The sequence below is a fragment of the Streptomyces bungoensis genome, assembly GCF_001514215.1.
Classification (GTDB): domain Bacteria; phylum Actinomycetota; class Actinomycetes; order Streptomycetales; family Streptomycetaceae; genus Streptomyces; species Streptomyces bungoensis.
Genome location: NZ_KQ948854.1, coordinates 160788 through 273587, shown reverse-complemented (window position 1 = coordinate 273587; position 112800 = coordinate 160788). Strand labels below are relative to the sequence as shown.

Sequence of the window (112800 nt, the reverse complement as noted above, 5' to 3'; positions counted from 1 at the left end):
GGATCGCGCCCGTCCCCGGCGCCGTGCTCGTCCTGCTCTGCTGCCTGCCCGTGCTGACCGCCGTCCTGGCCCTGGCGGTGTTCACCCGCGGCGTCGAGCGGCCCGTCCGGCTCCGGCTCGACCACCCGACCGAGCTGCGCCCCCCGGTCGCCCACCAGGCACCCCGGCCGCGCATCCTGCCCCGCTCCGCCTGGCTGGACCCCGTCTCCGCCCGGCGCACCCAGCCGCCGCCGCGCTACGACGACCGGGTGGTGGCCGTCCTCCTCCACCACACCGAGACGCCCGACGACTACGCGTGCGCCGACGCCCCGCGCCTGATCCGCGCCCTGTACGCGGCCCAGACCGGGCTCAGGAGCTGGGACGACATCGGCTACAACTTCCTCGTCGACCACTGCGGCACCATCTACGAGGGCCGCGCCGGAGGCGTCGACCGGCCCGTCACCGGCGCCCACACCCAGGGCTTCAACCACCGCACCGCCGGCATCGGGGTCCTGGGCACCTTCGGCGCCGGCGCGCTCGTCCCGCCGGCCATGACCGACGCGATCGCCGCGCTGGCCGCCTGGAAGCTGGGCCTGGCAGACGTCGACCCCCGCTCCGCCGTGGTCCTGGTTTCCAGCGACAGCGGCAGCCGCTTCCCCGCGGGCACCCCGGCGACCCTCCCCGCCGTCGCGGGCCACGACGACGTCTCCGCGACGAGCTGCCCGGGCGCGGCCCTCACCGCCCGCCTCCCGGCCATCCGGGAGGCGGCGGCCCGGCTCCAGGGCCGACGGGGGTAGAAGGGGGTGTTCCGCGACGCGGGACGAACCCCTGACAACAGGTGAAGGAATTCCCTCTCTCAGGTGTACGACCTTCCACTCCTTGGTGGTGTCGAATTCTCCGTGTGCGCGGAATGACCAACGCCCAGGACCTGCCCGACGACGAGTTCCGCGCCGCCTACACGACGGCGGGCGGCGCCTACCTGCTCGACCGCGCGTGCACCCGCCTGCCGGAGAACCAGCGCGCGGTGCGCGAGCCGTACCACGCCCCGATGGCCGCGGACCGGCGGACCCTGAGGGAGTACGTGCCGGGTCCCGGCCACCCCACGTCCACGCAGCGGTCCGACGCGGCCGTCAACGCGCTGGCCGACAAGGGTGCGGCGGAACTGACGGAACAGCACGCGGTACCGGGCCCCCACGCCTTCCGCCGGCAGCGTGGGGACGCACCGCACCCCACCGCTTCGGCACCGGCATCGCTCACAGGTTCCCCGTAGCCGGCTCACCGGGCTGCGCGGGCGTCCGTACGGCCGGCTGCTTCCGCACCGGGCCACGGCCGGAGAGCGGCGCGGCTACGAGGAGATGGACCCCTTGTCTGCCGCGCATGGTCGGGCGGGCCGTCGAAGGCCTGCTCGAAGCGGCTGAGGGAGCGCGGGCAGCGGCTGTGCGGCAGCCCACTAGCCCACTCGGCGGGGTGTGCCGGTGCGGGTCACCGGTCCGCGTGCCTTCCCGTGCTTCGATCGGGCCAGGAGGCATATGACATGGTTGACGACCGATCACACCGCACCCGTTCCCCGCTCGTCCCGTCCCGGCGCAACCTGCTGACCGCGGCGGCTCTGGCGCCCGTTCTCACCGGGGTGCCCGATGCCCGGGCGCTGTCAGGGCCGCACGGCCGCGCCCCAGTGGCGCCGGTGATGACCAAACTGGCGGACTGGGCGGACGTGGGCAGGGCGCTCGGCCGGCCCGGTGACATGAGGCGGTTCATGTACCACACGGGTCTGCCGCGCCGGGACCTCACCGTGTTCTCCCACGGCATCCGGATCGACCCCGCGCTCGCCCTGGGGACGCACGTGTCCTTCGTCCGGTACGCCGACGGCAGCACGCTGCTGATGGGCGACGTCGTGGTCACCGAAGGCGAACTGCAGTGCTTCACCGACGTCCTGCAGCAGCACGAGATCATGCAGACCGCGATCCACAAGCACCTGCTCGCCCATGAGCCGGACATCTGGTGGCTCCACGTGCACGCCCACGGGCACGATCCGGCCGCAGTCGCCCGCGGCCTGCGCGCCGCGTTCGACCGCACCGGCACGCCCCCCGCCGAACCGGCCATCTCCACGCCGCGCGTCGACCTGGACACCTCCGCCATCGACGCCGCCATGGGCGTCAAGGGCGCCCCCGACGGCGTGATCTACAAGTCCACCTATGTCCGCCGCGAGACCATCGCCGACGGTCCCTTGATCCTTCCGCCGGGGCTCGGTTCCACCACCTCCGTCAACTTCCAGCCGCTGGGCGGGGGCAGGGCGGCCGTCAGTGGTGACCTGGTGATGACCGCCGGCGAGGTCCAGCCCGCGCTCGTGGCCCTGCGGCGTGGCGGTATCGAACTCGTCGAGCTGCACCACCACAACCTGACCGACGAACCGCGCCTGTTCTTCGTCCACTACTGGGCCGTCGGCGATGCCGTCGCGCTCGCCAAGGCCCTTCGCCGAGCCGTGGACACCACCAACGTCGTACCCATGCCCGGAGGAACCAGCTCATGACCGCGGACGACGAGTCGATCACCTGTCCGTTCGACCACAGCGAAGCCCTGGAGTTCGACCCTGAACTCGCGGACCTCATGCGTCGCGGCTCCCCCGCCCGCATCCGGCTGCCCTACGGCGACGCGGACGCCTGGCTGATCACGCGTTTCGAGTCCGTCAAGCAGGTGACGACCGACCAGCGGTTCAGCAGGGCGGGCATCATCGGTCGGGACTACCCGCGGATGACGCCGGAGCCCATCGTCTCGCCGGAGGCGATCAACGTGATGGACCCGCCGCAGAGCAGCCGCGTCCGCCACCTGGCCTCGCTGGCGTTCACCCAGCAGCAGGTCGAAGCGATGCGGCCCCGGATCGTCCGGCTCGCGGACCATCTGCTGGACGAGATGGAGAAGCAGGGGCCGCCGGCCGATCTGGTCCAGCACCTCTCCGACCCGCTTCCCCAGCACACCGTCCTGGACCTCCTCGGCATCGAACGGGCGGAATGGCCCCGCATCCAGGAGTCGGTGCAGCAGCTCCTCGTCGTCGGCGAGGACAACAAGGAGGTCGCCGCGAGCGCCAAGGCCGATCTGACGGCCTACTTCGGCAAGCTCGTCGAGCAACGCCGCTCCTCGCCCGGCGCGGACCTGATCAGCGCGATGGCCGCGGCCCGGGACGGCGAGGAACAGCTCGACGACCGGGAACTGGCGGTCATGACGATGGTGCTGGCGCTCAGCGGCCAGGACACGGCGACCTGCCAGATCAGCGACATCACCTACCTGCTCCTGACGCGACCCGAGCTGATGGACCGGCTCAGGCGACGCCCCGACAGCCTCCCCGACGTCCTGCACGAGATGCTCCGCTGCATCCCGTTCCGCAAGGGGGTGGGCATCCCCCGGGTGGCCCTCGAGGACGTCGAACTGGACGGTGCCCACATCCGGGCGGGCGACTTCGTCCACGTGTCCTACCTGACGGCCAACCGTGACCCGGAGCGCTACCCGGACCCGGACCTCATCGACCTGGACCGGCCCAGCGCGCCGCACATGACCTTCGGCTGGGGCGGACACCGCTGCATCGCCATGCCGCTGGCCATGGCCGAGCTCGAAGTGGCCGTCGGACGGCTGGTGGAGAGGTTTCCCGGGTTGCGGCTCGCGGTGCCGCCGGAGAAGCTGCGCTGGGACACGAAGACGATCAGGCGCTTCCCGCTGGAGCTGCCGGTGGCCTGGTAGACACCACGGCTGACGCCCACCGGAGCTACTCCCGGAACCGGGCCCACAGCCGCGGATACCGCTCGGCCAGCGCGCCTTCGTCCTCGAAGTCGACCGGCGTGCCCTCCGGCTCGGCGGGCGCCGGAGCGATCCCCAGCTCCGGGGCCACCGTGCCGGTGAGCTGCTCGTACGCCTCGTCCGCGGCGTAGCCCAGCTCCTCGCCGTCCCCGTCGATCTCCTCGTCGAAGTCCGCCGCCAGATCGGCCAGGGCGTCCGGGTCGTGGAGGGCGCCCTCGTAGACCTCGCGGCCCTGGCCGATCAGCCAGCAGCGGAAGAAGTCGAAGGCGTCGTCGCTCGCGCCGTCCAGCAGCACCCAGGCGGCAGCCCAGAGGTCCCAGGTGTACGCGCGGTTGTAGCGGGCCTCGAAGTGACGGGCGAAGTCCAGCACCAGCTCCGGGTCCAGGGCGCACAGCCGGTCCAGGAGCAGGTCCGCCTGCTCCTCCGGGTCGCCGTCGGCGGCCTCACGGGTGGTGTCGATCAGCTCCCAGAACTCCGTCTCGTCCATCACGGCACCAGCATCGGGCCTGAGCCGGTGGGGCGCACGCGGAGTGCCCCGGAGTGCGGCGGATCGTTATCAGGCGTCCGCGCGCCCGTACCGCGCGGCCAGCCGGGCCGCGTCCGCCGCGAACCGCGCGCGCAGCCCCGTCGGCGCCAGCACCTCGGCCTCCGGTCCGAGCGCCGTCAGCTGGGCGTGCGCGACCTCCTCCGACTCCACCGGGAGGGTCACCGTCACCCACCCCTCGGCGTCGGGCCCGCCCGCGTCCCGCAGCGCCTCCCGCGCGGCGAGCGGATCGACGGCGTGGGGCAAGCCGCGCACGCCGTCCGGGGACAGCCGTACGACGACCTCGGCGCGCAGGATCGACCGGGCGAACCGCTCGGCCTGCGCGGCCCAGTGGGCGGGCAGGTCGAAGTCCGGGTCCCGGCCGAAGCGGTCCGCCGAGGCGACGGCCGCGGTGAACCGGTCGATGCGGTACGTCCGGAACGAGCCGCCCGCCACCCGCGCGCACAGGTACCAGACACCCGCCTTCAGCACGAGCCCGTACGGCTCCAGCGACCGCTCCACCTCCTCGTCGCCGCGCCGGTACCGGGCGGTGACGCACCGGTCGTCCCACACCGCCTCGGCGACCACCGGCAGCAGCGCGGGCGTCTGCGGCTCCCGGAACCAGGCCGGCGCGTCCAGGTGGAACCGCTGCGCGGCACTGTCCGGGGCGTCCCGCAGGGAGGGCAGCAGCGCGGCGGACACCTTCAGCCGGGCCGCCGAGGCGGCGTCCGCCAGACCCATCTCCCGAAGGGCCCCCGGCACCCCGCTCAGGAACAACGCCTCGGCCTCGCTCCTGGCCAGTCCCGTCAGCCGCGTCCGGTACCCGCCGACCAGCCGGTACCCCCCGGACCGGCCCCGGTCGGCGTACACCGGCACCCCCGCCTCCGACAGCGCCTGCGCGTCCCGCGTCACCGTCCGCTCCGACACCTCCAGCTCCCGCGCCAGCTCGGCGGCGGTCATGGAGGGCCGGGACTGCAGGAGGAGCACCATCTTGATCAGGCGTGCGGCACGCATGACCTCATGATGCCGGGAGGCACTGACAACGGCGGAAAACGGCCGGGAAATACGGGGGCGGGGGAGAGAGGGAAAGAGGGAAAGGGGAATGATGAGGCGGACGGAAGAGAAGAGGAAGAGAAGAGCGGGCGGGCGGGAAACAGGCGGGCGGAAAGCAGGCGGGAAAGGCCGCGGCGGGCAGCGGGAACCGGTGGGGAAAAACGAAGCGGCGGACAGGAAGGTGGTGTGCCCTGGGAGGCGTCGCACCCTCTTGTCCGCCGCTGCGGCGACCCGCCGCCTATTCAGGCCGGTCGTTTCTCGTTCTCAGAGCCCGTACTTCTCCCGGGCCTCCTTCACCGACGCCGCCTTGACCTCGCCGCGCTTGGCCAGCTGGGCCAGGGCCGCGACGACGATCGACTCCGCGTCGACGCCGAAGTGGCGGCGGGCCGCCTCGCGGGTGTCGGAGAGGCCGAAGCCGTCGGCGCCCAGGGAGGACCAGTCCTGCTCGACCCACTGCGCGATCTGGTCCGGGACCTGGCGCATGTAGTCGGAGACGGCCAGCACCGGGCCCTCGGCGCCCTGCAGCGCCTGGCGCACGTACGGCACGCGCTCCTCGCCGCGCAGCAGGGCCGCGTCGGCCTCGAGGGCGTCACGGCGCAGCTCCGTCCAGGAGGTGGCCGACCAGACGTCGGCCGCCACACCCCAGTCCGCCGCGAGCAGCGCCTGCGCCTTCAGCGCCCAGTGGATCGCCGTGCCCGAGCCCAGCAGCTGGATGCGCGGCGCGTCGGCCGGCACGGTGACACCCGCCGACTCCGCCGTGTTGAAGCGGTACAGGCCCTTGACGATGCCCTCGTCGATGCCGGCGGCCTGCGGCTTGGCGGGCTGCGGGAGCGGCTCGTTGTAGACGGTCAGGTAGTAGAAGACGTTCTGGTCCTCGCCCGGGGCCGCCTCGCCGTACATCCGGCGCAGACCGTCCTTCACGATGACCGCGATCTCGTACGCGAACGCCGGGTCGTAGGTGAGCGCCGCCGGGTTGGTCGCGGCGATGACGGGCGAGTGGCCGTCGGCGTGCTGCAGTCCCTCGCCGGTCAGCGTCGTGCGGCCGGCCGTCGCGCCGACGAGGAAGCCGCGGCCGAGCTGGTCACCGAGCTGCCACATCTGGTCGGCGGTGCGCTGCCAGCCGAACATCGAGTAGAAGATGTAGAACGGGATCATCGCCTCGCCATGCGTCGCGTACGACGTCGAAGCGGCGATGAAGTCGGCCATCGAACCGGCCTCGGTGATCCCCTCGTTGAGGATCTGGCCGTTCTTGGCCTCCTTGTAGTACATCAGCTGGTCGCGGTCGACCGGCTCGTACGTCTGGCCCTTGGGCGAGTAGATGCCGAGGGACGGGAACAGCGACTCCATGCCGAAGGTGCGCGCCTCGTCGGGGACGATCGGCACCCAGCGCCGGCCCGTCTCCTTGTCGCGGACCAGGTCCTTGACCAGGCGGACGAAGGCCATGGTGGTGGCCACGTTCTGCGAGCCGGAGCCCTTGTCGAAGGCGGCGAAGGCCTTGTCGGCCGGGGCCGGCAGCGGCGCCACGGGGTGGACGCGGCGGGCCGGGGCGAGGCCGCCGAGGGCCGCGCGGCGCTCCTGGAGGTAGCGCACCTCGGGGGAGTCGGCCCCCGGGTGGCCGTAGGGGACCACGCCGTCGGCGAAGTCGCTGTCCTTGATCGGCAGGCCGAGCAGGTCCCGCATCGCCTTGAACTCGTCCACCGTCAGCTTCTTCATCTGGTGGTTGGCGTTCTTCGACGCGAAGCCCTCGCCGAGGGTGTGGCCCTTGACCGTCTGGGCCAGGATCACGGTCGGCGCGCCCTTGTGCTCGACGGCGGCCTTGTACGCGGCGTAGACCTTGCGGGCCTCGTGGCCGCCGCGGGACAGGTGGAAGCACTCGAGGATCTTGTCGTCGCTCAGCAGCTTCGCCATCTCGGCGAGCGCCGGGTCCTTGCCGAAGAAGTCCTCGCGGATGTAGGCGGCGCCGCGGGTCTGGTACGTCTGCACCTGCGCGTCCGGTACCTCGCGCAGCCGGCGTACCAGCGCGCCGGTGGTGTCGAGCGCGAACAGCTCGTCCCAGGCGGAGCCCCACAGCGTCTTGACCACGTTCCAGCCGGCGCCGCGGAACTGGGCCTCCAGCTCCTGCACGATCTTGAAGTTGGCGCGGACCGGGCCGTCGAGGCGCTGCAGGTTGCAGTTGATGACGAAGGTGAGGTTGTCCAGCTCCTCGCGGGCGGCGAGCGCGAGGGCCGCCGTCGACTCGGGCTCGTCCATCTCGCCGTCGCCGAGGAAGGCCCAGACGTGGGACGCCGAGACGTCCTTGACGCCGCGGCTGGTCAGGTAGCGGTTGAAGCGCGCCTGGTAGATCGCCGACAGCGGGCCGAGGCCCATGGAGACCGTGGGGAACTCCCACAGCCAGGGCAGCCGGCGCGGGTGCGGGTACGACGGCAGGCCCTCGCCGCCGGCCTCCTGGCGGAAGTTGTCCAGGTGGGCCTCGGTCAGGCGGCCGTCCAGGAAGGCGCGGGCGTAGATGCCGGGGGAGGCGTGGCCCTGGATGTACAGCTGGTCGCCGGAGCCGTCGCCCTCCTTGCCCTTGAAGAAGTGGTTGAAGCCGGTCTCGTAGAGCCAGGCGGCGGAGGCGAAGGTGGCGATGTGGCCGCCGACGCCGTGCTTGCTGCCCCGGGTCACCATGGCGGCCGCGTTCCAGCGGTTCCAGGCCGTGATCCGGGCCTCCATCTCCGGGTCGCCGGGCAGGGCCGGCTCGGCGGAGGTGGGGATCGTGTTGACGTAGTCGGTCTCGAGGAGCTTCGGCAGCGCGATGCCGCCCGCCTCGGCGCGCTCCAGCGTGCGGCGCATCAGGTACGCGGCGCGGTGCGGCCCGGCCTCCCTGGCGACGGCGTCGAGGGAGGCCTGCCACTCGGCGGTCTCCTCCGGGTCGCGGTCCGGGAGCTGGTCGAGCGCGCTCGGCTGGATGGCGTGGGGGTCGGTCATGTCGCCGCCTTCCTCAGTCGAAGGGGGTTCCCTCATCGGTAAGGGGATCGGGGGTGCCCTTGGTCTTTGGCAGGACAGGGCGTGAGGCTCTGGTGGAAGCCCGTCGGCGACTGTAACCCCCTGATCGATGATCGATCAAAGGGTTGCGTGGCAAAACCTCTCGATTTCGAGAAAGTCGGCACGCGGTGCCTCCCGTACTGGCACCCGGTGACGTTGAAAGAGGAGGTTTTCGCAGGTGAGCGCGGGGGCGCTCGGCTGCTTCAGGGGCGCGGGGCGCAGCCCAGGACGTGCGCCTTCACCAGCTCCGCGATGCGCGGGTCCCGGCGCTTGAAGGCCTGCACCAGTTCCTCGTGCTCCTCCGCGTACGACTGCTGCACCGTGCCCAGCCAGCGGATCGACAGGGCCGTGAACACCTCGATGCCGAGGCCCTCCCAGGTGTGCAGCAGCACCGAGTTGTCCGCCGCGCGGACCAGTTCGCGGTGGAAGCCGACCGTGTGGCGGACCTGGCCCGTGCCGTCGGCGTCGCGGTCGGCCTCGTACAGCGCGGCCACGTGCGGTTCCAGCGCCGAGCAGTCGACCGCCAGCCGCTCCGCGGCCAGCTCCGCCGCGATGGCCTCCAGACCGGCCCGGACCGGGTAGCTCTCCTCCAGGTCGGCCGCGGTCAGGTTCCGGACCCGGACGCCCTTGTTCGGCGCCGACTCGATCAGGCGCAGGGACTCCAGCTCGCGCAGCGCCTCGCGGACCGGGGTCTGGCTGACCTCCAGCTCGGTGGCGATCCGGCGCTCCACGATGCGCTCGCCCGGCTGCCAGCGCCCGCTGACGATCCCCTCCACGATGTGCTCGCGGATCTGTTCGCGCAGCGAGTGGACGACGGGCGCGGTCATGAGGGCTCCTTCGGGAGGGCTGACGTTTAGACAATACGGCCGGGCGGCGGTTCGGGGAGAGTGGGCGGGGGTCCTTTCGCGCAGGTGAGACGAGGCGCACACGGGGGCGCGGCCGCCCGTGACGCAACGACGGCGCCCCGCCCGGGAAAGCCCGGACGGGGCGCCGTACTGCCTGCTCAGGCGGCTCAGAGGCCGAGTTCGACCTCGAACTCGCCGGCCTCGAGGATCGCCTTGACCGCCGTCAGGTAACGGGCCGCGTCGGCGCCGTCGACCAGGCGGTGGTCGTAGGAGAGGGTCAGGTAGGTCATGTCGCGGACGCCGATGACCGTGCCCTCCTCGGTCTCGATGACGGCCGGACGCTTGACCGTGGCACCGATGCCGAGGATCCCGACCTGGCCCGGCGGCACGATGATCGTGTCGAACAGCGCGCCGCGCGAACCGGTGTTGGAGATGGTGAAGGTCGCGCCGGACAGCTCGTCAGGGGTGATCTTGTTGCCCCGGACCTTGCCCGCCAGCTCGGCCGTGGCCTTGGCGATGCCGGCGAGGTTGAGGTCACCGGCGTTCTTGATGACCGGGGTCATCAGGCCCTTCTCGGAGTCCACCGCGATACCGATGTTCTCGGTGTCGAAGTAGGTGATGGTCCCCTCGGCCTCGTTGATCCGCGCGTTGACGACCGGGTGGGCCTTCAGCGCCTGGGCGGCGGCCTTGACGAAGAACGGCATCGGGGAGAGCTTGACGCCCTCGCGGGCCGCGAAGGAGTCCTTCGCCCGGGCGCGCAGCTTCATCAGGCGGGTCACGTCGACCTCGACCACCGAGGACAGCTGTGCCTGCTCGTGCAGCGCCTTGACCATGTTGTCGCCGATGACCTTGCGGATGCGCGGCATCTTGACGGTCTGGCCGCGCAGCGGGGAGGCCTCGAGGACCGGGGCCTTCTTCGCGGCGGGCGCGGCGGCGGCCGGAGCCGGGGCAGCGGCGGCGGCCTTGGCGGCCTCGGCGGCGGCGATGACGTCCTGCTTGCGGATGCGGCCGCCGACGCCGGTGCCCTTGACGGTGGACAGGTCGACGCCGTTCTCGGCGGCGAGCTTGCGCACCAGCGGGGTGACGTAGGCGCCCTCGTCGGTCGCCTGGGTGGCGGTCGGCGAGGTGGGCGCGGTCGCCGGGGTGACCGGAGCCGGGGCCGGGGCGGGCGCCGGGGCGGCCGGGACCGGCTCGGGGGCCGGGGTCTCGACCTGCTGCGGAGCCGGAGCCGTCGGCGCCTGCGGGGCGGCCGGGGCCGGGGCGGGCGCGGCAGGCGCGGCCGGAGCCGCGGGGGCGGCCGGGGCAGCGGCGGCGGGCGCCGGGGCCGGGGCGGCCGGGGCCGGGGCGGCGGCGGGCGCGGCACCGGGGGCGCCGATGACGGCGAGCTTGGCGCCGACCTCGGCGGTCTCGTCCTCGTTCACCACGATCTCCAGCAGCACGCCGGAGGCGGGCGCCGGGATCTCGGTGTCGACCTTGTCCGTGGAGACCTCGAGCAGCGGCTCGTCGGCCTCGACGGAGTCGCCGACCGACTTCAGCCAGCGGGTGACGGTGCCCTCGGTGACGGACTCACCGAGCGCGGGCAGGACCACGTCCGTGCCCTCGGCGCCGGAGGCACCGGCGGTGGCCTCGGCGGTCGGTGCCGGGGCGGGGGCGGCCTGCTCGGTGGAGGGGGCGGCCGGGGCGGGCTCGGCGGCCGGAGCCGGGGCCGGGGCCTCGGCGGCGGCGGGCGCCGGGGCGGCCGCGGGGGCGCCGGAGCCGTCGTCGATGACGGCCAGCTCGGCGCCGACCTCGACGGTCTCGTCCTCGGCGACCTTGATGGAGGCCAGCACGCCGGCGGCGGGGGAGGGGATCTCGGTGTCGACCTTGTCGGTCGAGACCTCGAGCAGCGGCTCGTCGGCCTCGACGCGTTCGCCCTCGGCCTTCAGCCAGCGGGTGACAGTGCCCTCGGTGACGCTCTCGCCGAGCGCCGGAAGGGTTACGGAAACCGCCATGGTTTCGGTTGCTCCTAACGAATTACGGAAGTCTGTGTCGTCGCGCCCGTTGACCGAAGGCTCAGTCGTGGGAGTGCAGGGGCTTGCCGGCCAGTGCCAGGTGGGCCTCGCCGAGCGCCTCGTTCTGCGTCGGGTGGGCGTGGACGAGCTGGGCCACCTCGGCCGGCAGCGCCTCCCAGTTGTAGATCAGCTGGGCTTCGCCGACCTGCTCGCCCATGCGGTCGCCGACCATGTGGACGCCGACCACGGCACCGTCCTTGACCTGGACGAGCTTGATCTCGCCCGCGGTCTTGAGGATCTTGCTCTTTCCGTTGCCCGCCAGGTTGTACTTCAGGGCGACGACCTTGTCCGCGCCGTAGATCTCCTTGGCCTTGGCCTCGGTGATGCCGACGGAGGCGACCTCCGGGTGGCAGTACGTCACCCGCGGGACACCGTCGTAGTCGATCGGAACGACCTTCAGACCGGCCAGACGCTCCGCCACCAGGATGCCCTCGGCGAAGCCGACGTGCGCGAGCTGGAGCGTCGGGACCAGGTCACCGACGGCGGAGATGGTCGGGACGTTGGTGCGCATGTACTCGTCGACGAGGACGTAGCCGCGGTCCATGGCGACCCCGGCCTCCTCGTAGCCCAGGCCCTGGGAGACCGGGCCGCGGCCGACGGCGACGAGGAGGAGCTCGGCCTCGAACTCCTTGCCGTCCGCCAGGGTGACCTTCACGCCGTCCTGCGTGTACTCGGCCTTCTGGAAGAAGGTGCCGAGGTTGAACTTGATCCCGCGCTTGCGGAACGCGCGCTCCAGCAGCTTCGAGGAGTTCTCGTCCTCGACCGGGACGAGGTGCTTCAGGCCCTCGATGACGGTGATGTCGGCACCGAAGGACTTCCACGCCGAGGCGAACTCGACGCCGATGACACCGCCGCCGAGGATGATCGCGGACTTCGGCACGCGGTCCAGGACGAGGGCGTGGTCGGAGGAGATGATGCGGTTGCCGTCGATCTCCAGGCCCGGCAGCGACTTCGGCACGGAGCCGGTGGCGAGGAGCACGTGGCGTCCCTGCACCCGCTGGCCGCCCACGTCGACGGAGGTGGGGGAGGACAGCCGGCCCTCACCCTCGATGTACGTCACCTTCCGGGAGGCGATGAGCCCCTGGAGGCCCTTGTACAGGCCCGAGATGACGTCGTCCTTGTACTTCTGGACGGCCGGCACGTCGATGCCCTCGAAGGTGGCCTTGACGCCGAACTGCTCGCTCTCGCGGGCCTGGTCGGCGATCTCGCCCGCGTGGAGCAGGGCCTTGGTGGGGATGCAACCCTTGTGCAGGCAGGTGCCGCCGACCTTGTCCTTCTCGATCAGGGCGACGTCCAGGCCCAGCTGCGCCCCGCGCAGGGCCGCGGCGTAACCACCGCTACCACCGCCGAGGATCACTAGGTCGAAAACGGTGCTGGCGTCGTTCGCCACGTCACGTCCTCCATGCATGTGCGCCGCCGGTCTCCGATGACCGGCTGGCGGCTGGTGTCCGGCCGCTTGATGCTTCGGCCCTTCGGTGGGGGCCCTGTCCTGCCGGGCTCCATCTTTGCACTTGTTCGAGGCGGACGAGACGCCGGGATGGAGTGTGAGACACCCCACGTACAGGTGAAGGGGCGCGGGGAACTGCGCGAACAGCCCCCACGCCCCTGCGGCCGCCGTACTACGGCCCGGACCGGGTCCTCAGGCGAAACCTCAGCCCAGGTCGCCGGCGGCGGTCAGCTCCGCGAGCCGCACCAGCGTGCGCACGGCCGACCCCGTACCGCCCTTGGGCGTGTACCCGAACGGGCCACCCTCGTTGAACGCGGGCCCGGCGATGTCCAGGTGCGCCCAGGTGATGCCCTCGCCCACGAACTCGCGCAGGAACAGGCCGGCGACCAGGCCGCCGCCCATCCGCTCGCCCATGTTCGCGATGTCGGCGACGGAGGAGTCCATCCCCTTGCGCAGGTGCTCCGGCAGCGGCATCGGCCAGGCCGGCTCGCCGACCTCGTCCGCGGCCTCGTACACCGCCGTGCGGAACGAGTCGTCGTTCGCCATGACGCCGAACGTCCGGCTGCCCAGCGCCAGCATCATCGCGCCGGTCAGCGTCGCGACGTCCACGATCGCGTCCGGCTTCTCCAGCGAGGCCGCCCACAGGGCGTCGGCGAGCACCAGCCGGCCCTCGGCGTCGGTGTTGAGCACCTCGACGGTCTTGCCGCTGTACATGCGCAGCACGTCACCCGGGCGCACGGCCGAGCCGGACGGCATGTTCTCGGCGAGCGCCAGCCACCCGGTGACGTTGACCCGCAGGCCCAGCCGGGCGGCGGCGACGACGGCGGCGAACACGGCGGCGGCACCGCTCATGTCGCACTTCATCGTCTCGTTGTGGCCGGCCGGCTTCAGGGAGATGCCGCCCGAGTCGTAGGTGATGCCCTTGCCGACGAACGCGAGGTGCTTGTCGGCCTTGGCGTGCGTGTACGACAGCTTGACCAGGCGCGGGGTGGCCTCGGAGCCGCCGCCGACGCCCAGGAGGCCGCCGTAGCCGCCCTTGACGAGGGCCTTGTCGTCGAGCACCTGCACCTTGATGCCGTGCTCCTTGGCCGCGCCCTGGGCGATGGCCGCGAACGCCTGCGGGGTGAGGTCGTTCGGCGGGGTGTTGACCAGGTCGCGGGCGCGGTTGAGCTCCTCGCAGACGGCGGCGGCGCGGACGAGGGCCGCCTTGTGGGCGGCGTCGCGCGGCTTGCCGCCGAGCAGCACGGCCTCGGCCAGCGGGCCCTTGCCGTTCTTCGCCTTGCCGTTCTTGGCGTCCTTGGCGGTGTCCTTGTACGTGTCGAAGGAGTACGCGCCGAGCAGCACGCCCTCGCCGATCGCGCCGAGGGCGCCGGGACCGTCCACGGGCAGGGCGAACGCGGCCTTGCGGCAGCCGGCGAGGGCCCGGGCGGCCACGCCCGCCGCCTTGCGCAGCGCCTCGGCGTCGTACCCGGCGTCCGCGTCCTTGCCGTCCGGCTCCGCGCCCAGGCCCACTGCCACGACCAGCGGCGCCTTGAAGCCGGACGGGGCGGGCAGCTTCGTCAGCTCGCCCTCGGCACCCGAGGCGCCGAGGGTCTCGAGGACGCCGGCCAGCCTGCCGTCGTACGCCTTGTCCACGGCCTCGGCGCCGGGGGCGGCAACGGGGCCCTCGGCGCCCTTGGCGACACCGATCACGATCGCGTCGGCCCGCAGGCCGGGCGCCGCGGAGGTGCTGAGAGTCAGAGCAGTCACGGTGGTGGGATCTCGCTTCCGATGTGAAGTTGCTGTTGGCCGATGAGGGGTGGGTCGACCGGGCCCGAGAGCCGACCCTAGGTCCACGCCTGGGTGTACATGGCACCGGGGGTTTCACCCTGTCGGCGAACACCCGGGACGAGACTACGCGCGTACGCCCGTTCGCTCATGCCCGTGGGTGGTCCTCGTCACGCTCGCTCGGCGCTCAGCCCTGGGGAACGCCGCCCCACGGCGCGGGCTCCGCCGGCCGCAGCGCCGCCTCGACCGAGGTCCCCGCCAGCCGGTCGGCCAGCGAGCGGCGGCCGGGAAAGAGGACGGGCAGCGCGTTGACGAGGAACAGCAGCACCGCCACCGCCCACACCAGCACCGACAGCAGGAACTCGCCCTCCAGCAGCAGCACGCAGGCCAGGGCGTACACGGCGACGTCCGCGACGGTGGTGACGGCGGCCCGGCGCAGGGCGTGGCGGGACAGGCGCGGGCTGACCCGCAGGCCGAGCACGCCCTTGCCGAGGGTCCGGCCCAGCAGCGCGAGCGTGCCCCACTGGTACAGGAACGTGACGACGACCAGCGCCCCGAAGGCCTCCTCGACGTCCAGCACCGCGCTGTCCCACAGCGACAGCCCGACCGTCTCGGAGGCGCCGACGACGTCACCGCGCGAGGTGAGCAGGTCGAAGCCGCCGCGCGTGGCGAGGTCCGGCACGTCGGTGACGAGCGCGGTGACGCGGTGGAAGGTGAGGGCGGCGAGCAGCCAGGCGGCCGCCGCCACCAGGGCGAAGTCGACGAACCAGGCCAGGGCGCGGCGCAGTGTGAACACGGAAGGTCCCCCCCATCGTCCCGTCGTGTCCGGGTACGGGCGCAGAGCCTAACCGCCGAGCGACAGGACCACGAGGGCCGCCGTCGCGGCCGTCTCGGCCAGGGCGCCGAAGACGTCGCCGGTGACCCCGCCGAACCGGCGGGTGCAGCGCCGCAGCAGCAGGTCGGCGGCGGCCAGGGCGAGCAGGACCGCGGCCGCGGCGCGCAGTGCCCCGTACGGGCCGAGGAGCACGCCCCAGGCGGCCGCCGCGGCCGTGCAGACGGCGGTGACGGCCAGCGCGCCGGGCACCGGCACCACGCCGGCGACCGCCGCCCCCAGCCCCTCCGGGCGGGCGGCCGGCACGCCGGTCCGCGCGGCCAGGGTGAGCGCCAGCCGGGCCGCGACCGCCGAGGTCACCGCCGCGAGGGCGCCCCGCGTCCAGGAGCCGGCGTACAGCTGCGTGAGCGCGGCGATCTGGGCCAGCAGCACCAGGACGAGGGTGAGCACCCCGAACGGCCCGATGTCCGACTGCTTCATGATCCGCAGCGCGTCCTCGGCGGGCTTGCCGCTGCCCAGCCCGTCGGCGGTGTCGGCGAGCCCGTCCAGGTGCAGGCCGCGGGTGAGCGCGGCGGGTACGGCGGCGGAGGCGACGGCGGCGAGCGGCGCGCCGGCGCCCAGGGCGAGCAGCAGCAGCCCGAGCGCCGCCGCCGAGCCGCCGACGGCCAGCCCGACCACCGGGGCGCTCAGCATGCCCCCGCGGGCGGCCTCCCGGTCCCACCGGCGCACCCGGACGGGCAGGACGGAGAGCGTGCCGAAGGCGAAGCGGAGGCCGTCGAGAGGTGAGGTCCTGAGCACCGGCGCAGGTTACCGGTCGGTCGGGGGCCGGAGCGCCCCGGGCCGAAGCGTGCGCGGCAATTACGGGTAATGTGCGCATATGGGGCACTGGTGGGAGCGGAACATCCTGGAGCCGGGCAAACTCCCGCTGCTGCTGGCCCTCGGCGCCTTCGTGATCACCTTCGTGGTCACCCGGGTCATCACCCGGCTGATCCGGGCCGGCCGGGGCCCGTTCGGCAACGTCAAGGCGGGCGGGCTGCACATCCACCACGTGGTCCCCGGTGTCGTCCTCACCGTCGTCGGCGGCTTCGGCGCCGTGGCCGCCGACCGGCACGGCGCCGGTGGGGCGGTGGCCGCGGTCGTCTTCGGCGTGGGCGCCGGGCTGGTCCTGGACGAGTTCGCGCTGATCCTGCACCTGGACGACGTGTACTGGAGCGAGGAGGGCCGCAAGAGCGTCGAGGTCGTGGTGCTCACCGCCGCCCTGGTCGGCCTGCTGCTGGCCGGTTTCGTGCCGTTCGGCGTCAACGACATGACCCAGGAGGAGCTGCAGGACCGAGGCGGCGTCATCGCCACCATCGCCGTGAACTTCCTCTTCTCCCTCGTCTGCCTGGGCAAGGGCAAGGCCCGCCTCGCGGTCTTCGGAGTGGTCGTGCCCCTGATCGCCCTCTTCGGCGCCGTCCGCCTGGCCCGCCCCGGCTCCCCCTGGGCCCGCCGCTGCTACCGCCGCCGGCCCCGCGCCCGCGCCCGGTCCGTACTGCGCGCCTACCGCCACGACCGCCGCTGGTCCGGCCCCCGCCGCGCCGTCCAGGACTGGATCGGCGGCAAGCCCGACCCCCGCCCGGTCGGGGCGGCCCACGACCGCTGACCGTGTGGCGGCCGACCTCGTGACCGCGCCCGGTCGGGGTGGTCGGCTACCACTGACCGTGTCGCAGTCGGCCCCGGGCCCGCGCCCGGTCGGGGTGGGCGGCCGCCGCTGATCGCGCTGCCGCCGGCGCCGCGGCCGGGCCGGTCGCTGCTCCGTGGCTGCCGCCACGACCGCCGCCGGTCCGGGCCCCGGCGCACCGTTCAGGACTGGATCGGGGGCAGGTCCGACTTCCGCCCGGTCGGGGTGAGCGGCGACCGCTGACCGTGTGGCGGCCGGTGGCCGCCGTACCGGCGTCGTGCCGCGCCGGCCAGGCACAGTGCTCCCGCGGTCGTCAGCGCGGCCAGGTGCTCGCGGCCCGCCAGGTTCTCCTTGAGCAGCACCTCGGTCACTATGGCCGCGCTCACCGCACCCGCCGTGACGTAGGCGCCGTACCGCCACGCCACGAAGACGGCGAGACCCACCACGGCCGCCGAGGGCCCGGTGTCCACCACCCGCGCGTCCGAGCCGGCCAGGCCGAGCGCGGAGTGCGGGCCGAGCGCGATGCCGGCGCGCGCGTACAGCGTCCCGGCGAGCGTGGCCACGTACGCGAGGGCCAGCGTCCGCCACCAGCCCAGGCAGATCTCCGCGATCCCGAACACGCACAGGATCTGGACGAGCGCCCCCCACACGGGCAGGTCCAGCGCCGGGACGAACAGCGACAGCGGGGTGCGCAGCAGGGCCGGCCCCAGCGGGTCCCGGGCCCGCACGCCACCCACCTCCTGCACGAGCCGGTAGCCCCAGGGCTGGTTCTGCGCGAACTGCAGCAGCGCCGTCAGGCACACCGCGCCGAGCGTCATCGGCACCGCCCGCGGACCCCGCCCCCGCAGGGGCTCGCGCACGGTGACGTACAGCAGTCCCCACTCGGCGCGGACCCAGCGGACGAGCGTTCTCCTCACGCCGCCCTCACCGGCGCGTCTCCAGATGCCGGCGGTGCACCCACTTCGGCAGCCCCGGCGCCTCCAGGAACCCCTCCGCACGCGCCGCCGCCAGACCGATGCGCGGCAGGTCCGCGCTCTTCTCGAAGAGCAGGAAGCGGGGCTCCCAGATGGGCCGGTACTTGGCGTTGGCGCGGTACAGCGACTCGATCTGCCACCAGCGGGAGAAGAAGCTGAGCAGCGACCGCCACAGCCTCAGCACCGGACCGGCCCCGAGCCGCGCCCCGCGTTCGAACACGGACCGGAACATCGCGAAGTTCAGCGACACCTGGGTGACCCCGACGTCCCCGGCCCGGCGCAGCAGTTCGAGGACCATGAACTCCATCAGCCCGTTCCCGGCGTCGCGGTCCCGGCGCATGAGGTCCAGCGACAGCCCGTGCGGCCCCCACGGCACGAAGGACAGCAGGGCCCGCAGCCGGCCCTCGGCGTCGGTGCACTCCAGCATCACGCAGCTCCCGTCCGCCGGGTCCCCGAGCCGGCCGAGCGCCATGCTGAACCCGCGCTCGGTCGCCCCGTCCCGCCAGTCGTCCGCCCGCCGGACGAGGTACGCCATCTCCTGCGCCGGGATGTCCTCGTGCCGCCGGACACGCACCCGGTACCCGGCCCGCCGCACCCGGTTGTAGGCCTGCCGCACGGTGCGCATCGCCCGGCCCTCCAGGGTGAACTCGGCGACGTCCACGACCGCCTCGTCCCCGAGTTCCAGCGCGTCCAGCCCGTGCCGGGCGTAGACCGTCCCGGCCTCCTCGCCCGCGCCCATCACCGCCGGGATCCAGCCGTGCGCCCGCGCCTCGGCCAGCCACGGCAGGATCGCGCCGGGCCACGCCTCCGGATCCCCGATCGGGTCCCCGGAGGCCAGGCTGACCCCGCCGACCACCCGGTAGGCCACGGCCGCCTTGCCGGTCGGCGACCACACCACGCTCTTCTCCCGGCGCAGCGCGAAGTACCCCAGCGAGTCCCGTTCGCCGTGCCGCTCCAGCAGCTCCCGCAGCCGCTTCTCGTCGTCCTCGGTGAGCGGGTCGACGGCCCGCCGGGAACGGAACGCGGCGTAGAGGACGGCGAGGACCAGAGCCGTGCTGAGCACGTTGACGGCGACGTTCGCCCAGTTGGGCGGGTCGACCCCGGGGAAGCGGGACTCCTCGGCGGCGACCGACACCAGCCGCAGCGTGCCGTAGTGCCAGCGCTCCAGGAACGTCGAACGGGCCGCGTCCGGCGCTTCGTTGGTGACCGTCACCAGCAGCCCGGCCAGCAGCGAGGCGAGCAGCCCGCCGCCGGCGGCGACACTCGCCGCGAGCCGCGGGTTGGACCGGTCGCCCTTGGCGTAGAACTCCCGCCGCCCGGCCAGCAGCGCGCCGACGAAGCCGGCCGTCAGCACCAGCGAGACCCAGTTCTGCGCGTACCGCCGGATCTCCGGGAAGACCATGGCGAACGCGAACAGGACCAGGAACGACCCGCTCAGCGCCAGGTTGAGGATCCATGCGGCCCGCTTGCGCCGCCGCATCGTGATCGCCAGGAACGCGGTGAACACACCCGAGGCGAAGCCCGCGGTCAGCAGGTACGGGGTGAAGAAGTTCTGCTGGTTGTGCCGGCGCACGTCCTGGCCCAGCGACACCCACACGGCACTCAGGAAGTTGACGAAGGAGACGGCCCGCAGATACCAGACGGCGAGGGCGGCGGCCCGCCGGGAGGCCCCGGTGGACCGCCGCCCCGGCTCGGCCTGCTCTTCAACGGCAATTCGGGCATCTCCCATGAGGGAGGATCATATGGGGGACGCCCCGGCGAACTGCTCTTTTCCGCCCGCCGTGGTGTACGCGCGCGCCCGGCTCACGCCCCCTCCGCGTCCGGCTCCTTCCCGTCCCCGCCCTCCGGCCGCTCGGGGAGCTCGGCGGCCAGCGCGGCGGCGGCCCGCACGAGCGGCAGCGCCAGCAGCGCGCCCAGCCCCTCGCCGACCTTCACGCCCTGGTCCAGCAGCGGCTCCAGGGCCATCCGGTCCAGCGCCTTCGCCTGCCCCGGCTCCCCGCTGTCGTGCCCGGCCAGCCACCAGTCCGGCGCCCGGAACGCCACCCGCTGCGCGACCAGCGCGCACGCGGCGGCCACCACCCCGTCCAGGATCACCGGCAGCTTCCGCACCGCGCACTGCAGCAGGAACCCGGTCATCGCCGCCAGGTCCGCCCCGCCCACGGTCGCGAGCAGCAGCAACTGGTCCCCGAGCACCGGCCGCGCCCGCCGCAGCGCGTCCCGGATCGCCGCGCACTTGCGCATCCACGCCAGGTCGTCGATGGGCAGCCCGCCCCGCCCGGTCACCACGGACGCGTCGGTCCCGCACAGCGCGGCGATCAGCACCGCCGCCGCCGTCGTCCCGCCGACGCTGACGTCACCGAGGACCACCAGGTCCGTCCCCGAGTCGGCCTCCTCGTCGGCGACGGCGACCCCGGCCCGGAAGGCCGCCTCCGCCTCCTCGGCGGTGAGCGCGTCCTCGACGTCGATACGGCCGCTGCCGCGCCGCACCCGGTGCCGTACGACCTCCTCCGGGAAGGCGTCCGGCGGGCAGTCCACGGCCATGTCCACCACGCGCACCGGCACCTGGAGCCGGCGCGCGAGCACCGCCACCGGGCCGGCGCCCTCCAGCACCGCCCGCACCAGCTGCTCGGTCCCGCCCGCGGGCCGCGCGGAGACGCCCCGTTCGGCGATGCCGTGGTCACCGGCGAAGAGCACCACCCGGGGCCGCTCGACCGGCCGCACCGGTACGGCGCCCTGCGCGGCGGCCAGCCACTCGCCCAGCTCGTCCAGACGTCCGAGCGACCCGGGCGGCACGACCAGGCGCTCGCGCCGGGCCTCGGCGTCGCGGCGTACGCCCCCGTCCGGGCGCTCGATCAGATCGGTGAAGTCGTCCAGTTCAAGACTGCTCATTCGCCGAACAGTACCGGCAGCGCACGCGCCCTCCCGCGCCACACCGCCACCCCGCGGGTGCCACGTCGTTGCACCCAAGATCGGTATCCCCTACGTTCCGGTTTGCAGCGGAATGTCGCTTAGGGAGCCGCCATGCAGCCGTCGCCCCCCGTCCCGCGGCCCACCCAGCCGTCCGACCCCTTCCAGGAACCGCGCCGTGCGGACTGCCCCTGGTGCGGCTCACCGCGGCTGCGCACCCGGCTGCGGGCGCCCGACCCGCTGCGGCACCGGCCGGGCACCTTCGTCCTCGACGAGTGCCGCGACTGCGCCCACACCTTCCAGAACCCCCGGCTCGCCGCCGAGGGACTCGCCTTCTACCACCGGGACTTCTACGAACGGCACCTGGAGGAGTTCACCGCGCGCGTCCTGCCCGACCGCGCGGCCCGCCGCCGGCACCGGGCCGCCGCCCACAAGCTGTCGCTGCTGCCCGACCCCGAGAGCTGGCTCGACGTGGGCACGGGCCACGCCCGCTTCCCGGAGGCGGCCAAGGAGTTCTTCCCGTACACCAGCTTCGACGGCCTGGACCCGACGGCCCGGGTGGAACAGGCCCTCCTGCGGGGCCGGGTCGAGGAGGCCCACCGCGGCTACCTGAGCACCCCGGGCACGGCCGCCCGGCTGCGCCTGCGCTACGACGTGGTCAGCATGTTCCACCACCTGGAACAGGCCCCCGATCCGCGCGCCGAACTCCGCGCCGCCCTCACCGCGCTGCGCCCCGGCGGCCACCTGGTCGTCGAAGTAACCGACCCGCTCTGCCTGTTCGCCGCCGTGCTGGGCCGATGGTGGCTGCCCTACGGCCAGCCCCGCCACCTGCACCTGATGCCCCTGGCCAACCTCCGTGAGGAGCTGGAGACCCAGGGCTGCACGGTCCTCGTCACCGACCGCCAAGCCCCCCACGTCCCCCGCGACCTGACGGCGGCGGTCTGCCTGGCCGTGGCCGCCGCGCCTCCCCTCCTGAGAGCGGCGACCGCTCCGCTGCGGGCCCTCGCCGCGGCCCTGGACCGCACCCTGGCCCCCCTGTCCCGCCGCACCCGCCTGTCGAACGCCTACCGGATCGTGGCGCGCAAGGATCACTAGATCCCGGGCCGTTCGCTGCCTACGATGCGGCACCTCACTCAGGGGCGCGGGGAACTGCGCGACAAGCCACGGTCCACGCGCGCCCGGGCACGAGCAGGGCCCCCACGGCGAACGGCCGGCGCCGGCGTCGGACGGCAGAGCCACTCACCCCCGCAGCACCAACCCCTGCCCCGCCACGACAAGCAGCACCTGCTCGCACTCCGCCGCGAACGCCGCGTTCAGGCGCCCGAGTTCGTCCCGGTAGCGCCGCCCCGAAGCGGTCGCGGGGACGATGCCCGAGCCGACCTCGTTGGACACGGCGACCACGGTCCGCCGCGTGGCACGCACCGCCTCCGCGAGCTCCCGCACCCGCTCGCGCAGCGCCTTCTCCCCGCCGTCCGCCCACTCCGCGTCGTCCCACGCCCCCACCGCGTCCATGACGTCCGTCAGCCACAGCGAGAGGCAGTCGACCAGCAGCGGCGGCCCGTCCCCGGCGAGCAGCGGGACCAGGTCGGTCGTCTCCGCCGTGCGCCACGACCCCGGCCGCCGCTCCCGGTGCGCGGCCACCCGCGCGGCCCACTCCGTGTCCCCGCTCCGCGTCCCGCCGGTCGCCACGTACAGCACCTCCGGGAACGACTCCAGCCGCCGCTCGGCCTCCACCGACTTGCCCGAGCGCGCCCCGCCCAGCACCAGCGTCCGGCGGGGCACGTCCGGCACCTCCTCGTACGCCCCGACCGCCAGCGTCGTACCGTCCGGCACGGCCCGCGCACCGGCCGCCGCGAGCCGGCGCCGCAGCTCGGCGCCCTGCGGCACGTCGTGGTCCAGGTGGACGGCGACGACGTCCGTGGCCGGCCCGGCGGACCCCACCGCGCGCAGCCGGGCCAGCGCGTCCGGGCGCCCCACGACGTCGGCGAGGACCAGGTGGTACGACTCCGCCGTCGCCTCCTCGAGACCGGCCGGCGCCCCGCCCGGCGGCAGGTACAGCAGCCGCTGCCCGTCCGGTCCCGTCACCGCGTACCCGGTGCCGCCCGCGTCCATCGCCAGGGCCCGCACCCGATGCCCCGTCAGCAGCGCCAACTCCCGCCCGTCCGGCACCCGGCCGGGCTGCGGCAGCCCGGCCGGCACCTCCACCGGGGGCCCGTCGTGCGGATGCGACAGCAGCACCTGCCGCACGCCGCCCAGCGAATGCCCCGACCGCGCGGCGGCGAACGCCGCACCCGGCGTCAGGTCGAGCAGCAGCGCCCCGTCCACCAGCACCGCGGTGGCGGCCCGCGCGTCCGGCCCCAGGGCGGTCGCGCAGACGGCGCAGGGACAGTCGGGGCGGGGCAGCCCCGCGGGGGCGCCGGTACCGAGCACAGTGACTTCCACGCACCGATTTTCACCTGTCACGGCCGCTCTTGCGCTTCCGGCTAGGCTGCGAGCAGGAGCCGGACCAAGATCCGGCTCCCGCTCTGCATGTGCTCACACCAGGGAGGCCCGCATGACGGCATGGACGTGGCGGTTCGAGAAGACCGACGGGACCGAGGTCCCGCCCGCCGTGCAGCCGGAGGAGTTCACCACCCAGGGCGATGCCGAGTCCTGGATCGGGGAGCACTGGAAGGCGCTGCTGGACGGCGGCGCGGACCAGGTGCGGCTGTTCGAGGAGACCAGTGAGATCTACGGCCCGATGAGCCTGCACGCCGACGCGCCGTAACCCGCCGGGGGCCGGCAGGGGTGGGGAGGGGCCTCCCGGGCTCGGCGCCCTTCCTCACCGCACTCGCCGGCCTCACTGCTCGCCCAGGGTGACCTCCGCCGTCTTCTCGGCGCCGCCCCGCTCGAAGGTCACCGACGTGCGCTGCCCGGGCCTGTCCGCGGCCAGTGCCTCGGAGAGCGCCGTGGTCGTGGTGACCGGGGTGTCGCCCAGCTTGGTGATCACGTCGCCCGGCCGCAGCCCCGCCTTGTCGGCGGCCCCGCCGTTCGTGACGGTGACCACCGCGGCCCCGGCCGGCCGGTAGTTCTCGTCGACGACCGTCCGCGCGGTGATGCCGAGCGCGGCGCGCCCGGAGTCGACGACCTTGCCCTTCTCCACGATCTGGCCGGCGACCGTCTTCACCATCGACGCCGGGATGGCGAACCCGATGCCGGGCGCCGCGCCGCCGCCGAGGTCGGGGTCGGCCGCGGCGAGCGTCGGGATGCCGATGACCCGCCCGTCCAGGTCGACCAGCGCGCCGCCGCTGTTGCCGGGGTTGATGGCGGCCGACGTCTGCACCATGTTGGCGATGGTCGCGCCCGTACCGCCGTCCGAGCCGCCCTCGCTGACGGTCCGTCCGGTCGCCGAGACGATGCCCTGGGTCACGCTGGACGACAGCCCGAGCGGCGAGCCCATGGCCAGCACGATCTGGCCGACCGCCACCTTGTCGGAGTCCCCGAACACCGCCGCCTTCAGCCCGGTCGGCACCTTGTCCAGCTTGATCACCGCGAGGTCCTGCTCCGGGTAGGAGTACACCAGGCGGGCGGTGAGCGGTTCCTCGTTGTGGGCCGTGGTGACCTTGAAGGTCTTCTCCGAGCCGACCACGTGGGCGTTGGTGACGATGTGCCCCCGGTCGTCGTACACCACCCCGGAGCCCAGGCCGCGGCTCGCCTGGATCTGCACGACCGACGGCAGCACCGCCTTGATCACCTTCATGTACTGGCTCTGCAGGTCCCCCGCGGTGAGCGGCGCCGCCGCCCGGCTGGCCGGGGCCTGCTTGGCCGGCGCCGCCGGGCCGGCCGTACAGGCGGCGAGGAGGAGCGCGGCACACACGAGCACGGGGACGGAGGCGACCCTCCGAAGGGCACGGCGACGGGAAGCGTCCATGCCCCGAGTGTTCCTAGGGCCGCCGCCCCGGACCCCCGTGTACGCCCGAACGGCCCACCCCCGTCCGCCGGACGGGCGCGGAAGCGGTCCCCGGGGGCGCGGTGGCGGAGGCCGGACTCGGCGCCCAGGGCAGACCCACGGCCGCACACGCACGGCTCGCGCCCCGCCGGGCCGGTACCGCCTACTCGCTGACCGGGACACGGAGCCGGAGGCGCACCCTCGCCCCCGCGCGCCGGACAGGCGTTCCTCAGCCGCGGACCCCGCACAGGTGCAGCAGGGCGGCGACGCCGCGGTAGGGGTCCGTGCGGCCGGCTCGTTCCTCCACGGCCAGCAGGGTTTCCAGGTCGTCCGGGAGTCCGGCGTCGTCGGCCGCCGTGTCGGTGAAGACCCGGACGCCGTACCAGGCGTGCAGCGGGGCCGCGATGCCCGCCAGGGTGGCGGTGAGGGCCGACAGCCGGTCGGCCCGGACGTCCAGGCCGAGGCGGATGGGGGTCCCCCCGTTCGAGTCTGTTCGGGAATGGGGGAGGTGCGCCGTCGTGTCGAAGGCGGCCAGCGCGCCCGGCCAGTCCCCGGAGAGACCCGGGCGCATCGCCAGCGCGTCGCCGTTGCGGACCAGCAGGGAGAGCAGCCCGCCCGGTGCCAGCATCCGGGCCAGCCCGGCGACCAGCGGGTCGGGCTCCTCGACGTACATCAGGACGCCGTGGCACAGCACCACGTCGAAGCTGCCCGGCAGGAAGTGCACCCCGGTGTCCCGCCCGTCGCCCTGCACCAGCCGGACCCGCTCCCGGATGCCCTCCGGCTCACCGGCCAGCGCCTCACGCGCGGCCGCGATCATCGTGTCGTCCTGCTCGACCCCGGTCACCTGGTGCCCGAGCCGGGCCAGCCGCAGCGCCTGGGTGCCCTGGCCCATCCCCACGTCGAGCACCCGCAGCCGCCGCCCGACCGGGAACCGCCCGGCTATCTGCTCGTCGAGCTGCCGGGCCACCAGCTCCTGCCGCACGGCATCGCGCAGATGACCCAGCCCGCTGAGCCGCTGGTCGGCCGCACCCCCGGTGAAAGCGTCTGCGCTCAGGGCCGCTCTCCGCGCTTGACCTGCGGCTTCGGCAGCCGGAGCCGGCGAACCTGGAGGGAGCGCATCAGGGCGTAGGCGACCGCGCCCCGCTTGTTCTGGTCCGGGAATCGCTCGCTCAGGCGCTTCTTCAGCCGGAAGCCGCTGACGGCCCCGTCCAGCACGATCAGCACGATCACGACCAGCCACAGCAGCAGCGCGATGTTCTGGATCGCCGGCACCCGCACCACGCTCAGCACGAGGATCACCACGGCCAGCGGCAGGAAGAACTCCGCCACGTTGAACCGCCCGTCCACCCAGTCGCGGGCGTACCGGCGCACCGGCCCCTTGTCCCGGGCGGGCAGATAGCGCTCGTCCCCACTGGCCAGCGCCTGGCGCTGCCGCTCCAGGGCCTGCCGGCGCTCCTCGCGCTGACGCTTGGCGGCGTCCTTGCGGTTCGTCGGGGTCCGGGCGACGCTGCGGCGCTGGGACTGGGCCTCACTGCGCTTGGGCGTCGGCCTCCCCTTGGGGGCCTGCGGGTCACGGGGCTGCTTGGAGTCGGTCACCGCCGCCTTGGTGGCGGGGGCCTTCTCTTCGTTGGCACGGCTACGGAACACAAAACCCAAGGGTACGGGCTCCACCGGCATGGACCCCAGCCTCGCGGGGAACGATCCGGCAACACCGGGCGTCTCCAGGGGGACAGAGCGGACGTTCCGGTGGGGGTGCCGGCGGTGCCGGCGGGGGACGCCGGTGGGGTACCACCTACTCCCTGCGCCGGAGCGGCCGCATCCGCAGTCGTCCTTGGGGATGAGCGCATCACCCCACGAACAGTGCGGTAATGGAGTCAGGGCCCGTACTGTGGGTTCTGTCGCAGGATCGGTGAGCTGGAGTTCCGTCAGAAGGGGGCGCGCGAAGCCCATGAGCGGTGTCATGAAGCGTATGGGGATGATCTTCCGCGCGAAGGCGAACAAGGCCCTTGACCGGGCCGAGGACCCGCGCGAAACCCTCGATTACTCGTACCAGAAGCAGCTGGAGCTGCTGCAGAAGGTACGCCGCGGCGTCGCCGACGTCGCCACCTCCCGCAAGCGCCTGGAACTGCAGCTCAACCAGCTGCAGCAGCAGTCCGGCAAGCTCGAGGACCAGGGCCGCAAGGCGCTCGCGCTGGGCCGCGAGGACCTGGCCCGCGAGGCACTGTCCCGCCGCGCCGCCCTCCAGCAGCAGGTGACCGACCTGGAGACGCAGCACGCCACCCTCCAGGGCGAGGAGGAGAAGCTCACCCTGGCGGCCCAGCGCCTGCAGGCCAAGGTGGACGCCTTCCGCACGAAGAAGGAGACCATCAAGGCCACCTACACCGCCGCCCAGGCCCAGACCCGCATCGGCGAGGCCTTCTCCGGCATCTCCGAGGAGATGGGCGACGTCGGTATGGCCATCCAGCGCGCCGAGGACAAGACGGCCCAGCTCCAGGCCCGGGCCGGCGCCATCGACGAGCTGCTCGCCTCCGGTGCCCTGGACGACCAGTCCGGCATGGCCAAGGACGACATCCAGGCCGAGCTGGACCGGCTCTCCGGTGGTACGGATGTAGAGCTGGAACTGCAGCGCATGAAGGCCGAGCTGGCCGGGGGCCAGCCCCAGCAGGCGATCGAGGGCGGCACCGGCCAGGCGCAGACCCAGCAGCAGCCGCAGGACACCCCGCGCTTCGACAAGCAGTAGTCCGGCGCCGGGGCCAGAGCCGAGGAGACGGACGTGATCGTACGGATCATGGGGGAGGGCCAGGTCGAACTGGCCGACTCCCACTTCGCCGAGCTGAACAAGCTGGACGACGAGCTCCTGCAGAAGATGGAGAGCGGCGACGAGGCGGGCTTCCGCCACACCCTCGCCGCCCTCCTGGACGCGGTCCGCACCCTCGGCACCCCGCTGCCGGACGACGCCCTGGAACCGTCGGAACTGATCCTGCCGTCCCCCGACGCCACGCTGGAGGAGGTCCGGGAGATGCTCAGCGAGGACGGGCTGATCCCGGGCTGACCGATTTCCGGGCGGCCCGGGAGCGGTGACGTGCGGGCACCGTACTGTGCACCCGTGAGCACTCTCGAACGCGCCCGGTGCGGCCTGAAGGCCCACCCCCTGGCACTGGACGCGGCCATCGCGGCGGGCGTCCTCATCTGCATGACCGCCGGCTCCTTCGTGACCCCCCAGGGTGCGAACGGCGTCACCTGGGGCCTGCGCACCCCCGCCCTGCCGAGCCTGCTGCTCATGCTGCTCGCCGCGACGGCGCTCGTCTTCCGCCGCCGCGCCCCGAAGACGGTGCTCGCCGTCACCGGCACCCTCTCCGTGATCGAGTTCGTCACCGGCGACCCGCGCGCCCCCGTGGGCATGACCGCCGTGGTCGCCCTCTACACCGTCGCCTCCACCACCGACCGGTCCACCACCTGGCGGGTCGGCCTGCTCACCATGACCGTGCTGACGGCCGCCGCCATGCTCGGCGGCCCTCTGCCCTGGTACGCCCAGGAGAACCTGGGCGTGCTCGCCTGGACCGGTATCGGCGCCACCGCCGGGGACGCCGTCCGCAGCCGCCGCGCGGTCGTCCGGGCCATGCGGGAGCGCGCCGAACGCGCCGAGCGCACCCGGGAGGAGGAGGCCCGCCGCCGGGTCGCCGAGGAGCGGCTGCGCATCGCCCGCGACCTCCACGACGTCGTCGCCCACCACATCGCGCTGGTCAACGTGCAGGCCGGGGTCGCCGCCCATGTCATGGACAAGCGGCCCGACCAGGCCAAGGAGGCCCTCGCCCACGTCCGCGAGGCCAGCCGCTCCGCCCTGAACGAGCTGCGGGCCACGGTCGGCCTGCTCCGCCAGTCCGGCGATCCCGAGGCCCCCACCGAGCCGGCGCCGGGCCTCGACCGCCTCGAGGACCTCGCGGACACCTTCCGCAACGCCGGACTCCCCGTCGAGGTGGCTCGCGCCGACCAGGGCACCGAGCTCCCGGCCGCCGTCGACCTCGCCGCCTACCGGGTCGTCCAGGAGGCGCTGACCAACGTGCGCAAGCACGCGGGGCCCGCGGCCAGGGCCGAGGTCAGCGTCGTACGCGTCGGCACGGACATCGAGGTCACCGTCCTGGACGACGGCGCGGAGACGGACGGGGCCGGCGAGCCCGGGGACGCCGGCGGCGGGCACGGGCTGCTCGGCATGCGGGAGCGGGTCACCGCCGTCGGCGGCACCCTGACCACCGGGCCCCGCTACGGCGGCGGCTTCCGCGTCCATGCGATCCTGCCCGTCACCACCCGTACCACGGCCCCGGGGGAACCCGCATGACGATCCGTGTCCTGCTCGCCGACGACCAGGCACTGCTGCGCAGCGCGTTCCGGGTGCTGGTCGACTCCGAGCCCGACATGGAGGTGGTGGGGGAGGCCTCCGACGGCGCCGAGGCGGTCCGGCTGGCCCGGGAGCGGGCCGCCGACGTCGTCCTCATGGACATCCGGATGCCCGGCACCGACGGCCTCGCCGCCACCCGGCTGATCAGCGCCGACCCCGCCCTCGCGGACGTCCGCGTGGTCATCCTGACCACCTTCGAGGTGGACGACTACGTGGTGGGGGCCCTGCGCGCCGGGGCGTCCGGCTTCCTCGGCAAGGGCAGCGAACCCGAGGAGCTGCTGAGCGCCATCCGGGTCGCCGCCGGCGGCGAGGCCCTGCTCTCCCCGGCCGCCACCAAGGGCCTGATCGCCCGCTTCCTCGCCCAGGGCGACGACGGCCGCGACCCCGCCCGCGCGGCGCGGCTCGACGCGCTCACCGGCCGGGAGCGGGAGGTGCTGGTGCAGGTCGCCGGCGGGCACTCCAACGACGAGATCGCCGAACGCCTGGAAGTCAGCCCGCTGACGGTGAAGACGCACGTCAACCGGGCCATGGCCAAGCTCGGCGCCCGGGACCGGGCCCAGCTCGTCGTCATGGCCTACGAGTCGGGACTGGTACGCCCGAGGGCGGAGTGAACCCCACCCGCGTGTACTGCGCGCGCCGTACGGCGGGACGCGGGAAATGGACCTGGGGGCTCCACGTGCGGGCCCTGCCGTGGCTCAGGGTGTGCGGCGGGCGCCCATCTGCGCGTCCGCCGCAGCGTCTGCCGCTCGCAGAAGACCGCTCACAGAAGGGAGACCCCGATCCATGTCCTGGCTGTCGAGATTCAGCCTCGCGCAACGGGCCCTCGTGGGGCTCGTCCCGCTCATCGCGCTCGTCTTCGGGCTGATCGCGATACCCCAGATCGAGCAGCAGCTCCTGTCCACGTGCCGTCAGCGGCGACGGGCGCCATCGGCCTCCTCGTGGCCACCGGCACCCCGATGGGCGTGCCCGCGATGATCGGCATGCTGATGCTGATCGGCATCGTGGTGACGAACGCGATCGTGCTGATCGACCTGATCCACCAGTACCGCGCGCAGGGCCACGGCGCCGTGGGGGCCGTGATCGAGGGCGGCCGCCACCGCCTGCGCCCGATCCTCATGACCGCCCTGGCGACGATCTTCGCACTGCTGCCCATGGCCCTGGGCGTCACCGCGGCTTCATCGCCCAGCCGCTCGCGGTGGTCGTCATCGGCGGCCTGATCACGTCCACGCTGCTGACCCGCGATGCTGGAACTCGGCAAGGAGCGCCGGGCGGGCAGGCGCGCGGCGAAGCGGGACACGACGGCGGAGAAGACGCCGGATCCGGAACCGGCCGGAGCCTGACGGCACGGCGATGGCCGGGGCCCCGGGGGACCCGGCCATCGCCGTGTGTGCGCCGCTACGGCAGCGCCAGCATCCGCTCCAGCGCCAGCTTGGCGAACGCCTCCGTCTCCTTGTCGACCTGGATCCGGTTGACCAGGGTGCCCTCCGCCAGGGACTCCAGGGCCCAGACCAGGTGGGGCAGGTCGATGCGGTTCATGGTCGAGCAGAAGCAGACCGTCTTGTCGAGGAAGACGATCTCCTTGCCCTCGGGCGCGAAACGGTTCGCCAGCCGGCGCACCAGGTTCAGCTCGGTGCCGATGGCCCACTTGGAGCCGGCCGGTGCCGCCTCCAGGGCCTTGATGATGTACTCGGTCGAGCCGACGTAGTCGGCCGCGGCCACGACCTCGTGCCGGCACTCGGGGTGCACCAGGACGTTCACGCCCGGGATGCGCTCGCGCACGTCGTTGACCGAGTCGAGGCTGAAGCGGCCGTGCACGGAGCAGTGGCCGCGCCACAGGATCATCTTCGCCGCGCGCAGCTGCTCGGCGGTGAGCCCGCCGTTCGGCTTGTGCGGGTTGTAGACCACGCAGTCGTCCAGGGACATGCCCATGTCCCGCACCGCGGTGTTGCGGCCCAGGTGCTGGTCGGGCAGGAAGAGGACCTTCTCGCCCTGCTCGAAGGCCCAGTCGAGGGCGCGCTTGGCGTTGGACGAGGTGCAGATCGTGCCGCCGTGCCTGCCGGTGAACGCCTTGATGTCGGCGGAGGAGTTCATGTACGAGACCGGCACGACCTGGTCGGCCACGCCCGCCTCGGTGAGCACGTCCCAGCACTCGGCGACCTGCTCGGCCGTGGCCATGTCGGCCATCGAGCAGCCGGCGGCCAGGTCGGGCAGGACCACCTTCTGGTCGTCGGAGGTGAGGATGTCCGCCGACTCGGCCATGAAGTGCACACCGCAGAAGACGATGTACTCGGCCTCCGGGCGCGCGGCCGCGTCCCGGGCCAGCTTGAAGGAGTCGCCCGTGACGTCGGCGAACTGGATGACCTCGTCGCGCTGGTAGTGGTGGCCGAGCACGAAGACCTTGTCGCCGAGTTTCGCCTTGGCCGCGCGGGCGCGCTCGACCAGGTCGGGGTCGGACGGCGACGGCAGGTCGCCGGGACACTCGACGCCCCGTTCGCTCTTCGGGTCGGCCTCACGGCCGAGCAGCAGCAGGGCGAGCGGAGACGGCTGTACGTCGAGCTCCGGGGTCTGGGCGGTGGTCACGACACGCACCCTTTCTACTTTTCGTCTAACTGACGCTATCTATCATAACCGCTTCACGTCACTTTGACGATGGCCATTGCGTCCATGTGACGTGAATCCCGCCCGGGTCCCTCCGCAGGGCGCTGTCCGCCTCCGGGGGCATGTGCGAGCATGATGAAGGAACACGTAACGAGGAACACCTAAGAACGCGACCACGCGAATGCCCGGCCCGGAATGAATCCGCGGAAGCGCCGGTTGCACTCGTCGGCAAGCAGTCTCCGTACAACCCGGGAGAGATGTAGATGTCCGTATCGGACGAGACCACCACCGTCACCGACGGCATCATCCTGACCGACGCCGCCGCGTCCAAGGTCAAGGCCCTGCTCGACCAGGAAGGCCGTGACGACCTCGCCCTGCGCGTCGCCGTCCAGCCCGGCGGCTGCTCCGGCCTGCGGTACCAGCTCTTCTTCGACGAGCGCTCGCTCGACGGCGACGTCGTGAAGGACTTCGGCGGGGTCAAGGTCGTCACCGACCGCATGAGCGCTCCGTACCTCGGCGGCGCCACCGTCGACTTCGTGGACACGATCGAGAAGCAGGGCTTCACGATCGACAACCCGAACGCGACGGGCTCCTGCGCCTGCGGCGACTCCTTCAGCTGAGCCGGCCGGCCGGTGATCCGGCCACGGCCGACGGAAAAGGCGGCGGTGCCCTCCCCGGGCCCGCCGCCTTTCGGCTACCTGCCTTCGGTCACCGGCCTTCCGTCACCGCTGCGGCCGCAGTCCTCCGGACTCCGCCTTCGGGATGCGCGTGCCGTCCGTGCCGGTCACCGTCCGCCCGCCGAGCGGCGCGTCCAGCCGCACGGTCTTCTCGTAGAACCGGGCCATGGCCACGCACACCTTGCCGGGCCAGGACCTCCCGGTCACCGTCACCGCCACCCGGCCCGCGCTCTCCTTCGCCGAGGCCGTGTAGTCGGCGCACACCCCGCCCGTGAAGCTCACGGTCAGCTCGCGGCCGTCGGCGCGGTAGCCGTCCACCTTCACGCCGCTCGTCCGCGGCGCCGACGAGGGCCCGGCGGACGGCGCCGAGGACGACGGCGCGGGCGACGGCGACGCCAGGTACGCCGGGTCGACCGCCGGATACGCCACCGTGAAGGTGCCCCGGGCCGCCGGTCCCTTCACCTCGAACAGCCAGGACGGCACCAGCAGCCGTCGCCCGCCGGCCGAACGCGCGGCCAGCCCGAACACGGCCTTCTCCACCGTCGCCTCGTCCGCCGTGCCCGCGCTCCGACCGGACCCCGCCCCGGTCCGGTCGCACGGCTGCTCCAGCCGGTCCTTCAGCGGCACGGGACCGGTGCAGCCGCCGATCCCCATGCGGTGGCCGCCCTCGGGCGCCCGGTTCATCAGCGCGAGGGTCCGGCGGGCACTCAGCACGGGGTACACGTCCCCCTTCACCGGCGCCGCCAGCTGCCCGTGGCCCCCGACCAGCCGGCCCTTCTCGTCGACGGTGAGGCCGGTGGTCAGGCCGTACGTCGGCAGCCCGCCCACCACCGGGTCGGCGTTCACCACCCGCCGGGCACCCGTCACCCGGCTCGCGTCGAGCTTCGCGTCGTCCTGCCCGAGCGCCTTCAGCACCGGGGCGGCCGCCTTCTCGGCCTCGGCCGCGCTCACCGGATCGGCGGCCGGGACGCCCGGATCCTGCGCGCACACCGTGATTTTCCGGCAGTCGTCGGTGCCGGGCGCGAACCGGGTGTAGCTCCAGCTGCCGGGCGCGTCCCGGCTCACCTGCAGGCTCGGTCCGGTGCCGTCCCGGCCGGCGCCGACCCGCCAGATGCGCCCCTCGGCCACCGGCTGCCCCTCGGCCCCGAGAGCCTTGGCCAGCCGGGCCACGGCCGCCTTGCCGACCTCGGCCCCGGGCCCGTACACGGGTGCCGCGGCGGGGCCGTCCGGGAGCGTGCCGGCGGCCACGTAGGTCACGCCGTACGGATCGGGTTCCCCGGGCGCGATGCCGCCCGTACCGCCGCCCGCCGCCAGGCCGTCCAGTGCGAGCGGCGGGGGAGTGGCGCTCCCGCCGGGCGCGCCGGCGTTCGCACGGCCGTCCGAGCCGGCGCCGGCGGCCACGTACGCGCCCCCGCCCCCGGCCAGCAGCACGGCCGCCGCGACCGAGACGACGACCAGCGGGGAACGGCGGCGCGGGGCGGACTCGTCCGGGGACCCGGCGGGCTCGGCGGTCCCGGGGGTCCCGGGGGTCTCGGCCTCGGTGACGGTGCCCGCGGACGGTCCGGACTCCTCGACGCTCTGAGGCTGCCCGGGGTCCCCGGCGCCCTGCTCGGACCGGGAGGGTTTCGGCTCCTCGGCGCTCCCGGTGGCCTTCGAGGACTCGGGCTCCTCTGGTTTCTCGGGTCGCTCGGTGTTCACCGCATCGCTCCTCGCCGGCTCGTCCCATGCCCCCGGTGCGGGGGACGGCCATGGGACGCGCGAGGGGAGCGCACGGTTCCCGGGCCGTGCGCCCCCGGCTCAGACGCCGTAGTCGGACATGGCGTCCAGCAGCCGGGCCGAGCGCACCGGCACGCTCACCCCGTGGATCAGCGACGGCGGCACCGGACGGGCGTCGCCGTGCTCGGGGGCCGCCCAGTGCGGGGCCATCCGGGCGCAGTCGCCGCGCAGCGAGGCGAGATCGCCTTCGAGGTCGGCCGGTGCGGGCGAGGTGACCTTGAGGTTCGTCATGACGGCACCGTAGGCAGGCGGGGTGCCGCGAAGAAAGGGCTACTATCGGGTAGTTTTGTCGGCTTCAGAGGCTGCCCCCGAGCGGGTAGCGTGAACTGTCAGCCGAAGCCTCCCCCAGGAGACGCCCGCCGTGCGCATCGCAGTCACCGGCTCCATCGCCACCGACCACCTCATGACCTTCCCCGGCCGTTTCGCCGACCAGTTCGTCGCGGACCAGCTGCACACGGTCTCGCTGTCCTTCCTGGTCGACAACCTGGACGTGCGCCGGGGCGGCGTCGGCGCGAACATCGCGTTCGGCATGGGTCAGCTCGGCACGAAGCCGGTCCTGGTCGGGGCCGCCGGCTTCGACTTCGACGACTACCGGGCCTGGCTGGACCGCCACGGCGTGGACACCGAGTCGGTCCGCATCTCCGAGACCCTGCACACCGCCCGCTTCGTGTGCACCACGGACGCCGACCACAACCAGATCGGCTCCTTCTACACGGGCGCGATGAGCGAGGCCCGGCTCATCGAGCTGAAGACGGTGGCCGACCGGGTCGGCGGCCTCGACCTCGTCTCGATCGGCGCCGACGACCCGGAGGCCATGCTCCGCCACACGGAGGAGTGCCGCTCCCGCTCGATCCCCTTCGCCGCCGACTTCTCCCAGCAGATCGCCCGCATGGAGGGCGAGGAGATCCGGATACTGCTGGACGGCGCGACGTACCTCTTCTCCAACGCCTACGAGAAGGGCCTCATCGAGACCAAGACCGGCTGGACCGACGCGGAGATCCTGTCCAGGGTCGGCCACCGCGTCACCACCCTCGGCTCGCGGGGCGTGCGGATCGAGCGCAGCGGCGAGGAGCCGATCGAGGTCGGCTGCCCCGAGGAGGAGCGCAAGGCCGACCCGACGGGCGTCGGCGACGCCTTCCGCGCGGGCTTCCTCTCCGGGCTGGCCTGGGGCGTCTCCCTCGAGCGTGCCGCGCAGATCGGGTGCATGCTGGCGACGCTCGTCATCGAGACGGTCGGCACCCAGGAGTACCAGCTGCGGCGGGGGCACTTCATGGAGCGGTTCACCAAGGCGTACGGGGACGTGGCGGCCGAAGAGGTGCAGGCTCACCTGGGCTGAGGGCGGGGCGACCGTTCGTCTGCCTGGCGGGCGCCGTCGTCGGGCGCGGGTGCACTGCGGCCGGTCGCGCAGTTCCCCGCGCCCCTGCGTCGGTCAGCTCGTCCGGCGGACCAGGTACGCGGTGCCCTTCTCCGCCGGCTCCTCGCCCACGTACTCCTGGTCGCGCATCTCGCACCAGGCCGGGATGTCCAGGCGGGCCGCCTCGTCGTCCGAGAGGACGCGGATCGTGCCGCCCACCGGGACCTCCCCGATGACCTTGGCCAGTTCGATGACGGGGATCGGGCACCGCTTGCCGAGGGAGTCGACGACGAGTTCCGCCGCGCGCACGGCCGTTGCCGGAGCCGGGGCCGCCAGCTTCTCCCGCACCCCGGCCACCGCGCCCGGCAGAACGGCGAGGAAGCGCTCCACCTCCTCCTCCGCGGCCCCCGCCGGCAGCGACACGCGCACGTTGCCCTCGCTCAGCACCCCCATCGCCTTCAGCACATGGCTGGGCGTCAGCGTGCTGCTCGTGCAGGACGAGCCGGAGGACACCGAGAAGCCCTGCCGGTCCAGCTCGTGGAGCAGCGCCTCCCCGTCGGCGTACAGGCACGAGAAGGTGACGATCCCCGGCAGGCGCCGCTCCGGATCGCCGACCACCTCCACGTCCGGCACCAGCCGCGGCACCCGCGCCCGGATCCGCTCCGTCAGTTCCCGCAGCCGCGCCGCCTCCCGGTCCGCCTCGGCGCGCACCGCCCGCAGGGAGGCCACCGCGGCCACGATGGCCGGAAGGTTCTCGAACCCGGGGGCGCGGCCCGACTCCCGCTCGTCCGAGGGGCCCTGCGCCGCGAACCGGACGCCCTTGCGCACCACGAGCAGGCCCACCCCCGAAGGGCCGCCCCACTTGTGCGCGCTGGCGGCCAGCAGCGACCAGCCGCCCTCCACCGGCCCCCACCCCAGCGACTGCGCCGCGTCCACGAACAACGGCACCCCGGCGGCCCGGCACGCCTCGGCCACCTCCGCCACCGGCTGCACGGTCCCCACCTCGTGGTTGGCCGACTGCAGACACGCCAGCGCGGTGTCCCGCCGGAGTGCGGCCGCGTAGGCCGAGGGGTCCACCGCCCCGGACCGGTCGACGGCCACCCGCGTGACCTCGCCGCCCTCCGCCTCGAGCGCCTCCGCCGAATGGAGTACCGAGGAGTGTTCGACGGCTGACACGATCAGGTGGCGTCCCACCCGGCGCCGCCCGCCCAACACCCCCGCCACGCCCGTGTGCACGGCCCGCGTCCCGGACGGCGCGAACACCACCTCGTCCGCCCGGCACCCCACCACCTCGGCGGCAGCCTCCCGCGCGGCGTCGAGCAGCAAGCGGGCCCTGCGCCCCTCGCGGTAGAGCCGGGCGGGATCGGCCCACCCCTCGTCCAGAGAGGCCAGCAGGGCCTGACGGGCCACGGGATGAAGGGGAACGGCGGAAGCGGCATCGAAGTAGGACACACGGCAACGTTAAAACCCCGACGAGTGAAAAAGGGGCGCGGGGAACCGCGCGACCAGCCCTGACGCACCCGCACCCGCACCGCAAACCGCGACAACCCGAGCTCTTGGGCACCCCCGCCCACCTCTTCGGGGTGACCGGCGGCGCGTATGGCACCCCTCCCCGCGACCCCCCGGAGGGCGTCGGCTAGGGTTTGGTCCGCATAAACATCCAAACCCCTGCCCGACGCAGGGCGGCGACCGACCAGCGAGAAGGCCGCAGCCGACCGCGCGGGCGAGACTCTCGGGAAGGCGCTACGTGAGTCCCAACGGCTCCGACCGCTCGCCGCGGCGCCCGATGCGGCGGAAGCTGCTGCAGGCACTGACCGCGGGCCTGGTCCTGGCGACCGCAACCGGTTGCACATACAAGGACTTCCCCCGCCTTGGCATGCCCACCCCGACCACGGAAGAGGCTCCGCGGATCCTCTCCCTGTGGCAGGGCTCCTGGGCTGCCGCGCTCGCCGTCGGCGTGCTGGTGTGGGGCCTGATCCTGTGGAGCGCCATGTTCCACCGGCGCAGCCGCACCAAGGTCGAGGTACCTCCGCAGACCCGGTACAACATGCCGATCGAGGCCCTGTACACGGTGGTCCCGATCATCATCATCTCGGTGCTCTTCTACTTCACGGCCCGGGACGAGTCGAAGCTGCTCAGCCTCACCGACAAGAAGCCCGACGTCACGGTCAACGTGGTCGGCTTCCAGTGGAGCTGGGGCTTCAACTACATCGAGAACGTCCCCGGTGTCACCGGTGACGCCAAGACCGACAAGAACCTGTCCGCCATTCCGGACCGGTTCAAGAACGCCTTCCCGGCGAACGCCGGTGGCGTCTACGACGTCGGTACCCCGGGCACGCGGAACCCGCAGACCAACAACCCCGGTCCGACGCTCTGGCTCCCCAAGGGCAAGACGGTCCGCTTCGTCCTGACCTCCCGTGACGTCATCCACTCCTTCTGGGTGGTGCCGTTCCTGATGAAGCAGGACGTCATCCCGGGCCACACGAACGCCTTCCAGGTGACTCCCAACCGGGAGGGCACGTTCCTCGGCAAGTGCGCCGAGCTGTGCGGCGTCGACCACTCCCGGATGCTGTTCAACGTGAAGGTCGTCTCCCCGGACCGCTACGAGCAGCACCTCAAGGACCTCGCGAAGAAGGGGCAGACCGGTTACATTCCCGCCGGCATCGCGCAGACGAGCCACGAGAAGAACCGGGAGACGAACAACCTGTGAGCATCCTCAACGAACCCCAGGGTGCCGCGGCAGCTGGTGACTCGTACGAGAGCGAGCTGCCGGTCAGGCGCAAGCAGCCCGGCAACGTCGTGGTCAAGTGGCTCACCACCACCGACCACAAGACGATCGGCACGATGTACCTGTCGACGTCGTTCGCGTTCTTCCTGATCGGCGGCGTGATGGCGCTGCTCATGCGCGCCGAGCTGGCCCGTCCGGGCCTGCAGATCATGTCGAACGAGCAGTTCAACCAGGCGTTCACGATGCACGGCACGATCATGCTGCTGATGTTCGCGACGCCGCTGTTCGCCGGTTTCGCGAACTGGATCATGCCGCTGCAGATCGGCGCGCCCGACGTGGCGTTCCCGCGGCTGAACATGTTCGCCTACTGGCTCTACCTGTTCGGCTCGCTCATCGCGGTCGGCGGCTTCGTCACCCCGCAGGGCGCGGCCGACTTCGGCTGGTTCGCCTACTCGCCGCTGTCGGACGCGGTCCGCTCGCCGGGCATCGGCGCCGACATGTGGATCATGGGTCTGGCCTTCTCCGGCTTCGGCACCATCCTCGGCTCGGTCAACTTCATCACCACGATCATCTGCATGCGCGCCCCGGGCATGACCATGTTCCGCATGCCGATCTTCGTGTGGAACGTGCTGCTGACCGCCGTGCTGGTCCTGCTGGCCTTCCCGGTCCTGGCCGCCGCGCTGTTCGCCCTGGAGGCGGACCGCAAGTTCGGCGCCCACGTCTTCGACGCCACCAACGGCGGCGCACTGCTGTGGCAACACCTCTTCTGGTTCTTCGGGCATCCAGAGGTGTACATCATCGCCCTGCCGTTCTTCGGCATCATCAGCGAAGTCATCCCGGTGTTCTCCCGCAAGCCGATGTTCGGCTACATGGGCCTGATCGCCGCGACCATCTCCATCGCCGGCCTGTCCGTGACCGTGTGGGCCCACCACATGTACGTCACCGGCGGTGTGCTGCTGCCGTTCTTCTCCTTCATGACGTTCCTCATCGCCGTCCCGACCGGTGTGAAGTTCTTCAACTGGATCGGCACGATGTGGAAGGGCTCGCTGTCCTTCGAGACCCCGATGCTCTGGGCCGTCGGCTTCCTGATCACCTTCACGTTCGGTGGTCTGACCGGCGTCATCCTGGCCTCGCCCCCGATGGACTTCCACGTGTCCGACTCGTACTTCGTGGTGGCCCACTTCCACTACGTGGTCTTCGGTACGGTCGTCTTCGCGATGTTCTCCGGCTTCCACTTCTGGTGGCCGAAGATGACCGGCAAGATGCTGGACGAGCGCCTCGGCAAGATCACCTTCTGGACGCTGTTCGTCGGCTTCCACGGCACCTTCCTCATCCAGCACTGGCTGGGCGTGGAGGGCATGCCGCGCCGGTACGCCGACTACCTGGCGGCCGACGGCTTCACCGCCCTGAACACGATCTCGACCATCAGCTCGTTCCTGCTGGGCCTGTCGATCCTGCCGTTCCTCTACAACGTGTGGAAGACGGCCAAGTACGGCAAGCCGGTCGGCGTCGACGACCCCTGGGGCTACGGCCGCTCGCTGGAGTGGGCGACCTCGTGCCCGCCGCCGCGGCACAACTTCGTCACCCTGCCGCGGATCCGCAGTGAATCCCCGGCGTTCGACCTGCACCACCCCGAGATCGCCGCGCTCGAGCAGCTCGAGCACGCCGGTCACGCCGCCGTCGCGGGCAGCAAGGAGGCCGGCAAGTGAAGATCCAGGGCCGGATGTTCATCTGGCTGAGCTTCTTCCTCCTGATCATGGCCATCGTGTATGGCGTGTGGTCGAAGGAGCCGGCCGGCACCACGGCGCTCTTCCTGGCCTTCGGCCTGTCCATCATGATCGGCTTCTACCTGGGCTTCACCGCCCGGCGGGTCGACGCGGGTGCGCAGGACGACAAGGAGGCCGACGTCGCGGACGACGCGGGCGAGCTGGGCTTCTTCAGCCCGCACAGCTGGCAGCCGCTCGCCCTCGGCATCGGCGGCGCGCTCGCCTTCCTCGGTGTCGCGGTCGGCTGGTGGCTGCTCTACTTCTCCGCACCGATCATCCTCGTCGGCCTGTTCGGCTGGGTGTTCGAGTACTACCACGGTGAGAACCGCACCCAGTAGCACGCGCCCGCAGGACCGAGCACCGCTCGCACCAGGAGCCCGGACCCTCCGTCAGGAGGGCCCGGGCTCCTGCCGTTGCCACAGTGTCCGTCACTCGTACGAGTTACGTGCCGCGCCGGTCAGCTCTCAGTCTCATAGCGTGATCGTATGAACCACACTCCGCGGACCCGTACCGTCGTCAGCTGCGCCCTGCTGGTGACCGTCCTCGGCGCGGGCATGTCCGCCTGCGGTGCGGACGGCGACCCCCTGTCGGCCCAGCCGTACGACGCGGCGGACCAGATCTCCTTCAGCGGCCCCACGGACGAGGGCAAGCCGGTCGACCCGGACAAGCCGCTGGAGGTCACCCTCACGGACGACGGGCGGATCACCGACGTGACCGCCCAGGACGCCACAGGGCGCTATGTGACGGGCGAACTGGCCGCCGACGGCAGCCGGTGGCACAGCACCTCCCCGCTGGCCGCCGACGCCCACTACACGGTCCGCGTCAGCACCGAGGACGGCGACGGCGCGCCCGGGCGCAAGGTGCTCACCTTCGCCACCAGCAAGCCCACGAGCAAGAAGCGCCTGAAGGTCACCCTCGGGCCCAACACGGGCACCTACGGCGTGGGACAACCGGTCACCGCCCAGCTCGACCAGCCGGTCCGGGACAAGGCGCAGCGCGCCGTCGTGGAGCGGGCCCTCAGGGTCGACTCGGTGCCCGCCGTCCAGGGCTCCTGGTACTGGGTGAGCGACAAGGAGCTGCACTATCGCCCCCGGGACTTCTGGCCCGCGCACGCCACCGTCCAGGTGCACAGCGACCTCGACGGCATCCGGATCGGCGACCGCCTCTGGGGCGGGAAGTCACCGGCGCTGAAACTCACCATCGGCGACCGGATCGAGGCGGTCACGGACGCGGCGACCCACCAGCTGACCTTCTACGACAACGGCCGGCAGATCAAGCAGATCCCCGTCACCACGGGCAAGCCCGGCTACGACACCCGCAACGGCGTCAAGGTCGTCCTGGAGAAGCAGTCCTTCGTACGCATGCGCAGCACCACCGTCGGCATCGCGGAGGGCAGCTCGGACTCCTACGACCTGCCGGTCTACTACGCCACCCGCGTCACCTGGTCCGGCGAGTACGTCCACGCCGCCCCCTGGTCCGTCGGCTCCCAGGGCTACGCCAACGTCAGCCACGGCTGCACCGGCATGAGCACGTCCAACGCCGAGTGGTTCTTCGACCACGTCCGCCCGGGTGACATCGTCAAGGTCGTCAACTCCAACGGCGACCCGATGGAGCCCTTCGGCAACGGCTTCGGCGACTGGAACGTCGCCTGGACCAAGTGGCGCACGGGCAGCGCCCTGGTCAACGGCACCTCACCCGCCCAGTCCCCCCAGGACACCGCCCGCCTGCAGCCGACGGCGCTGTGACCGGCCCCGGGGGCACGGGGCCGCACCCGGCCCCGTACCCCGGGCTGCTAGGCGCTCAGCAGATTCTTCTGCCGCAGCAGCGACGCCAGTGCGGAGGCGAACTCCACCGGGTCGACCGGCAGCGTCACGGCCGCGTCCGCGCGGCTCCACGTGGCCAGCCAGGCGTCCTGCGGGCGCCCCATCAGCAGCAGCACCGGCGGACAGCCGAACACCTCGTCCTTGATCTGCCGGCACAGGCCCATGCCTCCCATCGGCACGGCCTCGCCGTCGAGCACGCAGACGTCGATCCCGCCCCTGTCCAGCTCCCGCAGCACGGCGGCCGGGGTGGCGCACTCCACGAACTCCACGAGGGGCACGTCCGGAGCCGGCCGACGCCCGGCGGCGAGCCGCACTTGCTCCCGGGTGTTGGAGTCGTCGCTGTAGACCAGCACCGTGGCGGTCGGCTGCATTGTTCCTCCGAGACGTCAGCGTCGTACGGACAGGACGGACTGGTCCGTCGCGCCGGATGTTACTCCCCCGAACCCCACGTCAACACCGGTTCGACGGGCAGCAACACTCCGAACGGCACCCCCCGGAGTGAGGGCGGGATAAGCGACCGACATAATGTCGGCGTGGCGACAGCAACGACAGTAGAAACCGGGCACGCGCACCCGTCGGTCAACCGGCCGAACCTCACCAGCGTCGGAACCATCATCTGGCTGAGTTCCGAGCTGATGTTCTTCGCGGCCCTCTTCGCGATGTACTTCACCCTCCGGTCGGTGACCGGACCGGCGCACTGGAAGGAGATGGCGCACGCGCTCAATGTGCCCTTCTCCGCGACCAACACCACGATCCTGGTGCTCTCCTCGCTGACCTGTCAGCTCGGCGTGTTCGCGGCCGAGCGCGGGGACGTGAAGAAGCTCCGTGGCTGGTTCATCCTCACCTTCATCATGGGCGCGATCTTCATCGGCGGTCAGATCTACGAGTACACGGAGCTGGTGAAGAAGGACGGGATCTCCCTGTCCTCCGACCCGTACGGCTCGGTGTTCTACCTGACCACCGGCTTCCACGGCCTGCACGTGACGGGCGGTCTCATCGCCTTCCTGCTGGTCCTCGGGCGCACCTACGCGGCGAAGAGATTCACCCACGAGCAGGCGACCGCGGCCATCGTCGTGTCCTACTACTGGCACTTCGTCGATGTCGTCTGGATCGGCCTCTTCGCCACGATCTACCTGATCAAGTAGCCGGGACCGCTCCCGCACATCCAGAAGCACCGACGCAGAAGATCCTGACACCGGGGTAATCCGTGAAAAAGCTCTCCGCACGACGACGCCATCCGCTGGCGGCGGTCGTCGTCCTACTCCTCGCGCTGGCGGCCACTGGGGGGCTGTACGCCGCGTTCGCGCCCGCGGGCAAGGCGCAGGCCGATGAAACCTCCCAGTCCCTCACCATCAAGGAGGGCAAGAAGCTCTACGAGGTCGGCTGCGCCAGCTGCCACGGCACCGGTGGCCAGGGCTCCTCCGACGGCCCGAGCCTCGTCGGCGTCGGCGCCGCGGCCGTCGACTTCCAGGTCGGCACCGGCCGTATGCCCGCCGCCACCTCGCAGGGCGCCCAGGTCCCGCGCAAGAAGCCCGTGTACACGCAGGACCAGATCGACAAGCTCGCCGCCTACGTCGCCTCCCTGGGCGCCGGCCCGAGCGTGCCGACGAAGCAGCAGTACGGGCCGGAAGGCGCGGACGCCGCCAAGGGCGGCGAACTGTTCCGCACCAACTGCGCTCAGTGCCACAACTTCACCGGCAAGGGCGGTGCCCTCACCAAGGGCAAGTTCGCGCCGAGCCTCGAGGGCGTCGCTCCCAAGCACATCTACGAGGCCATGCAGACCGGCCCGCAGAACATGCCCTCCTTCCCCGACACCACGCTGTCGGAGAAGAACAAGAAGGACATCATCGCGTACCTGAACGAGGTCGACAGCGACAAGACGGTGAACCCCGGCGGTCTGGAGCTGGGCGGTCTCGGGCCGGTCAGTGAGGGTCTGTTCGCCTGGATCTTCGGCCTCGGCGCGCTGATCGTGGTCGCCGTCTGGGTCGCCGCTCGGACCGCAAAGGCCAAGAAGTCATGAGTAGCCAAGACATTCCAGAAGAGAACCTGCCCGCAGAGCAGGACCACGCGCACGGCGCCGTGGGCGTCGCGGACGAGGAGAACCCGTTCGCCGACCCGGGGCTGCCGCCCCACGAGCACCGCATCCAGGACATCGACGAGCGGGCCGCCAAGCGGTCCGAGCGCGCGGTCGCCCTGCTGTTCACGGTGTCGATGCTGGCCACCCTCGGCTTCATCGTCTCGTACGTGACCATCCCGCACGACCGGGCGATCTTCGTCTTCCCGATCGGTCACATCAGCGCGCTGAACTTCGCGCTGGGCCTGACCCTCGGTGTGGCGCTGTTCTGCATCGGCGCGGGCGCGGTCCACTGGGCCCGCACCCTGATGTCCGACGTCGAGGTCGCCGACGAGCGGCACCCGATCGAGGCTCCCCCGGAGGTCCGGGCGAAGGTCCACGCGGACTTCCGCCAGGGCGCCAAGGAGTCGGCGCTCGGCCGCCGCAAGCTGATCCGCAACACCATGCTCGGCGCGCTCACCCTGGTGCCGCTCTCCGGCGTCATGCTGCTGCGCGACCTCGGCCCGCTGCCCCACTCCAAGCTCCGCCACACGCTGTGGGCCAAGGGCAAGCTGCTGGTCAACATGAACACGAACCAGCCGCTGCGTCCCGAGGACGTCCAGGTCGGTTCGCTCACCTTCGCCAAGCCCGAGGGCCTGGAGGAGACCAGTGAGGAGTTCCAGACCGAGATCGCCAAGGCGGCGCTGATGATCGTCCGGCTGCAGCCGGGCAACATCAAGGACAAGCGCGAGCTCGACTGGTCGCACGAGGGCATCGTCGCCTACTCGAAGATCTGCACCCACGTCGGCTGCCCGATCTCCCTGTACGAGCAGCAGACGCACCACGTGCTGTGCCCGTGCCACCAGTCCACCTTCGACCTCTCCGACGGTGCCCGAGTGATCTTCGGCCCCGCCGGTCACGCCCTGCCGCAGCTGCGGATCGGCGTGAACGACGAGGGTTACCTCCAGGCGCTCGGCGACTTCGAGGAGCCCGTCGGTCCTGCATTCTGGGAGCGCGGATGAGTACTGCACCCGACGAACAGTCCCGCTCGCGCGGGAAGGCACCGGCCGGCGAGCGCGTCGCCGACTGGGCCGACGGCCGGCTCGGGATCTACTCCCTGGCCAAGTCCAACATGCGCAAGATCTTCCCCGACCACTGGTCGTTCATGTTGGGCGAAGTGTGCATGTACAGCTTCATCATCATCATCCTGACGGGTGTGTACCTGACGCTGTTCTTCCACCCGTCGATGAACGAGGTGGAGTACCACGGCAGTTACGTCCCGCTCCAGGGACAGCTGATGTCCGAGGCCTTCAACTCGACCCTGCACATCTCCTTCGACGTGCGCGGTGGTCTGCTCGTCCGGCAGATCCACCACTGGGCCGCGCTGATCTTCCTCGCCGGCATGTTCGTGCACATGATGCGCGTGTTCTTCACCGGCGCGTTCCGCAAGCCGCGTGAGGTCAACTGGCTGTTCGGCTTCCTGCTCTTCGTCCTGGGCATGTTCACCGGCTTCACCGGTTACTCGCTCCCGGACGACCTGCTCTCCGGCACCGGTGTCCGCTTCATGGAGGGCGCGATCCTGTCCGTGCCGATCGTCGGCACGTACCTGTCGTTCTTCCTCTTCGGCGGCGAGTTCCCCGGCCACGACTTCGTGGCCCGGTTCTACTCGATCCACATCCTGCTGCTGCCGGGCATCATGCTCGGCCTGATGGTGGGCCACCTGATCCTGGTCTTCTACCACAAGCACACGCAGTTCGCGGGCCCCGGCAAGAGCGAGAAGAACGTCGTCGGCATGCCGCTGCTGCCGGTCTACATGGCCAAGGCCGGAGGCTTCTTCTTCCTGGTCTTCGGTGTCATCGCGGCCATCTCCGCGGTCACCCAGATCAACCCGATCTGGGCCATGGGCCCCTACCGGCCGGACCAGGTGTCCACCGGCGCCCAGCCCGACTGGTACATGGGCTTCTCCGAGGGCCTGATCCGCTTCATGCCGGGCTGGGAGGTCAACTTCTGGGGTCACACGCTGGTCCTCGGCGTGTTCATCCCGCTGGTGGTCTTCCCGCTGGTCCTGGCGGCGATCGCGGTGTACCCGTTCATCGAGTCCTGGGTCACCGGCGACAAGCGCGAGCACCACATCCTGGACCGCCCGCGCAACGCCCCGACCCGCACGGGTCTCGGCGTCGCCTGGATGACGATCTACCTGACCCTGCTGATCGGCGGCGGCAACGACCTGTGGGCCACGCACTTCCACCTGTCGATCAACGCGGTCACCTGGTTCGTGCGGATCTTCGTCTTCGTCGGACCGGTCCTCGCGTTCCTGGTCACCAAGCGGATCTGCCTCGGCCTCCAGCGCCGCGACCGCGAGAAGGTGCTGCACGGTCGCGAGACCGGCATCATCAAGCGGCTGCCGCACGGTGAGTTCATCGAGGTGCACGAGCCGCTCAGCCAGGAGCAGCTGCACACGCTCACCGCGCACGAGCAGTACGTGCCGGCCGAGATCGGCCCGACGGTCGACGAGAACGGCGTCGAGCGGAAGGTGAAGTCGTCCGAGAAGCTGCGCGTCAAGCTCAGCAACGCCTACTACGGCGAGGACAACCAGATCCAGAAGCCGAGCGTCGACGAGTACAAGGAGATCACGAGCGGCCACGGCCACCACTGATCCCCGCGTCGCCACACCACGCAGAAGGGCCCCGTCCGGCAGCCGGACGGGGCCCTTCGCGGTGCCCGGGGCTGGATAGGGTGGCATCGGACGGTTCCCCCGACACACCAGGAGCGGCTGATGAGCGCTGTGACCCCCGCTGGAGGCGACACCGCGGCGGGCCGTTCCTGGCCCACGGTGCTGAACGCCCTGCTCGAGGGCAGGGACCAGAGCGCGGACGCGACGGCATGGGCGATGGACCGCATCATGCGCGGCGAGGCGACGGACGCCCAGATCGCCGGCTTCGCCGTGGCGCTGCGGGCCAAGGGCGAGACGGTTCAGGAGATCACCGGGCTCGTCCGGGCCATGTACGAGCACGCGAACGTGATCGAGGTGCCCGGGGAGACCGTCGACATCGTCGGCACCGGCGGCGACAACGCCCGGACCGTGAACATCTCCACCATGTCCTCGATCGTCGTGGCCGGCACCGGCGCGAAGGTCGTCAAGCACGGCAACCGGGCCGCGTCCTCGGCCTCGGGCGCCTCCGACGTGCTGGAGAAGCTCGGCGTCAACCTGAACCTGCCGCTGGAACGGGTCCCCCAGGTCGCCGAGGAGGCCGGCATCACCTTCTGCTTCGCGGTGAAGTTCCACCCCGCGCTGCGCCACGTCGCCGCGGCGCGCGGCCAGTTGGGCATCCGGACCACCTTCAACGTGCTGGGCCCGCTGACCAACCCGGCGAAGGTGCGGTGCCAGGCCGTCGGCGTGGCCGACCCCCGGATGGCACCGATCGTCGCCGGCGTGCTCGCCGAGCGCGGCAACTCCGCCCTGGTCTTCCGGGGCGACGACGGGCTGGACGAGCTGACCACCACCGCCTGCTCCCGGGTCTGGGTGGTCCGGGACGGCAAGGTCGCCGAGGAGACCTTCGACCCGCGCGACGTGGGCCTGGACCTGGTCCCCGTGGAGGCCCTGCGCGGCGCGGACGCGTCGTACAACGCCGAGGTCGCCCGCCGCCTGCTGGACGGCGAGACGGGGCCGGTGCGGGACGCCGTCCTGCTGAACTCGGCGGCCGCCCTCGTCGCCCTGCGCCCGACGGACGCACCCCTGACCGAGCAGATCCGGGCCCAGATGGCCAAGGCGGCGGAGTCGATCGACTCCGGTGCGGCCAAGCGGACCCTGGAGCGCTGGGTGGCGGCCAGCAACGCCTGACCGGCGAGGCGCGCGGTCCCGCGATCCGGACACGGGTTGCGGGACCGCGATCACCTCGCGTAACTTCCTTCCCAGGTCATGAGTGACAGTCATGAGGCCCCGGCCGACTGTCCGGCAACCCTCCGTCCGTGGCGGGGTGCCCCGGGTGAAGACCAGGCCGCAGGCAGCGAGGTCTGCGGCAAGCGCGGACCCCTCACGAACCCAGGGGTCCTGGTCGTTCGAGGGAGCCTTCTGTGAGCAAGCGAATGCGCTAGGGCGTAGAGCCCCGCCTCCGCACACCCCTTTCCACCCTCCCCGCGCTCGAGCCCCACGCGCTCGCGCGGCGGTCCCGCGCACCCTCACAGGAGTCCGCCATGTCCGTCTCCACCGCTGCCACCGCCCAGACCGTTTGTGCCCCGCTGCCCGTTCTGGGCGGGGATGTCACCGTCCCGCTCGTCACGGGCGGCGAAGTCGCCTACGCCGCCCTCGACTACGCGGCCAGCGCCCCCGCCCTCCAGCGCGTCTGGGACGACGTGGCCGCCTACGCGCCGTACTACGGCAGCGTCCACCGCGGCGCCGGCTACCTCTCCCAGCTCTCCACCGACCTGTTCGAGAACGCCCGCCTCGCGGTCGCCCGGTTCCTGGACTGCCGGGAGACCGACCAGCTGATCTTCACCCGGTCGACCACGGACTCCCTGAACCTGCTCGCCCGCGCGCTCCCCGCCGACTGCCGGGTCTTCGTCTTCGAGACCGAGCACCACGCCTCCCTGCTGCCCTGGCCGGACGCCCGGGTGACGTACCTCGACGCGCCGCGCACCCCGCGGCAGGCCGTCGAGACCCTGGAGCGGGCCCTCGCCGACCGCGCCCCCCACGGTCCCGCGCTGGTCTGCGTCACCGGCGCCTCCAACGTCACCGGCGAGCTGTGGCCGGTGCGCGAGCTGGCCGCCGCCGCCCACGCCCACGGCGCCCGGATCGTCCTGGACGCCGCCCAGCTGGCCCCGCACCACCCGGTGTCGGTGCGGGACCTGGACGTCGACTGGATCGCGTTCTCCGGGCACAAGCTGTACGCCCCGTTCGGCTCCGGGGTACTGGCCGGCCGCGCCGACTGGCTGGTCGCGGCCGAGCCGTACCTCGCCGGCGGCGGCGCCAGCCGCCAGGTCACCCGGCGCGCGGACGGGTCGGTGGCGGTGGAGTGGCACGAGAACGCCGCCCGGCACGAGGCCGGCTCCCCGAACGTGATCGGCGCCTACGCCGTGGCCTCCGCCTGCAAGGCCCTCACCGAGGCCGGCTGGGACACCCTGGTGGCCCTGGAGCGGCACCTGATCCGCACGGTCCGCGAGGGCCTGGCCGAGGTGCCCGAGGTGCGGATCCTCTCCCTCTTCGGTGACGACGCCCCGCGCGTCGGCGTCCTCTCCTTCGTCGTCGAGGGCTGGAACAGCTCCCACTTCGCCGCCGCCCTCTCCGCCGAGTACGGCATCGGCGTCCGCGACGGCCTGTTCTGCGCCCACCCCCTGGTCCGCACCCTGCTCGGCGCCGACCACCAGGCCCAGGGCACCTGCGGCGCCCCCGAGGCGGCCCCCGGCGAGAAGTCCCTGAACGCCATCCGCGTCAGCTTCGGCGCGGGCACCCCGGACGAGCACGTGGAGCGCTTCGTGAGCGCGGTGAGGGAACTGGTCACGAACGGCGCCCGGTGGACCTACCGCACGGAGAACGGCCGCTGCGTCCCGGCGGTGTGAAGCACCGAACCTGAGGTGCAGCCACCCAGGGGCGCGGGACTGTGTCGATATGCGGCTCCGCCGCGTGGGCGCGACAAGCCACAACGCACCCGCACCCGCGCACGACCCCGCGCCCCGCGGACGCCGAGCGTCAGGAATCCAGCCCGATGGAGAACGCGGCCTCGAGGTCATGCTGCGAGTACGTACGAAACGCGACGTGGGTGTCGGTGGCCTCGACGCCCGGAATCTTGCTGATCCGCCCCGGAATCACCTCGGCGAGATCCTCGTGCTCCCGCACCCGCACCATCGCGATCAGGTCGTACGTACCGGTGACGGAGAACACCTCGCTCACCGAATCCAGCGAAGCGATCCGCTCCGCGATCTCCGGGATCCGGTCCACGCTGGTCTTGATCAGAACGATCGCGGTGATCACGGCTGGTTCTCTCCCTCGGGGGCCGGAGCTGGGGCGGCTTTCACTCTAGTCGTACGGAATCGGGCCCACGCGTAGCAGAACCCGAGGGCGAAACCCACCAGGTGCGCCAGGTAGGCCACCCCGGGCCCCTGGCCGGAGTGCCGGGCCGCCTGCCACTGCAGGGCCGCCCAGAACGGCAGCACGACCCACGCCGGGAAGCGCAGCGGCAGGAAGAACAGGAAGGGGAGGAGACTGGTGACACGGGCGCGCGGGAACAGGTACAGGAACGCTCCGAGGACCGCCGAGATCGCCCCGGACGCGCCGACCAGCGACTGCTCGGAGGCGGTGTTGGCGGCCGCGTAGCCCAGCAGGGCCAGGTATCCGCAGCCGACGTAGAAGAGGGTGAACTCCACCCGGCCCATCCGTTCCTCGGTCATCATCCCGAAGACGAAGAGGAAGAGCATGTTGCCGAGCAGATGCACCCAGCTGCCGTGCACGAACAGGGCCGTGACCGGGGTGAGCGCCTGCCGGGCGGACCCGTCGAAGAGCCGGGCCGGCACGACGCCCCAGTGCCGGAAGTACGCGCGCTGCGCGGCGAACAGCGCGTCGCCCGGGCCGTACCCGGGGGTGAGCCCCGAGGCCGGACCCAGGACGAAGATCAGGGAGCACAGGGCGATGAGGCCGTACGTCACCGGTGCCGGGCCGCCGCGCACCGCCCTGAGTGCCCTGCCGGCCGCCGTGCTCCACGTGCTGATCATGACTACAGAGCATGACGTAACGGGGCACAGGCTGACAGACCGCCTCGCCGCCAGGGCCTGTCCGGCGGATCAGGTCGCGGGAACCGGGCAGACCCTGTCAATGCAGGTGAGCGGGGTATGGTGCGTGCAGCTGCAAGGCGGAGGAGGGAGTCGACGCGGAGCGTCGGCGAGTGATGACAACGCGGCAGATGTGCGTTCCGTACCCCGCGTCTGCGACAGGATCCGCCGGACAGGCACTGGGGACGGACGGGCGGCGAGGCCGCGGCAGGCCGTAGGGTTACGAGCCAGACGCGTCCGGGAGTGGCGCGGACCCACCGAGAAGGAAGCGAACAGGCACGATGACGGTTCCCCTGCCGACCGCCACGACGCGATGGCGCTGCACCCTCTGCGGCAACCTCACCCGGTTCGACGTGACCCGCTCGTCCAAGGTCGTCGAGTACGTCCACCTCGACCTGGCCGGCGAGCCGACCGTGGAGGAGCGCGAGGTGGTCAGTGAGACCATCGAGTCGGTCCGCTGCCGCTGGTGCAACGCGGTGGACCAGGTGGAACTCGTGGACAGGCCGGGCGCCGCCTCCTGAGCGGAGCGGCCCCGTACAGGTATTGGGGTGTGACGGATGGTGGAGACCGCAGGCGGGGGGCCGGGCGACGGCACCGCTGAGGTGCTTGACCGTCCGCTGCCCGACGGCGTGCGCCGACGGGTCGTGCAGATCGTCTCGGACGGCTTCGGCGCCCTGACCGTGCCCGAACTGCCCGCCCAGTTGCGGCAGTACGCCCGTTTCGCCCCGAACCGGCGGACCAAGTTCGCCGGGAACGCGATGGCGGCCGCGCTGGAGACGGATCCGCTGTTTCGGCAGCGGATCGGGGACCGGTTCAGAGAGGCGCAGCCGGAACTCTCCGGCGCCCTCGACTCCGGCTCGCCGCCCCCGGCCGCGGACCCGCTCGACGTGGCGGCCGCGGCCTACGTACTGCGCCCCGCGGGCTGGGTGAAGCTGGTCACCGCGGCCGGCGAGGAGGCCCAGCGGGCGGACGCCGAGCGGGCCGGTGAGGAGAGCCGCGCGGAGCTGGAGCGGCTGCGCGAGGAGCTGGAGCGGGCCCGTGAGCTCACCCGGACCGAGACCGAACGGCTGCGCGCCGAGCTGGAGTCGGTGAAGAAGGAGGCGGAGTCGCTGCACCGCAAGCTGCGCTCCGCCCTCAGCGACGTCAAGCGCGGGGAGGCCGCGCTGCGCAAGGCGCAGGCCGAGGCCGAGACCGTGCGCGCCGAGGGGCAGGCGCAGGTGTCGGCCGCCGAGAGCGAGTCCCGGCGGCTCAAGGCCCGCCTGGGGGAGGCCGAGGCCGCCCTGGAGGCCACCCGCCGGGCGGCCCGGGAGGGCCGCAGCGTCGGGGACATGCGGGTCCGGCTGCTGCTCGACACCCTGCTCGACGCCACCCAGGGCCTCAGACGCGAACTCGCCCTGCCCCCGGTGTCGGTGCGGCCCGCCGAGACCGTGGACGCGGTCGAACCGGGACGAATGACCCCGAAGGACATCGCGGCCCGCGCCCTGTCCGAGCACGACCCGGCCATCCTCGACCAGTTGCTCGCGCTGCCGCAGGCGCACCTGGTCGTCGACGGCTACAACGTGACCAAGACCGGCTATCCGCAGATGCCGCTGGAGAAGCAGCGGCTGCGGCTGCTCGGCCAGCTCTCGGCGCTCGCCGCGCAGACCGGTGCCGAGGTCACGTGCGTCTTCGACGGCGCCGAACTGGCCGCGCCGGTGCTGCTCGCGCCGCCGCGCGGGGTGCGGGTGCTGTTCTCCAAGCCCGGGGTGACGGCCGACGAGCTGATCCGCCAGCTGGTGCGCGCGGAGCCGCCGGGCCGGCCGGTCATCGTCGCCTCGACCGACCGGGAGGTGGCCGACGGGGTCGCCCGGGCCGGTGCCCGACCCGTCGCCTCTGCGGTGCTTCTGAAGCGACTGTCCTGAAGGTCCAACGGGCATACTCAATGCCCGAATTGGTCGTTCCGTCACGCAACGTAGAGTCAAGCACGCATCACCGCAGGTGAGTTGTGTGCAAAGAATGCATGGCGTGACGATGTTTTTTGGTGTGAGGATTTGATCTGATCACAAGTGGGTCACTAGGGTCTGGGCTCGAACCTCCGAACGGGTGAACACTCACAAGAAGGAGTTCGTCCTCCGTGGCGTCCCACCGTCGACCCAAGCAGCCGAGCCGCACGCGTGTCACCGTGCTGACCACCGCAGCCGCCGCTGCCGTCGCGCTCAGCGCGAACGCCGCCAATGCCGCGCCCACCGAGAAGCTCGGCAAGGACGAGGTCAAGTCGAAGGTCGACAAGCTCTACGAGCAGGCCGAGCAGGCCACCGAGAAGTACAACGGGGCCAAGGAGAAGCAGCAGAAGCTGCAGAAGGAAATCTCCACCATCCAGGACAACGTGGCCCGCGGCCAGCAGGAGCTCAACAAGCTGCGCGACGGTCTGGGTTCGCTCGCCACCGCCCAGTACCGCTCCGGGGGCATCGACCCCTCCGTCCAGCTGTTCCTGTCGTCCAACCCGGACGACTACCTGGACAAGGCCTCCACACTCGACCAGTTGAGCGCCCAGCAGGTCGAGGCCCTGAAGAAGATTCAGGACAAACAGCGCGAACTCGCCCAGGAGCGGGCGGAGGCGACGGAGAAGCTCAAGGACCTCGCGTCCACCCGCACGGAGCTGGGCAACAAGAAGAAGGAAGTCCAGGGCAAGCTCGCCGAGGCGCAGAAGCTGCTCAACACCCTGACGGCCAAGGAGAAGGCCGCACTCGCGGCCCAGCAGGCCCGCGCCAACCGCTCCTCCACCGAGCGCGTCGACCTCGGCAACGACACCTCCGCCTCCGGCCGGGCCGCCGCCGCCTTCTCCGCCGCCCAGAGCAAGATAGGCACGCCGTACGTCTACGGCGCCTCCGGCCCCTCCTCGTTCGACTGCTCGGGCCTGACCTCCTGGGCCTACGCCCAGGCCGGCGTCTCCATACCGCGCACCTCCGAGGCCCAGGCGAACATCGGCACCCGCCTCTCCGAGAGCCAGCTCCAGGTCGGCGACCTCGTCTTCTTCTACAGCGACCTGCACCACGTCGGCCTCTACGCCGGCAACGGCCAGGTGCTGCACGCCCCGCACACCGGTGCCGTCGTCCGCTACGAGGCGATCGGCGACATGCCGTTCCAGTTCGGCGTCCGCGTCTGACAGCGTCACCAGGCCTCCCCGGGACGCCCGAACGGGCGAATCCCGGGAACGGCGCACACCCCGAACCGACTCCACGCCCCGCCCATGACCTGCGTCAGCGGCGGGGTTCGGCGTTTTCCGCCGCCCTCCACCGCTTTGGCCGCCGCACCGCCACCCCGCTACTGTCTGCCGCGCTTCCCCGGCGCGTGGGTCTCCCCGTCCCCGCGCCCGGGGAACCGTCCGATGTCCGCCAGCAGAAGGGCTGCCGTGGGGTCCCACCGCCGTCTTCCACCGTCCGGCACCAACCGGGGCGCCGGCGCCGCCCTGTGCGCCCTGTCGGCCGCGGCCGCCGCACTCGGCGCCGTACCGGCGCAGGCGAGCCCGCACCGTGACACCCGCGCCGAGGTCGACCGCCTGTACACGGAGGCGGAGCGGGCCACCGAGGCCTACGACCAGGCCGGCGAACGGGCCGGCGCGCTGCGCCGCGAGATCCGCGAGGCACAGGACCGCATCGCCCGCGGGCAGCAGCGCGTCAACACCATGCGCGAACGGCTCGGTTCCCTGGCCGGCGCCCAGTACCGTTCCGGCGGCCTCGACCCGGCGGTCGCCCTGCTGCTGTCCGACGACCCCGCCGACTACCTCGACAAGGCCGCCACCCTCGACCGCATCGACGCCCAGCAGGCCGGGCAGCTCAGGGAGTTGCGCGCGGCGCTGCGCGACCTCGCCCAGCAGCGCACCGAGGCCGCGGGCAAGCTGGCCGCGCTGGAGCGCAGCCGCGAGGCGGTCGCCGCGCACAAACGGACCGTGGAGCACAAGCTCACCCAGGCCCGCAGGCTGCTCAACTCCCTGCCCGCCGGCGAACGCGCGCACTACCACCCGGCCTCCCGCTCCGGCCGCACGGGCCTGCCCGGCGCCGGCGCCCCCGGCGTCCCCGACGCCCGCGCGGCCGCCGCGCTCGCCGCCGCCCGCTCCGCGCTCGGCCGGCCCTACGTGTGGGGCGCCACCGGCCCCGGCGGCTTCGACTGCTCGGGCCTGATGCAGTGGTCGTACGAGCAGGCCGGCATCCAGCTGCCGCGCACCTCGCAGGAGCAGCGCCACGCCGGCCGGCGGATCCCGCTGTCCGAGGCCCGCCCCGGCGATCTGATCGTCTACCGCTCCGACGCCAGCCACGTGGCGATGTACGCGGGCAACGGCCAGGTGATCCACGCGCCCTACCCGGGTGCGCCGGTGCGCTACGACCCGGTCGGGGTGCTGCCGATCTCCTCGGTCACCCGTCCCTGAGAGCCCGCCGCACGCCGTACGATCGGGAAATGGCCGATCGTCGAGCAGCGCGCGGGGCCCGGCGCCCCGCGGTGGCGGCACTGTGCCTGCTGCTCGCGGCGCCGCTGTCCGGCTGCGGCGGGCACCCGGCGGCCGACCCGGTGCGGACCGAGGTGCAGCGCGTCCTCGACCGGCGCGCGACGGCGCTGCTCGGCCACGACGAGCCCGCCTTCGGCGCGACCGGCACCCGCGGCGAGTACGCCCGGCTGCGCGCCCTGCCCCTGGCCTCCTGGGCCTACCGGGTGACCGCCCTGCACCGCGTCCGCTCCGGCGCCACCGCCGACGCCGAACTGCGCTACCGGGTCGCCGGGTACGACCGGGCCCCCGTCAGCGTCCGCCGCACCCTCGCCCTGCGCCGCACCTCCGCCGGGAAGTGGTACGTCACCGCCGACCGGCCCGCCCCGAAGGCCGGGCAGCAGCTGTGGGACCAGGGCGCGGTGACCGCCGTCGCGGGCGCCCACAGCCTGGTCCTCGGCACCGGCCGGAGCGCCGGCGACCTGCGCGCCTACGTCCGGCTCGCCGACCGCGCGGTACCGGCCGTCTCCGGTGTGTGGGGCACGGGGTGGGCCCGCCGGGTCGTCGTCCTCGTCCCGCACACGCTGAACGGGATGGCGGCGCTGCTCGGCTCGCCCGCCGCCAACTACCGGGGCATCGCCGCGGTCACCACCGGCGAGGTGGGCGGCGCGGGCAAGGCCCCCGCGGACCGGGTGGTGGTCAACCCGGAGGCGTACGCGGTGCTCGGCGGCCTCGGCAAGCAGGTCGTCCTGACCCACGAGACCACCCATGTCGCCACCCGCGCGGACACCACCGCCGCCACCCCGCTGTGGCTGTCCGAGGGCTTCGCCGACTGGATCGGCTACCTCGGCACCGGCCGCACCCCCCAGGAGGCGGCCCCGGAACTCGCCCGGGCCGTCCAGGACGGCCAGGTGCCCGCGGCCCTCCCCACCGACCAGGACTTCGGCTTCAGCGGCGACCCGACGCGCCTCGCGCGGGCCTACGAGGGCGGCTGGCTGGCCTGCCGCATGATCGCCGCCCACTGGGGACAGACCCGGCTCGGCACCTTCTACCGCGCCGTCGGCGCCCACGGAAGACGGGCGGGCGCGGTCGAGGACGCCCTGAGGAAGGTCCTCGGCACCACACCGGAGGCGTTCACCGCCGCCTGGCGTGCGTACGTGCGCAGTCAGCTGGACTGACCCCGCCCGAGCAACACCGAGCGCCTCGCGCAGGCCGGAGGCTCGTGGCGGTCTCCAGGAGGTCCAGCCGCCGTCGCAGCACCGCCGACTGCTCCGCCGGGGCGTCCGGATGCCGCAGGAACGCCGGCACGGCGTGGAACCGGACGTGGCTGCGGCGGGCCCGGCGCCAGGAGGCCGCGGCCGCCTGCGCGCGGGTGGCCTGAGGCGAAGGCGTGGGGCGCCACCGGGCGCGGGCCGCGGTGAGGGCGGCCGCCTTCCCGTTCGCCGTCCTCGCACCGCCTGCGCACGCCGCGACGCCCCGGAGCCCGGAGCCCAGCGGCGAAGCGCGCCCGGGCCCCGTCCCCGCCGCCCCCTCGTCCGCTCCGCCGGTCCCCCGGCGCGGTAGAGTCCGCGGGGATGCACAAGACGCTGATCGTGACCAACGACTTTCCGCCCCGGCCGGGCGGCATCCAGGCCTTTCTGCACAACATGGCCCTCCGGCTGGAGCCCGGGCGGCTGGTCGTCTACGCCTCCACCTGGAAGCGCGGGCGGGAGGGTGAACGGGCCACGGCCGCCTTCGACGCCGAGCAGCCCTTCACCGTCGTACGCGACCGCACGACCATGCTGCTGCCCACCCCGGGCGCGACCCGGCGGGCCGTCGGGCTGCTGCGCGAGCACGGCTGCACCTCGGTGTGGTTCGGGGCCGCGGCGCCGCTCGGCCTGATGGCGCCCGCGCTGCGCAGGGCCGGCGCCCGGCGGCTGGTCGCCACCACGCACGGCCACGAGGCCGGCTGGGCCCAGCTGCCCGCCGCCCGGCAACTGCTGCGCCGCATCGGCGAGTCCACGGACACGATCACCTACCTCGGCGAGTACACCCGCTCCCGGATAGCGTCCGCCCTCACCCCCGAAGCGGCCGCGCGGATGGCGCAGCTGCCGCCCGGGGTCGACGAGAAGACCTTCCACCCCGGATCCGGCGGCGACGAGGTGCGGGCCCGGCTCGGGCTCACCGAGCGGCCGGTCGTCGTGTGCGTCTCCCGGCTGGTGCCGCGGAAGGGCCAGGACACCCTGATCCGGGCCATGCCCCGGATCCTCGCCGCCGAGCCGGACACCGTGCTGCTCGTCGTCGGCGGCGGGCCGTACGAGCGGGACCTGCGCCGGCTGGCCCGGGAGACCGGGGTCGAGGGCTCCGTCCGGTTCACCGGCGCCGTCCCCTGGTCCGAGCTGCCCGCGCACTACGGCGCCGGCGACGTCTTCGCCATGCCGTGCCGCACCCGGCGCGGCGGCCTGGACGTCGAGGGCCTCGGCATCGTCTACCTGGAGGCGTCCGCCACCGGGCTGCCGGTCGTCGCCGGCGACTCCGGCGGCGCCCCCGACGCCGTCCTGGACGGCGAGACCGGGTGGGTCGTCCGCGGCGGCGAGCCGGCCGAGGCCGCCGACCGGATCGTCGCCCTCCTCGGCGACCCCGAACTGCGCCGCCGCATGGGCGAGCGGGGCCGCCGGTGGGTCGAGGAGAAGTGGCGCTGGGACCTCCTCGCGGAGAAGCTCAAGGCCCTGCTCTAGGGCCTGTCCGGAACGCACGACGGCGCGGGTCCCCGCCGGGGACACCGCGCCGTGACGTACCGTCAGGAAGCCCGTTACTTCGCGTAGATCGCCTCGATCTCGTCCGCGTAGTCCTTCGCCACCACGTTCCGCTTGAGCTTCAGCGACGGGGTGAGGTGGCCCGACTCCTCCGTGAACTGGGAGGAGAGGATGCGGAACTTGCGCACCGACTCCGCCTTCGACACCGCGGCGTTGCCGTCGTCGACCGCCGACTGGATCGCGGCCAGCAGGTCCGGGTCCTCGCGCAGCGACGCCGCGGTGGAGCCCGCCGGCTTGCCGTGCTCGGCGGCCCAGCGGGCCAGGAACTCGTCGTCGAGGGTGACCAGCGCGCCCACGAACGGCCGCCCGTCGCCCACCACCATGCACTCCGCGACCAGCGCGTGCGCCCGGATCCGGTCCTCGATCACGGCCGGGGCGACGTTCTTGCCGCCCGCGGTGACGATGATCTCCTTCTTGCGGCCGGTGATCCTCAGGTAGCCGTCCTCGTCGAGCGTGCCGATGTCACCGGTGTGGAACCAGCCGTCGGCCAGCGCCTCCGCGGTCGCGCCCGGGTTGTTCCAGTACTCCTTGAACAGGTGCTCGCCGTGCAGCAGCACCTCGCCGTCGTCCGCGATCCGGATCACCGAGCCCGGCAGCGGCTGGCCGACCGTGCCGATCTTCTGCCGGTCCCAGGGGTTGAACGCGGTCGCCGCGCAGGACTCGGTCAGGCCGTAGCCCTCGAGCACCGTGAAGCCGATGCCCCGGAAGAAGTGGCCGAGCCGCTCGCCCAGCGGGGCGCCGCCGGAGATGGCGTACTCGCCCCGGCCGCCGAGGACCGCGCGCAGCTTGCTGTAGACCAGCTTGTCGAAGACCTTGTGCTTGATCTTCAGGCCCAGCGGCGGGCCCGACGGGGTGTCCAGCGCCTTGCTGTAGGCGATCGCGGTGTCCGCGGCCTTGTCGAAGATCGCGCCCTTGCCGTCGGCCTGCGCCTTGGACCGCGCCGTGTTGTAGACCTTCTCGAAGACCCGCGGCACGCCGAGGATCAGCGTCGGCCGGAACGCGGCCAGCTCGTCGGTGAGGTTCTTGATGTCCGGCACGCAGCCCAGCTTGATCGGCGCGATCATCGGCGCGACCTGCACCAGCCGCCCGAAGACGTGCGCGAGGGGCAGGAAGAGCAGGACGGAGCACTCACCGGTGCGGAACAGCGGGCGCAGCCGCTCCACGACGTTGCCGCACTCGGCGAAGAAGCTGCGGTGGGTGAGCACGCAGCCCTTGGGGCGGCCGGTCGTCCCGCTGGTGTAGACGATGGTCGCCGGGTCGTCGGCCCGGGCGAGCGAGCTGCGCTCCTCGACGGTCGCGTCCGCGACGTCCTGGCCGAGCCGGCCCAGCTCCTCCAGGCCGCCGGCCTCGATCTGCCACACGTGCTTCAGGGCGGGCAGCGACTCGCGCACCGAGTCCACGGCCGCCGCGTGCGCGTCCAGCTCCACGACGCAGGCGGTCGCGCCCGAGTCGGACAGGATCCACGCCACCTGCTCCGGCGAGCTGGTCTCGTACACCGGCACGGTCACCGCGCCCGCGCTCCAGATCGCGAAGTCCAGCAGCGTCCACTCGTAGCGGGTGCGCGACATCAGGCCGACCCGGTCGCCCGGCTGCACGCCGGCGGCGATGAGGCCCTTGGCCGCGGTGTGCACCTCGGCCAGGAAGGCCGTGGCCGTCACGTCCTGCCAGGCACCGCCCACCTTCCGGGCGATGACGGCGACGTCGGGATGCTGCGCGGCGTTTCTCCGGACGATGTCGGTCAGATTGCCGTCCGCAGGGACCTCGTACAAAGCCGGAAGGCTGAACTCGCGCAAGACTGCTGCTCCTCATAGGGCGCCGGCGCCACGACACTGTGTGATGCGACGGAGCGGTCCAAGGCTCGGGCAGGTGCTCCGGGATTCACATGTTCGTTCACATGTTGAAACCCAGAGCACGACTGGACTGCCCGGACGTTACCCGCCGGTATGGCTTCTACGACAGGGGGGCCGGGTGAGATGTTCGCTGCGTCACACAGGCTGGCGTTCCTTTGCGCACAGTAGTCCACGGCCGAAGCGACCGGCGAGTAACCCCGGTTCGGCCCGTCACTGTTCACAAGGGCGGCGCCCCGCCTACCCTTGATCACCATGGCGCCTGCACACACCGGGAACAGAAGGACGCGCGTCCACGTGGTCAGCGACGTGCACGGCAACGCACGTGACCTGGCCCGCGCCGGCGAGGGTGCCGACGCCCTGATCTGCCTCGGCGACCTCGTCCTCTTCCTGGACTACGCCGACCACTCACGCGGGATCTTCCCCGACCTGTTCGGCACGGAGAACGCCGACCGCATCGTGGAGTTGCGCACCGCCCGCCGCTTCGAGGAGGCGCGCGCCTTCGGCGCCCGGCTGTGGGCGGGCATCGGCACCGACCGGGCCGCCGCCGTCGAGCGGGCGGTGCGCCGGCAGTACGCCGAGATGTTCGCCGCGTTCCCCGCACCGACGTACGCCACCTACGGCAATGTCGACATGCCGCCCCTGTGGCGGGAGTACGCCCGCCCCGGCACCACCGTCCTGGACGGCGAGCGGGTCGAGATCGGCGGCTGGACCTTCGGCTTCGTCGGCGGCGGCCTGCGCACCCCGATGCGGACGCCGTACGAGATCGACGACGAGGAGTACGCGGCGAAGATCGAGGCGGTCGGCGAGGTCGACGTGCTGTGCACGCACATCCCGCCGGAGGTGCCCGAGCTGGTCTACGACACCGTCGCGCGCCGCTTCGAGCGGGGCAGCAGGGCCCTGCTGGCCGCGATCCGCCGCACCCGGCCGCGCTACTCCCTGTTCGGCCACGTCCACCAGCCGCTGGTGCGCCGGATGCGGATCGGCGCCACCGAGTGCGTGAACGTGGGGCACTTCGCCGGGACGGGCCGGCCGTGGGCGCTCGAATGGTGAACCGGTGACGGAACGCCGACGCGGACGGGGTGAAGGCGGCAGGTCGGCGGCGCGGTAGCCTTCACGCTGCACACACGTGCGCACCCTGCGCGCAACACTCTTCTTCCCGGTCCGTATCTGGAGGAGCCACGGCGATGGCGGAACACACCAGTTCGAGCATCACGATCGAGGCGGCTCCGGCCGACGTCATGGCGGTGATCGCCGACTTCGAGCGGTACCCGGACTGGACCGGCGAGGTCAAGGAGGCGGAGGTCCTCGCGGCCGACGAGCGGGGGCGCGCCGAGCAGGTGCGGCTCGTCATGGACGCCGGCGCCATCAAGGACGACCAGACCCTCGCCTACACCTGGGGCGGCGAGTACGAGGTGTCCTGGACCCTGGTGAAGTCCCAGATGCTCCGCTCCCTGGACGGCTCCTACCTCCTGAAGCCGGCGGGCTCGGGCGCGACCGAGGTGACCTACCGGCTCACCGTCGACGTCAAGATCCCCATGCTCGGCATGATCAAGCGCAAGGCGGAGAAGGTCATCATCGACCGGGCCCTGGCGGGCCTGAAGAAGCGGGTGGAGTCGGGCCGGTAGGCCTTCGACGCGAACCCCGGGGAGCCGTGGCACGCGGCCCGGCACCTCGCCCGCTCCGTTACCGTTCACCCTCATGCGCACCATCCTGATCACCGGCCCGGGCGGCAGCGGGCGGACGACGCTGGCCGCCGCCACCGCGGTGAACGCCGCCCGCGAGGGCACCCGCACCCTGCTGCTCAGTGCCGACCGCACGGACACGCCGGGCGCGGCGCTGGGCGCCGCCACCGGACCTGTCCCCACCGGGATCGCCCGGAACCTCACCGCCTGGCGCCCCGACGCGGACGACCGGTTCCGGCAGGACCTCACCGCCTTCCAGACCCGCGCCGCCGGCGTCCTGGACCTGCTGGGCGCCGCCCGACTGGACGCCGAGGAGGTCACCCCGCTGCCCGGCGCGGAGGAGCTGTCCTTCCTGCGCGCCCTCCGGGACGCCGCCCTCTCCGAGCGCTACGACCTCCTCGTCGTCGACCTCCCGCCCCTCCCGCAGGCCCTCGCCCTGCTCGCCCTCCCCGAGGAACTGCGCCGCTACCTGCGCCGCCTGCTCCCGCCCGAACGGCAGGCCGCCCGCGCGCTCCGGCCCGTCCTCGGACGGCTGGCCGGGGTGCCCATGCCCGCCGAGTGGCTGTACGAGACGGCGGCCCGCTGGGACCTCGAACTGGCCGCCGTCGAGGCCGTCGTCGCCGACCGCGGCACCGCCGTCCGCCTGATCGCCGAACCAGGGCCGGCCGGCGCCGACGCCGTCCGCGCCGCCGCCCTCGGCCTCGCCCTGCGCGGCCTGGCCACCGAGGCCCTGGTCGCCAACCGGGTGCTGCCCGAGGCCGGGCCCGACACCTGGCCGGCCGGCCTCCTCGCCCAGCAGCACAAGACCCTGGCCGAGTGGCGGGACGCCGAGCGCCGCCACGACCTGCACACCGTCCCCCACCTCGGCCGCGACCCGCGCGGCACCGACGACCTCGAGGCCCTCGCCGTGCCCGGCGTCAACCCCGTGCCCGACCCGGCCGAGTGGCCCGTCACCGACGCGCTCGCCACCGACGGCGTCCTCGTCTGGCACATCCCGCTGCCCGGCGCGATACGGGACGACCTCGACCTCGTCCGGCGCGGCGACGAACTCCTGATCACGGCCGGCTCCTTCCGGCGGATCGTCGCGCTGCCCTCCGCCCTGCGCCGCTGCACCGTCGCCGGCGCCGCGCTGCGCGAGGGCGAGCTGCGCATCCGCTTCGCCCCCGACCCCGGACTGTGGCCCGCCGCGGCACGGTGAACCCGGCCGGGCCCGTTCGGGTAACGTCGTAGGGGCGAACCGTAGTCAGGAGTCCGCCATGAGCGAAGAGCGCCCCGCACCCGAACCCCCCGAGGCGGCACAGCGGGCGACCGACGCCGACGCCTGGGCCACGGCCTGCGCCGAGGACCTCGCCGCCGAGAAGACCCGCCGCCGAGCCGAACAGGGGCCGCCCCCCGGCTCCGCCGCCGAGGAACTGCGCAGGTTCGTGGACACCGTGGCCGACAAGCTGTCCGGCCTGCAGTCCCCGCTCCTCGGCGGCCTGGCCGGCCCCGCGGCCCAGCAGGCCGTGCGCCAGGTGGTCCAGCAGGCCAAGGCCGCCGTCGAACCCGTCATAGAGCGCAACCCCGACGTCTTCGACCACCTCGCCGCGGCCGGCACCGAACTGCTGGCCGCCTACCGCTCCGCCGTCCAGGCCCAGGAGCGCCGCTGGACCACCCGGGCCGCCGACCTGGACGACGACCGGCCCGACCGCCCCGACGGGGGCGAGGGGACCGGTCCGGGGCAACGCATCGACCTGGACTGAAACCCTCCCACGGCAGGGCCTCGGGTACGGTTGGCCGTAGCGGGGCTCGACCGAACTGAGGGATTCATGGGACTCACCATCGGCGTCGACATCGGCGGCACCAAGATCGCGGCCGGCGTGGTCGACGAGGAAGGCAACATCCTCTCGACCTTCAAGGTGCCGACCCCCACCACGCCCGAGGCCATCATCGACGCCATCGCCTCGGCGGTGGAGGGCGCGCGCGCGGGGCACGAGATCGTGGGCGTGGGCATCGGCGCCGCCGGTTACGTCAACCGGCAGCGTTCCACCGTCTACTTCGCGCCCAACATCGACTGGCGCAACGAGCCGCTGAAGGAGAAGGTCGAGGCGCGCACCGGCCTGCCGGTCGTCGTCGAGAACGACGCCAACGCGGCCGCCTGGGGCGAGTACAAGTTCGGCGCCGGCAAGGGCCACCGCAACGTCATCTGCATCACGCTCGGCACCGGCCTCGGCGGCGGCATCATCATCGGCAACAAGCTGCGCCGCGGCCACTTCGGCGTGGCCGCCGAGTTCGGCCACATCCGCATGGTCCCCGACGGGCTGCTGTGCGGCTGCGGCTCCCAGGGCTGCTGGGAGCAGTACGCCTCCGGGCGGGCCCTGGTCCGCTACGCCAAGCAGCGCGCCAACGCCACCCCGGAGCGCGCCGAGATCCTGCTGGCGCTGGGCGACGGCACCCCGGACGGCATCGAGGGCAAGCACATCTCCATGGCCGCCCGTCAGGGCTGCCCGGTCGCCGTCGACTCCTACCGCGAGCTGGCCCGCTGGGCCGGGGCCGGCCTCGCCGACCTGGCCTCCCTGTTCGACCCCTCCGCCTTCATCGTCGGCGGCGGGCTCTCCGACGAGGGCGACCTGGTCCTGGACCCGATCCGCAAGTCCTACAAGCGCTGGCTGGTCGGCGGCAACTGGCGCCCGGTGGCCGACGTGATCGCCGCCCAGCTCGGCAACAAGGCCGGTCTGGTGGGCGCGGCCGACCTGGCCCGCGAGCCCGACCCGATCATGTAGCGAGCCCGCACGACCGTGCCCGCCGCGTCCGGACCCGGAGCGGCGGGCACCGTCGTATGTTGATCGCATGGCGAACACCACGCTGCTTCCCAACTCCCGCACCGAACCGGACGGTTCCGCCGTCATCCGGGCCCTCGGCTACAACATCCGCTCGATGCGCGACGACACCGACGCGCTCGCCAGGGTGATCACCGCCTGCGCCCCCGACCTGGTGCTCCTCCAGGAGGCCCCGCTCTTCTTCCGCTGGCGCAAGAAGCTCGCCCGGCTCGCGGCCGCCTCCGGCCTGGTCGTCCTCACGGGGGGAGCCACCGCCGCGGGCCCCGCGATCCTCTGCTCGCTGCGGGCCACCGCCGAGCGCACGCAGGACGTCCTGCTGCCGCGCACCCCGGGACTCCACCGGCGCGGCCTCGCCACCGCCGTCGTCCGGTTCGGCCGCGCCCGCCTCGGCGTCATCAGCTGCCACCTCAGCCTGCAGGCCGACGAGCGGTACGAGCAGGGCGGCATGCTCCTGGACCGGCTGGCCGGACTCGGCGTCGAACACGCGATCGCGGGCGGCGACCTCAACGACCCCCCACAGGGCCGCACCTTCCGCAGGCTCGCCGCGTCGCTCCGGGACTGCCGCACCGCCGCGCCCTGGGGCGGCGAGCACACCTGGACGCGCACCGAGCCCCCCCTCCGCATCGACGCGATCTTCGCCACGAAGGGCGTCGAGATCCTGGGCTGCGGCGTCCCCCTGGACCACCCCGGCGTGACGGAGGACGACCTGAGGGCGGCCACGGACCACCTCCCGGTCCTGGCCGCCCTCAGAATCCCGGCGAGCTAGAGCCTCTCAGACGACCGCCCCGCGCCCGGGGTCGTCGTCCTCGTCCTCGTCCGTGCGCATCCGCATCACCAGCGTCGCGAAGCCGCCCAGGAAGCCGCCTATGCCGAGGGTGTTCAGCCACCAGGTCATCTGCCAGCCCAGCACCACGGCGAGCAGCAGCAGGATCGGCCCCCCGACCACCCCGAGCCAGGCGAACCTGGCCGTCGTGTCGGTCTCCGGCAGCGCCGGCGGCTCGGGGGGCACGAAGTGGCCCTCGTCGTCCTCGTCGAAGTCCTCCTCGGAGGGCTCCGGCGCGCTGTGGTCGCGCGGGCCGACACCGGGCGCGAACGACACCGAGCTGCCCAGCGGCCGGGCGGGCGGGCGCGGCTCCGCGGCGCCGTCGGCCGGCTCCTCGGGGACGTCCTCGGGCAGCGCGAGATCCTCCACCGGCCGGAACGGCCTGCTGCCCGGCGGGTCCGGCGGCTCCTGGCCGTATCCCGCGACGATCGCCCGCCAGGCGGCCTCCTCGTCGAAAGGCACCTTCTGCTCGTCCGGCTCGCGGTCCCCGCGGTCGGAGTCGTGCTCAGCCAACTGCGGCCGTCCCTTCCTTGCCGACACTGGGTGCGAGCCGGCCGATGAAGGCGAGGCTCTCCTCGAAGATCCGGTCCGCATCGTGGTCCAACGTCGCGACGTGGTAACTCTGTTCCAGCACGATCTCCGTCACGTCGACGGAGGAGATCCGGCTCAGCACCCGGGCCGAGTCGGCCGCCGGCACCACATGGTCCCGCGCGCTGCGCAGCAGCAGCAGCGGCTGGGTGACCTGGGGCAGCTCGCCGTCCAGCCGGCGCAGGAACACCCGCAGGGAGTGCGCCGCGTGCAGCGGCACCCGGTCGTACCCCAGCTCCGCCGCGCCCTCCTTGGCGATGTCACTGGCGATGCCCCGCGTCGTGCGCACCAGGTGCCGAGCGACCGGAAGGGCGTACGCGGACAGGCCGTGCACCCGGTTCGCCGGGTTCACCACCACCGCACCGGCGACCCGCTCCCCGTGCCTGGCCGCCAGCCTCAGCGCCAGCGCCCCGCCCATCGACAGGCCCCCGACGAACACCCGGGAGCAGCGGTCGGCGAGCAGCCGCAGCTCGCGGTCCACCTCGGCGTACCAGTCCTGCCAGCCGGTGACCTGCATGTCCTCCCAGCGGGTGCCGTGGCCGGGCAGCAGCGGCAGCGACACGGTCAGGCCGTGCGCCGCGTGGTGCTCCGCCCAGGGGCGCAGCGACTGGGGTGAGCCGGTGAAGCCGTGGCAGAGGAGGACACCCGTCTCCCCGCCCTCGTGGCGGTACGGCTCGGCTCCGGGCAGAACTGGCATGTGCCTCACCGTACGCGACCGCACCGACACCGACCAGGGTCGTCGGGTCCATCGGCGGGACTCCGGGATATGGTCTGATCGACGGAAACAGGAGGCACACGGGTGTTGTACGGCACGATGAAGGTCGCCATCGGCGGACCGCTGAAGGTCGCCTTCCGGCCCTGGGTGGAGGGCCTGGAGAACATTCCGGCCGAGGGCCCCGCCATTCTGGCGAGCAATCACCTGTCCTTCTCGGACTCCTTCTTCCTGCCCGCGGTCCTCGACCGCAAGGTCACCTTCATCGCCAAGGCGGAGTACTTCACCACCCCCGGCGTGAAGGGCCGCCTGACCGCGGCCTTCTTCAAGGGCGTCGGCCAGCTCCCGGTGGACCGCTCCGGGGCGCGCGGCGCCGGCGAGGCGGCCGTCAACAGCGGCATAGAGGTGCTGGAGCGCGGTGAGCTGTTCGGCATCTACCCCGAGGGCACGCGGTCGCCCGACGGCCGCCTGTACCGGGGCAAGCCCGGCGGCCTCGCGCGCGTGGCGCTCGCCACCGGCGCGCCGGTCATTCCGGTCGCGATGATCGACACCGAGAAGATCCAGCCGCCCGGCAAGGTCGTGCCCAAGCTGATGCGGCCCGGCATCCGCATCGGCAAGCCGCTGGACTTCAGCCGCTACCAGGGCATGGAGCACGACCGGTTCGTGCTGCGCGCGGTGACCGACGAGGTCATGTACGAGATCATGAAGCTCTCGGGCCAGGAGTACGTCGACATGTACGCCACCGCCGCGAAGCGGCAGATCGCCGAGGCGGCGAAGGCGGCCAAGGAAGCCGAGAAGAACGAGAAGAAGAAGCCCGAGTAGGGCCGGGGCCGGGGTCGGGGGAGCCTGGGGGGAGCGGGGGCATGGCCGAGCGCGAGCGGGTCCTGCGGATGTCGGTCGAGCAGCCCCTGTGGCGCGCCCTCGCCGGCTACCGCGTCCTGACGACGCTGTACGCCATCGGCCTGTGCGCCACGGCGTACGGGCAGTTCGTCCGCCCCTGGGTCGCCGTCGCCTACTACACCGTCCTCGTCGTGTGGACCCTCGCCACCCTGCCCCGGGTGGCGAACGCGGCCGCCTGCACCAAGCGCTTCCTGGCCGCCGACCTCACCGTCGCCCTCACCGGCATCCTGCTCACCCCGCTCGCCGACAGCCACGAGCGGATCGCGGGCGGTGGCCCGACCCTGCCGTCGATATGGACCGCCGGCTCGGTCCTGGCCTTCGCCATCAGAGGCGGCTGGCGCTTCGCCGCCGTCGCCTCCACCGCCGTCGCCGCCGTCAACCTGGTCGAGCGCGGCAGCCCGGCCCGGGACACCGTGCACAACGTGATCCTGGTCTGGGTCGCCTCCATCGCCATCGGCTACGTCGTCGAGGTCGCCCGCGCCTCCGAACGCACCCTCGCCCGCGCCCTGGAGATCGAGGCCGCGACCCGGGAGCGGGAGCGGCTGGCCCGGGACATCCACGACAGCGTGCTCCAGGTGCTGGCGATGGTGCAGCGGCGCGGCGCGGTCATCGGCGGCGAGGCGGCCGAGCTGGGGCGCATGGCCGGGGAGCAGGAGGTGGCCCTGCGCACGCTGGTCTCCGGCGGTCTGCTGCCGGTCTCCCGGGTCTCGGAGGACGCCTCCGCCGGAGCCGTCGTCCGAGCCGTCGAGGAACCGGACGACGACGGCCCCGTCGACCTGCGGACCCTGCTCGCCCCGTACGCGGGCGCCCGGGTCAGCCTCGCCGAGCCCGGCGCCCCGGTCCCGCTGCCCCCGGCCGCCGCCCGTGAACTGGCCGCGGCGGTCGGGGCCGCCCTGGACAACGTGCGCCGGCACGCGGGCGAGGGCGCCCGCGCCTGGATCCTGGTCGAGGACGAGTACGACGAGGTCGTCGTGACCGTACGGGACGACGGCCCCGGCATCCCCGACGGCCGGCTCGCCCAGGCCGAGGGCGAGGGCCGGCTCGGCGTGGCCCAGTCGATCCGCGGCCGGCTGCGGGACCTCGGCGGCGCCGCCGAACTGGTGTCCGTCCCCGGCCAGGGCACGGAAGTCGAGATGAAGGTACCGAAGGGCGCCGGCACGGCGCGGGGGAAGGCGGAGAAGCGATGACGCAGCAGCAGGACCCGATCCGGGTCATGGTGGTCGACGACCACCCCATGTGGCGCGACGCGGTCGCCCGGGACCTGGCCGAGTCCGGCCTCGAGGTGGTCGCCACCGCCGGCGACGGCGAGCAGGCGGTGCGCCGCGCCCGGGCCGCCGCCCCGGACGTCCTCGTGCTGGACCTCAACCTGCCGGTCAAGCCCGGCGTGCAGGTGTGCAAGGAACTGGTGGCCCACAACCCCGCCCTGCGTGTCCTCGTGCTGTCCGCCAGCGGTGAGCACGCCGACGTGCTGGAGGCGGTGAAGTCCGGGGCCACCGGCTACCTGCTGAAGTCCGCCTCGACCGCGGAACTGCTGGACGCGGTGCGCCGCACCGCCGCCGGCGACCCGGTGTTCACCCCCGGCCTCGCCGGACTCGTCCTCGGCGAGTACCGGCGCCTGGCCTCCGAGCCCGCGCCCGCCCCGGACGCCGGCGAGCCGGGCGCACCCAGGCTGACGGACCGGGAGACGGAGGTGCTGCGGCTGGTCGCCAAGGGCCTGAGCTACAAGCAGATCGCCGAACGCCTGGTGATCTCCCACCGCACGGTCCAGAACCACGTCCAGAACACCCTCGGCAAGCTGCAGTTGCACAATCGCGTCGAGCTGGTGCGGTACGCGATAGAGCGCGGCCTCGACGACGAGTAAACCGGCGCACTCACACGTCACCGGAATGGCCGTGCCCGCCTCTCGCTGTGTGACCTGAATCACCCTTACCGTGAGTGAGCGTCAGGTAACAGCGGCGAAGGGACATTTGGCATGCGGGTCGGAGTACTGACCGGAGGCGGCGACTGCCCCGGGCTCAACGCCGTCATCCGGGGCATCGTCCGCAAGGGCGTGCAGGAGTACGGCTACGACTTCGTCGGCTTCCGGGACGGCTGGCGGGGCCCCCTGGAGAACGACACCGTCCGTCTCGACATCCCGGCCGTGCGCGGCATCCTGCCCCGCGGCGGCACCGTCCTCGGCTCCTCGCGCACCAACCCGCTGAAGGTGGAGGGCGGCATCCGCCGCATCAAGGAGAACCTGGCCAAGCAGGAGGTCGAGGCGCTCGTCGCGATCGGCGGCGAGGACACCCTGGGCGTGGCGGCGCGGCTGTCCGACGAGTACGGCGTGCCCTGCGTGGGCGTGCCGAAGACCATCGACAACGACCTGTCCGCCACCGACTACACCTTCGGTTTCGACACGGCCGTGGGCATCGCCACCGAGGCGATCGACCGTCTGCACACCACCGCCGAGTCCCACATGCGGGTCCTGGTCTGCGAGGTGATGGGCCGGCACGCCGGCTGGATCGCCCTGCACTCGGGCCTCGCCGGCGGCGCCAACGTCATCCTCATCCCCGAGCAGCGCTTCGACCTCGACCAGGTGTGCGCCTGGATCGCCTCCCGCTTCAAGGCGTCGTACGCCCCGATCGTCGTCATCGCCGAGGGCGCCATGCCCAAGGACGGCGAGGTGGTCCTCAAGGACGACTCGCTGGACTCCTTCGGGCACGTGCGGCTGTCCGGGGTCGGCGAGTGGCTCGCCAAGGAGATCGAGAAGCGCACCGGCAAGGAGGCCCGCACCACGGTCCTCGGGCACATCCAGCGCGGCGGCACGCCCAGCGCCTTCGACCGCTGGCTCGCCACCCGCTTCGGCCTGCACGCCATCGACTGCGTCCGCGACGGCGACTTCGGCAAGATGGTCGCCCTGCGCGGCACCGACATCGTCCGCGTCCCGATCTCCGAGGCCACGGCCAAGCTGAAGACGGTGGACCCGGAGCTGTACGCGGAGGTGGGGGTGTTCTTCGGCTGACGCCCGGTCCGGGCCCGGGGACGCGACGTCCCCGGGCCCGCCCGGTCACGGCTGCCGCAGCAGCGCTCCGCTCAGCAGTTCCGCCACGATCGCCGGGCCGCCCAGCGTGAGCACCGACTCCGGATGGAACTGGACCGAGGCGAAGCGGGCCGCGCGCAGCGCGTGCACCTCGCCGTTGCCCGCCCGGCTCACCTCGACGCCGTGCGCGGCCAGTTCGCGGGCGGTGTCGTCGTCGCAGCGGGCGGTGAAGCTGTTGTAGAAGCCGACGGTCTCCGGCCGCCCGAACAGGTCGATCGTGGTCTGCGCCCCCTGGTACGGCACCTCCTTGCGGACGATGTCCAGCCCCAGCTCGGCCGCGATCAGCTCGTGGCCGAGGCAGACCCCGAGCACGCCGTGCCGGTGCTCCCGGACCACCTCGGCGGTCAGCTCGCGCAGCAGGCGCATCTTCGGGTCGGCGAGGTCCGCAGGGTCCCCCGGGCCGGGCCCGAGCACGACCGGCCCCTCGTGCGCGAGTACGGCGTCCCGCAGCCCGGGCTCGTCGTACCGCCGGACGGTCACCTCCAGACCGCCGGAGCGCAGCACGTGCGCCAGCATCGCGGTGAAGGTGTCCTCGCCGTCGACGACGAGGGCGTGGCCGTCGAGGGAGCCGGACCGCTCCTGCATCCGCAGCCAGAACGGCGCGAGCGAGGCCCGGCGCCCGTCCAGCGCGGCCCGCACCCGGGGGTCCTCGGCCAGCCGGGGCCGCTCCCGCTCCGCGCGCGGCCGGGACGGCCCCACCCCGAGGGCCGCCAGCACGCCGGCCGCCTTCGCGTGCGTCTCCGCCACCTCGCCCGCGGGGTCCGAGCCCCGCACGAGCGTCGCGCCGACCGGGACGCGCAGCCGCCCGTCGGCGGCGATGTCGGCGGTGCGGATCAGGATGGGGGAGTCCAGGGTCTGGGCGCCGCCCGGGTCCCGGCCGAGCAGGGCGAGGGCGCCGGCGTAGTACCCGCGCCCGGTGGCCTCGTGCCGCTCGATCACCCGGCAGGCGTTCTGCACCGGCGACCCGGTCACCGTCGCGGCGAACATGGTCTCCCTCAGCACCTCCCGGGCGTCCAGGGAGGACCTGCCGCGCAGCTCGTACTCGGTGTGCGCGAGGTGCGCCATCTCCTTCAGCCGCGGGCCGACGACCACCCCGCCCATGTCGCCGACGGTGCACATCATCTTCAGCTCCTCGTCGACGACCATGGAGAGCTCCTCGATCTCCTTGCCGTCCGCGAGGAAGTCCAGCAGGTCCTCCGGGGTAGGGCCCTGGGCGGGATAGCGGTACGTCCCGCTGATCGGGTTCATGACGACCGTTCCGCCGGACATCCGCACGTGCACCTCGGGGCTCGCCCCGACCAGCGTCCGGTCCCCGGTGTGGACGACGAACGTCCAGTACGCCCCCCGCTCGCCCTCCAGCAGCCGCCGGAACAGCGCCAGCGCGTCCGCCCGCCCGAAGCCGGGGATCCGCCCCTCGTACGTGCGCCGGATGACGAAGTTCGCGCCCTCGCCCCGGCCGATCTCCTCGCGCAGCACCCGCCCGACGGTCTCGCGGTACTCCTCGTCACCGACGTCGAAGCCGCCGCCCTCGACGCGCACGTCGTGCGCGGGCAGCGCCCGCAGCGCCTCCCCGAGCGGGATCTCGTACGACTCCTCGGGCGTCAGCACCAGCAGCGGAGTCCCGTCGTCGCGGACGTCGAAGCCGCGCTCGCGGATCTGCCGGAACGGGACGAGCGCCAGGCCCTCGTCGGGCAGGTCGGCGAGCCGGTCGCGGGCGGTCACCGGGCCGACCAGCACCTCCACCGTGTCCTCGGCCCGGCCGGGCGTGCGGCGGCGGAGCAGGGCGAAGGGGCGGGGGTCGTCGAGCAGCTGTGCCGGGTCCATGGTTCCTCTTCCGTCGGTGTGGTGGAGGAACGGCCCCGGAAACGCCGAAGGCCGCCCCTCGGGCGGCCTTCGCGAAGTCGTGCGTACGCGCAGTCAGTGGGCCGCCGGAGAAGCGGTCCACCACCAGTTCTGGATCGACGGCGCGAACATGAGGGGAACCCTACCGCACCCGCCGTGCGTCCACGGGGTAAACGCCGCGTCTCACTCTTCGAGCCAGGCCGGAACCACGCGACACGACCCCGTAATGTTTGAGGGGTGACCGTGAACGCTAAGACCAGCGCGAGCGCTGGCAACACCTGGCGAGACCTGCCCGCGGCGCAGCAGCCCGAGTACCCCGACGCCGAGGCTCTGCGCGCAGTGATCGCGGAGCTCGAGTCGTATCCGCCGCTCGTCTTCGCGGGCGAGTGCGACCAGCTGCGCGCCCGGATGGCGGCCGTCGCCAAGGGAGAGGCGTTCCTCCTCCAGGGCGGCGACTGCGCCGAGGCCTTCGACGCGGTGTCCGCCGACCACATCCGCAACAAGCTCAAGACGCTGCTCCAGATGGGTGCCGTCCTGACCTACGCGGCCTCCGTGCCCGTGGTGAAGGTGGGCCGGATCGCCGGCCAGTACTCCAAGCCGCGCTCCAAGCCGATGGAGACCCGCGACGGCGTCACGCTCCCGGTCTACCGGGGCGACTCCGTCAACGGCTTCGACTTCACGCCGGAGTCCCGCATCCCGGACCCCGAGCGGCTCAAGCGCATGTACCACGCCTCGGCCTCGACGCTGAACCTGGTGCGCGCCTTCACCACCGGCGGTTACGCCGACCTGCGCCAGGTGCACGCCTGGAACCAGGACTTCGTGAAGTCGTCGCCGTCGGGCCAGCGCTACGAGCAGCTCGCGCGGGAGATCGACAACGCGCTGAACTTCATGCGGGCCTGCGGCACCGACCCGGAGGAGTTCAAGACCGTCGAGTTCTTCTCCTCGCACGAGGCGCTGCTGCTGGACTACGAGTCCGCCCTGACCCGGGTCGACTCCCGCACCGGCCGGCTGTACGACGTCTCGGCGCACATGGTGTGGATCGGTGAGCGCACCCGGCAGCTGGACCACGCGCACGTCGAGTTCGCCTCGAAGATCCGCAACCCGATCGGCATCAAGCTCGGCCCGGCCACAACGGCCGAGGAGGCGCTGCGCTACATCGACCGCCTCGACCCCGACCGGGAGCCGGGCCGGCTGACCTTCATCGTCCGCATGGGCGCCGACAAGATCCGCGACCGGCTTCCCGAGCTGGTGGAGAAGGTCACTGCGTCCGGCGCGGTGGTGGCCTGGGTGACCGACCCGATGCACGGCAACACCTTCGAGGCGGCCTCCGGGCACAAGACCCGCCGCTTCGACGACGTGCTGGACGAGGTCAAGGGCTTCTTCGAGGTCCACAAGGCGCTCGGCACCCACCCGGGCGGCATCCACGTGGAGCTGACCGGCGACGACGTCACCGAGTGCGTCGGCGGCGGTGACGAGATCTTCGTCGACGACCTGCACCAGCGCTACGAGACGGCCTGCGACCCGCGGCTGAACCGCAGCCAGTCCCTCGACCTGGCGTTCCTCGTCGCGGAGATGTACCGGGACCAGTGACCGGATGGGCGAGCTGGGGCGCGGATCACACCGGTCCGCGCCCCTTCGCGCTTTCGCAGCTCCCGAAGGCTGGGTAAGGTTAGGTTTGCCTCACCGGATAACGGGACGGCAGTACGAAAGACCCTGTTCGGGAGGTGGATGGCGCGTGTACGTCTGCAGCTGCTTCGGCATCACCGAGGCCCAGGTCAAGCAGCACGCGGAGGGCGGTGCCCGCACCCCGCGCCAGCTGGCCTCCGCCTGCAAGGCGGGCACCGACTGCGGCTCCTGCGTCCGCCGCATCCAGGCCCTCCTCGGCCGGGGCGCCTGCCCGCGTCACGAGCGGGGCGAGCAGGCCCTCTCCGCGTTCCCGGAAGCCGCCTAGCTCCCGCTCAGCCCTCCGGCTGCTCGATCACCTGCGCGAGGTACAGCGCCTCGCCGAGCTTCTCCAGCAGTTCCAGCTGGGTGTCGAGGTAGTCGATGTGGTGCTCCTCGTCGGCGAGGATGTCCTCGAAGATGTTCGCCGACGTGATGTCGCCCTTGTCGCGCATCACCTTGATCCCGCGCCTGAGCCGGTCGATCGCCTCCACCTCGACCTGCCGGTCGGCCTCGAACATCTCCCGGACCGTCTGGCCCACCCGCACGTGGAAGAGCCGCTGGTAGTTGGGCAGCCCCTCCAGGAGCAGGATCCGGTCGGTGAGCACCTCGGCGTGCTTCATCTCGTCGAACGACTCGCGCCGCGTGTACCGCGCGAGCTTGTGCCAGCCGTTGTTGTCCTGCATCTTCGCGTGCAGGAAGTACTGGTTGATCGCGGTCAGCTCGCCGGTGAGCTGCTCGTTGAGGAACTCGATGACCTCGGGGTCGCCCTGCATCGCAGCGGCTCCTTCCATACGGGGGACGGGGGAGGGGTGCGGCCCGCATGATTCCATCGGAGGCGAAGATCGTCCAGTAAGTGCGTACTTAGTAAATAAGTGCCTACTTGATGGTGATTGTCCGTATTGAGGCAGGGCGGTCAGGGGCACTGCCCGAGGTCTGTCAGGATGGACGCATGGGTCATCCGGTGGAGCGCGCGTCTGGGGCGGCGGCAGGGTCCGAGCTTCCGCCGGGGCAGCGACTGCAGCGTGGCTGGCCGGTCACGCACTACGGGCCCGTGCCGAAGTTCCGCCCCGAGCGCTGGGAGTTCCGGGTCTTCGGCACCACCGCCGACGGCGACAAGCGCACCTGGAACCACGAGGAGTTCACGGCCCTGCCGTACACCACCGTGGTGGCCGACCTGCACTGCGTGACGCGGTTCAGCATGCTCGGCGCCGAGTGGGGCGGCATCCCCGCCCGGGTGATCCTGGAGCAGGCCCCGCCCGCGCCGGACGTCACCCATGTGATGGTCTGGGCCGAGTACGGCTTCAGCGCCAACCTGCGCCTCGCGGACTTCTCCTCCGAGCGCACGATCTTCGCCACCCACAAGGACGGCGAACTGCTCACCGCCGAGCACGGCTTCCCGGTCCGGCTGATCGTCCCCCACCTCTACGCCTGGAAGGGCCCGAAGTGGGTCCGGGGCGTGGAGTACATGACCGCCGACCGCCGCGGCTTCTGGGAGGAGCGCGGCTACCACAACATCGGCGACCCGTGGAAGGAACAGCGCTACTCCTACCAGGAGGAGCCGGGGGACGGCCCGGAACTGTGACGGCCCGGCGGCGCCTCAGCCGTCCCTGAGCTTCTTCAGCCGCTCCACGTCCGCCGCGTGCCCCTCCTTGCCGCCCGGCGTCTCGATGATCAGCGGGACGCCCACGGTCGCCGGGTGGGTCATCAGGGCGCGGAAGGGGTCCTCGCCGATGTGGCCGGCGCCGATGTTCTCGTGGCGGTCCTTGTGCGCGCCGGCCACGTCCTTGGAGTCGTTGGCGTGGATCAGCTTCAGCCGGCCCTCGCCCACCGTCTCCACCAGCAGGTCCAGGGTCTGGTGCATGCCGTGCGGGCCGGTCAGGTCGTGCCCGGCGGCGAAGACGTGACAGGTGTCCAGGCAGACGCCCAGCCTCGGATGGGCGTCCAGCGCCTCGAAGTACGGGGCGAAGTCCCAGGTGCGCGAGCACAGCGAGGCGCCCTGCCCGGCCGTCGACTCCAGCAGCAGGAACGGGTCGTCGTCGTGGGTCAGCTCGTCCAGCAGCGGCAGCAGGTGCTCCCGCACCTGCCCGAGCGCCGCCTCCCGCGCCCGCCCGCCGGTCGCGCTGCCCGTGTGCACCACCACGCCCAGCGCGCCGATCTCCCGGCCGCGCCGCAGCGAGTGCCGCAGCGACTCCACCGACCGCTCCACCGTCGCCTCGGTGTGCGAGCCGAAGTTGATCAGGTACGGGGCGTGCACGTACGCAGGGACCGATTCCTCGGCGCAGGCCTGGCGGAACGCCTCGTCCTGCCGCGGGTTCCCGGCCGGCGTGGCCCACCCGCGCGGGTTGGCCACGAACACCTGCACGGACTCCGCCCGCAGGTCACGCGCGTACGACAGCCCCACCGTGTGCAGGCCCCCGGCCACGGGGACGTGGCTGCCGACGGGGTTGCGGAGGCGGGCGGAGGCGGGAGCGGGCGCTTCGGGTGTCACCCGTTCAGGGTGTCATGCCGCCCCGGCCCGCCGGACCGCGGTCCGGCGGTGACGGCGGTCACCGGATGGTGATCGTGATCGTCGACCCCTTCGGCGCCCGGTCGCCGCCCTTCACCGACTGGTCCTTCACCGTGTCGCCGAAGAGCCCGAGCAGCCCCCGGTCCTTCTCCACCTGGAAGCCCGCGTCCTCCAGCGCCTTCTGCGCGTCGTCGACGCTGTCGCCGGTCACGTCCGGCACCTTCACCATCTCCGGGCCCTTCGACAGCGTCAGCGTCACCGTGTCGCCCTGGGCCGCCCGGGCGGCGCCCGCCGGGGTCTGCCGGGCCACCTGCCCCTTGTCGTAGTCGGAGTTGACCTGCTGCGGGGAGACGGCCACCTTCAGGCCGGCGTCCCGCAGGTCCTGCCGGGCGCTGTCCAGGTCCTCCCCGGTGACGTCCGGGACGTCGACGGGGCTGCCCTTGCTGACCGTCAGCGCGATCGCCGAGCCGGCGTGCCGCTCGGTGCCCGCCCCGGGGGTGGTGGCGATCACCGCGCCCCGGTCGACGCCGTCGCTGAAGTCCCGGTTGACCATGCCCGGCTCCAGCCCGGCCGCCTTCAGCCGCTCGCGCGCCTTGCCCAGCGGGACGCCCTGCAAATCCGGCACCTTCACGACCTCGGGACCCCGGGAGATCACGAGCGTCACCGCGTCGTTGTCCCGGATCCGGGCCCCGGGCTTGGGGTCGGTGTCGATCACCGTGCCGCGCGGCACCGTGTCGCTGTACTCGAGCCGGACCCGCTTGACGTGGAGCCCGGCCGCCTCGAGCCGGGCCTTCGCCTGCGGCTGGGTCTTGGTCAGCAGCTGCGGGACCTGCGTGAACTGACCGGAGTTGATGTACCAGACCCCGGCGCCCACGCCCAGGACCACCAGGACGGCGGCGACGAGGGTGAGCAGCCCGCGCCGGGGCCGCCCCGGGCGGCGCCGCCGTTCGGCGACCGGAGGCGACTCCAGCCGGCTGGTGTACTGGACGTCCGCCGCCGGAGCACCGTCCTCCTCGTTCACCGGCAGCGGCCGGGGCACGGTCAGCGAGCGCGGGATCACGCTCGTGCGGTCCTCGGCGATGTCGTGCTGCGCGGACAGCGCCTGCGGCGGCAGGGCGTCCAGCTGCTCGGGCCCGAGCCCGGCCCGCGCCCGCAGCACCTGGCCGAGCAGCGCCGCCGCGTCCTGCGGACGGGCGTCCGGGGTGCGCGCGGTGGCCGCGGCGACCAGCTCGTCCAGCTCGTACGGCAGCCCCGGGACCAGTGCCGAGGGCGGCGGGACGTCCGCGTGGAGGTGCTGGTAGAGGACCTGCGCCGGGGAGTCCCCGGAGTGCGGCTTGGCGCCGGTCAGCATCTCGTACAGGACCACCCCGCACGCGTACACGTCGACGCGCGGGTCGGCGGTGCCCCGCTCGATCTGCTCCGGCGCGAGGTACGACACCGTGCCGAGCACGGCACCCGTCGTGCTGGTCACCGTGTCCACGGACCGCACCAGCCCGAAGTCGGCCACCTTGACCCGGCCGTCGTCCCCTATGAGGACGTTCTCCGGCTTCATGTCCCGGTGCACGAACCCGGCCCGGTGCGCGGCGCCGAGCGCGGCGAGCACCGGCTCCAGGATGTCGAGGGCCGCCCGGGGCTGCAGTGCCCCCCGCTCGCGCAGCACGTCCCGCAGGGTGCACCCGGCGACGTACTCCATCGCCAGGTACACGTACGACCCGTCGGTGCCCTGGTCGAAGACCTGCACCACGTTCGGGTGGGCCAGCCGGGCGACCGACTTGGCCTCCCGGATGAACCGCTCGACGAACGACCCGTCGGCCGCCAGCGTCGGGTGCATCACCTTGAGCGCGAGAACCCGGTCCAGGCGGGTGTCCAGGCCCCGGTAGACCGTGGCCATCCCACCGGCCGCGATTCGCGCGTCGACGCGGTACCGGCCGTCGAGCACCTGCCCGACGAGGGGGTCCTGAAGGGTCGTATCCACGCAAGGGAGTCTACGAGGGCCCGCCGACAGCGCCCCACGCTGCGCCGTTCAGGTGACGGACTGCAGCACAGCTGTGACGGGCCCGCGATCAGAACGCGGGGCGCTCGGGGTCCAGGCGCGCCAGGCCCCCGGTGGGGGAGGACGCCTCCGCGAAGTGCCTGCGCGGGATGCGCCCGGCCAGCCGGGCCAGCCGGCCGGCCCGGACCGCGTGCCGCATGGCGGTGGCCATCAGCTCCGGCTCCTGCGCGCGGGTCACCGCCGAGGCGAGCATCACACCCGCGCAGCCCAGCTCCATCGCCAGCGCCGCGTCCGACGCCGTCCCGGCCCCCGCGTCCAGGATCACCGGCACGCGCGCGTGCTCCACGATCAGCTGGAAGTTGTGCGGGTTGCGGATCCCGAGCCCCGACCCTATCGGCGAGCCCAGCGGCATCACCGCCGCACAGCCCACGTCCTCGAGCTTCCGTGCGAGCACCGGGTCGTCGTTCGTGTACGGCAGCACCGTGAACCCGTCGTCGACCAGCGTCTCCGCCGCGTCCAGCAGCTCCACCGGGTCCGGCAGCAGCGTCCGCTCGTCGGCGATGACCTCCAGCTTGACGAGGTCGGTGCCCAGCGCCTCCCGGGCCAGCCGCGCGGTCAGCACCGCCTCCCCGGCGGTGAAGCAGCCCGCCGTGTTCGGCAGCACCCGGATGCCCAGCCTCTCCAGCACCGACAGCACCGAGCCGTGCACCGACGGGTCCACCCGCCGCATCGCGACCGTCGTCAGCGCGGTGCCGGAGGCGACCAGCGCCCGCTCCAGCACCTCCAGGCTGCGCGCGCCGCCCGTGCCCATGATCAGCCGAGAGCCGACGGTCACACCGCCGATCACCAGGGGATCGTCGGCCATGGGTCAGCCTCCCTGCACGGCGGTGAGGACTTCGACGCGGTCGCCCTGCGCGAGCGCGGTGGCCGCCCACTGCCCGCGCGGGACGACGGTCTCGTTGACGGCGGCGGCCACCCCGGAGGGTGACGCGGTGAGGGTGCGCACCAGCGCGTCCAGGGCGGTGCCGGGGGTGATCTCGCGGCGCTCCCCGTTGACGGAGACGACGATGCTCATGCCGGCTGCTCCACGAGGGCGGCGCCGAAGCGCCGCGGCGCGAACGGACGGGCTTCGGCCGGCAGCGCGCCGCCGGCCAGCACCTCGGCCATCACGTCCCCGGTGACCGGCGTGAGCAGCACGCCGTTGCGGTAGTGCCCGGTGGCCAGCAGCAGCCCGTCGAGACCGGACGGGCCGAGCAGCGGCGCGTTGTCCGGGGAGCCGGGGCGCAGCCCGGCCCGGGTCTCGGTGAGCGGCAGCTCGGTGATGCCCGGGACCAGTTCGTGGGCGTCGCGCAGCAGCTCGTACACGCCGCCCGCGGTCACCGTCGTGTCCCAGCCCAGCTCCTCGCTGGTGGCGCCGACGACCAGCTCGCCGTTCTCCCGGGGCACCAGGTAGACGTGGCTGCCGCGCACCACGGCCCGCACGGTGCGGCTCAGGAACGGCGCACAGCGCCGGGGCACGGTCAGCCGCAGCACCTGCCCCTTCACCGGCCGCACCGGCGGCAGCACGGCCTCGGGGACGCCGGCCAGGCGCCCGCTCAGGCTCCCGGCCGCGAGCACCACCTGCCCGGCGGTCAGTGCCGTGCCGTCCGCCGTCGTCACGCCCGCCGCCCGGTCCCGGACGACGTCCAGCCGCTCGGCCCACGCCCGGTGGAAGACCACCCCGGCCCGCTCGCACGCGGCCACCAGGGCCGCCGCCAGCCGCCGCGGGTCGATCTGGTGGTCGCCGTCCACCCGCAGCCCCCCGCGCACCCCGGGCGCGAGCATCGGCTCCAGGCGCCGGCAGTCCCGGCCCGACAGCCACTCCGACTCCAGGCCCGAACGCTGCTGCAGGGCGTGCAGTTCGCGCAGGGAGGCCCGGTCGTCGGCGTCGAGCGCGACGGCGAGGGTGCCGCAGCGGCGGTAGCCGAGGTCGTGGCCGGTCAGCTCGGTCAGCTCGGAAACGAAGTCCGGGTAGCGGCGGGCCGATTCCAGGTTCAGGGCGAGCAGCGTCTCCTCGCCGTAGTGCAGTTCGGTGACCGCGGCCAGCATGCCGGCGGCGACCCGCGCGGCCCCGCCGCCGGGCTCGGGGTCCACCACGGCCGTGGCCAGCCCGCGCTGCCCGGCACGCCAGGCGGTGACCAGGCCGATGATGCCGCCCCCGATGACGAGGACGTCGGACGTACGTGACGACATGGGCGTCCAGCCCCTCCCTTCGCCGGCATGACCCGGATCAGGTTCGTACGGTCGGAGGCCGCCAGCCTCCCTCTCAGCCCGGTGCGTCCGGGCTCCCGCGAGTGCTTGTACGGTGGCCACCCTAGCTGCCGGTGCACCGTACTCGTAAGGGAGCCCTTCTCGATGGCGCGATCGCTCGACGGACTGTTCCTGGCCCCCGTGGCGGACCAGGCGCCGGGCCAGGTCGGTACCCGCACCCGGTTCGCCTACCACGAGCGGAACGGCGAGATCTGGGCCGACTACGCGGGCGGCGACGTCGTGCGCGGCCGTCTGGTGGGCACCCGCGAGGGCGACCGGCTCGACTTCCGGTACGTGCAGCTGGGGCGCGACGGCACCACCTCGTCGGGGCACTGCGTCTCGACGGTCGTGGAACTGCCGGACGGACGGGTGCGGCTGGAGGAGACCTGGGAATGGGAGTCGCGGGACGGCGCCGGGACCAGCGTCGTGGAACAGGTCGCCGGAACGGCCGCGGACTGACGCCCTGTCAGCCGGGCCGCCGGTTGACTATGGTGATCGGGTGAGCGAGCAGACAGGACGGCAGGGCACGTCAGAGGGCACGTCACCGGGGCGGCGCGTGGTCGTCGCCGGTGCGGGCATGGCCGGGGTGCAGACCGCGGTCGCCCTCAGGGAGCAGGGCTTCACCGGCACCGTGACCCTCATCGGCGCCGAACCCCACCAGCCGTACGACCGGCCGCCGCTGTCCAAGGCCGTGCTGCTCGGCAAGGCCGAGGACTCCGCCTTCGACGTCGACTTCGAGTCGCTCGGCGTCGAACTCCGGCTCGGTTGCGAGGCGCTGGGCGTGCGCCCGGCCGAGCAGGTGCTGGACACCGAGGCCGGGCCGGTGCCCTACGACGTCCTGGTCGTCGCCACCGGCGCCGAACCCGTCCGGCTGCCGGGCGCCGAGGGCGTGCCCGGCGTGCACCTGCTGCGCACCGTCGACGACGCCGAGCGGCTGCGGCCCGTCCTCGCCCGGCAGCACGACATCGTCGTCGTCGGCGCCGGGTGGATCGGCGCCGAGTTCGCCACGGCCGCCCGCGAGGCGGGCTGCGCCGTGACCGTCGTCGAGGCCGCCGGGAGGCCGCTCGCGGGAGCGCTGCCGGCCGAGGTCGCCGAGCCGATGGCCGGCTGGTACGCCGACGCGGGCGCCGAGCTGCGCACCCACGCGCGCGTGGAGCGGGTCGAGCCCGGCGCGGTGGTGCTCGCCGACGGCACGCGGCTGCCCGCGGGCGCCGTCGTCGTGGGCATCGGCGCCCGGCCCGCGACCGCCTGGCTGGCCGGCTCCGGCATCGAGCTGGGCCCGCACGGCGAGGTCGTCGCCGACGCCCACCTGCGCACCTCGCTGCCCGGCGTGTACGCCGTCGGCGACTGCGCCTCCTTCCCTTCCGCCCGCTACGGCGAGCGGCTGATGGTCCACCACTGGGACAACGCGCTGCAGGGCCCGCGCGTGGTCGCCGCGAACATCATGGGCGAGACACCGGTGGTCTACGACCCGGTGCCGTACTTCTGGTCCGAGCAGTTCGGCCGGTTCGTGCAGTACGCCGGCCACCACACGGGTGCGGACCGGCTGGTGTGGCGCGGCGACCCGGCGGGCCCCGCGTGGACGGTCTGCTGGCTGCGCGAGGACCGGCTGGTGGCCCTGCTGGCCGTGGGCCGGCCGCGCGACCTGGCCCAGGGACGGCGCCTGATCGAGGCGGCCCGCCGCATGGATCCCGCGGCCCTGACCGACCCGTCCCGGCCCCTGAAGGACGCCACCGCCGACTAGGCGCGTCCGCCCAGGTGGACCGGCCTGGCTTCCGACTGTCGGTGGGGGATGGCAGGCTTTGTTCCGTGACCGAGATTGACGCAAAGATCGATGCTCTCGTCCCTGCCTGGCTCACCCTGCCCGACATCGCCGAACAGTTCGGTGTCGAGGTGACACGGGTGCGGCAGCTGGTCAAGGAGGGCCAGCTCATCGCCGTACGCCGTGGGGAGAACCGGGCGCTGCACGTCCCCGCCGCCTTCATCGACGGGGACAAGGTGGTCAAGGGCCTCAGCGGGACCCTGACGCTGCTGAGGGACGACGGCTTCACGGTCGAAGAGATGATCGAGTGGCTCTTCACCCCCGACCCGACCCTGCCCGGCACCCCCGCGCAGGCCCTGAGCGAGAATCGCGGCACGGAGGTGAAGCGCCGCGCCCAGGCGCTCGCCGTCTGACGGATCCGCACCACGGGCGGCGCACGCGCCGCCCGGACCAGGGGTGGCGCACGCGCGGCGCACACGCGATCGGGTGCGCCACCCGCACGCCCAGGGACACCGACCACGGGGGGACCCACGCATGTCCGACACCGCCGGCACCGCCCGCGGCAGGCTCGCCGACGCCCGCCTCTACCTCTGCACGGACGCCCGCGGGCGGCAGGGGGACCTCGCCGAGTTCCTGGACGCGGTCCTCGCCGGCGGTGTCGACATCGTCCAGCTGCGCGACAAGGGCCTGGAGGCCGCCGAGGAGCTGGCGCTCCTCGAGGTGTTCGCCGACGCCTGCGCCCGCCACGGCAAGCTGCTCGCGGTCAACGACCGGGCCGACGTCGCCCACGCCGCCCGCGCCGACGTGCTCCATCTGGGCCAAGGAGACCTCCCGGTGCCCGCGGCCCGCGCGATCCTCGGTGACGACGTCCTGATAGGCCGCTCCACGCACGCCGAGGCCGAGGCCGCGGCGGCCGCCGTCCAGGACGGCGTGGACTACTTCTGCACCGGCCCCTGCTGGCCCACCCCGACCAAGCCCGGCCGGCCCGCCCCCGGCCTCGACCTGGTCCGGTACACCGCGGGCCTCGGCACCGACCGCCCCTGGTTCGCCATCGGCGGCATCGACCTGGCCAACCTGGACCAGGTGCTGGACGCAGGCGCCCGCGGAGTGGTCGTGGTCCGCGCGATCACCGAGGCGGACGACCCGGGAGCCGCCGCGGCGGACCTCGCCAAGCGGCTGCGGGAGGCCCGGTAGCCGCTGCCCGGACAGGGAGCGCGACGGGCGCTGTCCAGGTTTATGTCCAAGGGGTGGACAAGGAACCGGCAATTCGGGCAATTTACCGCTGTCCGGTTGGGGGGCCGCCCACCCCTGGCTAACCTGCGAGTATGGCCCTCGGAACCGCATCCACCAGGACGGACCGCGCTCGCACCGTGCGCGACATCCTGGCCACCGGCAAGACGACGTACTCGTTCGAGTTCTACGCGCCGAAGACCCCGCAGGGTGAGCGGAACCTGTGGAACGCGCTCCGGCGGGTCGAGGCCGTCGCGCCCGACTTCGTGTCCGTCACCTACGGCGCGGGCGGTTCCACGCGCACGACCACCGTCCGGGAGACCCAGCAGATCGTCGTCGACACGACCCTGACCCCGGTCGCCCACCTCACCGCCGTCGACCATTCCGTCGCCGAACTGCGCAACATCATCGGCCAGTACGCGGACGCCGGGATCCGCAACATGCTCGCCGTGCGCGGCGACCCGCCCGGCGACCCGATGGGCGAGTGGGTCCCGCATCCCCGGGGCCTGGCGTACGCGGCCGAACTCGTGCGGCTCATCAAGGAGTCGGGCGACTTCTGCGTCGGCGTCGCCGCGTTCCCGGAGATGCATCCCCGCTCCAGCGACTGGGACACCGACGTGCGGCACTTCGTCGACAAGTGCCGTGCGGGCGCCGACTACGCCATCACACAGATGTTCTTCCAGCCGGAGTCTTATCTGCGGCTGCGCGACCGGGTGGCGGCCGCGGGCTGCGAGACCCCGGTCATCCCCGAGGTCCTGCCGGTGACCAGCGTGAAGATGCTGGAGCGGGTGCCCAAGCTGAGCACCGCCCTGTTCCCGGACGCCCTGAAAGAGCGGATCCTCACAGCGAAGGACGATCCGGCGGCGGTACGCTCCATCGGTATCGAGTTCGCCACGGAGTTCTGCGCACGGCTGCTGGCCGAGGGAGTGCCCGGACTGCACTTCATCACGCTCAACAACTCCACGGCGACCCTGGAAATCTACGAGAACCTGGGCCTGCACCACCCCCCGCAGGCCTAGACCGGCCGCACCGCGATACGACACACTGCGTAGCGGCCACTGGGAGAGGGGCGTACATGGGCTGGACGGTCCTCTACATCGCGTTCGGTGTCGTCGCACTGTGGTTGCTCGGCGAGGTGCTGCTGCAGTACAAGGCACGACTGCGCTGGCGGCTGCTCGCCTTCGCCGGCTTCCTCGGCGTGGTGGTCGGTGTGCTGGTGCCGTCCGTGCCGGTGATCGGTGCGGGCGCGATCGCCTTCGCGCTCGGCCAGACCTACGTCACGCTGTCCTTCCGCCGCGGCTTCGCGGCCGGCTGGGCGGTCAAGCGCCCCGAGGCCGAGGCCGAGACGGGCGGCAGCAAGCGCCGCCGCGGCCGGGCGGGACGCCAGGAACCGGCGCTGGAGGTCTCCGACCTCGAGGCCGCCCCCGGCACCGGCCGGCCCGACGCGGGCCCCGGCGGCGAGGGCTTCGGCTACGACGACGACCCCGACCGCGACGACGTCTTCACCCCGGCCCGCCCCGCCGACCCGACCGCCGCCGAGTCCACCGCCGTCTACGAGCCCCAGCCCCTGGACGAGGACACCGGCTCCTACGGCGTCTACGGCGACACCGGCGGCTACGCGACCGCCGCCCAGCCCCAGGGCGCCGAACAGGCCTACGCCTACGACTACTCGGGCTACGGCCAGCAGGGCTACGGCTACGACAGCGGCGGCCAGCAGAGCTACGCCAACTACTCCGACCCGTACATCGGCACCCAGTCCTACGGCGGCGCGGCGTACCCGGCGGGCTACGACCAGCAGTACGGCCAGCAGGGCTACGCCCAGGACGGCTACGCCACCGGCGGCTACGGCGAGACCCCGCCCGGCGGCCTGTGGGTCCCGCAGCAGCGCACCGACGACACCTACGGCGGCGAACTCCCGCAGGAGCAGCCGTACCCGTACCAGCAGGGCGGGCAGCAGCCCGGGGCCGGTTACGACGAGCAGTACCGGTTCTGAGCCGCGGGGCCCGGGTCAGCTCACTGCGAGCCCCGGAAGCCCGGGCCCTCCACGATCAGCCCGGCCACCAGCGCGCCCGACATGCCCGCGTGCGCCAGCCCGCCGCCGGGGTGCGACCAGCCGCCGGCGCTGAACAGGCCCGCAAGCGCCGTGCTGTTGGAGGGGTGCAGGATCCCCGCGGGCGCGGCCAGGGCGGGCGGCGGCACGGCCCCGCCCCCGGCCCCCGTCTCCCGCTCGGTGTGCAGGGGGGTGCGGACCTCCCGCCACAGCGTCCGTTCCCGCAGACCCGGCACCGCGCGCTCGGCGGCGGCGACCATCGTGTCCGCGAAGGCGTCGGCCGCCCCCGGCGCCGCCCAGTCGTACGCGGCCGCGGACGGCACGGTCGCCGTCAGCACCACCGACTCGTGGTCCGCGTCGGGGCGCAGCGCCGGGTCGTCCGGCCGGTCGACGCGGACCGTCGGCCGTTCCGGCGCCACCCCCTGCCGGAACAGGTCCAGGTCGCCCTCCGCGTCCGGGGAGTGCACCACCGTGCGGTGCACCGCGCCGGGCTCCCGCGCGCCCCGCAGCGCCAGGCACACCACCACCCGGCCGGGGAACCGGTCCTCGGCCTGCGGCGCCACGTCCCGCGCGCCGTACAGCTCCCGGCCCGCGACCAGGCCGGCCAGCCGCCACGGACCCGTGCCCACCACGAACTCCGCCTCGGCCACGGCACCGCCGGCCAGTTCCACGCCCGCCGCCCGGCCGTCCTTCTCCACGACCCCGGTGACCTCGGCGCCGAAGACGAACTCCACCTTCCTGCGCACGCACCGCTCGTACACCGCGCGTGCCAGCTCCCGGATGCCGCCGCGCACGTACCAGGTGCCGAAGGCGTGCTCCATGTACGGCAGCACGGCCGCGGCGGCCGGGGCCGAGCCGGGATCGACGCCGTACGCGAGCGCGTGGTCCGCGAGCAGTTCCGCCAGCCGCGGATCACGCAGCTCCCACGCCCCGATCTCGGCCAGCGTGCCCGCCCGCCGGGTGCGCAGCAGCCGCTTGTGCGGGACCGCCGGATACGGCTCCCGCTCGGCCAGCACCTGCCAGTCGGGCCACAGGGGCTCCTCCAGCAGCGGCCGGCGGGTGCGGTCCCAGGCCTCGCGGGCCCGGACCAGGAAGTCGCCCCAGCGCTGCCCGGCCCCCGCCCCGAGGGCCTCGTCCAGGGCCGAGACGACACCCGCGCGCGAGGCGTTCGGCAGGGACACCCGCGTGCCGTCCGCGAAGACGTGCCGCGCCGCCGGGTCGACCTGGACCAGGTCGACCACGTCCTCCAGGGGCTCCTTGCCGGTCTTGACGAACAGGTCGCGGTAGACCGCGGGCAGCGTCAGCAGGCCGGGTCCGGTGTCGAAGGCGAAGCCGTCCCGCTCGAAGCGGCCCACCGCGCCGCCGTACGTCCCGCCCCGCTCGTACACCACCACCCGGTGGCCCGCGACGGCCAGCCGGGCGGCGGCCGCCATCGCGCCCATCCCGGCGCCGATCACCGCAATCCGTGCCATGACCGCGACTCTATCGACCGCCGGCGACGGTCCGGGCGGCGGGAAGCGCGGGGCTGAGTACGCGTACTCAGACGCCGAGATGAGTACGCGCGCGGATGGGACGAGGTCCGCGGGGACGGGAGAGTGGAGGCACGGCCAGGGGGGGCGCGGCCCGGCACCGCCGACACGGGGCGGCGGAACGGCGCCCGCGCCCCGGCCGCTCCTTCCGCCGATCCGTCGGCGGAAGCGAGGCACGGGGGCCCGGGGCGGACCACCACGGGGGAGCACGGGGGAGCGGAAGGGCGCCGGTCCGAGGACCGGCGCCCTTCCCGTGCCCCAGGCGCCCCCCGGCGTCTCCCGGCCCGCTCAGCCCTTGCCGCTCACGCGCCCCTGGAGCAGCCGCGACAGCGCCGCGTGGACGTCGTCCAGGGACCGCTCCGGCTGGAAGGACTTCCAGTCGAGGGCGGCCACGAGGACCATGCCGACCAGTGCCGCCGCCGTCAGCTGCACGTCGATCTCGTCGCTGAACTCGCCGGCCGCCACGCCCTCGCGCAGCACCCCCTCCACGACGGCGACGGCCTCCTGGCGCACCACCATCAGCGTGGACTGCCAGGCGCGGTTGGTCCGCCACAGCTCGGCCACGTACAGCTGGGTGAAGGCCGGGTAGCGGTCGATGAAGACCAGGCCGGCGCGGACCATCGCGTCCAGCGCGTCCACCCTGCTGCCGCCCTCGGCCGCCGTCCGCTCCGCCGCCTCACGCAGCGAGGCGGTCAGCAGCCCCACGCCGTGCCGCAGCAGCTCCTCGAAGAGGACCGACTTGCTCGCGAAGTTGTAGTAGACCGTGCCCTTCGCGACCCCCGCCCGCTCGGCGATCTCGTCGACCGTGGTGGCGGAGAAACCCTGTTCGGCGATGAGCGTGACGGCCGCCTCGTAGAGCTTCTGCCGGGTGGCCTCGCGGCGGGTGCTGCCGCCGGACGTGGCGCTGCTGCGTTCCATGGCCCCGATTCTCACAGGTACGCGCGCGTGCGGTGACGGGTGGGGATCACAGGCTCAGCTCCGGGTGCAGCCGGTCGAGCGTCCACACCTGGCGGCGCCGGGCCGCGAGCGCGGTCAGCGCCAGGGCGCCCGCCGTGAAGGCGGCGAGCACGGCGCACGCCTGCCACACCGGGCCGAGCCCGCCGCCCGTGATCAGCCGGCGCAGGGCCTCCACGATGTAGCTCATCGGCAGGAACGGGTGGATCGCGTTGAAGAAGCCCGGGCTGGTCTGCACCGGATACGTGCCGCCCGCCGAGGTCAGCTGGAGCATCAGCAGGGCCAGCACCAGGATCCGGCCGGCCGCGCCGAAGCGGGCGTTCAGCCACTGGACGATCGCCGCGAAGCACGCCGTGACCAGGCACAGGAACCCGATCGTGCCGGCCGCCCGCAGCATCTGCAGGCCGATCGCCCAGTGCAGCACGGCCATCAGAGCGACCACCTGCAGCACGCCCACCGCGACCACCGGCAGCCAGCCGGCGAACGCGATCCGCCAGGCCGGCGCACCGGCCGCCAGGGCGCGCCGGTTCAGCGGCGGGATGAGCATGTACGCCACCATCGCGCCCACCCACAGGGACAGCGGGATGAAGTACGGGGCGAAACCGGTGCCGTAGTTGGGCGCCTTGTGCAGGTCGTGGGAGGCGAGCTGCACCGGGTCGGCCATGACGCCGGTGCGCCGGTCGCGGTCCTGCTTGCCGTAGTCGGGGATCTTGCGCGCACCGTCGTGCAGACCGCCGGCGAGCTTCCCGGAGCCGTCGACCAGCTTGTACAGGCCGCCGCTGAGCGTCCGCGCACCCGACGCGGCCGTTCCGACGCCCTTGTCGAGCCGGTCCGCGCCCGTGCTCGCGGTGCCCAGTCCGGCGTGGAGCTTCTTGGCGCCGGCGGCGACCCGGGCCGCGCCGTCGTTCAGTTCGTTGATCTTCCGGACCGCGTCGTCGACGTCCTTGTACAGGTGCGGCGCCCGGTCGGAGAGGGCCCGGGCCTGGCGCTGCAGGGTGCCGAGGTTGTCCCGAAGCGTCTTCAGGTCGCCGTGCTGGTCGGCGATCAGGGTGTTGAGGTCGTCGGCGACGGTGGCCACGTCGGCGGCCGCCTGCCGGGCCTTCTTCAGGTCCGGGCAGACCGGGTCGGGGACCGCCGCCGCCTGGCAGCGCGCCCGGTAGACCTCGTCGAGGGTGTCCGAGGCCGCGTGGGCGGTCCGCGCGGCGCCCGGCGCGAGCTTAACCAGGACGTCGAGGTTGTGGCGGACCGCGCCGGCCGAGTCGGCGACCAGCCGGGCGGTGTCCCCGATGGTCTTCTCGTTGTCCTTCAGGAACGGGCCGGCCTTGCGGTAGACGCCGTTCACGTTGTCGGCGAGGGTCCGGGTGCCGTCCGCGACGCGCTGCGAGCCGTCCTCGAGGTCGCCCGCGCCGCTGTCGAGCTTCTTCAGGCCCTTGGCCAGCCTGCCGCTGCCGCTCTTGGCGTCCTTCAGGCCGTCCGCGAGGTCCTTGGAGCCCTTCTCCGCCTTTCCGATGCCGCCCTCGAGCCGGTCGGCGCCCTCGGCCGCCGTCACGGTCTTGTCGTGGATGGTGGAGAAGGAGACGAAGATCCGGTCCAGGAAGGTCCGGGAGGCCTTGGTGGAGGCGGCCGAGCGGATCTCGTTGAAGACCGTCCGGGAGATCTGGCCGACGATGTAGTTGTTCGCGTCGTTCGAGCGCACCCGCAGGGCGCCGGTCTCCGGGGAGTCGCCCGAACTGGAGGCGATGCGCCTGCTGAAGTCGGACGGCAGGGTCAGGGACAGGTAGTAGGTGCCGTCCTCGACGCCCCGGCGGGCCTCGGCGTCGCTCACCTCGTGCCACTCGAAGGTCCGGCTGTCGCGCAGCCCGTCCACGATGTCGTCGCCCGCAGTGATCTTCTTCCCGCCGGCCGTGGCGCCCTTGTCGTCGTTCACGAGGGCCACCGGGATGCGGTCCAGGCGGCCGTAGGGGTCCCAGAAGGACCACAGGTACAGGGCGCCGTACAGCAGGGGCAGCACGAGCAGCGCGACCAGGGCGGCGCGCGGCAGCCTCCCCCGCCCGAAGCGCCTCAGTTCAAGCGCGGCGAGCCTCGGCGAGCGCATCGGCGTCCTCCTTCGACTCGTCGTCGTTCTCGTCGTTCTCGTCGTTCGGCTCGTGGTTCTCGTCGTCGTCGCTGCCGCCGTCGCCGTCCTGGCCGGCGGCCGGGAGCGTGGAGACGGACACGCAGTCGGTGGGGGCCGTGCGGCACACGGCCAGGACGGTGGTCCCCGCGCGCGCGAGGGAGCGCAGCAGTTTCCAGACCTCGGCGCGTTCGGACTCCGACAGCTTCGTGTCGACGTCGTCCACCCCGAGCAGCCGGGGCCGGCCGAGGAGGGCCAGCGCGAGGGACAGGCGCAGCTCCTGGAGCCGCTCCAGGTCCCGGACGGCGGTGCGGGAGCCCTTGGGCAGCGTCTCCAGGTCCAGCCCGGCGGCGGCCAGCGCCGCGTCGACGCGCAGCCGTGCCTCCAGGGCGCGGTGCGGGCGGGGCCGCAGCGCCTCGCGCAGGGTGTCGCCGAACCTGCGCTGCAGCAGGGCCGCTTCGCGCAGGTGCTCCCCGACGGTCAGGGCCGGCTCCAGATCGGTGACCCCGGGCACGTTGGCCACGGCCGCGCTCCGGCGCACGGCGGCCATGTGCCGGGGGAGTTTGAGACCGCCCACCGCGGCCACTCCTTCGGTGGGCTTCATCCGTCCCGTGAGCGCGAGCAGCAGACACGTGCGGCCGGAGCCGGACGGTCCCTCGATCGCGATCAGCGAGCCGGGCTCCGCGTCGAGGGTGACGCCGCGAAAGGCCCACCCCCGCGGCCCCTTGAGCCCGAGGTCCTCGGCTGTGACGTCCACGCCGTCCACAAGCCCCCCTGCCTGCATCCCATTTTTAAACTGACTGGTCAGTGCAAAAATACGCCCGAACCCACGATCGAGGCAAAGCCGCAGGTCAGAACGGATTGTCAGTGCCATACCCGACGATGGGCACATACGGCACCCGTGCCGTCACAGACGACAGGAGGTTCGTCATGGCCAACTCGTCCGCAGCCGCCGCCCACCGGCGCCGCGCCACCGGCCCTGCCCCCTCACTGACCGGCCCGGCGAGCGACGTGCACCCCGTGCTCCGCCGGGCCACGGCCCCGCCCGCCGCCCTCGACCTGCTCGCCCAGGCCCGCGCCGGACTCGAGGAGGCCACCGTCCTGCAGACGCCCAACGAGCGCTACGCGACGGCCCACCTCGCCGCCCTGCGCACCGCCGCCGCCGTGCTCGCCGCCCGGGGCCGCCCCGAGACCTCCCCGCGCCGCCGGGCCCGGATCCGCAGCGCCTGGGAGGTACTGCCCGAGATCGCCCCCGAACTGACCGAGTGGAGCGCGCTCTTCGCCTCCGGCGCCGCCCGCCGCGCCCGTGCCGAGGCGGGCATCCAGGGCGCGGCCGGGCAGCGGGACGCCGACGACCTGATACGCGACGTGGCGATGTTCCTCCGCCTCGTCGAGCGGATGCTGGTGCTGCAGCCCGTCCTGCCCCAGCCCCGCCAGGACGCCGACGAGCCGGACGCACCGCGCGGGCGCGGCGGGCTGCCGGACGCGGGCTGAGCCGGATGCCCGCGACCGGCGGTCGCCCTCCGGCCGCCACCGGTGGTCTTCCCTGGTCGTCCGCCGTGCGAGACGCGGGCGGCCGGACCCGGCCGCGATGACCGGGCGGGGCGCGGAGGCAATAGGGTGGAGAGCGCCTGAAGGCCTCCCTTCCTCCCGCACCGGGGCCGGGGAGGCACCCCGTTCGCGCCGCCGGGCAACAGGCGGTGCCGCGCCGAGGAGTCAACTGCCGTGTCGGACCCGATGCGCCCGCCCGCGTCCCACCACCACCCCCCGACGGCGTCGCTGCGCTCCGACCCTCGACCGCGCGCCTCCCTGCGGACCGCCGTGGTCTGGGACGTCCTCCAGGACGCGCTCGACCGCCGGGTCAAGGCCACGGGACGCGAGTCGCTGGACGTGCTCGACACCGGAGGCGGCAGCGGCAACTTCGCCGTGCCCGTCGCCCGCCTCGGCCACCGTGTCACCGTCGTCGACCCCAGCCCCAACGCCCTGTTCGCGCTGGAGCGCCGCGCAGCCGAGGCCGGCGTCGCCGACCGGGTCCAGGGTGTGCAGGGCGACGCCCACGGCCTGTTCGACGTGGTCGAGCGCGGCGGCTACGACGTGGTGCTGTGCCACGGCGTCCTGGAGTACGTCGACGACCCCGCCGAGGGAGTCCGCAACGTGGTGGCCGCGCTGCGCCCCGAGGGCGTGCTCAGCCTGCTGGCCGCCGGGCTCGGCGGCGCCGTGCTCGCCCGGGCCCTGGCCGGCCACTTCAAGGAGGCCAAGCAGGCCCTGGAGGATCCCGAGGGCCGCTGGGGCGCCGGCGACCCGGTACCGCGCCGCTTCACCGCCGAGCAGCTCACCGCGCTGGTCGAGGGCGCGGGCCTGCGGATCGGTGCCGTGCACGGCGTACGGGTCTTCGCCGACCTGGTGCCCGGCGTCCTGGTGGACACCGAGCCCGGGGCCCTCGACGCCCTGCTGCAACTGGAGGCCGCCGCGGCCGAGCTGCCCGCCTTCCGCTCGGTGGCCACCCAGCTCCACGTGCTCGGTGAGACGGAGGGGGCCGAACAGGCCTGAGCGCTCCTCCGTGACCCGCCGCTGATCAGGGCCTTGGCGGCAGATGGAGTACGCCACAAGCCCCCCGATCGAGCGGTTTGCGCCGTATGATCGAGGTACACGGACCGGCATGACGGGTCGGCCGCCGGGGAATGGAAGCCTCAGCGAGCCGGGACGGCCAGGGCGGAAACCGGTTGGCCAATTGGCTTAGAGGGGCGGGTTTCACGGGGTCGATTCCCTGCCTATCCTGAAGGGACCCCCCCCGGGTCGCCCCCGGCGACTGCACGATGAGGAGGACTCCGTGCCGCTCTCTGAGCACGAGCAGCGAATGCTTGAGCAGATGGAGCGAGCGCTGTACGCCGAAGACCCCAAGTTCGCGACAGCGCTTGAGGGGAACGGGCTGCGTACGTACACCCGGCGACGGGTCTACCAGGCGGTCGCGGGCTTCCTCGTGGGTATCGCGCTCCTCATGGCCGGAATGGTCGCCCAGCAGATCTGGGTCAGCGTGGTGGGCTTCCTCGTCATGCTGGGCTGTGCCGTACTCGCCGTCACGGGCTGGCGCAAGGCGCCCAAGCCGGGTGAACAGCCCGCGGGCCTCGCCCGCCGCCCGGTGCGGCCGAAGAGGTCCGTGATGGACCGGATCGAGCAGCGCTGGCAGCGTCGCAGGGACGAGCAGCAGGGCCACTGACCCCGCCGCGGCTTCCCGCCGGCAACCGCAGACGTCCGTGAGGGGCGGCCACCCGCAGGTGGCCGCCCCTCACGCGTCGCCTCGGCCGCGCCGCGGTCTCAGCCCCGCTGCCCGCTCGGCCTGCGCAGCACCGGCCGGGCCGCCGCCACCCGCGCCCGGAACGCCGTCCAGCGGGCCGACGCCACCCACAGCACCCGCACCGCGGACCGCGGCGCGAACAGCGCCCGCAGCCGGGCCCGCCGGCCGGCCGCGCCGGTCAGCGCGGCGATCACCCGGCGCACGTCCTCCGCCAGACCGGCCACCGGCCGCGGCCGGGGCGCGTACAGCACCTGCTCCACCGCGTCCGCCACCCGGTGCACCGCCGCCCCGGCCTGCGGGTCGAGCAGCCCCAGCCGGACGATGCGCGCCGCCGCCGTGCGCGGGGTCTGCGACTCGTCCGGCGGGATGCCGAAGTCCCAGGCGCTGTCCGTCAGCTCCTGCCAGACCGCCAGCGTGTGCGCCGCGGCGCCCTCCTCGGTCCGGGCGTGCGCGCCGAGCCGTGCGGAGCGCAGGCGCTTCCGCCACAGCAGCGGCGACAGCGGGAGCGCCAGGACCACCAGCGCCCCGAGCACGATCAGCGCGAGCCACAGCCCCTGCCAGGGGCCCCCGCCGCCGCCCTGCGGCGCCGGCGCCGCGGACGGGCTGCCGCACGCGTCCAGCTTGCGCAGCTGTGCTGAGCAGCCGTCGCTCGGAGAGGCCGCCGCCGAGGGCGCCGCGGACGACCCGCGCGAGGGCAGGGACTCGTCCGGCACCGAGCTGCCGGGCGTGTCCGGCAGGGTGTACGACGGCACGGTGCCGCGGGACGGGGTCGGCTCGAAGCGGGTCCAGCCCACGCCCTCGAAGTACAGCTCGGGCCAGGCGTGCGCGTCCTTCAGGGTCACCGACACCGAGCCGTCCGCCTGCGGGGTGCCGGGCGCGAAGCCCACCGCCACCCGGGCCGGGATGCCGAGCGTGCGGGCCATCGCCGCCATCGCGAAGGAGAAGTGGACGCAGAAGCCCTGCTTCTTCTTCAGGAAGTTGGCGATCGCGTCCGGGCCGCGGCCGACCTCCACCCGGGTGTCGTACTGGAAGCCGCCGGTCACGGAGAAGTAGTCCTGGAGCTTGACCGCCTCCTCGTAGTGGCTCGCCGAACCCGCGGTGACCTCCTGCGCCGTGCTCGCCACCACCTTCGGCAGCCTGGCGGGCACCTTCGTGTACTCGCGCTTCAGCGCGGCCGGCGGCTGCGGCGCGGCGGCCAGCTGCTCGGGGGTCGGCCGCACGTCCAGGCTGGTGATCCGGTACGACGCCCCCCGCGTGTTCTGCCCGTGGTCGCCGACGAGCGTCATGCCGACCGGCTCGTACCGCCAGTTGCCGCTGATCCGCACCCCGCTCGGCGGGTACGGCATCGGCAGCCAGTCCTGCGCGTACCAGTCCGCCGCCCGCACCGTCGTCCGCACCGAGGTGCGCTTGACGTCCCGGCTCAGTCCGACGGGTGTGGGGAAGACGTCCGGGATTCCCACGATGTGCCGCTGGGACGGCTTCCAGGTCGTGCCGTCGAAGTCGTCCAGGGACACGATCCGCAGGTACATGTCCGACAGGTCGGCCGCGCTGGTCCGCAGCGACAGCACCGGGCGGTCGTTCTCCACGTTCAGGCTGTCGCGCAGCGACACCAGCGGGTTGACCGCGGAGATCGTGCCGCCGTTGCCGTTGCCCGCGCCGACACCCGCCCCGGCGGCGTCCAGCAGGCCGCCCTGCATCGTGGGCAGGGCGAGCGGCACCATCAGGGCGGCCCCGAGGGCGACCGCGCCGATCCGGCGCCCGGTGCGCACCGGGGCCACCACACCGCCGTCCGGCGCGCCCGGGGTGCTCGGCGCACCGCCGAAGACGCGGCCCCACTGGGCCAGCCGTTCCCGGCCCTCGGCCAGCAGCAGCACCAGATAGCCGGCGGCCGCGAGCAGGAACCACACCCAGTCGTAGGCGCCGTCGTACAGCCCCGCCGCGACCGAGTACAGCGCGAGCAGCGGCAGCCCGGCCGGGGCCGCGCTGCGGAAGGTCACCGCGAGGGTGTCCACCAGCAGGCCGATCAGCACGACACCGCCGACCAGCATCAGCTGGATGCCGTCGGTGAGCGGCGCCGGTATGGCGTACCGGCTGACGTCGTCCGAGCCCTGCTGGAGCAGATCGGCGAAGTGCCGGAAGGCCTCGGGGCCGGGGATCAGCCCGATGACCGACTGCTGCCGGGCGAAGACCAGGCTCAGCAGCATCAGCGAGACCAGCGCCTGCGCCGCCACGGTCAGCGGCCGGGCCAGCGGCACCCGCCGGGCCGCCGCGCCCACGACGGACTGCACGGCGACCAGCAGGATGGCCGGCGCCAGCCACGTGGGCTGCCCGACCAGGGGCAGCAGCGCGCACGCGGCCATCAGCGTGGCCGCCGCGGCGCGCACCGCCAGTCGTGCCCGCCCGCTCATCCCAGTGCCTCCCCGCTCACGGACGCCAGGCCCGAGCGCTCCCGGTCCGCCTGCCGCCACAGATCGTCCAGCGAGGCGCCGCGCGGCACGCCCAGGGCCGTCCAGCCCGCCTCGCGCAGCATGCGCAGCCGCTCCGCGTGCCGGCCGGTGCCCGGCCCCGGCACGTCGGCCGCCTCGCGCGCCCAGGTGTCCGGGTCGAGGACGAAGGCGACCGCGCCGCCGCTGCGGCGGCTCATCCTGGCGACCGTCGCCGCCTGCTCCTCGTCCAGATCGCCCAGGAAGGCGATCAGCAGTCCCTCGTCGCCGCCGCGCAGCATGTCGTAGGCCCGGGACAGGCCCGTGCCGTCGGAGTGGTCGATCACGGCGAGGGTGTCCATCATCAGCCCGGCGGCGTCCGCGGTCTCCTGCCCGCCCGCGAACCCGTCGGCGCCCTCGCCGGGCACCGAGCTGCCGCCGTCCGTCAGCAGGCGCACCGAGAAGCCGCGCTCCAGCATGTGCACCAGCGCCGAGGCGGCACCGGAGACGGCCCACTCGAAGGCCGAGTCCGGGCCCGCGCCCTCGTAGCCGACGGCCCTGGTGTCCAGCAGCACCGTGCAGCGGGAGCGGCGCGGCTGCTCCTCGCGGCGCACCATCAGCTCGCCGTAGCGCGCGGTGGAGCGCCAGTGCACCCGGCGCAGGTCGTCGCCGTAGCGGTAGCCGCGGGGGATCACGTCGTCCTCGCCCGCGAGGGCCGTCGCGCGCTGCCGCCCTACGCCGTACCCCTTGGCCTCGCCGCTGAACCGGACCGGGGCCAGCGGCTGCACGCGCGGGATCACGGTCAGCGTGTCGTGCGCCGAGAAGGAGCGGGTCAGCTCGCACATGCCGAACGGGTCGCTCAGCCGCAGCTGCAGCGGGCCCAGCGGGTAGCGGCCGCGCAGGTCCGAGCGGACCCGGTAGGACACCTCGCGGTGGCCGCCCGGCTCCACCCGGTCCAGCACGAAGCGGGGCCGGGGACCGAGCACGTAGGGCACCCGGTCCTGCAGCATCAGCAGGCCGGTGGGCAGCCGGGAGACGTTGTCCACCCGCAGGTGCACCCGGGCCTCGCCGGCGGCGGGCACGCGCGCGGGGGAGAGCCGGCGGCCGCCGGCCACGCGGTAGCGCGTGCGGTACAGCACGGTCGCGCACAGCAGCGGCAGCACCGCCAGCAGCAGGCCGACCCGCAGCAGATCGCTCTGGCCCAGCACGTACGCGCAGATCGCGGCCGCGATCCCGGCCGCCAGGAAGGAGCGCCCCCGGGTGGTGAGCCCCGCCAGGGCCGTACGGACGCCGCCCGCCTCCCCGCGGTCGGCCTCCGCCTGCCCCGTCCCCCCGGTGCTCATCACAGACCCCGGGGCGGCTGCTGGGGATACGCCGGGATGGTCCGGCCCAGGCCGCCGAAGCCGTTCTGCTGAGGCGTGGCGGGCACCGGGGTGTGCTGCAGGATCTCCAGCACGACCTGCTCGGCCGTACGGCGGTTCAGCTGGGCCTGGGCGGTGGGCAGCAGCCGGTGGGCGAGGACGGCCACCGCGAGCGCCTGGACGTCGTCCGGCAGCGCGTACTCCCGCCCGCCGAGCGCGGCGGACGCCTTGGCCGCGCGCAGCAGGTGCAGCGTCGCGCGCGGGGAGGCGCCGAGTCTGAGGTCGGGATGGGTGCGGGTGGCCGCGACCAGCTCGACCGCGTACCGGCGGACCGCCTCGGAGACGTGCACGTCGCGGACGGCCTCGACCAGCTTCACGATGTCGTGCGCGTGCGCCACCGGCTGCAGGTGCTCCAGCGGGCTCACCCCGCCGTGGACGTCCAGCATCTGCAGCTCGGCCTCCACGCTCGGGTAGCCCACGGAGACCCGGGCCATGAAGCGGTCGCGCTGCGCCTCGGGCAGCGGATAGGTGCCCTCCATCTCGACCGGGTTCTGCGTGGCCACCACCATGAAGGGGCTGGGCAGTTCGAACGTCTGCCCGTCGATGGTGACCTGCCGCTCCTCCATCGACTCCAGCAGGGCCGACTGCGTCTTGGGCGAGGCGCGGTTGATCTCGTCGCCGATCACGATCTGCGCGAAGATGGCGCCCGGCTTGAACTCGAAGTCCCGGCGCTGCTGGTCCCAGATGGACACCCCGGTGATGTCCGAGGGCAGCAGGTCCGGCGTGAACTGGATACGCCGCACCGAGCAGTCGATGGACCGCGCCAGCGCCTTGGCCAGCATGGTCTTGCCCACCCCGGGGACGTCCTCGATCAACAGGTGTCCCTCGGCGAGCAGTACGGTCAGCGAAAGCCGTACGACCTCGGGCTTGCCCTCGATCACACCCTCCACCGAACTGCGGATCCGCTCCACAGTGGCGGTCAGATCAGTGAGGCTCGCTCGATCGTCATAGGTCGTCACCCGGCCCTCCTCGGCCCGTTCTTACTACGGGCCGACGCTCCGTGCTGCGAAACCGGCCCACCCCGAATCACGGACATCACGCGGAAAAGGTTCCGCGTGACGCCCCACCCGCATTCTTGCCGCCGTTACCGATTCGTGTCACTCGCCTGTGGACAACTGCCCGCACTATGTCGGTCTTACAGCCTTTTCGACCGTGGTTTCGACATGGCGCGGCGAGTTCCCTGCGTGGCGCGGGGCGTTCGGGGCGGGCCGGCGCGTCCGGTCAGGCGGGGTCGATCTCGCGCAGCCGGCCGGTCTTCACGTCGAACACGAATCCGCGCACGTCCTGCGTGTGCAGCAGGAACGGCGAGGTGCGCACGCGCTGCATCGACTGGCGCACGTCCTGGTCGACGTCCCGGAAGGCCTCGACGGGCCAGGCGGGGCGCTGGCCGACCTCCAGCTCCAGCTCGTGCCGGAACTCCTCGGTGATCGACTCCATCCCGCACCCGGTGTGGTGGATCAGGACGATGCTGCGGGTGCCGAGCGCCCGCTGGCTGATGGTCAGGGAGCGGATCACGTCGTCGGTGACCACGCCGCCCGCGTTGCGGATGGTGTGGCAGTCGCCGAGCTGCAGGCCGAGGGCCTTGTGGAGGTCGAGACGGGCGTCCATGCAGGCCACCACGGCGACGCGGAGGACCGGACGGGCGTCCATCCCCGGGTCGCTGAACTCGGCGGCGTAGCGCTGGTTGGCCTCGACGAGGCGGTCGGTCACGGCGCCGTCGCCGGCTATGGCGCCCTCGGGCCCGGTGGGAGCTGCTGCAGAAGTCGTCATACCCGAGACCGTACTGGTCATCGGCGTTCCGATCCTGCCGTGCAGAGCGGACAAAGAACGCCATTGTGGCTTGTTGTGAGCGACCCCACACGCAGGGCGAACGGGATGCGTACCCGTCCGGGCGACGCGCAGGCCGGTTGATTGACCGCGAGACGCGGTGGACTAAAGTGACGCGCAGCGGGAGGCGCGGCTCTCCCCGCTGGTGAAACCCCGGAGACCCCGGCCCACACCCGGACCGTCTCCCCACGTGCGCGGCGCGTACGTACGGCTCGGCCTCCTCCCGCTCCCGGTCGGCTGACGCTTCCGGCGCCGGCCGGCCTCCCCTTCACCGAGCGGGCGGGGACCCGGCGGTGCGTACGGGCTCCGCCGGAAACGAGAGGCCCAGGACAAATGGGGCGCGAAGCGCTTTCGAACGAGGGCGGCGGTGGGCGACGGGAGGGACAGACTCGACACGTCCCTGTGATGCTGCAGCGGTGCCTGGATCTGCTGGCACCCGCGCTGGAGCGGCCGGGAGCCGTGGTCGTCGACTGCACCCTCGGCCTCGGCGGCCACAGCGAGGCGCTGCTGACCCGGTTTCCCGAGGTACGGCTGATCGGCCTGGACCGGGACAAGGAGGCACTGCGCCTGTCCGGCGAGCGGCTGGCTCCGTACGGGGACCGGGCCACCCTCGTGCACGCCGTCTACGACGAGCTGCCCGACGTCCTGGCGCGGCTCGGCATCCCACGCGTGCAGGGCGTGCTGTTCGACCTCGGGGTCTCCTCCATGCAGCTCGACGAGGCCGACCGCGGCTTCGCCTACGCCCAGGACGCCCCCCTCGACATGCGCATGGACCAGACGACCGGCATGAGCGCCGCCGAGGTCCTCAACACCTACCCGGCCGGCGAGCTGGTGCGGATCCTGCGCGCGTACGGCGAGGAGAAGCAGGCCAAGCGGATCGTCTCCGCGATCGTCCGGGAGCGTGAGAAGGAGCCGTTCGGCAACAGCGCGCGGCTCGTGGAGCTGATCCGGGACGCCCTGCCGCAGGCCGCCAAGCGCACCGGCGGCAACCCGGCCAAGCGCACCTTCCAGGCGCTGCGCATCGAGGTCAACGGCGAGCTGTCCGTCCTGGAGCGGGCCGTGCCGGCCGCGGTGAAGGCGCTCGACCTCCGCGGGCGCATCGCCGTGCTGTCGTACCACTCGCTGGAGGACCGGCTGGTGAAGCAGGTGTTCGCGGCCGGTGCCGCCACCACCGCGCCGCCCGGGCTGCCGGTCGTGCCCGAGCGCTACCAGCCGCGGCTCAAGCTGCTCACGCGCGGTGCCGAACTTCCCACCGAGGAAGAGATCGCCCAGAACCGCCGCGCCGCCCCGGCCCGGCTTCGGGGCGCCGAGCGCATCAGGGAGGACGCCGAGTGAGCGAATGGGGTCGGTCGGATTTCCGAACTCGCACGCCGGTGCCCCGGAGCCACCGGAGGCCCAGTGAGTAGGAAACCCGAACTGAGGGGGAGGGCCGCCCGGCTCGCCCGGCTCTTCCCGGCCGGCCGCGCCCGCGCGGCCCGCACCCCGTTCGTCCTCCTCGTCGTCCTGCTGCTCGGAGGCGGCCTCATCGGGCTGCTGGTACTGAACTCCGCGCTCAGCGAGGGCTCCTTCCAACTCGACGACCTGCAGAAACAGACCAAGAACCTCACCGACGAGGAACAGGCCCTCCAGCGGGACATCGACGCCTACTCGGCCCCCGACGCCCTCCAGCGCCGCGCCCGCGAACTCGGCATGGTCCCCGGCGGCGACCCGGCCTTCCTCAACCCCGACGGCACCGTCAAGGGCGTACCGGGCCCGGCGAGCCCCGAGCCCGCCTCGCTCCCCGGCCCGGCCGCACCCGGCACCGCCGCCCCGGTCACCGGCCCGTCCGCGGTCTCCCCGGTCGCGCCGACGCAGCTGCCGGCGACGCCGTCGCAGCCCCCCGCCACGCCGGCGCCCCCGCCCTCGGTACCGGCCGGGGCGAGCACCCCGGCGACGGCGGTGGCGCCGCTCACCACCCTCCAGCCCGTGCCCGACCCGACTCCCGGCAGGTGACGGAAGTGTCCGACAGGGAAGCGCCGCGCCGCCGCGTCCCCGGCCCCGCCAAGCCACCCCGGCCGCGGGGCGCCGTGCGGCGGCAGCCCGCGGCCGGCGCCCGCCCGGCCCGCCGCCCCGGCGGATACCGGCCCCCGCCCCCGCCCGTCCTGCGGCTCGGCAGCCCGCGGCCCCGGCTGCGCATGGTCGGCCTCGCACTCACCCTCGTGCTGCTCGCCTTCGTCGTACGCCTGCTCCAGGTCCAGGCCGTGGACGCCAGTACGTACACCGCCAAGGCCGAGCAGAACAGGTACGTCGTGCACACCCTGGCCGCCGAGCGCGGCGGGATCACCGACCGCAACGGCGTGGCGCTCGCCATCAGCGAGGACGCGTACGACATCACGGCCGACCCGACGATGTTCAGCGCCAAGCAGCTGAACAGGAACGACGGGCCCGAGCAGGCCGCCGCGCTGCTCGCGCCGATCCTCGGGCAGGACCAGGCCGCGCTCGTCGGCAAGCTCAGGCCCAGGAACAAGCTGTCCCGCTACGCCAAGCTCGCCTCCCGCCAGACCCCCGAGGTCTGGAAGCAGATCAAGGACCTGAAGGCCGCGCTCGCCAAGAAGTCCGGCGCCGCCAACGTCCTCGCCGGTGTCTTCGCCGACCCCAGCAGCAAGCGCGTGTACCCCAACGGCGACCTCGCCGCCGGGATACTGGGCTGGGTCAACGCCGACGGCAGGGGCGGCGGCGGCATCGAGCAGGAGCTGAACGAGCAGCTGTCCGGCAAGGACGGCATGATCCGCTATGCCCAGTCCGGCGGCCGCGAGGTGCCCACCGTGGGCTCCACGCAGACCCCGGCCGTACCCGGCTCCGACGTCGAGCTCACCATCGACCGCGACATCCAGTGGGCCGCCCAGAACGCCATCACCGAGCAGGTCAAGCAGTCCCGGGCGGACCGCGGCTACGTCATCGTCCAGGACACCCGCACCGGCCAGATCCTCGCCATGGCCAACTCGCCCGGCTTCGACCCGAACGACCTGTCGAAGGCCGACGGCGAGGCCATGGGCAACGCGGCCGTCCAGGACGCCTTCGAACCCGGCTCCACGGCCAAGGTGATGTCGATGGCGGCCGTGCTGGAGCAGAACGTGGCCACCCCGCTCACCCACGTCGTCGTACCGAACCGGCTGCACCGCGGCGACCGGCTCTTCCAGGACGACGTCGACCACGGCACCTGGTACCTGACCCTGAACGGCGTGCTCGCCAAGTCCAGCAACATCGGCACGATCCTCGCCACCGGCGAGCTCGGCAAGAGCCAGCCGGCGGCCAACCAGGTCCTCTACTCGTACCTGCGCAAGTTCGGCATCGGCAGCCCCACCGGCCTCGGCTTCCCCGGCGAGACCAGCGGCATCCTCGCGCCGGCCGGCAAGTGGTCGACCTCGCAGCAGTACACGATCCCTTTCGGCCAGGGCTTCTCGCTCAGCGCCATGCAGGCCGCCTCCGTGTACTCGACCATCGCCAACGGCGGAGTCCGCGTCGAGCCGACCCTGGTGCGCGGCACCAAGGGCGCCGACGGCCGCTTCACACCCGCACCGCAGCCGAAGAAGACACGCGTGGTCAGCGCGAAGACCGCCCGGACACTCGCCCGGATGCTGGAGTCCGTCGTCGACGACGAGCAGGGCACCGGCATCAAGGCCCGCATTCCCGGGTACCGGGTCGCGGGCAAGACGGGCACGGCCAACCGTGTGGATCCGGCCACCGGCCGGTACCGCGGATACACCTCGTCGTTCGCCGGATTCGCACCCGCGGACCAGCCGCGGATCACCGTGTACTGCGCGATCCAGAACGCCACGTCCGGCAGCTACTTCGGCGGGCAGATCTGCGGACCCGTCTACAAGCAGGTGATGGAGTTCGCCCTGAAGACCCTTCAGGTACCCCCCACCGGAGCCAAGGCCGCGAACCTTCCCGTCAGCTACAAGCCCTGATCAGCCGCCCCGCAGCCGCGAACGACCACCAGGAACGAACCCGTGACAACGATCACTCCCGACTCCGGGAACCAAGGCGCCGGCCAGGGTGCCGGCCGAGGCGCCCGGGAGCCCTCGCTTCGCCCCGGAGCGGCCGCGCCCGGTACGCTCACCGCCGTGCCACACGCTGATCAGTCCCCCACCACCCAGAAGGGCGCTTCCGTGACATATCCGGGACCGCCGCGACCGGTCCAGGTCTCCGCCACACCCCTCGCGGAACTGGCCGATCAGCTGGGTACCGCCGCTCCGGACACCGCCGCCGAGGTCACGGGGATCACCCACGACTCGCGGGCCGTCCGCCCCGGCGACCTGTACGCCGCCCTGCCGGGCGCCCGGCTGCACGGCGCCGACTTCGTCACCCAGGCCGCCGGCCTCGGCGCGGCCGCCGTGCTGACCGACCCCACGGGCGCCGACCGCGCCGCCGCGACCGGACTGCCGGTCCTGGTCGTCGACGATCCGCGCGCGCGGATGGGAGAGCTCGCGGCGACCATCTACGGCCACCCCGGCCGCGACCTGCTCCAGATCGGCATCACCGGCACCTCCGGCAAGACCACCACCGCCTACCTCGTCGAGGGCGGACTCAGGACCGCCAGGTCCACCGGCCTGGTCGGCACCGTCGAGATGCGCATCGGCGACGAGCGCATCAAGTCCGAGCGCACCACCCCCGAGGCCACCGACCTGCAGGCCCTGTTCGCCGTGATGCGCGAACGCGGCGTCGAGGCCGTCGCCATGGAGGTCTCCAGCCACGCCCTGGTCCTCGGCCGGGTCGACGCCTGCGTCTTCGACGTCGCGGTGTTCACCAACCTGAGCCCGGAACACATGGAGTTCCACTCCGGCATGGAGGACTACTTCCAGGCCAAGGCGCAGCTCTTCACCCCCGAACGCAGCAAACTGGGCGTCGTCAACACCGACGACGCCTACGGCCGGCGGCTCGCGAAGGAGGCGACCGTCCCGGTCGTCACCTACTCCGCCGAGGGCCACCCCGACGCCGACTGGCGCGCCCAGGACGTCCACGTCGGCCCGCTGGACTCGACGTTCACCGTCCTCGGCCCGAACGGCGAGCGCGTACACGCCAAGTCGCCGCTCGCGGGCCCCTTCAACGTGGCGAACACCCTCGCCGCCGTCGTCGCCCTCGCCGCGGCCGGACTCGACCCGCAGGCCGCCGCCGACGGCATCGCCGCCGTACCGGGCGTCCCCGGCCGCCTGGAGCGCGTGGACGCCGGGCAGGACTACCTCGCGGTGGTCGACTACGCGCACAAGACCGACGCGGTCGAGTCGGTGCTCAAGGCGCTGCGCAAGGTCACCAAGGGGCACCTGCACGTCGTGCTCGGCTGCGGCGGCGACCGCGACCGGACCAAGCGCGCCCCGATGGGCGCCGCCGCGGCCCGGCTCGCCGACACGGCCGTACTGACCTCCGACAACCCCCGCTCCGAGGACCCCCTGGCGATCCTCGCCACCATGCTCCAGGGCGCGGCCTCCGTGCCCGCGCACGAACGGGGCGAGGTGCTCCTCTTCGAGGACCGGGCCGCCGCCATCGCCGCCGCCGTGGGGCGCGCCGCGCCCGGCGACACTGTGCTGGTCGCGGGCAAGGGCCACGAGCAGGGCCAGGACATCGCCGGCGTGGTCCGTCCCTTCGACGACCGCCAGGTGCTCCGCGAAGCTATCCAGAAGACCCAGGGATGAACTTGTGATCGCCCTCTCCCTCGCCGAGATCGCAGAAGTCGTCGGCGGGCAGACGCACGACATACCGGATCCGTCCGTCCAGGTCACCGGACCGGTCGTCCGGGACTCCCGGGAGGTCCGGCCCGGCAGCCTGTTCGCGGCCTTCGCCGGGGAACGGGCCGACGGCCACGACTACGCCCAGGACGTCGTCCGGGCCGGCGCGGTGGCCGTGCTGGCCTCCCGGCCCGTCGGCGTGCCCGCGATCGTCGTGGAGGACGTCCAGACCGCCCTCGGCGCCCTCGCCCGCCATGTCGTCCAGCGGCTCGGCGCGACCCTCGTCGCCCTGACCGGCTCCGCCGGCAAGACCAGCACCAAGGACCTCATCGCCCAGGTGCTGCGCAGCAAGGCGCCGACCGTGTTCACGCCCGGCTCGCTCAACAACGAGATCGGGCTGCCGCTGACCGCCCTGTCCGCCACCGAGGAGACCAGGTTCCTCGTGCTGGAGATGGGCGCCCGCGGCATCGGCCACATCCGCTACCTCACCGGCCTCACGCCCCCGAGGATCGGCCTGGTGCTCAACGTCGGCAGCGCCCACATCGGCGAGTTCGGCGGCCGCGAGCAGATCGCGCAGGCCAAGGGCGAACTGGTGGAGGCGCTTCCGGAGGACGGTGCCGCCGTCCTGAACGCCGACGACCCGCTGGTGCGCGCCATGGCCGCCCGTACCAAGGCGAAGGTGGTCCTTTTCGGAGAGTCGGCCGAAGCGGACGTACGCGCCGAGAACGTACGACTCACGGACAGCGGACAGCCTTCCTTCAGGCTTCACACACCCTCCGGTGCAGCCGATGTGACCATGCGCCTGTACGGTGAGCACCACGTGTCGAACGCGCTCGCCGCGGCCGCCGTCGCCCATGAGCTGGGCATGTCCGCGGAAGAGATCGCCACCGCGCTCTCGGAGGCGGGCTCCCTCTCCCGCTGGCGCATGGAGGTCACCGAGCGCCCGGACGGCGTGACCATCGTCAACGACGCCTACAACGCCAACCCCGAGTCCATGCGGGCCGCCCTCAGGGCACTCGCGGCCATGGGCAGGGGGCGGCGCACGTGGGCGGTGCTCGGCAAGATGGCCGAGCTGGGGGACGAGGCGCTCGCCGAGCACGACGCCGTCGGACGGCTCGCCGTCCGGCTCAACGTCAGCAAGCTCGTCGCGGTCGGGGGGATCGAGGCCTCCTGGCTGCAACTGGGCGCATATAACGAGGGTTCGTGGGGTGAGGAGTCGGTGCACGTGTCCGACGCACAGGCGGCGGTCGACCTGTTGCGCAGCGAGTTGCGCCCGGGGGACGTCGTGCTCGTGAAGGCGTCCCGTTCGGTGGGGCTCGAGAGCGTTGCCCAGGCGCTTCTCGAGACGGCGGCCGAGGGTGAGGTCGCCGCCCGATGATGAACCAGATCCTGTTCTCGGGCGTCATCGGTCTGTTCCTGACGCTGGTCGGCACCCCGCTGCTGATCAAGCTCCTGGCGCGCAAGGGCTACGGCCAGTACATCCGGGACGACGGCCCGCGCGAGCACGCCAGCAAGCGCGGTACGCCCACCATGGGCGGTATCGCCTTCATCCTGGCGACGATCGCCGCGTACTTCCTCAGCAAGGTGATCACCGGCAAGCCGCCGACGTACTCCGGACTGCTGGTCCTGGGGCTGATGGCCGGCATGGGCCTGGTGGGCTTCCTCGACGACTACATCAAGATCGTCAAGCGGCGTTCGCTGGGCCTGCGGGCCAAGGCCAAGATGGCCGGCCAGCTGATCGTCGGCATCGCCTTCGCCGTGCTGTCGCTGATGTTCTCCGACGCGCGCGGCAACACCCCGGCGTCCACCAAGCTGTCGTTCATCACCGACTTCGGCTGGTCGATCGGCCCGGTGCTGTTCGTCGTCTGGGCGCTGTTCATGATCCTGGCGATGTCGAACGGCGTGAACCTGACGGACGGCCTGGACGGCCTGGCCACCGGCGCCTCCGTGCTGGTCTTCGGTGCCTACACCTTCATCGGCGTCTGGCAGTTCCAGGAGTCCTGCGCCAACGCGAACACGCTGACCAACCCGAACGCCTGCTACGAGGTGCGCGATCCGCTCGACCTCGCCGTCGTGGCCTCCGCGCTGATGGGTGCCTGCCTCGGCTTCCTGTGGTGGAACACCTCGCCGGCCAAGATCTTCATGGGCGACACCGGCTCGCTCGCCCTCGGCGGCGTCCTGACGGGCCTGGCCATCCTCTCCCGCACGGAGCTGCTGGTGGCCATCATGGGCGGCCTGTTCGTCCTCATCACCATGTCGGTCGTCATCCAGGTCGGCTCCTTCCGGCTCACCGGGAAGCGCGTCTTCCGGATGGCGCCGCTCCAGCACCACTTCGAACTCAAGGGCTGGTCCGAAGTCCTGGTGGTGGTCCGCTTCTGGATCATCCAGGGCATCTGCGTGATCGTCGGACTGGGCCTCTTCTACGCGGGATGGGCAGCGGAAAAGTGATCTCCGGCTCGGAGCCCTTCGACTTCCAGGGCAAGCACGTCACCGTCGCGGGGCTCGGCGTCTCCGGCGTCCCGGCGGCGAAGGCGCTGCACGCGCGCGGGGCGGCCGTCACCGTCGTCAACGACGGCGACGACGCACGCGCGCGTGCCCAGGCCGAGGAGCTCCGGGCGCTCGGCGTCACCGTGCGCCTGGGCGACGGGGCCACCCTGCCGGAGGGCACCGGGCTGATCGTCACCGCGCCCGGCTGGCAGCCCGGCAAGCCGCTGTTCCTGGCGGCCCGGGAGGCGGGCGTGCCGGTCTGGGGCGACGTGGAACTCGCCTGGCGGCTGAGGGGACCCGGCGCGGCCCCCTGGCTGGCGGTGACGGGCACCAACGGCAAGACCACGACCGTCCAGATGCTCGCCGCCATCCTCAAGGCGGCGGGCCTGCGCACGGCCGCCGTCGGCAACATCGGCGTCTCCCTGCTGGACGCGGTCCTCGGCGAGGAGACCTACGACGTCCTCGCCGTCGAACTCTCCAGCTACCAGCTGCACTGGGCGCCCTCCCTGCGCGCCGACTCCGCGGCCGTCCTCAACCTCGCGCCCGACCACCTCGACTGGCACGGCTCCATGGAGGCCTACGCGGCCGACAAGGGCCGCATCTACCAGGGCAACCGGGTCGCCTGCGTGTACAACGCGGCGGACAGGCTCACCGAGGACCTGGTGCGCGAGGCGGACGTCGAAGAGGGCTGCCGGGCCGTCGGGTTCACCCTCGGCACTCCGGCGCCCTCCCAACTCGGCGTGGTCGACGGCATCCTGGTCGACCGGGCCTTCGTCGAGGACCGCCACAAGAACGCGCAGGAGCTGGCGGAGGTCTCCGACGTCAACCCGCCGGCCCCGCACAACATCGCCAACGCCCTTGCCGCCGCGGCCCTCGCGCGCGCCTTCGGGGTGCCCGCCACGGCCGTGCGCGACGGCCTGCGGGCCTTCCGCCCCGACGCCCACCGCATCACGCACGTCGCCGACATCGACGGGGTGGCGTACGTGGACGACTCCAAGGCGACCAACACCCATGCCGCGGAAGCCTCGTTGGCGGCATATGAACCGATCGTATGGATTGCGGGCGGTCTGGCGAAGGGCGCCACCTTCGACGAGCTGGTCGCCAAGTCGGCAAAGCGACTTCGCGCCGCCGTCCTGATCGGCGCCGATCGCGCGCTGATCCGCGACGCCCTGGCGCGACACGCCCCGGAAGTACCCGTCGTCGACCTCGAACGGACCGACACTGGGGCGATGCTCCAGGCGGTGACGGAGGCCAAGCGGCTCGCGCAGCCCGGCGACACGGTGCTGCTGGCCCCGGCCTGCGCCTCCATGGACATGTTCACCAACTACAACCAGCGCGGTGACGCGTTCGCGGAGGCGGTCCGCGAACTCGGTGCCTGACCCCGGCCCGCCCGCCGGGCGGATCTTGGGAGGGACGCGTGGGACGGTCGACGTTCAGGGGAGGCGCCCATGCCCGGTAGCCGTACCGGCGGCCGGCCGCCCGTGCAGCGGGCGTCCCGGCGTCCCGCCGTTGCCCGGACCTCGCGCGAGCACCCCGTGCAGCGGCTCTACACCCGCGCGCGCAAGGCCTGGGACCGCCCGCTGACCGCCTACTACCTGATCCTCGGCGGCAGTCTGCTGATCACCGTCCTCGGCCTGGTGATGGTCTACTCGGCCTCCCAGGTCACCGCGCTGCAGCTGTCACTGCCGGGCTCCTACTTCTTCCGCAAGCAGTTCCTGGCCGCGCTCATCGGCGGCGCACTGCTGTTCTCCGCCTCCCGCATGCCGGTGAAGCTGCACCGGGCGCTGGCCTACCCGATCCTCGCCGGAGCCGTCTTCCTGATGGCCCTGGTGCAGGTGCCCGGTATAGGGATGGCGGTCAACGGCAACCAGAACTGGATCTCGCTCGGCGGCTCCTTCCAGATCCAGCCCAGCGAGTTCGGCAAGCTCGCCCTGGTGCTGTGGGGCGCGGACCTGATCGCGCGCAAGCACGAGAAGAGGCTGCTGGCCCAGTGGAAGCACATGCTGGTGCCGCTGGTGCCGGTCGCCTTCCTGCTGCTGGGCCTGATCATGCTCGGCGGGGACATGGGCACCGCGATCATCCTCACGGCGATCCTGTTCGGCCTGCTGTGGCTCGCGGGGGCGCCCACCCGGCTGTTCGCCGGGGTGCTGACGGTCGCCGGCCTGATCGGGCTGGTCCTCATCAAGACCAGCCCCAACCGGATGGCCCGGCTCGCCTGCATCGGCGCCACCGAGCCCAAGGCGGGCGTCGCCGACTGCTGGCAGGCCGTGCACGGCATCTACGCCCTCGCCTCCGGCGGGCTCTTCGGATCCGGCCTCGGCGCGAGTGTGGAGAAATGGGGCCAACTCCCCGAAGCCCACACCGACTTCATCTTCGCCGTCACCGGTGAGGAACTGGGCCTGGCGGGGACGCTGTCGGTACTCGCCCTCTTCGCGGCTCTAGGCTATGCGGGTATCCGCGTGGCCGGACGCACGGAGGACCCCTTCGTGAGGTACGCCGCGGGAGGCGTGACCACCTGGATCATCGCCCAGGCGGTGATCAACATCGGTGCGGTGCTCGGCCTGCTGCCGATCGCCGGTGTCCCCCTCCCGCTGTTCTCCTACGGAGGGTCCGCCCTGCTGCCGACCATGTTCGCCGTCGGGCTGCTGATCGCGTTCGCGCGTGACGACCCCGCTGCGCGGGCGGCGCTTGCGATGCGGCAACCTCGCTTTGGTAAAAAGCGGGCGGGAGGCCCCGGTGCCGAGCGGGGGCCTCGGAGATGGAACACGATGCGACGGCGTGCCTCCACGGCGCGTTCGTCCGGAGAGCGGTGAATTTCGGTGCATGTCGTACTCGCCGGTGGGGGGACCGCCGGCCACATCGAGCCAGCGCTCGCCCTCGCGGACGCCCTGCGCAGGCAGGACCCGACCGTGGGCATCACAGCCCTGGGCACGGAGCGGGGCCTGGAGACCCGGCTCGTTCCCGAGCGCGGCTACGAGCTGGCGCTCATCCCCGCGGTACCACTGCCCCGCAAGCCCACACCCGAGCTGATCACCGTCCCGGGCCGGCTGCGCGGCACGATCAAGGCCGCCGAGCAGATCCTGGAGCGCACCAAGGCGGACGCCGTGGTGGGCTTCGGCGGCTACGTCGCCCTGCCCGGCTACCTGGCCGCCAAGCGCCTCGGCGTGCCCATCGTGATCCACGAGGCCAACGCCCGCCCCGGGCTGGCCAACAAGATCGGCTCGCGGTACGCGGCCCGGGTCGCCGTCTCCACCCCGGACAGCAAGCTGCGTGACGCCCGCTACATCGGCATCCCGCTGCGCCGCTCCATCGCCACGCTGGACCGCGCCGCCGTCCGGCCCGAGGCCCGGGCCCGCTTCGGCCTCGACCCCAACCTGCCCACCCTGCTGGTCTCCGGCGGCTCCCAGGGCGCCCGGCGGCTGAACGAGGTGACCCAGGCGGTCGCCCCGTGGCTGCAGCAGGCGGGCATCCAGATCCTGCACGCGGTCGGCCCGAAGAACGAACTGCCGCAGGTGCAGCAGATGCCGGGAATGCCCCCGTACATCCCGGTAAGTTACCTGGACCGGATGGATCTCGCGTACGCCGCGGCCGACATGATGCTCTGCCGCGCGGGCGCGATGACCGTCGCCGAACTCTCCGCCGTCGGGCTCCCGGCCGCCTACGTCCCGCTGCCCATCGGCAACGGCGAACAGCGGCTGAACGCCCAGCCGGTGGTCAAGGCCGGCGGCGGACTGCTGGTCGACGACGCGGAACTCACGCCCGAGTGGGTGCAGCAGAACGTCCTGCCCGTGCTCGCCGACCCGCACCGGCTGTACGAGATGTCCCGCTCGGCAAGCGAGTTCGGCCGCCGGGACGCCGACGACCTGCTCGTCGGGATGGTGTACGAGGCGATCGCCTCGCGCCGATAGGACGATATGCACGGAGGGTAGTGAGCGTGGCCGGACCGACGACCGCCGAGCGCGGTGACCGCCAGCAGGAGTCGTCCGGCCCGCCCCCCGCGGGGCGGTTGGCGAAACGCCGCCTCCGTCTGCTCGTCGTCCTGACCGCCGCCCTGCTGTTCCTCGGGGGCGGCGTGACCTGGGTGCTGTACGGCTCGGGATGGCTGCGCGTGCGGCACGTCTCGATCTCGGGCACCCGCGTGCTGACCCCCGCCGACGTCCGCGAGGCCGCCTCCGTGCCGGTGGGGGAGCCGCTCGTCTCGGTCGACACGAAGGCCATCGAGGACCGACTTCGCCGGAAAATGCCCAGAATTGACACCGTTGACGTCGTCCGCACCTGGCCCAGCGGAATCAGCCTGAAAGTCACCGAACGGACTCCGGTGCTGCTGGTCCGGAAATCCGGGAACTTCGTCGAAGTCGACGACGAAGGCGTCCGTTTCGCCACGGTTTCGCAGGCGCCGAAAGACGTTCCGCTGCTGGAACTGACCGAATCCCGGTCGGGTTCGGCCGCCGCGAGCCTCAGGCGCTTCGGCACCGACCGGCTGGTGCGGGAGGCGGTCCGGGTCGCCGGCGACCTGCCGCCCGCGGTGGCGCGGGAGGCCCGGACGCTGCGCATCCGCTCCTACGACGACGTCCAACTGCTGCTGGGCCGGGGCCGCGTGGTGGCATGGGGCAGCGGCGAGAACGGCCGCGCCAAGGCACGGGCCCTCACAGCTCTCATGAAAGCAGTTCCCGGCGCACGGCACTTCGATGTCAGTGTCCCCACCGCCCCTGCGTCATCGGGGAGTTGACGCACATCAGCGCAGGCCAGCACCCTGGTTGGGCACCGCTATGGCTGATCACATAGGGTGAAAAGAAAAACGGGAGGTTCGGCGTGTTCGTTGAACGGGCGCCACTTGTCGACTTAGTGTCCTGTTCAGAAGACTCCAGGGAACGGACACACTGGTAACCCTAAACTTCAGGGTTAGGGTTCGGGTCGGCGCTACGGACCGTCCCAATCGGCATCCGTCGTCCCGGCGCGGGGCACCGCACGGCGGCGACAACGTAATTCGAGGCGAGAGGCCTTCGACGTGGCAGCACCGCAGAACTACCTCGCAGTCATCAAGGTCATCGGTGTCGGCGGCGGTGGTGTCAATGCCATCAACCGGATGATCGAGGTCGGTCTCAAGGGCGTCGAGTTCATCGCCATCAACACCGACGCACAGGCGCTGTTGATGAGCGACGCAGACGTCAAACTCGACGTCGGCCGTGAACTCACCCGCGGACTCGGCGCCGGAGCCAACCCGGCCGTCGGCCGCAAGGCCGCCGAGGACCACCGCGAGGAGATCGAGGAGGTCCTCAAGGGGGCCGAC

Annotated in this window: 104 protein-coding genes, 1 pseudogene and 2 riboswitches (2 of these 107 running past the window's edge); of the genes and pseudogenes, 63 read left to right on the top strand and 42 right to left on the bottom strand. The window is 72.9% G+C overall.

The genetic code is table 11. The features are described 5' to 3' along the window. From AQJ66_RS11450 to AQJ66_RS11435, 4 genes are all read left to right on the top strand, one after another. Positions 1-776, top strand: the 3' portion of a protein-coding gene (locus tag AQJ66_RS11450) for a peptidoglycan recognition protein family protein (RefSeq protein ID WP_079060181.1). The gene continues 40 nt to the left of window position 1, outside the view; only the last 776 of its 816 coding nucleotides appear in the window; its start codon lies beyond the left edge, outside the window; it ends in the stop codon at positions 774-776. A 113-nt stretch (positions 777-889) separates the two neighbouring features. Beyond that, positions 890-1249 (top strand): hypothetical protein, encoded by a 360-nt coding sequence (locus AQJ66_RS11445; RefSeq protein WP_061919860.1) that lies wholly within the window; start codon positions 890-892, stop codon positions 1247-1249. A gap of 264 nt (positions 1250-1513) precedes the next feature. Next, positions 1514-2509: a DUF1259 domain-containing protein gene (locus AQJ66_RS11440; RefSeq protein WP_061919859.1), complete on the top strand. Its 996-nt coding sequence runs from the start codon at positions 1514-1516 to the stop codon at positions 2507-2509. Next, positions 2506-3711 carry a cytochrome P450 gene (locus AQJ66_RS11435; protein ID WP_061919858.1) on the top strand — a complete coding sequence of 402 codons (1206 nt, stop codon included), beginning with the start codon at positions 2506-2508 and terminating at the stop codon, positions 3709-3711. Before AQJ66_RS11440 ends, AQJ66_RS11435 begins: the two co-directional genes overlap by 4 nt. Before the next feature lie 25 nt (positions 3712-3736). Here the strand turns inward: AQJ66_RS11435 and AQJ66_RS11430 are convergent, their stop codons facing one another. The 9 genes from AQJ66_RS11430 to AQJ66_RS11390 form a co-directional block, all read right to left on the bottom strand. After that, a complete protein-coding gene (locus AQJ66_RS11430) occupies positions 3737-4255 on the bottom strand; it encodes a DUF4240 domain-containing protein (RefSeq protein ID WP_061919857.1) in 519 nt (172 codons plus the stop codon). A 69-nt stretch (positions 4256-4324) separates the two neighbouring features. Then, a complete protein-coding gene (locus tag AQJ66_RS11425) occupies positions 4325-5305 on the bottom strand; it encodes a helix-turn-helix transcriptional regulator (RefSeq protein WP_061919856.1) in 981 nt (326 codons plus the stop codon). A gap of 303 nt (positions 5306-5608) precedes the next feature. Continuing rightward, on the bottom strand, positions 5609-8311 hold the full coding sequence (aceE, locus tag AQJ66_RS11420) for a pyruvate dehydrogenase (acetyl-transferring), homodimeric type (protein WP_061919855.1): 2703 nt from the start codon (positions 8309-8311) through the stop codon (positions 5609-5611). A gap of 260 nt (positions 8312-8571) precedes the next feature. After that, a complete protein-coding gene (locus AQJ66_RS11415) occupies positions 8572-9195 on the bottom strand; it encodes a GntR family transcriptional regulator (RefSeq protein WP_061919854.1) in 624 nt (207 codons plus the stop codon). A 185-nt stretch (positions 9196-9380) separates the two neighbouring features. Next, positions 9381-11204, bottom strand: a complete 1824-nt coding sequence (sucB, locus tag AQJ66_RS11410) for a 2-oxoglutarate dehydrogenase, E2 component, dihydrolipoamide succinyltransferase (protein ID WP_061919853.1) — start codon at positions 11202-11204, stop codon at positions 9381-9383. Positions 11205-11265: 61 nt separating this feature from the next. Continuing rightward, the gene (gene lpdA, locus AQJ66_RS11405) at positions 11266-12654 is read right to left on the bottom strand and encodes a dihydrolipoyl dehydrogenase (RefSeq protein WP_061919852.1); all 1389 of its coding nucleotides are present in this window, start codon (positions 12652-12654) and stop codon (positions 11266-11268) included. A gap of 261 nt (positions 12655-12915) precedes the next feature. After that, a complete protein-coding gene (locus AQJ66_RS11400) occupies positions 12916-14460 on the bottom strand; it encodes a leucyl aminopeptidase (RefSeq protein WP_061919851.1) in 1545 nt (514 codons plus the stop codon). A 205-nt stretch (positions 14461-14665) separates the two neighbouring features. Next, a complete protein-coding gene (locus AQJ66_RS11395) occupies positions 14666-15274 on the bottom strand; it encodes an RDD family protein (protein WP_244162799.1) in 609 nt (202 codons plus the stop codon). Between the two features lie 48 nt (positions 15275-15322). Further along, the gene (locus AQJ66_RS11390) at positions 15323-16108 is read right to left on the bottom strand and encodes an adenosylcobinamide-GDP ribazoletransferase (RefSeq protein ID WP_061919849.1); all 786 of its coding nucleotides are present in this window, start codon (positions 16106-16108) and stop codon (positions 15323-15325) included. Between the two features lie 79 nt (positions 16109-16187). Here AQJ66_RS11390 and AQJ66_RS11385 point away from each other — a divergent pair, with 79 nt between their 5' ends. After that, entirely contained in the window at positions 16188-16952 is a 765-nt protein-coding gene (locus AQJ66_RS11385; protein ID WP_061919847.1) for a hypothetical protein, read from the top strand. 200 nt (positions 16953-17152) lie between these two features. Here AQJ66_RS11385 and AQJ66_RS39680 read toward each other — a convergent pair whose 3' ends face one another. The 3 genes from AQJ66_RS39680 to cobT all read right to left on the bottom strand — a co-directional run bounded on the left by AQJ66_RS39680 (position 17153) and on the right by cobT (position 20833). Beyond that, complete coding sequence (locus tag AQJ66_RS39680; RefSeq protein WP_061919845.1) at positions 17153-17887, bottom strand: hypothetical protein; 735 nt, start codon at positions 17885-17887, stop codon at positions 17153-17155. A 7-nt stretch (positions 17888-17894) separates the two neighbouring features. Then, positions 17895-19673 (bottom strand): phosphatidylglycerol lysyltransferase domain-containing protein, encoded by a 1779-nt coding sequence (locus AQJ66_RS11375; protein WP_061919843.1) that lies wholly within the window; start codon positions 19671-19673, stop codon positions 17895-17897. Positions 19674-19747: 74 nt separating this feature from the next. After that, the gene (cobT, locus tag AQJ66_RS11370) at positions 19748-20833 is read right to left on the bottom strand and encodes a nicotinate-nucleotide--dimethylbenzimidazole phosphoribosyltransferase (RefSeq protein ID WP_061919841.1); all 1086 of its coding nucleotides are present in this window, start codon (positions 20831-20833) and stop codon (positions 19748-19750) included. Positions 20834-20965: 132 nt separating this feature from the next. Between cobT and AQJ66_RS11365 the strand changes: the two genes are divergently transcribed. Beyond that, entirely contained in the window at positions 20966-21946 is a 981-nt protein-coding gene (locus AQJ66_RS11365) for a class I SAM-dependent methyltransferase (protein WP_061919839.1), read from the top strand. A 144-nt stretch (positions 21947-22090) separates the two neighbouring features. Here AQJ66_RS11365 and AQJ66_RS11360 read toward each other — a convergent pair whose 3' ends face one another. Then, a complete protein-coding gene (locus tag AQJ66_RS11360) occupies positions 22091-23293 on the bottom strand; it encodes a bifunctional adenosylcobinamide kinase/adenosylcobinamide-phosphate guanylyltransferase (RefSeq protein WP_061919837.1) in 1203 nt (400 codons plus the stop codon). A gap of 112 nt (positions 23294-23405) precedes the next feature. On the opposite strand from AQJ66_RS11360, the gene AQJ66_RS11355 reads away from it, so the two are divergent. After that, entirely contained in the window at positions 23406-23618 is a 213-nt protein-coding gene (locus tag AQJ66_RS11355; RefSeq protein ID WP_061919835.1) for a hypothetical protein, read from the top strand. Between the two features lie 72 nt (positions 23619-23690). Here the strand turns inward: AQJ66_RS11355 and AQJ66_RS11350 are convergent, their stop codons facing one another. The 3 genes from AQJ66_RS11350 to AQJ66_RS11340 all read right to left on the bottom strand — a co-directional run bounded on the left by AQJ66_RS11350 (position 23691) and on the right by AQJ66_RS11340 (position 26456). Next, positions 23691-24761 (bottom strand): S1C family serine protease, encoded by a 1071-nt coding sequence (locus tag AQJ66_RS11350; RefSeq protein ID WP_061919833.1) that lies wholly within the window; start codon positions 24759-24761, stop codon positions 23691-23693. Positions 24762-25008: 247 nt separating this feature from the next. Then, entirely contained in the window at positions 25009-25746 is a 738-nt protein-coding gene (locus AQJ66_RS11345; protein WP_061919831.1) for a class I SAM-dependent methyltransferase, read from the bottom strand. A gap of 83 nt (positions 25747-25829) precedes the next feature. After that, positions 25830-26456, bottom strand: a complete 627-nt coding sequence (locus AQJ66_RS11340; protein ID WP_208611344.1) for a DUF3043 domain-containing protein — start codon at positions 26454-26456, stop codon at positions 25830-25832. A 271-nt stretch (positions 26457-26727) separates the two neighbouring features. Between AQJ66_RS11340 and AQJ66_RS11335 the strand changes: the two genes are divergently transcribed. The 5 genes and pseudogenes from AQJ66_RS11335 to AQJ66_RS37155 form a co-directional block, all read left to right on the top strand. Then, the gene (locus AQJ66_RS11335; RefSeq protein ID WP_079060179.1) at positions 26728-27519 is read left to right on the top strand and encodes a PspA/IM30 family protein; all 792 of its coding nucleotides are present in this window, start codon (positions 26728-26730) and stop codon (positions 27517-27519) included. A 33-nt stretch (positions 27520-27552) separates the two neighbouring features. Then, positions 27553-27831 carry a PspA-associated protein PspAA gene (pspAA, locus tag AQJ66_RS11330; RefSeq protein WP_061919825.1) on the top strand — a complete coding sequence of 93 codons (279 nt, stop codon included), beginning with the start codon at positions 27553-27555 and terminating at the stop codon, positions 27829-27831. A gap of 54 nt (positions 27832-27885) precedes the next feature. Beyond that, positions 27886-29115: a sensor histidine kinase gene (locus AQJ66_RS11325; protein ID WP_061919823.1), complete on the top strand. Its 1230-nt coding sequence runs from the start codon at positions 27886-27888 to the stop codon at positions 29113-29115. Beyond that, on the top strand, positions 29112-29786 hold the full coding sequence (locus tag AQJ66_RS11320; RefSeq protein ID WP_061919821.1) for a response regulator: 675 nt from the start codon (positions 29112-29114) through the stop codon (positions 29784-29786). The genes AQJ66_RS11325 and AQJ66_RS11320 overlap by 4 nt, the downstream gene beginning before the upstream one ends. 285 nt (positions 29787-30071) lie before the next feature. Next, positions 30072-30515, top strand: a pseudogene (locus tag AQJ66_RS37155) (efflux RND transporter permease subunit); the annotation flags it as partial. Between the two features lie 55 nt (positions 30516-30570). Here the strand turns inward: AQJ66_RS37155 and nadA are convergent. Then, entirely contained in the window at positions 30571-31755 is a 1185-nt protein-coding gene (gene nadA / locus AQJ66_RS11305; protein WP_061919814.1) for a quinolinate synthase NadA, read from the bottom strand. Between the two features lie 281 nt (positions 31756-32036). Here nadA and AQJ66_RS11300 point away from each other — a divergent pair, with 281 nt between their 5' ends. Next, positions 32037-32393: a HesB/IscA family protein gene (locus tag AQJ66_RS11300; RefSeq protein ID WP_061919812.1), complete on the top strand. Its 357-nt coding sequence runs from the start codon at positions 32037-32039 to the stop codon at positions 32391-32393. A 102-nt stretch (positions 32394-32495) separates the two neighbouring features. Here AQJ66_RS11300 and AQJ66_RS11295 read toward each other — a convergent pair whose 3' ends face one another. Together AQJ66_RS11295 and AQJ66_RS11290 are read right to left on the bottom strand one after the other, a co-directional pair. Then, positions 32496-34148 carry a hypothetical protein gene (locus AQJ66_RS11295; protein ID WP_061919810.1) on the bottom strand — a complete coding sequence of 551 codons (1653 nt, stop codon included), beginning with the start codon at positions 34146-34148 and terminating at the stop codon, positions 32496-32498. Between the two features lie 99 nt (positions 34149-34247). Continuing rightward, positions 34248-34457: a hypothetical protein gene (locus AQJ66_RS11290; protein ID WP_061919808.1), complete on the bottom strand. Its 210-nt coding sequence runs from the start codon at positions 34455-34457 to the stop codon at positions 34248-34250. Between the two features lie 130 nt (positions 34458-34587). Here AQJ66_RS11290 and AQJ66_RS11285 point away from each other — a divergent pair, with 130 nt between their 5' ends. Further along, positions 34588-35562 (top strand): carbohydrate kinase family protein, encoded by a 975-nt coding sequence (locus AQJ66_RS11285; RefSeq protein ID WP_061919806.1) that lies wholly within the window; start codon positions 34588-34590, stop codon positions 35560-35562. A gap of 93 nt (positions 35563-35655) precedes the next feature. Here the strand turns inward: AQJ66_RS11285 and AQJ66_RS11280 are convergent, their stop codons facing one another. Continuing rightward, positions 35656-37032, bottom strand: a complete 1377-nt coding sequence (locus AQJ66_RS11280) for a cysteine desulfurase/sulfurtransferase TusA family protein (RefSeq protein ID WP_061919804.1) — start codon at positions 37030-37032, stop codon at positions 35656-35658. Positions 37033-37327: 295 nt separating this feature from the next. Here AQJ66_RS11280 and ctaC point away from each other — a divergent pair, with 295 nt between their 5' ends. The 4 genes from ctaC to AQJ66_RS11260 all read left to right on the top strand — a co-directional run bounded on the left by ctaC (position 37328) and on the right by AQJ66_RS11260 (position 41819). After that, positions 37328-38290 (top strand): aa3-type cytochrome oxidase subunit II, encoded by a 963-nt coding sequence (gene ctaC, locus AQJ66_RS11275; protein WP_061919802.1) that lies wholly within the window; start codon positions 37328-37330, stop codon positions 38288-38290. Next, positions 38287-40017 carry an aa3-type cytochrome oxidase subunit I gene (gene ctaD / locus AQJ66_RS11270; RefSeq protein WP_061919800.1) on the top strand — a complete coding sequence of 577 codons (1731 nt, stop codon included), beginning with the start codon at positions 38287-38289 and terminating at the stop codon, positions 40015-40017. The genes ctaC and ctaD overlap by 4 nt, the downstream gene beginning before the upstream one ends. Beyond that, positions 40014-40412, top strand: coding sequence for a cytochrome c oxidase subunit 4 (locus tag AQJ66_RS11265; protein ID WP_061919798.1), 399 nt, complete (start codon positions 40014-40016; stop codon positions 40410-40412). Before ctaD ends, AQJ66_RS11265 begins: the two co-directional genes overlap by 4 nt. A 147-nt stretch (positions 40413-40559) precedes the next feature. Next, positions 40560-41819 (top strand): L,D-transpeptidase, encoded by a 1260-nt coding sequence (locus AQJ66_RS11260; protein WP_061919796.1) that lies wholly within the window; start codon positions 40560-40562, stop codon positions 41817-41819. Positions 41820-41866: 47 nt separating this feature from the next. Here AQJ66_RS11260 and AQJ66_RS11255 read toward each other — a convergent pair whose 3' ends face one another. Beyond that, positions 41867-42268 (bottom strand): response regulator, encoded by a 402-nt coding sequence (locus AQJ66_RS11255; protein WP_061919794.1) that lies wholly within the window; start codon positions 42266-42268, stop codon positions 41867-41869. A 162-nt stretch (positions 42269-42430) separates the two neighbouring features. Here AQJ66_RS11255 and ctaE point away from each other — a divergent pair, with 162 nt between their 5' ends. The 6 genes from ctaE (at position 42431) to AQJ66_RS11225 (ending at position 49506) form a co-directional block, all read left to right on the top strand. Continuing rightward, positions 42431-43042 (top strand): aa3-type cytochrome oxidase subunit III, encoded by a 612-nt coding sequence (gene ctaE / locus AQJ66_RS11250; protein WP_061919792.1) that lies wholly within the window; start codon positions 42431-42433, stop codon positions 43040-43042. Positions 43043-43104: 62 nt separating this feature from the next. Beyond that, entirely contained in the window at positions 43105-43917 is an 813-nt protein-coding gene (qcrC, locus tag AQJ66_RS11245) for a cytochrome bc1 complex diheme cytochrome c subunit (RefSeq protein ID WP_061919790.1), read from the top strand. Beyond that, on the top strand, positions 43914-44972 hold the full coding sequence (gene qcrA / locus AQJ66_RS11240) for a cytochrome bc1 complex Rieske iron-sulfur subunit (RefSeq protein WP_061919788.1): 1059 nt from the start codon (positions 43914-43916) through the stop codon (positions 44970-44972). Before qcrC ends, qcrA begins: the two co-directional genes overlap by 4 nt. Further along, positions 44969-46606, top strand: coding sequence for a cytochrome bc1 complex cytochrome b subunit (gene qcrB / locus AQJ66_RS11235; protein WP_061919786.1), 1638 nt, complete (start codon positions 44969-44971; stop codon positions 46604-46606). The genes qcrA and qcrB overlap by 4 nt, the downstream gene beginning before the upstream one ends. A gap of 120 nt (positions 46607-46726) precedes the next feature. Continuing rightward, positions 46727-47791, top strand: coding sequence for an anthranilate phosphoribosyltransferase (gene trpD / locus AQJ66_RS11230; protein ID WP_061919784.1), 1065 nt, complete (start codon positions 46727-46729; stop codon positions 47789-47791). Positions 47792-47865: 74 nt separating this feature from the next. Continuing rightward, a riboswitch (SAM riboswitch) is annotated at positions 47866-47982 on the top strand. A gap of 162 nt (positions 47983-48144) precedes the next feature. Continuing rightward, on the top strand, positions 48145-49506 hold the full coding sequence (locus AQJ66_RS11225) for an aminotransferase class V-fold PLP-dependent enzyme (RefSeq protein WP_061919782.1): 1362 nt from the start codon (positions 48145-48147) through the stop codon (positions 49504-49506). A gap of 130 nt (positions 49507-49636) precedes the next feature. On the opposite strand, the gene AQJ66_RS11220 is transcribed toward AQJ66_RS11225, so the two are convergent. Then, the gene (locus tag AQJ66_RS11220; RefSeq protein WP_061919780.1) at positions 49637-49918 is read right to left on the bottom strand and encodes an Lrp/AsnC family transcriptional regulator; all 282 of its coding nucleotides are present in this window, start codon (positions 49916-49918) and stop codon (positions 49637-49639) included. Further along, on the bottom strand, positions 49915-50655 hold the full coding sequence (locus tag AQJ66_RS11215; protein WP_079060177.1) for a rhomboid family intramembrane serine protease: 741 nt from the start codon (positions 50653-50655) through the stop codon (positions 49915-49917). The genes AQJ66_RS11220 and AQJ66_RS11215 overlap by 4 nt, the downstream gene beginning before the upstream one ends. Before the next feature lie 338 nt (positions 50656-50993). Here AQJ66_RS11215 and AQJ66_RS11210 point away from each other — a divergent pair, with 338 nt between their 5' ends. The 6 genes from AQJ66_RS11210 (at position 50994) to AQJ66_RS11185 (ending at position 57888) form a co-directional block, all read left to right on the top strand. Next, positions 50994-51233 (top strand): hypothetical protein, encoded by a 240-nt coding sequence (locus tag AQJ66_RS11210; RefSeq protein WP_061919778.1) that lies wholly within the window; start codon positions 50994-50996, stop codon positions 51231-51233. Between the two features lie 36 nt (positions 51234-51269). Next, positions 51270-52613, top strand: a complete 1344-nt coding sequence (locus tag AQJ66_RS11205; protein WP_061919776.1) for an NYN domain-containing protein — start codon at positions 51270-51272, stop codon at positions 52611-52613. Positions 52614-52825: 212 nt separating this feature from the next. Beyond that, on the top strand, positions 52826-53857 hold the full coding sequence (locus AQJ66_RS11200) for a C40 family peptidase (RefSeq protein WP_061919774.1): 1032 nt from the start codon (positions 52826-52828) through the stop codon (positions 53855-53857). A gap of 246 nt (positions 53858-54103) precedes the next feature. Next, positions 54104-55117 carry a C40 family peptidase gene (locus AQJ66_RS11195; RefSeq protein WP_061919772.1) on the top strand — a complete coding sequence of 338 codons (1014 nt, stop codon included), beginning with the start codon at positions 54104-54106 and terminating at the stop codon, positions 55115-55117. A gap of 29 nt (positions 55118-55146) precedes the next feature. Next, positions 55147-56349 carry a hypothetical protein gene (locus AQJ66_RS11190; RefSeq protein ID WP_244162798.1) on the top strand — a complete coding sequence of 401 codons (1203 nt, stop codon included), beginning with the start codon at positions 55147-55149 and terminating at the stop codon, positions 56347-56349. A 396-nt stretch (positions 56350-56745) separates the two neighbouring features. Next, positions 56746-57888: a glycosyltransferase family 4 protein gene (locus tag AQJ66_RS11185; protein ID WP_061919770.1), complete on the top strand. Its 1143-nt coding sequence runs from the start codon at positions 56746-56748 to the stop codon at positions 57886-57888. 74 nt (positions 57889-57962) lie between these two features. Here AQJ66_RS11185 and AQJ66_RS11180 read toward each other — a convergent pair whose 3' ends face one another. Further along, complete coding sequence (locus AQJ66_RS11180) at positions 57963-59759, bottom strand: AMP-dependent synthetase/ligase (RefSeq protein ID WP_061919768.1); 1797 nt, start codon at positions 59757-59759, stop codon at positions 57963-57965. Between the two features lie 309 nt (positions 59760-60068). Between AQJ66_RS11180 and AQJ66_RS11175 the strand changes: the two genes are divergently transcribed. The 6 genes from AQJ66_RS11175 (at position 60069) to AQJ66_RS11150 (ending at position 65083) form a co-directional block, all read left to right on the top strand. Further along, positions 60069-60866, top strand: a complete 798-nt coding sequence (locus tag AQJ66_RS11175; RefSeq protein WP_061919766.1) for a metallophosphoesterase family protein — start codon at positions 60069-60071, stop codon at positions 60864-60866. 134 nt (positions 60867-61000) lie between these two features. Then, positions 61001-61441, top strand: coding sequence for an SRPBCC family protein (locus AQJ66_RS11170; protein WP_061919764.1), 441 nt, complete (start codon positions 61001-61003; stop codon positions 61439-61441). 73 nt (positions 61442-61514) lie between these two features. Beyond that, the gene (locus AQJ66_RS11165; protein ID WP_061919762.1) at positions 61515-62696 is read left to right on the top strand and encodes an ArsA family ATPase; all 1182 of its coding nucleotides are present in this window, start codon (positions 61515-61517) and stop codon (positions 62694-62696) included. A gap of 58 nt (positions 62697-62754) precedes the next feature. Continuing rightward, a complete protein-coding gene (locus AQJ66_RS11160; RefSeq protein ID WP_061919760.1) occupies positions 62755-63240 on the top strand; it encodes a DUF5304 domain-containing protein in 486 nt (161 codons plus the stop codon). Between the two features lie 66 nt (positions 63241-63306). Further along, complete coding sequence (locus AQJ66_RS11155; RefSeq protein ID WP_061919757.1) at positions 63307-64260, top strand: ROK family glucokinase; 954 nt, start codon at positions 63307-63309, stop codon at positions 64258-64260. A 67-nt stretch (positions 64261-64327) separates the two neighbouring features. Then, positions 64328-65083, top strand: a complete 756-nt coding sequence (locus tag AQJ66_RS11150) for an endonuclease/exonuclease/phosphatase family protein (RefSeq protein ID WP_061919755.1) — start codon at positions 64328-64330, stop codon at positions 65081-65083. A gap of 6 nt (positions 65084-65089) precedes the next feature. Here AQJ66_RS11150 and AQJ66_RS11145 read toward each other — a convergent pair whose 3' ends face one another. Both AQJ66_RS11145 and AQJ66_RS11140 read right to left on the bottom strand, forming a co-directional pair. Beyond that, on the bottom strand, positions 65090-65653 hold the full coding sequence (locus tag AQJ66_RS11145; RefSeq protein ID WP_061919752.1) for a hypothetical protein: 564 nt from the start codon (positions 65651-65653) through the stop codon (positions 65090-65092). Then, positions 65646-66425: an alpha/beta hydrolase gene (locus AQJ66_RS11140; protein WP_061919750.1), complete on the bottom strand. Its 780-nt coding sequence runs from the start codon at positions 66423-66425 to the stop codon at positions 65646-65648. The genes AQJ66_RS11145 and AQJ66_RS11140 overlap by 8 nt, the downstream gene beginning before the upstream one ends. A gap of 117 nt (positions 66426-66542) precedes the next feature. Between AQJ66_RS11140 and AQJ66_RS11135 the strand changes: the two genes are divergently transcribed. The 4 genes from AQJ66_RS11135 to AQJ66_RS11120 all read left to right on the top strand — a co-directional run bounded on the left by AQJ66_RS11135 (position 66543) and on the right by AQJ66_RS11120 (position 70341). Next, complete coding sequence (locus AQJ66_RS11135; RefSeq protein ID WP_244162808.1) at positions 66543-67262, top strand: lysophospholipid acyltransferase family protein; 720 nt, start codon at positions 66543-66545, stop codon at positions 67260-67262. Between the two features lie 41 nt (positions 67263-67303). Then, positions 67304-68527 carry a MacS family sensor histidine kinase gene (macS, locus tag AQJ66_RS11130; RefSeq protein ID WP_061919746.1) on the top strand — a complete coding sequence of 408 codons (1224 nt, stop codon included), beginning with the start codon at positions 67304-67306 and terminating at the stop codon, positions 68525-68527. Then, positions 68524-69201: a response regulator gene (locus AQJ66_RS11125; RefSeq protein ID WP_061919744.1), complete on the top strand. Its 678-nt coding sequence runs from the start codon at positions 68524-68526 to the stop codon at positions 69199-69201. The genes macS and AQJ66_RS11125 overlap by 4 nt, the downstream gene beginning before the upstream one ends. A gap of 111 nt (positions 69202-69312) precedes the next feature. After that, the gene (locus AQJ66_RS11120) at positions 69313-70341 is read left to right on the top strand and encodes a 6-phosphofructokinase (RefSeq protein WP_061919742.1); all 1029 of its coding nucleotides are present in this window, start codon (positions 69313-69315) and stop codon (positions 70339-70341) included. 45 nt (positions 70342-70386) lie between these two features. Here the strand turns inward: AQJ66_RS11120 and AQJ66_RS11115 are convergent, their stop codons facing one another. Next, positions 70387-72243, bottom strand: a complete 1857-nt coding sequence (locus AQJ66_RS11115) for an anthranilate synthase family protein (RefSeq protein ID WP_061919741.1) — start codon at positions 72241-72243, stop codon at positions 70387-70389. Positions 72244-72336: 93 nt separating this feature from the next. Continuing rightward, entirely contained in the window at positions 72337-72393 is a 57-nt protein-coding gene (locus AQJ66_RS40960) for a trp operon leader peptide (RefSeq protein ID WP_079060191.1), read from the bottom strand. A 105-nt stretch (positions 72394-72498) separates the two neighbouring features. Here AQJ66_RS40960 and AQJ66_RS11110 point away from each other — a divergent pair, with 105 nt between their 5' ends. Beyond that, positions 72499-73851, top strand: coding sequence for a class II 3-deoxy-7-phosphoheptulonate synthase (locus AQJ66_RS11110; RefSeq protein ID WP_061919739.1), 1353 nt, complete (start codon positions 72499-72501; stop codon positions 73849-73851). A 145-nt stretch (positions 73852-73996) separates the two neighbouring features. Continuing rightward, positions 73997-74212, top strand: coding sequence for a (2Fe-2S)-binding protein (locus AQJ66_RS11105; protein WP_061919738.1), 216 nt, complete (start codon positions 73997-73999; stop codon positions 74210-74212). A 7-nt stretch (positions 74213-74219) separates the two neighbouring features. Here the strand turns inward: AQJ66_RS11105 and bfr are convergent, their stop codons facing one another. Next, positions 74220-74699 carry a bacterioferritin gene (gene bfr / locus AQJ66_RS11100; protein WP_061919736.1) on the bottom strand — a complete coding sequence of 160 codons (480 nt, stop codon included), beginning with the start codon at positions 74697-74699 and terminating at the stop codon, positions 74220-74222. Between the two features lie 176 nt (positions 74700-74875). Between bfr and AQJ66_RS11095 the strand changes: the two genes are divergently transcribed. Continuing rightward, complete coding sequence (locus tag AQJ66_RS11095) at positions 74876-75508, top strand: sulfite oxidase-like oxidoreductase (RefSeq protein ID WP_061919734.1); 633 nt, start codon at positions 74876-74878, stop codon at positions 75506-75508. Positions 75509-75523: 15 nt separating this feature from the next. Here AQJ66_RS11095 and AQJ66_RS11090 read toward each other — a convergent pair whose 3' ends face one another. The 5 genes from AQJ66_RS11090 to thiO all read right to left on the bottom strand — a co-directional run bounded on the left by AQJ66_RS11090 (position 75524) and on the right by thiO (position 80657). Next, a complete protein-coding gene (locus AQJ66_RS11090; RefSeq protein ID WP_061919732.1) occupies positions 75524-76414 on the bottom strand; it encodes a deoxyribonuclease IV in 891 nt (296 codons plus the stop codon). 58 nt (positions 76415-76472) lie between these two features. Then, the gene (gene pknB, locus AQJ66_RS11085; protein WP_061919730.1) at positions 76473-78407 is read right to left on the bottom strand and encodes a Stk1 family PASTA domain-containing Ser/Thr kinase; all 1935 of its coding nucleotides are present in this window, start codon (positions 78405-78407) and stop codon (positions 76473-76475) included. Positions 78408-78495: 88 nt separating this feature from the next. Beyond that, entirely contained in the window at positions 78496-79290 is a 795-nt protein-coding gene (locus tag AQJ66_RS11080) for a thiazole synthase (RefSeq protein ID WP_061919728.1), read from the bottom strand. 3 nt (positions 79291-79293) lie between these two features. After that, the gene (gene thiS / locus AQJ66_RS11075) at positions 79294-79494 is read right to left on the bottom strand and encodes a sulfur carrier protein ThiS (protein ID WP_061920194.1); all 201 of its coding nucleotides are present in this window, start codon (positions 79492-79494) and stop codon (positions 79294-79296) included. Between the two features lie 2 nt (positions 79495-79496). Beyond that, complete coding sequence (gene thiO / locus AQJ66_RS11070) at positions 79497-80657, bottom strand: glycine oxidase ThiO (RefSeq protein WP_061919726.1); 1161 nt, start codon at positions 80655-80657, stop codon at positions 79497-79499. After that, a riboswitch (TPP riboswitch) is annotated at positions 80655-80766 on the bottom strand. Its footprint overlaps the gene before it by 3 nt. A gap of 53 nt (positions 80767-80819) precedes the next feature. Here thiO and AQJ66_RS11065 point away from each other — a divergent pair. The 6 genes from AQJ66_RS11065 to AQJ66_RS11040 all read left to right on the top strand — a co-directional run bounded on the left by AQJ66_RS11065 (position 80820) and on the right by AQJ66_RS11040 (position 85699). Continuing rightward, positions 80820-81173 (top strand): avidin-fold protein, encoded by a 354-nt coding sequence (locus tag AQJ66_RS11065; RefSeq protein ID WP_061919724.1) that lies wholly within the window; start codon positions 80820-80822, stop codon positions 81171-81173. A gap of 40 nt (positions 81174-81213) precedes the next feature. Next, complete coding sequence (locus AQJ66_RS11060) at positions 81214-82458, top strand: NAD(P)/FAD-dependent oxidoreductase (protein WP_208611342.1); 1245 nt, start codon at positions 81214-81216, stop codon at positions 82456-82458. Positions 82459-82523: 65 nt separating this feature from the next. Continuing rightward, positions 82524-82889, top strand: coding sequence for an Rv2175c family DNA-binding protein (locus AQJ66_RS11055; RefSeq protein ID WP_061919720.1), 366 nt, complete (start codon positions 82524-82526; stop codon positions 82887-82889). A 121-nt stretch (positions 82890-83010) separates the two neighbouring features. Continuing rightward, a complete protein-coding gene (thiE, locus tag AQJ66_RS11050; protein WP_061919718.1) occupies positions 83011-83670 on the top strand; it encodes a thiamine phosphate synthase in 660 nt (219 codons plus the stop codon). A gap of 131 nt (positions 83671-83801) precedes the next feature. Beyond that, complete coding sequence (gene metF, locus AQJ66_RS11045; RefSeq protein ID WP_061919715.1) at positions 83802-84725, top strand: methylenetetrahydrofolate reductase [NAD(P)H]; 924 nt, start codon at positions 83802-83804, stop codon at positions 84723-84725. A 56-nt stretch (positions 84726-84781) separates the two neighbouring features. Next, the gene (locus AQJ66_RS11040; protein WP_061919713.1) at positions 84782-85699 is read left to right on the top strand and encodes an SCO2102 family sporulation regulator; all 918 of its coding nucleotides are present in this window, start codon (positions 84782-84784) and stop codon (positions 85697-85699) included. A gap of 20 nt (positions 85700-85719) precedes the next feature. Here the strand turns inward: AQJ66_RS11040 and AQJ66_RS11035 are convergent, their stop codons facing one another. From AQJ66_RS11035 to AQJ66_RS11020, 4 genes are all read right to left on the bottom strand, one after another. Then, positions 85720-87228 carry a phytoene desaturase family protein gene (locus AQJ66_RS11035; protein WP_061919711.1) on the bottom strand — a complete coding sequence of 503 codons (1509 nt, stop codon included), beginning with the start codon at positions 87226-87228 and terminating at the stop codon, positions 85720-85722. 345 nt (positions 87229-87573) lie between these two features. Continuing rightward, a complete protein-coding gene (locus AQJ66_RS11030; protein WP_061919709.1) occupies positions 87574-88203 on the bottom strand; it encodes a TetR/AcrR family transcriptional regulator in 630 nt (209 codons plus the stop codon). 46 nt (positions 88204-88249) lie between these two features. Continuing rightward, positions 88250-90334 (bottom strand): YhgE/Pip domain-containing protein, encoded by a 2085-nt coding sequence (locus AQJ66_RS11025; RefSeq protein WP_061919707.1) that lies wholly within the window; start codon positions 90332-90334, stop codon positions 88250-88252. After that, positions 90306-91136 (bottom strand): ATP-binding cassette domain-containing protein, encoded by an 831-nt coding sequence (locus AQJ66_RS11020; protein ID WP_061919705.1) that lies wholly within the window; start codon positions 91134-91136, stop codon positions 90306-90308. The genes AQJ66_RS11025 and AQJ66_RS11020 overlap by 29 nt, the downstream gene beginning before the upstream one ends. A gap of 146 nt (positions 91137-91282) precedes the next feature. On the opposite strand from AQJ66_RS11020, the gene AQJ66_RS11015 reads away from it, so the two are divergent. The 3 genes from AQJ66_RS11015 (at position 91283) to AQJ66_RS11005 (ending at position 93569) form a co-directional block, all read left to right on the top strand. Next, complete coding sequence (locus AQJ66_RS11015) at positions 91283-91846, top strand: SAV_6107 family HEPN domain-containing protein (protein WP_061919703.1); 564 nt, start codon at positions 91283-91285, stop codon at positions 91844-91846. A 231-nt stretch (positions 91847-92077) separates the two neighbouring features. After that, entirely contained in the window at positions 92078-92902 is an 825-nt protein-coding gene (locus AQJ66_RS11010; RefSeq protein WP_061919701.1) for a methyltransferase, read from the top strand. A gap of 280 nt (positions 92903-93182) precedes the next feature. Then, the gene (locus AQJ66_RS11005; RefSeq protein ID WP_061919698.1) at positions 93183-93569 is read left to right on the top strand and encodes a DUF3040 domain-containing protein; all 387 of its coding nucleotides are present in this window, start codon (positions 93183-93185) and stop codon (positions 93567-93569) included. 98 nt (positions 93570-93667) lie between these two features. Here AQJ66_RS11005 and AQJ66_RS11000 read toward each other — a convergent pair whose 3' ends face one another. From AQJ66_RS11000 to AQJ66_RS10985, 4 genes are all read right to left on the bottom strand, one after another. Continuing rightward, positions 93668-96055, bottom strand: coding sequence for a transglutaminase TgpA family protein (locus AQJ66_RS11000; protein ID WP_061919696.1), 2388 nt, complete (start codon positions 96053-96055; stop codon positions 93668-93670). After that, on the bottom strand, positions 96052-97413 hold the full coding sequence (locus AQJ66_RS10995; protein ID WP_061919694.1) for a DUF58 domain-containing protein: 1362 nt from the start codon (positions 97411-97413) through the stop codon (positions 96052-96054). Before AQJ66_RS10995 ends, AQJ66_RS11000 begins: the two co-directional genes overlap by 4 nt. Beyond that, positions 97413-98450: an AAA family ATPase gene (locus AQJ66_RS10990; protein WP_061919692.1), complete on the bottom strand. Its 1038-nt coding sequence runs from the start codon at positions 98448-98450 to the stop codon at positions 97413-97415. The genes AQJ66_RS10995 and AQJ66_RS10990 overlap by 1 nt, the downstream gene beginning before the upstream one ends. A 262-nt stretch (positions 98451-98712) precedes the next feature. Further along, positions 98713-99261 carry a beta-class carbonic anhydrase gene (locus AQJ66_RS10985; RefSeq protein ID WP_061919690.1) on the bottom strand — a complete coding sequence of 183 codons (549 nt, stop codon included), beginning with the start codon at positions 99259-99261 and terminating at the stop codon, positions 98713-98715. 390 nt (positions 99262-99651) lie between these two features. Here AQJ66_RS10985 and rsmH point away from each other — a divergent pair, with 390 nt between their 5' ends. The 11 genes from rsmH to ftsZ all read left to right on the top strand — a co-directional run. Continuing rightward, entirely contained in the window at positions 99652-100653 is a 1002-nt protein-coding gene (gene rsmH, locus AQJ66_RS10980) for a 16S rRNA (cytosine(1402)-N(4))-methyltransferase RsmH (RefSeq protein ID WP_279617318.1), read from the top strand. Positions 100654-100716: 63 nt separating this feature from the next. Then, positions 100717-101310 (top strand): cell division protein FtsL, encoded by a 594-nt coding sequence (ftsL, locus tag AQJ66_RS10975; RefSeq protein WP_061919685.1) that lies wholly within the window; start codon positions 100717-100719, stop codon positions 101308-101310. A gap of 5 nt (positions 101311-101315) precedes the next feature. Further along, complete coding sequence (locus tag AQJ66_RS10970; protein WP_279617317.1) at positions 101316-103268, top strand: peptidoglycan D,D-transpeptidase FtsI family protein; 1953 nt, start codon at positions 101316-101318, stop codon at positions 103266-103268. 201 nt (positions 103269-103469) lie between these two features. Continuing rightward, positions 103470-104990: a UDP-N-acetylmuramoyl-L-alanyl-D-glutamate--2,6-diaminopimelate ligase gene (locus AQJ66_RS10965; RefSeq protein WP_061919681.1), complete on the top strand. Its 1521-nt coding sequence runs from the start codon at positions 103470-103472 to the stop codon at positions 104988-104990. 4 nt (positions 104991-104994) lie between these two features. Next, positions 104995-106401 carry a UDP-N-acetylmuramoyl-tripeptide--D-alanyl-D-alanine ligase gene (locus AQJ66_RS10960; protein WP_061919679.1) on the top strand — a complete coding sequence of 469 codons (1407 nt, stop codon included), beginning with the start codon at positions 104995-104997 and terminating at the stop codon, positions 106399-106401. After that, on the top strand, positions 106398-107471 hold the full coding sequence (gene mraY, locus AQJ66_RS10955; protein ID WP_061919677.1) for a phospho-N-acetylmuramoyl-pentapeptide-transferase: 1074 nt from the start codon (positions 106398-106400) through the stop codon (positions 107469-107471). Before AQJ66_RS10960 ends, mraY begins: the two co-directional genes overlap by 4 nt. After that, positions 107453-108889, top strand: coding sequence for a UDP-N-acetylmuramoyl-L-alanine--D-glutamate ligase (murD, locus tag AQJ66_RS10950; RefSeq protein WP_208611341.1), 1437 nt, complete (start codon positions 107453-107455; stop codon positions 108887-108889). The genes mraY and murD overlap by 19 nt, the downstream gene beginning before the upstream one ends. Before the next feature lie 69 nt (positions 108890-108958). Further along, on the top strand, positions 108959-110323 hold the full coding sequence (gene ftsW / locus AQJ66_RS10945; protein ID WP_061919675.1) for a putative lipid II flippase FtsW: 1365 nt from the start codon (positions 108959-108961) through the stop codon (positions 110321-110323). Positions 110324-110329: 6 nt separating this feature from the next. Then, entirely contained in the window at positions 110330-111418 is a 1089-nt protein-coding gene (murG, locus tag AQJ66_RS10940) for an undecaprenyldiphospho-muramoylpentapeptide beta-N-acetylglucosaminyltransferase (protein WP_061919673.1), read from the top strand. A 26-nt stretch (positions 111419-111444) separates the two neighbouring features. Next, the gene (locus AQJ66_RS10935) at positions 111445-112239 is read left to right on the top strand and encodes a cell division protein FtsQ/DivIB (protein WP_061919671.1); all 795 of its coding nucleotides are present in this window, start codon (positions 111445-111447) and stop codon (positions 112237-112239) included. 279 nt (positions 112240-112518) lie between these two features. Then, a protein-coding gene (ftsZ, locus tag AQJ66_RS10930; protein ID WP_061919669.1) for a cell division protein FtsZ crosses the window boundary here: on the top strand, positions 112519-112800 show its 5' portion. 930 nt of this gene lie beyond the right edge of the window; 282 of the gene's 1212 nt are visible here — the first part of the coding sequence; the start codon lies at positions 112519-112521; its stop codon lies off the right edge, out of view.

Bases quoted from the DNA above. Each gene is read 5' to 3' on its own strand.
- AQJ66_RS11445 (WP_061919860.1), top strand. From the start codon at position 890: ATGACCAACGCCCAGGACCTGCCCGACGACGAGTTCCGCGCCGCCTAC.
- AQJ66_RS11440 (WP_061919859.1), top strand. From the start codon at position 1,514: ATGGTTGACGACCGATCACACCGCACCCGTTCCCCGCTCGTCCCGTCC.
- AQJ66_RS11435 (WP_061919858.1), top strand. From the start codon at position 2,506: ATGACCGCGGACGACGAGTCGATCACCTGTCCGTTCGACCACAGCGAA.
- AQJ66_RS11430 (WP_061919857.1), bottom strand. From the start codon at position 4,255: ATGGACGAGACGGAGTTCTGGGAGCTGATCGACACCACCCGTGAGGCC.
- AQJ66_RS11425 (WP_061919856.1), bottom strand. From the start codon at position 5,305: ATGCGTGCCGCACGCCTGATCAAGATGGTGCTCCTCCTGCAGTCCCGG.
- aceE (WP_061919855.1), bottom strand. From the start codon at position 8,311: ATGACCGACCCCCACGCCATCCAGCCGAGCGCGCTCGACCAGCTCCCG.
- AQJ66_RS11415 (WP_061919854.1), bottom strand. From the start codon at position 9,195: ATGACCGCGCCCGTCGTCCACTCGCTGCGCGAACAGATCCGCGAGCAC.
- sucB (WP_061919853.1), bottom strand. From the start codon at position 11,204: ATGGCGGTTTCCGTAACCCTTCCGGCGCTCGGCGAGAGCGTCACCGAG.
- AQJ66_RS11385 (WP_061919847.1), top strand. From the start codon at position 16,188: ATGGGGCACTGGTGGGAGCGGAACATCCTGGAGCCGGGCAAACTCCCG.
- AQJ66_RS11375 (WP_061919843.1), bottom strand. From the start codon at position 19,673: ATGGGAGATGCCCGAATTGCCGTTGAAGAGCAGGCCGAGCCGGGGCGG.
- cobT (WP_061919841.1), bottom strand. From the start codon at position 20,833: ATGAGCAGTCTTGAACTGGACGACTTCACCGATCTGATCGAGCGCCCG.
- AQJ66_RS11365 (WP_061919839.1), top strand. From the start codon at position 20,966: ATGCAGCCGTCGCCCCCCGTCCCGCGGCCCACCCAGCCGTCCGACCCC.
- AQJ66_RS11355 (WP_061919835.1), top strand. From the start codon at position 23,406: ATGACGGCATGGACGTGGCGGTTCGAGAAGACCGACGGGACCGAGGTC.
- AQJ66_RS11350 (WP_061919833.1), bottom strand. From the start codon at position 24,761: ATGGACGCTTCCCGTCGCCGTGCCCTTCGGAGGGTCGCCTCCGTCCCC.
- AQJ66_RS11340 (WP_208611344.1), bottom strand. From the start codon at position 26,456: ATGCCGGTGGAGCCCGTACCCTTGGGTTTTGTGTTCCGTAGCCGTGCC.
- AQJ66_RS11335 (WP_079060179.1), top strand. From the start codon at position 26,728: ATGAGCGGTGTCATGAAGCGTATGGGGATGATCTTCCGCGCGAAGGCG.
- AQJ66_RS11320 (WP_061919821.1), top strand. From the start codon at position 29,112: ATGACGATCCGTGTCCTGCTCGCCGACGACCAGGCACTGCTGCGCAGC.
- AQJ66_RS11300 (WP_061919812.1), top strand. From the start codon at position 32,037: ATGTCCGTATCGGACGAGACCACCACCGTCACCGACGGCATCATCCTG.
- AQJ66_RS11290 (WP_061919808.1), bottom strand. From the start codon at position 34,457: ATGACGAACCTCAAGGTCACCTCGCCCGCACCGGCCGACCTCGAAGGC.
- AQJ66_RS11260 (WP_061919796.1), top strand. From the start codon at position 40,560: ATGAACCACACTCCGCGGACCCGTACCGTCGTCAGCTGCGCCCTGCTG.
- AQJ66_RS11255 (WP_061919794.1), bottom strand. From the start codon at position 42,268: ATGCAGCCGACCGCCACGGTGCTGGTCTACAGCGACGACTCCAACACC.
- qcrA (WP_061919788.1), top strand. From the start codon at position 43,914: ATGAGTAGCCAAGACATTCCAGAAGAGAACCTGCCCGCAGAGCAGGAC.
- qcrB (WP_061919786.1), top strand. From the start codon at position 44,969: ATGAGTACTGCACCCGACGAACAGTCCCGCTCGCGCGGGAAGGCACCG.
- trpD (WP_061919784.1), top strand. From the start codon at position 46,727: ATGAGCGCTGTGACCCCCGCTGGAGGCGACACCGCGGCGGGCCGTTCC.
- AQJ66_RS11225 (WP_061919782.1), top strand. From the start codon at position 48,145: ATGTCCGTCTCCACCGCTGCCACCGCCCAGACCGTTTGTGCCCCGCTG.
- AQJ66_RS11215 (WP_079060177.1), bottom strand. From the start codon at position 50,655: ATGATCAGCACGTGGAGCACGGCGGCCGGCAGGGCACTCAGGGCGGTG.
- AQJ66_RS11210 (WP_061919778.1), top strand. From the start codon at position 50,994: ATGACGGTTCCCCTGCCGACCGCCACGACGCGATGGCGCTGCACCCTC.
- AQJ66_RS11205 (WP_061919776.1), top strand. From the start codon at position 51,270: ATGGTGGAGACCGCAGGCGGGGGGCCGGGCGACGGCACCGCTGAGGTG.
- AQJ66_RS11190 (WP_244162798.1), top strand. From the start codon at position 55,147: ATGGCCGATCGTCGAGCAGCGCGCGGGGCCCGGCGCCCCGCGGTGGCG.
- AQJ66_RS11185 (WP_061919770.1), top strand. From the start codon at position 56,746: ATGCACAAGACGCTGATCGTGACCAACGACTTTCCGCCCCGGCCGGGC.
- AQJ66_RS11175 (WP_061919766.1), top strand. From the start codon at position 60,069: ATGGCGCCTGCACACACCGGGAACAGAAGGACGCGCGTCCACGTGGTC.
- AQJ66_RS11170 (WP_061919764.1), top strand. From the start codon at position 61,001: ATGGCGGAACACACCAGTTCGAGCATCACGATCGAGGCGGCTCCGGCC.
- AQJ66_RS11165 (WP_061919762.1), top strand. From the start codon at position 61,515: ATGCGCACCATCCTGATCACCGGCCCGGGCGGCAGCGGGCGGACGACG.
- AQJ66_RS11160 (WP_061919760.1), top strand. From the start codon at position 62,755: ATGAGCGAAGAGCGCCCCGCACCCGAACCCCCCGAGGCGGCACAGCGG.
- AQJ66_RS11155 (WP_061919757.1), top strand. From the start codon at position 63,307: ATGGGACTCACCATCGGCGTCGACATCGGCGGCACCAAGATCGCGGCC.
- AQJ66_RS11150 (WP_061919755.1), top strand. From the start codon at position 64,328: ATGGCGAACACCACGCTGCTTCCCAACTCCCGCACCGAACCGGACGGT.
- AQJ66_RS11140 (WP_061919750.1), bottom strand. From the start codon at position 66,425: ATGCCAGTTCTGCCCGGAGCCGAGCCGTACCGCCACGAGGGCGGGGAG.
- AQJ66_RS11135 (WP_244162808.1), top strand. From the start codon at position 66,543: ATGAAGGTCGCCATCGGCGGACCGCTGAAGGTCGCCTTCCGGCCCTGG.
- macS (WP_061919746.1), top strand. From the start codon at position 67,304: ATGGCCGAGCGCGAGCGGGTCCTGCGGATGTCGGTCGAGCAGCCCCTG.
- AQJ66_RS11125 (WP_061919744.1), top strand. From the start codon at position 68,524: ATGACGCAGCAGCAGGACCCGATCCGGGTCATGGTGGTCGACGACCAC.
- AQJ66_RS11120 (WP_061919742.1), top strand. From the start codon at position 69,313: ATGCGGGTCGGAGTACTGACCGGAGGCGGCGACTGCCCCGGGCTCAAC.
- AQJ66_RS11115 (WP_061919741.1), bottom strand. From the start codon at position 72,243: ATGGACCCGGCACAGCTGCTCGACGACCCCCGCCCCTTCGCCCTGCTC.
- bfr (WP_061919736.1), bottom strand. From the start codon at position 74,699: ATGCAGGGCGACCCCGAGGTCATCGAGTTCCTCAACGAGCAGCTCACC.
- AQJ66_RS11095 (WP_061919734.1), top strand. From the start codon at position 74,876: ATGGGTCATCCGGTGGAGCGCGCGTCTGGGGCGGCGGCAGGGTCCGAG.
- AQJ66_RS11080 (WP_061919728.1), bottom strand. From the start codon at position 79,290: ATGGCCGACGATCCCCTGGTGATCGGCGGTGTGACCGTCGGCTCTCGG.
- thiO (WP_061919726.1), bottom strand. From the start codon at position 80,657: ATGTCGTCACGTACGTCCGACGTCCTCGTCATCGGGGGCGGCATCATC.
- AQJ66_RS11065 (WP_061919724.1), top strand. From the start codon at position 80,820: ATGGCGCGATCGCTCGACGGACTGTTCCTGGCCCCCGTGGCGGACCAG.
- thiE (WP_061919718.1), top strand. From the start codon at position 83,011: ATGTCCGACACCGCCGGCACCGCCCGCGGCAGGCTCGCCGACGCCCGC.
- metF (WP_061919715.1), top strand. From the start codon at position 83,802: ATGGCCCTCGGAACCGCATCCACCAGGACGGACCGCGCTCGCACCGTG.
- AQJ66_RS11040 (WP_061919713.1), top strand. From the start codon at position 84,782: ATGGGCTGGACGGTCCTCTACATCGCGTTCGGTGTCGTCGCACTGTGG.
- AQJ66_RS11035 (WP_061919711.1), bottom strand. From the start codon at position 87,228: ATGGCACGGATTGCGGTGATCGGCGCCGGGATGGGCGCGATGGCGGCC.
- AQJ66_RS11030 (WP_061919709.1), bottom strand. From the start codon at position 88,203: ATGGAACGCAGCAGCGCCACGTCCGGCGGCAGCACCCGCCGCGAGGCC.
- AQJ66_RS11025 (WP_061919707.1), bottom strand. From the start codon at position 90,334: ATGCGCTCGCCGAGGCTCGCCGCGCTTGAACTGAGGCGCTTCGGGCGG.
- AQJ66_RS11020 (WP_061919705.1), bottom strand. From the start codon at position 91,136: ATGCAGGCAGGGGGGCTTGTGGACGGCGTGGACGTCACAGCCGAGGAC.
- AQJ66_RS11015 (WP_061919703.1), top strand. From the start codon at position 91,283: ATGGCCAACTCGTCCGCAGCCGCCGCCCACCGGCGCCGCGCCACCGGC.
- AQJ66_RS11000 (WP_061919696.1), bottom strand. From the start codon at position 96,055: ATGAGCGGGCGGGCACGACTGGCGGTGCGCGCCGCGGCGGCCACGCTG.
- AQJ66_RS10995 (WP_061919694.1), bottom strand. From the start codon at position 97,413: ATGAGCACCGGGGGGACGGGGCAGGCGGAGGCCGACCGCGGGGAGGCG.
- AQJ66_RS10985 (WP_061919690.1), bottom strand. From the start codon at position 99,261: ATGACGACTTCTGCAGCAGCTCCCACCGGGCCCGAGGGCGCCATAGCC.
- rsmH (WP_279617318.1), top strand. From the start codon at position 99,652: ATGGGGCGCGAAGCGCTTTCGAACGAGGGCGGCGGTGGGCGACGGGAG.
- mraY (WP_061919677.1), top strand. From the start codon at position 106,398: ATGATGAACCAGATCCTGTTCTCGGGCGTCATCGGTCTGTTCCTGACG.
- murD (WP_208611341.1), top strand. From the start codon at position 107,453: ATGGGCAGCGGAAAAGTGATCTCCGGCTCGGAGCCCTTCGACTTCCAG.
- ftsW (WP_061919675.1), top strand. From the start codon at position 108,959: ATGCCCGGTAGCCGTACCGGCGGCCGGCCGCCCGTGCAGCGGGCGTCC.